The 112,992-nt window shown below is 63.7% G+C and carries 106 protein-coding genes, 1 tRNA gene and 1 pseudogene (2 of these 108 running past the window's edge); 52 read left to right on the plus strand and 56 right to left on the minus strand.

Features of this window, described 5'->3' with window-relative positions; translation table 11 throughout:
- The 5 genes from ACP2YO_RS23840 to ACP2YO_RS23860 all read right to left on the minus strand — a co-directional run.
- Positions 1–112, minus strand: the 5' end (the start) of a protein-coding gene (locus tag ACP2YO_RS23840) for a nucleoside hydrolase (protein WP_426442998.1). The gene continues 809 nt to the left of window position 1, outside the view; only the first 112 of its 921 coding nucleotides appear in the window; its start codon is at positions 110–112; its stop codon lies beyond the left edge, outside the window.
- 151 nt (positions 113–263) lie between these two features.
- Positions 264–1,592 (minus strand): IS1182 family transposase, encoded by a 1,329-nt coding sequence (locus ACP2YO_RS23845; RefSeq protein ID WP_426435964.1) that lies wholly within the window; start codon positions 1,590–1,592, stop codon positions 264–266.
- Positions 1,593–1,763: 171 nt separating this feature from the next.
- Positions 1,764–2,327 (minus strand): ATP-binding protein, encoded by a 564-nt coding sequence (locus tag ACP2YO_RS23850; RefSeq protein ID WP_426442999.1) that lies wholly within the window; start codon positions 2,325–2,327, stop codon positions 1,764–1,766.
- Positions 2,328–2,494: 167 nt separating this feature from the next.
- Positions 2,495–5,470 (minus strand): excinuclease ABC subunit UvrA, encoded by a 2,976-nt coding sequence (gene uvrA, locus ACP2YO_RS23855; RefSeq protein ID WP_426443000.1) that lies wholly within the window; start codon positions 5,468–5,470, stop codon positions 2,495–2,497.
- A 245-nt stretch (positions 5,471–5,715) separates the two neighbouring features.
- The gene (locus tag ACP2YO_RS23860) at positions 5,716–6,477 is read right to left on the minus strand and encodes an outer membrane protein (protein ID WP_426443001.1); all 762 of its coding nucleotides are present in this window, start codon (positions 6,475–6,477) and stop codon (positions 5,716–5,718) included.
- 577 nt (positions 6,478–7,054) lie between these two features.
- On the opposite strand from ACP2YO_RS23860, the gene ACP2YO_RS23865 reads away from it, so the two are divergent.
- The 3 genes from ACP2YO_RS23865 to gyrA all read left to right on the plus strand — a co-directional run bounded on the left by ACP2YO_RS23865 (position 7,055) and on the right by gyrA (position 11,127).
- Positions 7,055–7,549: a single-stranded DNA-binding protein gene (locus ACP2YO_RS23865; RefSeq protein ID WP_426443002.1), complete on the plus strand. Its 495-nt coding sequence runs from the start codon at positions 7,055–7,057 to the stop codon at positions 7,547–7,549.
- A gap of 257 nt (positions 7,550–7,806) precedes the next feature.
- Complete coding sequence (locus ACP2YO_RS23870) at positions 7,807–8,205, plus strand: DUF2306 domain-containing protein (RefSeq protein ID WP_426443003.1); 399 nt, start codon at positions 7,807–7,809, stop codon at positions 8,203–8,205.
- A 195-nt stretch (positions 8,206–8,400) separates the two neighbouring features.
- Positions 8,401–11,127, plus strand: coding sequence for a DNA gyrase subunit A (gene gyrA / locus ACP2YO_RS23875; RefSeq protein WP_426443004.1), 2,727 nt, complete (start codon positions 8,401–8,403; stop codon positions 11,125–11,127).
- Positions 11,128–11,135: 8 nt separating this feature from the next.
- Here gyrA and ACP2YO_RS23880 read toward each other — a convergent pair whose 3' ends face one another.
- Positions 11,136–13,031, minus strand: a complete 1,896-nt coding sequence (locus tag ACP2YO_RS23880) for a potassium transporter Kup (protein WP_426443299.1) — start codon at positions 13,029–13,031, stop codon at positions 11,136–11,138.
- A gap of 194 nt (positions 13,032–13,225) precedes the next feature.
- Entirely contained in the window at positions 13,226–13,483 is a 258-nt protein-coding gene (locus ACP2YO_RS23885) for a hypothetical protein (protein WP_426443005.1), read from the minus strand.
- Positions 13,484–13,756: 273 nt separating this feature from the next.
- Between ACP2YO_RS23885 and coaD the strand changes: the two genes are divergently transcribed.
- The 5 genes from coaD to queA all read left to right on the plus strand — a co-directional run bounded on the left by coaD (position 13,757) and on the right by queA (position 16,954).
- The gene (coaD, locus tag ACP2YO_RS23890) at positions 13,757–14,278 is read left to right on the plus strand and encodes a pantetheine-phosphate adenylyltransferase (protein WP_426443006.1); all 522 of its coding nucleotides are present in this window, start codon (positions 13,757–13,759) and stop codon (positions 14,276–14,278) included.
- A 12-nt stretch (positions 14,279–14,290) separates the two neighbouring features.
- Positions 14,291–14,833 (plus strand): peptidylprolyl isomerase, encoded by a 543-nt coding sequence (locus ACP2YO_RS23895; protein ID WP_426443007.1) that lies wholly within the window; start codon positions 14,291–14,293, stop codon positions 14,831–14,833.
- Between the two features lie 3 nt (positions 14,834–14,836).
- Positions 14,837–15,301, plus strand: a complete 465-nt coding sequence (locus ACP2YO_RS23900) for a hypothetical protein (protein ID WP_426443008.1) — start codon at positions 14,837–14,839, stop codon at positions 15,299–15,301.
- Entirely contained in the window at positions 15,277–15,741 is a 465-nt protein-coding gene (locus ACP2YO_RS23905) for a peptidylprolyl isomerase (RefSeq protein ID WP_426443009.1), read from the plus strand. The genes ACP2YO_RS23900 and ACP2YO_RS23905 overlap by 25 nt, the downstream gene beginning before the upstream one ends.
- Positions 15,742–15,877: 136 nt before the next feature.
- Positions 15,878–16,954, plus strand: a complete 1,077-nt coding sequence (gene queA / locus ACP2YO_RS23910) for a tRNA preQ1(34) S-adenosylmethionine ribosyltransferase-isomerase QueA (RefSeq protein WP_426443300.1) — start codon at positions 15,878–15,880, stop codon at positions 16,952–16,954.
- A 16-nt stretch (positions 16,955–16,970) separates the two neighbouring features.
- Here queA and ACP2YO_RS23915 read toward each other — a convergent pair whose 3' ends face one another.
- The 5 genes from ACP2YO_RS23915 to ACP2YO_RS23935 all read right to left on the minus strand — a co-directional run bounded on the left by ACP2YO_RS23915 (position 16,971) and on the right by ACP2YO_RS23935 (position 21,679).
- Entirely contained in the window at positions 16,971–17,477 is a 507-nt protein-coding gene (locus ACP2YO_RS23915; protein ID WP_426443010.1) for a GNAT family N-acetyltransferase, read from the minus strand.
- 78 nt (positions 17,478–17,555) lie between these two features.
- Positions 17,556–18,605, minus strand: coding sequence for an aspartate-semialdehyde dehydrogenase (locus tag ACP2YO_RS23920; protein WP_426443011.1), 1,050 nt, complete (start codon positions 18,603–18,605; stop codon positions 17,556–17,558).
- A 208-nt stretch (positions 18,606–18,813) separates the two neighbouring features.
- The gene (locus ACP2YO_RS23925; RefSeq protein ID WP_426443012.1) at positions 18,814–19,557 is read right to left on the minus strand and encodes a PepSY domain-containing protein; all 744 of its coding nucleotides are present in this window, start codon (positions 19,555–19,557) and stop codon (positions 18,814–18,816) included.
- 156 nt (positions 19,558–19,713) lie between these two features.
- Complete coding sequence (locus ACP2YO_RS23930) at positions 19,714–20,451, minus strand: TetR/AcrR family transcriptional regulator (protein WP_426443013.1); 738 nt, start codon at positions 20,449–20,451, stop codon at positions 19,714–19,716.
- A gap of 94 nt (positions 20,452–20,545) precedes the next feature.
- Complete coding sequence (locus tag ACP2YO_RS23935; RefSeq protein WP_426443014.1) at positions 20,546–21,679, minus strand: patatin-like phospholipase family protein; 1,134 nt, start codon at positions 21,677–21,679, stop codon at positions 20,546–20,548.
- 250 nt (positions 21,680–21,929) lie between these two features.
- Here ACP2YO_RS23935 and tgt point away from each other — a divergent pair, with 250 nt between their 5' ends.
- Positions 21,930–23,063 (plus strand): tRNA guanosine(34) transglycosylase Tgt, encoded by a 1,134-nt coding sequence (tgt, locus tag ACP2YO_RS23940; RefSeq protein WP_426443015.1) that lies wholly within the window; start codon positions 21,930–21,932, stop codon positions 23,061–23,063.
- A 10-nt stretch (positions 23,064–23,073) separates the two neighbouring features.
- Here tgt and ACP2YO_RS23945 read toward each other — a convergent pair whose 3' ends face one another.
- The gene (locus ACP2YO_RS23945; protein ID WP_426443016.1) at positions 23,074–23,289 is read right to left on the minus strand and encodes a hypothetical protein; all 216 of its coding nucleotides are present in this window, start codon (positions 23,287–23,289) and stop codon (positions 23,074–23,076) included.
- Between the two features lie 231 nt (positions 23,290–23,520).
- Here ACP2YO_RS23945 and cysK point away from each other — a divergent pair, with 231 nt between their 5' ends.
- Together cysK and ACP2YO_RS23955 are read left to right on the plus strand one after the other, a co-directional pair.
- Complete coding sequence (cysK, locus tag ACP2YO_RS23950) at positions 23,521–24,495, plus strand: cysteine synthase A (RefSeq protein ID WP_426443017.1); 975 nt, start codon at positions 23,521–23,523, stop codon at positions 24,493–24,495.
- 3 nt (positions 24,496–24,498) lie between these two features.
- Entirely contained in the window at positions 24,499–24,744 is a 246-nt protein-coding gene (locus tag ACP2YO_RS23955) for a BrnA antitoxin family protein (protein WP_426443018.1), read from the plus strand.
- A 94-nt stretch (positions 24,745–24,838) separates the two neighbouring features.
- Here ACP2YO_RS23955 and ACP2YO_RS23960 read toward each other — a convergent pair whose 3' ends face one another.
- Positions 24,839–26,251 (minus strand): caspase family protein, encoded by a 1,413-nt coding sequence (locus ACP2YO_RS23960; RefSeq protein ID WP_426443019.1) that lies wholly within the window; start codon positions 26,249–26,251, stop codon positions 24,839–24,841.
- 187 nt (positions 26,252–26,438) lie between these two features.
- The gene (locus tag ACP2YO_RS23965; RefSeq protein WP_426443020.1) at positions 26,439–27,317 is read right to left on the minus strand and encodes a DMT family transporter; all 879 of its coding nucleotides are present in this window, start codon (positions 27,315–27,317) and stop codon (positions 26,439–26,441) included.
- 242 nt (positions 27,318–27,559) lie between these two features.
- Between ACP2YO_RS23965 and ACP2YO_RS23970 the strand changes: the two genes are divergently transcribed.
- Positions 27,560–27,958: a RidA family protein gene (locus tag ACP2YO_RS23970; RefSeq protein ID WP_426443021.1), complete on the plus strand. Its 399-nt coding sequence runs from the start codon at positions 27,560–27,562 to the stop codon at positions 27,956–27,958.
- Positions 27,959–27,969: 11 nt separating this feature from the next.
- Positions 27,970–28,173, plus strand: coding sequence for a hypothetical protein (locus ACP2YO_RS23975; RefSeq protein ID WP_426443022.1), 204 nt, complete (start codon positions 27,970–27,972; stop codon positions 28,171–28,173).
- 63 nt (positions 28,174–28,236) lie between these two features.
- Here the strand turns inward: ACP2YO_RS23975 and ACP2YO_RS23980 are convergent, their stop codons facing one another.
- The 7 genes from ACP2YO_RS23980 to ACP2YO_RS24010 form a co-directional block, all read right to left on the minus strand.
- Complete coding sequence (locus tag ACP2YO_RS23980) at positions 28,237–28,791, minus strand: hypothetical protein (protein WP_426443023.1); 555 nt, start codon at positions 28,789–28,791, stop codon at positions 28,237–28,239.
- Positions 28,736–29,092, minus strand: a complete 357-nt coding sequence (locus tag ACP2YO_RS23985) for a hypothetical protein (protein ID WP_426443024.1) — start codon at positions 29,090–29,092, stop codon at positions 28,736–28,738. The genes ACP2YO_RS23980 and ACP2YO_RS23985 overlap by 56 nt, the downstream gene beginning before the upstream one ends.
- 197 nt (positions 29,093–29,289) lie before the next feature.
- A complete protein-coding gene (locus ACP2YO_RS23990; RefSeq protein WP_426443025.1) occupies positions 29,290–29,889 on the minus strand; it encodes a formyltransferase family protein in 600 nt (199 codons plus the stop codon).
- Positions 29,890–29,992: 103 nt separating this feature from the next.
- A complete protein-coding gene (locus ACP2YO_RS23995) occupies positions 29,993–31,285 on the minus strand; it encodes a hemolysin family protein (RefSeq protein ID WP_426443026.1) in 1,293 nt (430 codons plus the stop codon).
- A gap of 201 nt (positions 31,286–31,486) precedes the next feature.
- Positions 31,487–31,795, minus strand: a complete 309-nt coding sequence (locus ACP2YO_RS24000) for a hypothetical protein (protein WP_426443027.1) — start codon at positions 31,793–31,795, stop codon at positions 31,487–31,489.
- Positions 31,796–31,937: 142 nt separating this feature from the next.
- Entirely contained in the window at positions 31,938–32,141 is a 204-nt protein-coding gene (locus ACP2YO_RS24005; RefSeq protein WP_426443028.1) for a hypothetical protein, read from the minus strand.
- A gap of 112 nt (positions 32,142–32,253) precedes the next feature.
- Positions 32,254–32,553: a hypothetical protein gene (locus ACP2YO_RS24010; RefSeq protein WP_426443029.1), complete on the minus strand. Its 300-nt coding sequence runs from the start codon at positions 32,551–32,553 to the stop codon at positions 32,254–32,256.
- Positions 32,554–33,155: 602 nt separating this feature from the next.
- Here ACP2YO_RS24010 and ACP2YO_RS24015 point away from each other — a divergent pair.
- Positions 33,156–33,347, plus strand: a complete 192-nt coding sequence (locus ACP2YO_RS24015; protein ID WP_426443030.1) for a hypothetical protein — start codon at positions 33,156–33,158, stop codon at positions 33,345–33,347.
- Positions 33,348–33,483: 136 nt separating this feature from the next.
- Positions 33,484–34,335 carry a 3-hydroxybutyryl-CoA dehydrogenase gene (locus ACP2YO_RS24020; RefSeq protein WP_426443031.1) on the plus strand — a complete coding sequence of 284 codons (852 nt, stop codon included), beginning with the start codon at positions 33,484–33,486 and terminating at the stop codon, positions 34,333–34,335.
- A 176-nt stretch (positions 34,336–34,511) separates the two neighbouring features.
- Here the strand turns inward: ACP2YO_RS24020 and ACP2YO_RS24025 are convergent, their stop codons facing one another.
- Complete coding sequence (locus tag ACP2YO_RS24025) at positions 34,512–35,312, minus strand: hypothetical protein (RefSeq protein WP_426443032.1); 801 nt, start codon at positions 35,310–35,312, stop codon at positions 34,512–34,514.
- Between the two features lie 374 nt (positions 35,313–35,686).
- Here ACP2YO_RS24025 and ACP2YO_RS24030 point away from each other — a divergent pair, with 374 nt between their 5' ends.
- Positions 35,687–36,154 carry a hypothetical protein gene (locus ACP2YO_RS24030; protein WP_426443033.1) on the plus strand — a complete coding sequence of 156 codons (468 nt, stop codon included), beginning with the start codon at positions 35,687–35,689 and terminating at the stop codon, positions 36,152–36,154.
- A 309-nt stretch (positions 36,155–36,463) separates the two neighbouring features.
- On the opposite strand, the gene ACP2YO_RS24035 is transcribed toward ACP2YO_RS24030, so the two are convergent.
- Positions 36,464–36,691 (minus strand): hypothetical protein, encoded by a 228-nt coding sequence (locus ACP2YO_RS24035; RefSeq protein ID WP_426443034.1) that lies wholly within the window; start codon positions 36,689–36,691, stop codon positions 36,464–36,466.
- 669 nt (positions 36,692–37,360) lie between these two features.
- Here ACP2YO_RS24035 and ACP2YO_RS24040 point away from each other — a divergent pair.
- From ACP2YO_RS24040 to ACP2YO_RS24055, 4 genes are all read left to right on the plus strand, one after another.
- Positions 37,361–37,732 carry a glycosyltransferase gene (locus ACP2YO_RS24040; RefSeq protein ID WP_426443035.1) on the plus strand — a complete coding sequence of 124 codons (372 nt, stop codon included), beginning with the start codon at positions 37,361–37,363 and terminating at the stop codon, positions 37,730–37,732.
- Between the two features lie 81 nt (positions 37,733–37,813).
- On the plus strand, positions 37,814–38,767 hold the full coding sequence (locus tag ACP2YO_RS24045) for a UDP-glucuronic acid decarboxylase family protein (RefSeq protein WP_426443036.1): 954 nt from the start codon (positions 37,814–37,816) through the stop codon (positions 38,765–38,767).
- Between the two features lie 40 nt (positions 38,768–38,807).
- Complete coding sequence (gene galE, locus ACP2YO_RS24050; protein ID WP_426443037.1) at positions 38,808–39,827, plus strand: UDP-glucose 4-epimerase GalE; 1,020 nt, start codon at positions 38,808–38,810, stop codon at positions 39,825–39,827.
- 55 nt (positions 39,828–39,882) lie between these two features.
- Positions 39,883–40,236, plus strand: a complete 354-nt coding sequence (locus tag ACP2YO_RS24055; RefSeq protein WP_426443038.1) for a hypothetical protein — start codon at positions 39,883–39,885, stop codon at positions 40,234–40,236.
- 756 nt (positions 40,237–40,992) lie between these two features.
- On the opposite strand, the gene ACP2YO_RS24060 is transcribed toward ACP2YO_RS24055, so the two are convergent.
- Complete coding sequence (locus ACP2YO_RS24060; protein ID WP_426443039.1) at positions 40,993–41,235, minus strand: hypothetical protein; 243 nt, start codon at positions 41,233–41,235, stop codon at positions 40,993–40,995.
- Positions 41,236–42,922: 1,687 nt separating this feature from the next.
- Between ACP2YO_RS24060 and ACP2YO_RS24065 the strand changes: the two genes are divergently transcribed.
- On the plus strand, positions 42,923–43,612 hold the full coding sequence (locus tag ACP2YO_RS24065) for a hypothetical protein (RefSeq protein WP_426443040.1): 690 nt from the start codon (positions 42,923–42,925) through the stop codon (positions 43,610–43,612).
- A gap of 498 nt (positions 43,613–44,110) precedes the next feature.
- A complete protein-coding gene (locus tag ACP2YO_RS24070; protein WP_426443041.1) occupies positions 44,111–44,353 on the plus strand; it encodes a hypothetical protein in 243 nt (80 codons plus the stop codon).
- A gap of 255 nt (positions 44,354–44,608) precedes the next feature.
- On the opposite strand, the gene ACP2YO_RS24075 is transcribed toward ACP2YO_RS24070, so the two are convergent.
- The 3 genes from ACP2YO_RS24075 to ACP2YO_RS24085 form a co-directional block, all read right to left on the minus strand.
- A tRNA-Lys gene (locus ACP2YO_RS24075) sits at positions 44,609–44,684 on the minus strand.
- A 218-nt stretch (positions 44,685–44,902) separates the two neighbouring features.
- Positions 44,903–47,731 carry a glycosyltransferase gene (locus ACP2YO_RS24080; RefSeq protein WP_426443042.1) on the minus strand — a complete coding sequence of 943 codons (2,829 nt, stop codon included), beginning with the start codon at positions 47,729–47,731 and terminating at the stop codon, positions 44,903–44,905.
- A gap of 189 nt (positions 47,732–47,920) precedes the next feature.
- The gene (locus tag ACP2YO_RS24085) at positions 47,921–48,520 is read right to left on the minus strand and encodes a beta-1-3, beta-1-6-glucan biosynthesis protein (RefSeq protein ID WP_426443043.1); all 600 of its coding nucleotides are present in this window, start codon (positions 48,518–48,520) and stop codon (positions 47,921–47,923) included.
- A gap of 243 nt (positions 48,521–48,763) precedes the next feature.
- Here ACP2YO_RS24085 and ACP2YO_RS24090 point away from each other — a divergent pair, with 243 nt between their 5' ends.
- Positions 48,764–50,389 (plus strand): beta-(1-6) glucans synthase, encoded by a 1,626-nt coding sequence (locus ACP2YO_RS24090; RefSeq protein WP_426443044.1) that lies wholly within the window; start codon positions 48,764–48,766, stop codon positions 50,387–50,389.
- Here ACP2YO_RS24090 and ACP2YO_RS24095 read toward each other — a convergent pair.
- Both ACP2YO_RS24095 and ACP2YO_RS24100 read right to left on the minus strand, forming a co-directional pair.
- A complete protein-coding gene (locus ACP2YO_RS24095) occupies positions 50,349–50,729 on the minus strand; it encodes a hypothetical protein (protein WP_426433523.1) in 381 nt (126 codons plus the stop codon). The two genes, ACP2YO_RS24090 and ACP2YO_RS24095, sit on opposite strands and share 41 nt — an antisense overlap.
- 94 nt (positions 50,730–50,823) lie before the next feature.
- On the minus strand, positions 50,824–52,236 hold the full coding sequence (locus ACP2YO_RS24100; protein WP_426433525.1) for a hypothetical protein: 1,413 nt from the start codon (positions 52,234–52,236) through the stop codon (positions 50,824–50,826).
- 171 nt (positions 52,237–52,407) lie between these two features.
- Here ACP2YO_RS24100 and glmU point away from each other — a divergent pair, with 171 nt between their 5' ends.
- Positions 52,408–53,766: a bifunctional UDP-N-acetylglucosamine diphosphorylase/glucosamine-1-phosphate N-acetyltransferase GlmU gene (glmU, locus tag ACP2YO_RS24105; protein ID WP_426433527.1), complete on the plus strand. Its 1,359-nt coding sequence runs from the start codon at positions 52,408–52,410 to the stop codon at positions 53,764–53,766.
- A gap of 825 nt (positions 53,767–54,591) precedes the next feature.
- Here the strand turns inward: glmU and ACP2YO_RS24110 are convergent.
- Complete coding sequence (locus ACP2YO_RS24110; protein WP_426433529.1) at positions 54,592–55,113, minus strand: diguanylate cyclase; 522 nt, start codon at positions 55,111–55,113, stop codon at positions 54,592–54,594.
- A 263-nt stretch (positions 55,114–55,376) separates the two neighbouring features.
- Here ACP2YO_RS24110 and glmS point away from each other — a divergent pair, with 263 nt between their 5' ends.
- From glmS to ACP2YO_RS24125, 3 genes are all read left to right on the plus strand, one after another.
- Positions 55,377–57,203 carry a glutamine--fructose-6-phosphate transaminase (isomerizing) gene (glmS, locus tag ACP2YO_RS24115; protein ID WP_426433531.1) on the plus strand — a complete coding sequence of 609 codons (1,827 nt, stop codon included), beginning with the start codon at positions 55,377–55,379 and terminating at the stop codon, positions 57,201–57,203.
- A gap of 97 nt (positions 57,204–57,300) precedes the next feature.
- Complete coding sequence (locus tag ACP2YO_RS24120) at positions 57,301–58,080, plus strand: DUF502 domain-containing protein (RefSeq protein WP_426433533.1); 780 nt, start codon at positions 57,301–57,303, stop codon at positions 58,078–58,080.
- Between the two features lie 79 nt (positions 58,081–58,159).
- Positions 58,160–59,014, plus strand: coding sequence for a DUF1932 domain-containing protein (locus tag ACP2YO_RS24125; protein ID WP_426433535.1), 855 nt, complete (start codon positions 58,160–58,162; stop codon positions 59,012–59,014).
- 127 nt (positions 59,015–59,141) lie between these two features.
- On the opposite strand, the gene ACP2YO_RS24130 is transcribed toward ACP2YO_RS24125, so the two are convergent.
- Together ACP2YO_RS24130 and recG are read right to left on the minus strand one after the other, a co-directional pair.
- Positions 59,142–59,429 (minus strand): GIY-YIG nuclease family protein, encoded by a 288-nt coding sequence (locus ACP2YO_RS24130; RefSeq protein ID WP_426433537.1) that lies wholly within the window; start codon positions 59,427–59,429, stop codon positions 59,142–59,144.
- Between the two features lie 128 nt (positions 59,430–59,557).
- Entirely contained in the window at positions 59,558–61,666 is a 2,109-nt protein-coding gene (gene recG, locus ACP2YO_RS24135; protein ID WP_426433539.1) for an ATP-dependent DNA helicase RecG, read from the minus strand.
- A gap of 291 nt (positions 61,667–61,957) precedes the next feature.
- Here recG and ACP2YO_RS24140 point away from each other — a divergent pair, with 291 nt between their 5' ends.
- Positions 61,958–62,248: a succinate dehydrogenase assembly factor 2 gene (locus tag ACP2YO_RS24140; protein ID WP_426433541.1), complete on the plus strand. Its 291-nt coding sequence runs from the start codon at positions 61,958–61,960 to the stop codon at positions 62,246–62,248.
- Positions 62,245–65,763, plus strand: coding sequence for a transcription-repair coupling factor (gene mfd, locus ACP2YO_RS24145; protein WP_426433543.1), 3,519 nt, complete (start codon positions 62,245–62,247; stop codon positions 65,761–65,763). Before ACP2YO_RS24140 ends, mfd begins: the two co-directional genes overlap by 4 nt.
- Before the next feature lie 14 nt (positions 65,764–65,777).
- Here mfd and ACP2YO_RS24150 read toward each other — a convergent pair whose 3' ends face one another.
- A complete protein-coding gene (locus ACP2YO_RS24150; RefSeq protein ID WP_426433545.1) occupies positions 65,778–66,683 on the minus strand; it encodes a LysR family transcriptional regulator in 906 nt (301 codons plus the stop codon).
- A gap of 183 nt (positions 66,684–66,866) precedes the next feature.
- Between ACP2YO_RS24150 and ACP2YO_RS24155 the strand changes: the two genes are divergently transcribed.
- From ACP2YO_RS24155 to ACP2YO_RS24175, 5 genes are all read left to right on the plus strand, one after another.
- Entirely contained in the window at positions 66,867–67,649 is a 783-nt protein-coding gene (locus ACP2YO_RS24155; RefSeq protein WP_426433547.1) for an amino acid ABC transporter ATP-binding protein, read from the plus strand.
- Positions 67,650–67,739: 90 nt separating this feature from the next.
- A complete protein-coding gene (locus ACP2YO_RS24160; RefSeq protein WP_426433549.1) occupies positions 67,740–68,486 on the plus strand; it encodes an ABC transporter substrate-binding protein in 747 nt (248 codons plus the stop codon).
- A gap of 8 nt (positions 68,487–68,494) precedes the next feature.
- Complete coding sequence (locus ACP2YO_RS24165) at positions 68,495–69,160, plus strand: amino acid ABC transporter permease (RefSeq protein ID WP_426433551.1); 666 nt, start codon at positions 68,495–68,497, stop codon at positions 69,158–69,160.
- Positions 69,147–70,406, plus strand: coding sequence for a M20/M25/M40 family metallo-hydrolase (locus tag ACP2YO_RS24170; RefSeq protein ID WP_426433553.1), 1,260 nt, complete (start codon positions 69,147–69,149; stop codon positions 70,404–70,406). Before ACP2YO_RS24165 ends, ACP2YO_RS24170 begins: the two co-directional genes overlap by 14 nt.
- The gene (locus ACP2YO_RS24175) at positions 70,399–71,334 is read left to right on the plus strand and encodes an arginase family protein (protein WP_426433555.1); all 936 of its coding nucleotides are present in this window, start codon (positions 70,399–70,401) and stop codon (positions 71,332–71,334) included. Before ACP2YO_RS24170 ends, ACP2YO_RS24175 begins: the two co-directional genes overlap by 8 nt.
- 12 nt (positions 71,335–71,346) lie before the next feature.
- On the opposite strand, the gene ACP2YO_RS24180 is transcribed toward ACP2YO_RS24175, so the two are convergent.
- From ACP2YO_RS24180 to ACP2YO_RS24190, 3 genes are all read right to left on the minus strand, one after another.
- A complete protein-coding gene (locus ACP2YO_RS24180; RefSeq protein WP_426433557.1) occupies positions 71,347–72,573 on the minus strand; it encodes a GGDEF domain-containing protein in 1,227 nt (408 codons plus the stop codon).
- A gap of 86 nt (positions 72,574–72,659) precedes the next feature.
- Complete coding sequence (locus ACP2YO_RS24185) at positions 72,660–74,168, minus strand: AMP-binding protein (protein ID WP_426433559.1); 1,509 nt, start codon at positions 74,166–74,168, stop codon at positions 72,660–72,662.
- A 58-nt stretch (positions 74,169–74,226) separates the two neighbouring features.
- Positions 74,227–76,011, minus strand: a complete 1,785-nt coding sequence (locus tag ACP2YO_RS24190) for an extracellular solute-binding protein (RefSeq protein WP_426433561.1) — start codon at positions 76,009–76,011, stop codon at positions 74,227–74,229.
- A 328-nt stretch (positions 76,012–76,339) separates the two neighbouring features.
- Between ACP2YO_RS24190 and ACP2YO_RS24195 the strand changes: the two genes are divergently transcribed.
- Together ACP2YO_RS24195 and ACP2YO_RS24200 are read left to right on the plus strand one after the other, a co-directional pair.
- Positions 76,340–77,161: an invasion associated locus B family protein gene (locus ACP2YO_RS24195; protein WP_426433563.1), complete on the plus strand. Its 822-nt coding sequence runs from the start codon at positions 76,340–76,342 to the stop codon at positions 77,159–77,161.
- 391 nt (positions 77,162–77,552) lie between these two features.
- Entirely contained in the window at positions 77,553–78,824 is a 1,272-nt protein-coding gene (locus tag ACP2YO_RS24200) for an MFS transporter (RefSeq protein WP_426433565.1), read from the plus strand.
- A gap of 48 nt (positions 78,825–78,872) precedes the next feature.
- On the opposite strand, the gene hspQ is transcribed toward ACP2YO_RS24200, so the two are convergent.
- Positions 78,873–79,205 (minus strand): heat shock protein HspQ, encoded by a 333-nt coding sequence (gene hspQ / locus ACP2YO_RS24205; RefSeq protein ID WP_426433567.1) that lies wholly within the window; start codon positions 79,203–79,205, stop codon positions 78,873–78,875.
- Positions 79,206–79,329: 124 nt separating this feature from the next.
- On the opposite strand from hspQ, the gene ACP2YO_RS24210 reads away from it, so the two are divergent.
- A complete protein-coding gene (locus ACP2YO_RS24210; protein WP_426433569.1) occupies positions 79,330–80,283 on the plus strand; it encodes an AEC family transporter in 954 nt (317 codons plus the stop codon).
- A gap of 174 nt (positions 80,284–80,457) precedes the next feature.
- Here the strand turns inward: ACP2YO_RS24210 and dapD are convergent, their stop codons facing one another.
- Positions 80,458–81,429 (minus strand): 2,3,4,5-tetrahydropyridine-2,6-dicarboxylate N-succinyltransferase, encoded by a 972-nt coding sequence (gene dapD, locus ACP2YO_RS24215; RefSeq protein ID WP_426433571.1) that lies wholly within the window; start codon positions 81,427–81,429, stop codon positions 80,458–80,460.
- Positions 81,430–81,631: 202 nt separating this feature from the next.
- Between dapD and ACP2YO_RS24220 the strand changes: the two are divergent.
- Positions 81,632–81,736, plus strand: a pseudogene (locus ACP2YO_RS24220) (IS5/IS1182 family transposase); the annotation flags it as partial.
- A 7-nt stretch (positions 81,737–81,743) separates the two neighbouring features.
- On the opposite strand, the gene ACP2YO_RS24225 reads toward ACP2YO_RS24220, so the two are convergent.
- Positions 81,744–82,664 carry a LysR family transcriptional regulator gene (locus ACP2YO_RS24225; RefSeq protein ID WP_426433573.1) on the minus strand — a complete coding sequence of 307 codons (921 nt, stop codon included), beginning with the start codon at positions 82,662–82,664 and terminating at the stop codon, positions 81,744–81,746.
- 187 nt (positions 82,665–82,851) lie between these two features.
- Here ACP2YO_RS24225 and ACP2YO_RS24230 point away from each other — a divergent pair, with 187 nt between their 5' ends.
- Together ACP2YO_RS24230 and ACP2YO_RS24235 are read left to right on the plus strand one after the other, a co-directional pair.
- Positions 82,852–83,721, plus strand: coding sequence for an NmrA family NAD(P)-binding protein (locus ACP2YO_RS24230; protein ID WP_426433575.1), 870 nt, complete (start codon positions 82,852–82,854; stop codon positions 83,719–83,721).
- A gap of 47 nt (positions 83,722–83,768) precedes the next feature.
- Complete coding sequence (locus tag ACP2YO_RS24235; protein WP_426433577.1) at positions 83,769–84,596, plus strand: aldo/keto reductase; 828 nt, start codon at positions 83,769–83,771, stop codon at positions 84,594–84,596.
- A gap of 27 nt (positions 84,597–84,623) precedes the next feature.
- On the opposite strand, the gene ACP2YO_RS24240 is transcribed toward ACP2YO_RS24235, so the two are convergent.
- A complete protein-coding gene (locus tag ACP2YO_RS24240) occupies positions 84,624–85,808 on the minus strand; it encodes a UbiH/UbiF family hydroxylase (protein ID WP_426433579.1) in 1,185 nt (394 codons plus the stop codon).
- 134 nt (positions 85,809–85,942) lie between these two features.
- On the opposite strand from ACP2YO_RS24240, the gene pcsA reads away from it, so the two are divergent.
- The 3 genes from pcsA (at position 85,943) to ACP2YO_RS24255 (ending at position 88,721) form a co-directional block, all read left to right on the plus strand.
- Complete coding sequence (pcsA, locus tag ACP2YO_RS24245) at positions 85,943–86,671, plus strand: phosphatidylcholine synthase (protein ID WP_426433581.1); 729 nt, start codon at positions 85,943–85,945, stop codon at positions 86,669–86,671.
- Entirely contained in the window at positions 86,668–87,393 is a 726-nt protein-coding gene (locus ACP2YO_RS24250) for a TerC family protein (protein WP_426433583.1), read from the plus strand. Before pcsA ends, ACP2YO_RS24250 begins: the two co-directional genes overlap by 4 nt.
- Positions 87,394–87,746: 353 nt before the next feature.
- A complete protein-coding gene (locus ACP2YO_RS24255) occupies positions 87,747–88,721 on the plus strand; it encodes a quinone oxidoreductase family protein (protein WP_426433585.1) in 975 nt (324 codons plus the stop codon).
- Positions 88,722–88,828: 107 nt separating this feature from the next.
- Here ACP2YO_RS24255 and ACP2YO_RS24260 read toward each other — a convergent pair whose 3' ends face one another.
- Positions 88,829–90,025 carry an acetylornithine transaminase gene (locus ACP2YO_RS24260; protein WP_426433587.1) on the minus strand — a complete coding sequence of 399 codons (1,197 nt, stop codon included), beginning with the start codon at positions 90,023–90,025 and terminating at the stop codon, positions 88,829–88,831.
- A 322-nt stretch (positions 90,026–90,347) separates the two neighbouring features.
- Between ACP2YO_RS24260 and ACP2YO_RS24265 the strand changes: the two genes are divergently transcribed.
- The gene (locus tag ACP2YO_RS24265) at positions 90,348–91,298 is read left to right on the plus strand and encodes a hypothetical protein (protein WP_426433589.1); all 951 of its coding nucleotides are present in this window, start codon (positions 90,348–90,350) and stop codon (positions 91,296–91,298) included.
- A 26-nt stretch (positions 91,299–91,324) separates the two neighbouring features.
- Here ACP2YO_RS24265 and rimO read toward each other — a convergent pair whose 3' ends face one another.
- The gene (gene rimO, locus ACP2YO_RS24270) at positions 91,325–92,650 is read right to left on the minus strand and encodes a 30S ribosomal protein S12 methylthiotransferase RimO (protein WP_426433591.1); all 1,326 of its coding nucleotides are present in this window, start codon (positions 92,648–92,650) and stop codon (positions 91,325–91,327) included.
- A gap of 119 nt (positions 92,651–92,769) precedes the next feature.
- On the opposite strand from rimO, the gene ACP2YO_RS24275 reads away from it, so the two are divergent.
- The 5 genes from ACP2YO_RS24275 to ACP2YO_RS24295 all read left to right on the plus strand — a co-directional run bounded on the left by ACP2YO_RS24275 (position 92,770) and on the right by ACP2YO_RS24295 (position 98,573).
- Complete coding sequence (locus ACP2YO_RS24275) at positions 92,770–93,360, plus strand: ANTAR domain-containing response regulator (protein ID WP_426433593.1); 591 nt, start codon at positions 92,770–92,772, stop codon at positions 93,358–93,360.
- On the plus strand, positions 93,357–94,514 hold the full coding sequence (locus ACP2YO_RS24280; RefSeq protein WP_426433595.1) for a CmpA/NrtA family ABC transporter substrate-binding protein: 1,158 nt from the start codon (positions 93,357–93,359) through the stop codon (positions 94,512–94,514). The genes ACP2YO_RS24275 and ACP2YO_RS24280 overlap by 4 nt, the downstream gene beginning before the upstream one ends.
- A gap of 348 nt (positions 94,515–94,862) precedes the next feature.
- Positions 94,863–96,647, plus strand: a complete 1,785-nt coding sequence (locus ACP2YO_RS24285) for a NirA family protein (protein WP_426433597.1) — start codon at positions 94,863–94,865, stop codon at positions 96,645–96,647.
- Entirely contained in the window at positions 96,644–98,242 is a 1,599-nt protein-coding gene (locus ACP2YO_RS24290) for a sulfite reductase subunit alpha (protein WP_426433599.1), read from the plus strand. Before ACP2YO_RS24285 ends, ACP2YO_RS24290 begins: the two co-directional genes overlap by 4 nt.
- Positions 98,243–98,420: 178 nt before the next feature.
- Entirely contained in the window at positions 98,421–98,573 is a 153-nt protein-coding gene (locus tag ACP2YO_RS24295; RefSeq protein WP_426433601.1) for a hypothetical protein, read from the plus strand.
- A gap of 60 nt (positions 98,574–98,633) precedes the next feature.
- On the opposite strand, the gene ACP2YO_RS24300 is transcribed toward ACP2YO_RS24295, so the two are convergent.
- The 4 genes from ACP2YO_RS24300 to pxpB all read right to left on the minus strand — a co-directional run bounded on the left by ACP2YO_RS24300 (position 98,634) and on the right by pxpB (position 101,779).
- Positions 98,634–99,044 carry a hypothetical protein gene (locus tag ACP2YO_RS24300; RefSeq protein ID WP_426433603.1) on the minus strand — a complete coding sequence of 137 codons (411 nt, stop codon included), beginning with the start codon at positions 99,042–99,044 and terminating at the stop codon, positions 98,634–98,636.
- A 159-nt stretch (positions 99,045–99,203) separates the two neighbouring features.
- The gene (locus ACP2YO_RS24305) at positions 99,204–99,977 is read right to left on the minus strand and encodes a LamB/YcsF family protein (protein WP_426433605.1); all 774 of its coding nucleotides are present in this window, start codon (positions 99,975–99,977) and stop codon (positions 99,204–99,206) included.
- Between the two features lie 30 nt (positions 99,978–100,007).
- Entirely contained in the window at positions 100,008–101,051 is a 1,044-nt protein-coding gene (locus tag ACP2YO_RS24310; protein WP_426433607.1) for a biotin-dependent carboxyltransferase family protein, read from the minus strand.
- Positions 101,048–101,779, minus strand: a complete 732-nt coding sequence (gene pxpB, locus ACP2YO_RS24315) for a 5-oxoprolinase subunit PxpB (protein WP_426433609.1) — start codon at positions 101,777–101,779, stop codon at positions 101,048–101,050. Before pxpB ends, ACP2YO_RS24310 begins: the two co-directional genes overlap by 4 nt.
- A gap of 214 nt (positions 101,780–101,993) precedes the next feature.
- Between pxpB and ACP2YO_RS24320 the strand changes: the two genes are divergently transcribed.
- Together ACP2YO_RS24320 and ACP2YO_RS24325 are read left to right on the plus strand one after the other, a co-directional pair.
- Positions 101,994–102,692 carry a ribonuclease activity regulator RraA gene (locus tag ACP2YO_RS24320; protein WP_426433611.1) on the plus strand — a complete coding sequence of 233 codons (699 nt, stop codon included), beginning with the start codon at positions 101,994–101,996 and terminating at the stop codon, positions 102,690–102,692.
- 38 nt (positions 102,693–102,730) lie between these two features.
- The gene (locus tag ACP2YO_RS24325; protein WP_426433613.1) at positions 102,731–103,135 is read left to right on the plus strand and encodes a (R)-mandelonitrile lyase; all 405 of its coding nucleotides are present in this window, start codon (positions 102,731–102,733) and stop codon (positions 103,133–103,135) included.
- A 53-nt stretch (positions 103,136–103,188) separates the two neighbouring features.
- Here the strand turns inward: ACP2YO_RS24325 and ACP2YO_RS24330 are convergent, their stop codons facing one another.
- Together ACP2YO_RS24330 and ACP2YO_RS24335 are read right to left on the minus strand one after the other, a co-directional pair.
- A complete protein-coding gene (locus tag ACP2YO_RS24330) occupies positions 103,189–104,019 on the minus strand; it encodes a DUF2147 domain-containing protein (RefSeq protein ID WP_426433615.1) in 831 nt (276 codons plus the stop codon).
- 186 nt (positions 104,020–104,205) lie between these two features.
- Positions 104,206–104,994, minus strand: coding sequence for a transporter substrate-binding domain-containing protein (locus ACP2YO_RS24335; protein WP_426433617.1), 789 nt, complete (start codon positions 104,992–104,994; stop codon positions 104,206–104,208).
- Between the two features lie 85 nt (positions 104,995–105,079).
- Between ACP2YO_RS24335 and ACP2YO_RS24340 the strand changes: the two genes are divergently transcribed.
- Entirely contained in the window at positions 105,080–105,604 is a 525-nt protein-coding gene (locus ACP2YO_RS24340) for a DUF1993 domain-containing protein (protein WP_426433619.1), read from the plus strand.
- A 3-nt stretch (positions 105,605–105,607) separates the two neighbouring features.
- Here the strand turns inward: ACP2YO_RS24340 and ACP2YO_RS24345 are convergent, their stop codons facing one another.
- The 7 genes from ACP2YO_RS24345 to ACP2YO_RS24375 form a co-directional block, all read right to left on the minus strand.
- Positions 105,608–106,126: a hypothetical protein gene (locus ACP2YO_RS24345; protein WP_426433621.1), complete on the minus strand. Its 519-nt coding sequence runs from the start codon at positions 106,124–106,126 to the stop codon at positions 105,608–105,610.
- A gap of 80 nt (positions 106,127–106,206) precedes the next feature.
- Positions 106,207–107,631 (minus strand): amidase, encoded by a 1,425-nt coding sequence (locus ACP2YO_RS24350; RefSeq protein WP_426433623.1) that lies wholly within the window; start codon positions 107,629–107,631, stop codon positions 106,207–106,209.
- 69 nt (positions 107,632–107,700) lie between these two features.
- The gene (locus ACP2YO_RS24355) at positions 107,701–108,690 is read right to left on the minus strand and encodes a hydroxyacid dehydrogenase (protein ID WP_426433625.1); all 990 of its coding nucleotides are present in this window, start codon (positions 108,688–108,690) and stop codon (positions 107,701–107,703) included.
- A gap of 28 nt (positions 108,691–108,718) precedes the next feature.
- Positions 108,719–109,819 carry an ABC transporter ATP-binding protein gene (locus ACP2YO_RS24360; protein ID WP_426433627.1) on the minus strand — a complete coding sequence of 367 codons (1,101 nt, stop codon included), beginning with the start codon at positions 109,817–109,819 and terminating at the stop codon, positions 108,719–108,721.
- A 20-nt stretch (positions 109,820–109,839) separates the two neighbouring features.
- On the minus strand, positions 109,840–110,751 hold the full coding sequence (locus ACP2YO_RS24365; RefSeq protein WP_426433629.1) for a carbohydrate ABC transporter permease: 912 nt from the start codon (positions 110,749–110,751) through the stop codon (positions 109,840–109,842).
- Positions 110,751–111,689 carry a carbohydrate ABC transporter permease gene (locus ACP2YO_RS24370; protein WP_426433631.1) on the minus strand — a complete coding sequence of 313 codons (939 nt, stop codon included), beginning with the start codon at positions 111,687–111,689 and terminating at the stop codon, positions 110,751–110,753. The genes ACP2YO_RS24365 and ACP2YO_RS24370 overlap by 1 nt, the downstream gene beginning before the upstream one ends.
- Before the next feature lie 118 nt (positions 111,690–111,807).
- Positions 111,808–112,992, minus strand: the 3' portion of a protein-coding gene (locus tag ACP2YO_RS24375) for an ABC transporter substrate-binding protein (RefSeq protein WP_426433633.1). 156 nt of this gene lie beyond the right edge of the window; 1,185 of the gene's 1,341 nt are visible here — the last part of the coding sequence; its start codon lies off the right edge, out of view; the stop codon is at positions 111,808–111,810.

The following is a 112,992-nucleotide window of genomic DNA, read 5'->3' on the forward strand; positions in this document are numbered from 1 at the left end:
CCATCGCGAACTGATCGTCGATCTCGTTGTAGGTATCGGTGTCGAGCACGACGCGGACACGACCGGTGGGTGGGGACAGGAGCTTTATGCGGGCGGCTTCGGTGAGGGGCATTGCGTGCTTCCCGAATCAATCACTATGTCGAGATCGGCGCGTAGAGCCTGTGAACCAATTGGGTTTGTGTAGCGGCATCCGAAGTAGGAGCCGTTAGTTCTTGCGTGCAGAGGAGCAATCGGGTCGGATTGCTCGGCTGTGGTTGCGGGGACTATGCCTTGGCGAGGCGATGGCCTTGCAGGACGTTGTTGGCGAGAGCGTACCAGAGCACGACGGCGCGGACCTTGTTGATACCGCGCACGGTCAGTTGCCTGAGGTCCCAGTTGCGCCAGCGGGCATGGATGCATTCGCAGATCGTACGGACCTTGTACTGTGCCTTGCCTGCTTCGCTGGTCATGCGAGCCCGCCAGGCGGATACTCCGGGACCATCGCTGCTCCGGGGTAAAAAAGGATCGACACCGCTCCTGGATTGAGGCGGAGGGCAGTAGACCTCGATACCTTCGCCATGCGCCCATTCGATGTCCTCGCCGCTGCAGAACCCGCCGTCGACGAGGTGGCGGCGAGGAAAGCGCTTCAGCAATGCGTGGGTTCGTTCCAGCATCGGCCGCATCAGGCCGCGATCTGATCCATTGTTGTCGACATCGACCGTGACCACGATCAGTTCGCCCGCCGCACTGGCGACCTGCACGTTGTAGGCCGGGCGGAAGCCGGCATCCGCCATCTTCATCACCCGTGCCTGCGGGTCGGTGGTGGAAGCTCGAGGCTCCTTCGGCTTTTTGCCATTGCCGCCTTTTTCGTCGAGTTGCTTTCGCTTGCGCTTGATCTCGGCCAGTGCCGCTTGCGCCGCTTGCACCCGTTCGTTGCGTTCGCGTGCTGCGCGCTCCTTGGCGGCTCGGATCCGCCGATTGCTGGCTTCCGGATCCGCATCGACCTCGCGCTTGAGGTCCTCCACCACCGCCTGGGCCTGGGCCATCTGCCGATCTAGCGTCGCCTCTCGTCGGAACGAGCCAGTTCCTGCGCTCGCCCGTATCCGCACCCCGTCCTGAGCCAGCTTCTCCAGATCAACCAGCCCCACCTTGCTCAGGGCCATCAGATGCTCGACCAGCAAACGGTCGAGCAGGTCGGCACAACCGACCCGGAAGTCCGACAGCGTGTGATAGTTCAAAGAGACGCCGCCGCAGAGCCAGCGGTAAACGTCGTGGCTGTTGCAGAGCCGGTCCAGCGCCCGCGCGCTGCCAACGCCGTCACTTGTTGCGTACAGCCACAGCGCCAGCAGCAGCCGGGGTGATGGCGCCGGATGACCCGGCCGGTTCTCTCGCGCTTTGACCCGGTCTTCCAATGCACTGAGGTCGAGCCCTTCGACATAAGCCCAGATCACCCGTGCTGGATGATCCTGCCCAATCAGGCTGTCGATATCGACCGCTCGCAGTTCCACTTGGTCGCGCACCGGCTCCCGCAGCCGAGGTGCACCGCGCGGCATCGCCTCGGTCCGTGGCGCCGACTGCTCCGGCAAGTCGTCGAACAGCTTGTCGTCAGCCATCAGTCTCTCCAGCAAATCAACCTGCCAAGAGAATCACATCAGCCCGACATATGGCATAAAAAGATTCACAGCCTCGTAGGGTGGGTTAGCCGCAGGCGTAACCCACCAGCTTCGTCGCAGCAGCGGCGGATTACGCTTCGCTAATCCGCCCTACGAGCTGCAAGCCCATCGTCACAGGTCGAAGATGATCTCTTCGCTTTCGATGCCTCGCCTGTCGCTAAGCGCAACTGTCGCGCCGACATTGAGATAGGCGAGGCCACGAAGACGGTGCTCGATTGTTGTGAAGTCGAATGCGGTTCTTGCAAAGATATTGTTGCTCGGAAGAAATGTAATCTCGGTTCCGCGGCGCCGATTTCCATCCGGCTGGTCGGCCGGGCCGACGACCGCTATCGGCGCGTCGGGTTTACCCAGGCGACAACGCATGAACTGTTCCTTGCCGTCACGCCAAACGTGCAAATCGATCGCTTCCGAAAGCGCATTTACTACCGCCAAGCCGACGCCGCGAAAGGCGTCGGGCACTCTCCGCGTACCTTGCGGGAATGTGTCGGCCATAGTGGGGTGAGTCATGATGAACTCGGCCACGGATATGCCTTCGTGCGGATGGAGGTCGGTTGGAATGCCGCGACCATTATCGCGCACTGTCGCTGATCCGTCGGCGTTCAATGCCACTTCGATGCGATTGCAATGTCCTGCCAGAGCTTCGTTGATTGCGTTGTCCACGACTTCGAAAAGCATGCGGTGCAATCCCGAGCCATCGTCGGTATCGCCTATGTACATGCCCGGCCGCTTTTGCACCTCTTCTAGGCCACGCAAGACTGTCCCTCAAATTGGCGGAAGCCGGGTGTTCATGGTCGCACTCCGCGCCATTTCGTCCAAGCACTTCATCGAGGCAAGAAGGATTCTCACTCCGCCGCCTCGCTCGCGCTGCTACTCTTCCGCGGCTTGCTGTTCGCCTTCTTCAGCACCGGGGCCAAAAACTTCCCCGTATAGCTGCGCGGCGCCTTGACGATGTCCTCCGGCGGGCCCCAGGCGACGATTTCGCCGCCGCCGTCGCCGCCTTCGGGCCCTAAGTCGATCACCCAGTCGGCGGTCTTGATGACTTCGAGGTTGTGCTCGATCACCACCACCGTATTGCCCTGGGCCACAAGCTCGTGCAGCACCTCGAGCAGTTTGGCGACGTCGTGGAAATGTAGCCCGGTGGTGGGCTCGTCCAGGATGTAGAGCGTGCGGCCGGTGGCGCGTTTTGACAATTCCTTGGCCAGCTTGACGCGCTGGGCTTCGCCGCCCGAGAGCGTGGTGGCCTGCTGGCCGACGTGGATGTAGTCGAGGCCGACGCGGTGCAGGGTTTTAAACGTTTCGCGGACGCGCGGCACCGCCTTGAAGAACTCGGCGGCTTCCTCGACGGTCATGTCGAGCACGTCGGCGATGCTCTTGCCCTTGAACAGGACTTCGAGCGTCTCGCGGTTGTAGCGTTTTCCTTTACAGGTATCGCAGGTGACGTAGACGTCGGGCAGGAAGTGCATCTCGATCTTGATGACGCCGTCGCCCTGGCAGGCTTCGCAGCGGCCGCCCTTGACGTTGAAGGAGAAGCGCCCCGGCTCGTAGCCGCGCGCCTTGGCTTCGGGCAGGCCGGCAAACCATTCGCGGATCGGCGTGAAGGCGCCGGTATAGGTCGCGGGGTTCGAACGCGGCGTGCGGCCGATCGGCGACTGGTCGATGTCGATGATCTTGTCGATATGCTCGAGGCCCTCGATGCGATCGTGAGGCGCGGCGCCTTCGCTGGCGTTGTTGAGTTTGCGGGCGATCGCCTTGTACAGCGTGTCGATCAGCAAGGTCGACTTGCCGCCGCCGGAGACGCCGGTGACGCAGGTGAACAGGCCGAGCGGAATCTCGGCCGAGACGTTCTTGAGATTGTTGCCGCGGGCGTTGATGACCTTCAGCGTGCGGCGATGGTTCGGCGGCCGCCGCTCGGGAATCGCGACCGACAATTCGCCGGTGAGGTATTTGCCGGTCAGCGATTTCGGATTGCGCTTGATCTGGTCGGGCGTGCCCTCGGCCACGATGTGGCCGCCATGCATGCCGGCGCCGGGGCCGATGTCGAGCACGTAATCGGCGAGCAGGATGGCGTCCTCGTCATGCTCTACGACGATGACGGTGTTGCCGAGGTCGCGAAGCCGCTTCAGCGTGTCGAGCAGGCGGGCGTTGTCGCGCTGGTGCAGGCCGATCGACGGCTCGTCCAGCACATAGAGCACGCCTGTCAGCCCCGAGCCGATCTGCGAGGCGAGGCGGATGCGCTGGCTTTCGCCGCCGGACAACGTGCCGGAGGCGCGCGCCAAGGTCAGGTAGTTCAGGCCGACATCGAGCAGGAAGGTCAGCCGCTCGCGGATCTCCTTCAGGATGCGCGCGGCGATTTCGTTCTGCTGGGCGTTGAGCGCCTCCGGCACGGTCTCGAACCATTCGCCGGCGCGCCGGACCGAGAGCTCCGAGATCTCGCCAATGTGCTTGCCGCCGATCTTGACGCAGAGCGCCTCCGGCTTCAGCCGGTAGCCGTGGCAGCCCGCGCAGGGGACGTCGGAGAAATACTTCGCCAGCTCCTCGCGCGCCCACTCGCTCTCGGTCTCGCGGTAGCGGCGATTGATGTTGGTGACGACGCCCTCGAACGGCTTCTTGGTGTCGTAGGACCGGACCCCGTCCTCGTAGGAGAACTTGATCTCGTCCTCGCCGGAGCCATGCAGCAGCGCGGTCTGCACCTTCTTCGGCAGGTCCTTCCACTTGGTGTCGAGCGTGAACTTGTAGTGCTTGCCGAGCGCGGTCAGGGTCTGGATGTAATAGGGCGAGGAGGATTTCGCCCAGGGTGCGATCGCGCCCTTGCGCAGGGTCGCCTCCTTATCGGGGATGACGAGGTCCTCGTCGATATGCTGCTCGACGCCGAGGCCGCCGCAGGCCGGGCAGGCGCCGTAGGGGTTGTTGAAGGAGAACAATCTCGGCTCGATCTCGGGGATCGTGAAGCCGGAGACCGGGCAGGCGAATTTTTCCGAGAACAGGATACGCTCGGGCCCGCTCTTGTCATGGATCTTTGCGGTCTTCTTCTTGTCCTCGGTGGCTGCCGCCGCCGGAGCGTCGGCGTATTCGATCACAGCGAGGCCTTCCGCGAGCTTCAGCGCGGTCTCGAAGCTTTCGGCCAGGCGCTGCGACAGATCGGGGCGGACCACGATGCGGTCGACCACGACGTCGATGTCGTGCGGGAATTTCTTGTCGAGCGTGGGCGCCTCGGCGAGCTCATGGAAGGTGCCGTCGATCTTGACGCGCTGAAAACCCTTCTTGAGGTATTCGGCGAGCTCCTTCTTGTACTCGCCCTTGCGGCCGCGCACGACCGGCGCCAGCAGATAGAGGCGGGTGCCTTCCGGCAGCGCCAGCACGCGGTCGACCATCTGCGAGACGATCTGGCTTTCGATCGGCAGGCCGGTGACCGGCGAATAGGGCACGCCGACGCGCGCCCACAACAGGCGCATGTAGTCGTAGATCTCGGTGACGGTGCCGACCGTGGAGCGCGGGTTCTTCGACGTCGTCTTCTGCTCGATCGAGATCGCCGGCGACAGGCCGTCGATTTGGTCGACGTCGGGCTTCTGCATCATCTCCAGGAATTGGCGCGCATAGGCCGACAGCGACTCGACGTAGCGGCGCTGGCCCTCGGCATAGATGGTGTCGAAGGCGAGCGAGGATTTGCCCGAGCCGGACAGGCCGGTGAACACCACGAGCTTGTCGCGCGGAATCTCGACGTCGATGTTCTTCAGATTGTGCTCGCGCGCGCCGCGAATCGTGATGGCGCGCGATGAGGAGCCGTTCTGTTGGCGCTTCGACTTGAGCACTTCGTCCATAGCGGCAATTTCCGGGCGCGTGACGCGTGCGCCTTTTGGGCGCGCATCGCCGGTGATGCCGGGACCTTGCGCCGATGGGTGGTGAAGACTGGAACGTAGGAAGAACGGCCAAGGATTTCCAGTGCCGTGTTGATTCCATCAACGGATAGTTTGCCGGATGGCAGCAGCCGTCAGCAGCACGGGTTCCAGCAACGCAAAAAGGCCGGCGCAAGGCCGGCCTTTTCGTCGCGATCGGGTCGCGCGTATCAGTATTTCGCGACCACCGGGCCGCCCCAGTTGAAGTGGTGGTTGAGGCCCGCCTTCACGGTGTGGAAGGTGTCGCTCCAGTCCGAGCGGTCGGCGGGCGCCGGCGTGTACTGGATCGAGCCCTTACCGAGATCGAGGTAGCTGTATTCGAGCTTGGCCGACCAGTTCGGCGCGAACATGTATTCGACGCCCGCGCCGGCAGTCCAACCCCAGCGCGTGTCGCTCGCGGCGATCGAGGGAGGCGCGAGGCCGGCACTGTAACGGTGCTGGATGTCGCCGACCGCGGCACCGCCGCTCACGAACCACAGCGCGAGACCGTCGGCGTAGCCGAGACGGCCCTTGATATCGCCGAAGCTGCGCAAGGCGGTGTAGTAGGTGTCGAGCAGATCGGGTGGTCCGATATTGATGACAGCAGAGCGGCCATTGATTCCGGACCAGTGATAGTCGCCCTCGAGGCCGAACAGGGCGGGGCCAGCCTGCCAGTTGTAGCCGATCACACCGCCGACGAAGCCGCCGCTGGTGTCGTAATTCTGAGTACCGACAAAGGTCGGATCGTTCGGCGCGCCAAGGAACCTTTCCTTGTTGGTGCCCCATCCGCCGCCGCCCTGAACACCGACGTAGAATCCGTTCCAGTCTGTCGCGGGAGCGACAACTGCCGGCGTCGGAGCCTTGGCCACCGGTGCTGGGGCAAGGTCAGCCGCGGATGCTGAAGGGACACTGAGAACGGCGAGGGCTGCTGCTGCAACAAGAAGCTTTTTCATGGGATCCATCCCGCTTCGAATCTGCAATGCAGCCTACCATCAGGGGTTGAAGATCACCGTGGCTCCCGCGACACATATGATATCAATTTGATTCCATTGAATATTTTACGATTTATTAGGATTTAACCATGTCCGATTCGCCGACGATCGATGGTGCCGTGGGCCGGCGGGGCAGAACAGCCGGCCACAAAGGAAAAGGCCGGCACGAGGCCGGCCTTTCGTTCGGGTGGTCAGTACTTGTCCGCTTCTCGTTGGTCCCGAAGCGCTGAAATCTAGAAGATCGACGCGAGCGCCGCGTCCGTAACTTTGGACTTTACTCCGATTCAACCGCAAAGACCGTCTCCCAAATGCTACACCCTCTCACCATCGCCGCTCCTCCGGGACGGCCGGTTATGGAGAACAAATCTGGAACATTGGCGCCCGCGATGCTATATGTGGATAACCGCTGTATGCCCGCGCGATCGCGGAGGCGGCGGGATGGCGTCGGCGTATAGGTTCGCGACGCCTGCAGTAAGTGGCGAAGGTTGAACGTGGCGGCCGATGTCCGGCTGGCCCGGTTTTGGTGGAGAATGAAGCGATGGCGGGAAGTGTGAACAAGGTGATCCTGGTCGGAAACCTCGGCAAGGATCCGGAAATCCGGCGGACGCAGGACGGTCGTCCGATCGCGAACCTTTCCATCGCGACCTCGGAGACCTGGCGCGACAAGGGCACCGGCGAGCGCAAGGAAAAGACCGAGTGGCACCGCGTGGTGATCTTCAATGAGGGTCTCTGCAAGGTCGCCGAGCAGTACCTGAAGAAGGGCGCCAAGGTGTACATCGAGGGCCAGTTGCAGACCCGCAAATGGACCGACCAGAGCGGCGTCGAGAAATACTCGACCGAGGTCGTGCTGCAGGGCTTCAATTCCAACCTCACCATGCTCGACGGGCGCAGCGGTGGTGGCGGCAGCTTCTCCGATGATGGCGGCAGCGATTTCGGATCGGCCGGTCCAGTGAGCTCGGCGCCGCGGCGCCCTGTGGCGGCGGGCGGGGCAGGCGCCCGCAACAGCGACATGGACGACGACATCCCGTTCTGACGGGATCGCGTTTCCCGACAACATCAGCAGGCGTCGTTCCGTGAAGGTTGCTTTCCGGAACCACGCCTTGCTGTGTCATCGATCCAGCTTAATGTAAATGAGTAATATTGTCTCCTAATGAACTGAAATAGTGCGCCTATATGGCTCTACCTCCAGGGAGTTTCCCCTACCTTTGACAAGGGGTAATGTTAATGGTATTTACATCCTCATTGCGGCGTTGAATTGCCTTGCCGCGATCGAAACTCAGGGTTGCCATCATGAGCCTCGCGCCATTGCTCGACGCCGCTCCTGCGATCCCGCTCCATGCGTTTGCGGCGATGGCCGCCTTCGTGCTCGGCACCGTTCAGCTCGCCGCCCCCAAGGGCACGCTGCCGCACCGGACGCTGGGCTGGATCTGGGTGATCCTCATGCTGTTCGTGGCGCTGAGCTCGTTCTGGATCCACCAGATCCGCTTGTTGGGCCCGTGGAGCCCGATCCACCTGCTATCGATCTTCACGCTGGTGATGCTGGTGCTGGGCATAACGGCTGCGCGGCGACACGATGTCCGCACCCACAAGTTCACGATGATTGGCATATTCTTCGGTGCGCTGGTCATTGCCGGGCTGTTCACCTTCGTGCCCGGGCGGATCATGCACACGGTGGTGTTTGGACAGTGAGCGGAGAGGGGTTCCGTTCGCCATTCTCCACCGGCCATTCCGGCTCTCAAGTCAAGCCGCCGGCGAATGCTGTAACCAGCCGGTAAGTGCATGAAAAAACGAAGGGAAAAACGGCTTGCCGAGGCCGCCGAAGGGTGGTTATCAGGCCTTCGATGGGCTATATGATTCCCCAGCAGAACTGACCGGATTTCCCCTTTGTCCGAACCCGAAGATGACAAGCCCGGCGAGCCGCCGGTGCCTTCAGATATTCGTCCCGTTTCCATTCTCGACGAGATGAAGAAGTCCTACCTCGATTACGCCATGAGCGTGATCGTGGCGCGTGCGCTGCCGGATGCGCGCGACGGCCTGAAGCCGGTGCACCGGCGCATTCTCTACTCCATGCACGAGCAGGGACACACGCCGGACAAGAAATACGTCAAATCCGCCCGCGTGGTCGGCGACGTGATCGGCAAGTATCATCCGCACGGCGACCAGTCGATCTACGACGCGATGGTCCGAATGGCGCAGGACTTCTCCCTGCGTGTGCCGCTGATCGACGGCCAGGGCAATTTCGGCTCGGTCGACGGCGATCCGCCGGCGGCCTACCGATATACCGAAGCGCGGCTGACGAAGGCGGCACTTGCCGTGCTCGCCGACATCGACATGGAGACCGTCGATTTCCAGGCCAACTACGACAACTCCGAGACAGAACCGACGGTTCTGCCGGCCAGGTTCCCGAACCTCCTGGTCAATGGCGCCGGCGGCATTGCCGTGGGCATGGCGACCAACATCCCGCCGCACAATCTCGGCGAGGTCGTCGACGCCTGCGTGGCGCTGATCGACAACCCGGCGCTTTCGATCGACGATCTCATCAACATCATTCCGGGTCCGGATTTCCCGACCGGCGGCATCATTCTGGGACGCCAGGGCATCCGCTCCGCCTATCACCTCGGCCGCGGCTCGATCGTGATGCGCGGCAAGGTCTCGATCGACACCATCCGCAAGGACCGCGAAGCGATCATCATCACCGAAATTCCCTATCAGGTGAACAAGGCAACGATGGTCGAGCGCATCGCCGACCTGGTCAAAGAGAAGAAGATCGAGGGCATTGGCGATCTGCGCGACGAGTCCGACCGCGATGGCTACCGCGTCGTCATCGAACTGAAGCGCGACGCGGTGCCCGACGTCGTGCTCAACCAGCTCTACCGGTTCACGCCGCTGCAGTCGAATTTCCCGGCCAACATGCTGGCGCTGGATTCCGGCCGTCCGCAGACGATGAATCTGAAGGACCTGCTCACCATCTTCGTCGCGTTCCGCGAGCAGGTGGTGACCCGCCGGACCAAGTTCCAGCTCGGCAAGGCGCGGGATCGCGCCCATATCCTGGTCGGCCTTGCGATCGCGGTCGCCAATATCGACGAGATGATCCGGGTGATCAGAACATCGCCCGACCCGAACACGGCGCGCGACACGTTGATGTCGCGCGACTGGTCGGCGCGGGACGTCGAGGCGATGATCACGCTGATCGACGATCCCCGGCATCGCATCAACGACGATGGCACGATCCGGCTGTCGATGGAGCAGGCCAGGGCCATTCTCGATCTGCGGCTGCAACGGCTGACCGCGCTCGGGCGCGACGAGATCTCCGCAGAACTCGACGAGCTCGCGGCCAAGATCGCCGATTATCTCGACATCCTGCGCTCGCGTGCGCGCGTCCAGGGCATCGTCAAGACCGAGTTCGCCGCGGTGAGGGCGGAGTTCGCTACCCCGCGCAAGACCGTGATCATCGAGCAGGAAGGCGAGGTCGAGGACGAGGACCTGATCCAGCGCGAAGACATGGTGGTGACGGTCTCGCACGCCGGCTATGTCAAGCGCGTGCCGCTCTCCGCCTATCGGGCGCAGCGCCGCGGCGGCAAGGGCCGTGCCGGCATGCAGACCCGTGACGAGGATTTTGTCGCGCGCCTGTTCGTGGCCTCGACGCATACGCCGGTGCTGTTCTTCTCGTCGCGCGGCCAGGTCTACAAGGAGAAGGTCTGGCGGCTGCCGATCGCCGCGCCGAACGCGCGCGGCAAGGCACTGATCAACATCCTGCCGCTGGAGCAGGGCGAGCGCATCACCACCATCATGCCGCTGCCGGAGGATGAATCCTCCTGGGCCAATCTCGACGTGATGTTCGCGACGACAAGCGGCACCGTCCGCCGCAACAAGCTGTCTGATTTCGTCGATGTCCGCCGCTCCGGTATCATCGCCATGAAGCTCGGGGAGGGCGAGGCGATCGTCGACGTGCAGATCTGCACCGAGAACGACGACGTGCTGCTGACCGCAGCCGGCGGCCAGTGCATCCGCTTCCCCGTCACCGACGTGCGCGTCTTCACCGGCCGCACCTCGATGGGCGTGCGCGGCATCGCGCTCGCCGAAGCCGACACGCTGATTTCACTGACGATCCTGCGCCATGTCGAGTCGATCTCGGACGAGCGTTCGGCCTACCTGAAGATGCGCCGCGCGGTGGCCGGCGAGGCGACGACGGAAGAGCCTTCAGATGCCGAAGGTGAGGAGACGTCGACCGCGATCCAGCTCTCGCAGGAACGCTATGCCGAGATGTCGGCCAAGGAGCAGGTCGTGCTCACGGTCTCCATCAACGGCTACGGCAAGCGGACTTCGTCCTACGAGTACCGCACCACCGGCCGCGGCGGCAAAGGCATCGTCGCGATGAGCGTCAACAACCGCAACGGCAAGCTGGTGGCCTCGTTCCCGGTCGAGGATGCCGACCAGATCATGCTGGTCACCGACAAGGGCCAGTTGATCCGCTGCCCGGTCGCCGACATCCGCGTCGCCGGCCGCTCGACCCAGGGCGTGATCGTGTTCGATACCGCCGAGGACGAGCATGTGGTCTCGGTCGAGCACATTCCGGAAGAAGAGAACGGCACGAACGGGAACGGCGAGTAACGACAGGGCTAAATCTCGATCTCCGTGCCGAACTCCACGACCTGCCCGGACGGGACACCGAAGAACGCGGCGGTGCGTTCGGCATTGCGCTGCAGGAAGGCGAACAGCGATTCTCGCCACACCCACATGCCCGGGATATCCTCGCTCGGGATGATGGTCTCGCGGCCGATGTAATAAGTCACGTCGGAGAGGTCGATGCCGGGCAGCTTGCCCTGGCGGCAGGCGAGCTTCAGCCCTTCATAGATGGTCGGATACTGCATGAAGCCGTAATGCAGGATGATGCGGGTGATGCCCGGGATGATCTCGACGACCTCGGCGCGGTCGTCGTCGGAGATCCGCGGCGCCTCCTCGATCAGCACGGTGACCAGCAGCACGCGCTCGTGCAGCACGTGGTTATGCTTGACGAACTGCGTCAGCGCCAGCGGGACGCCGTTTGGCGCCGACGCCAGGAACACGGCGGTGCCCGGCAGGCGGCTTTTGCACTTGTTGATCGCGGTCTCGATCAAATCTTCTTCCGGCTGGCGCAGCTTGCTGCGCGCGCTTTCGACCAGCTTCACGCCGCCGCGCCAGGTCATCATCAAAAACGCCACCGCGGCGGCGAGCAGCAGCGGAAACCAGCCGCCCTCCATCAGCTTCTCGGAGTTCGCCGCAAAGAAGATCAGATCTATGATGAAGAAGAAGCCGTTCACCGCGATCACGATAACAGGCGAATAGCCCCACTGGATCGCGACCAGGGCCGCGAGCAGCGTGGTGATCGCCATCAAGAGCGACACGGCGATGCCGTAAGCACCGGCGAGGGCGTCCGAGGTGCCGAAGGCCAGCACCGCGCCGAGGGTTGCGGCCGCGAGCAGCCAGTTCACCAGCGGCACGTAGATCTGCCCGATCGCATCGCTGGTGGTGTGACGGATATACATGCGCGGCAGGAAGCCGAGCTGGATCGACTGCTGCGTCAGCGAGAACACGCCCGAGATGATCGCCTGCGAGGCGATCACGGTCGCGATCGCCGACAATGCCACCATCGGGTAGTGGGCCCAGTCAGGGGATAATTGGAAGAACGGGTTGTCGATCGCGGTCGGGTCGGAGATCAGGAGGCCGGCCTGGCCGAAATAGTTCAGCACCAGCGCAGGCAGGCAGATCGCGAACCAGGCAAGCCGGATCGGGAAGCGGCCGAAATGCCCCATGTCGGCATACATCGCCTCGCCCCCGGTGACGGCGAGAAAGGCGGCGCCGAGGATGGCGAAGCTGACATGGAAGTTCTGATGGATCAGGAAGTCGAGGGCGTAGAACGGACTGAGTGCGACCAGCACGCCGGGCGCCTTGACGATGCCGTGGATGCCGAGCACGGCGAGCACGAGGAACCAGCCGAGCATCACCGGACCAAATATCCGGCCGATGAAGCCCGTGCCCTGTTTCTGCACCACGAACAGTCCGACCAGGATGACGATGGTGATCGGCACCACCGCCGGCGTCAGCGAGGGCGCGTCGACCTTGAGGCCTTCGATGGCCGACAGCACCGAGATCGCCGGCGTGATCGCGCCGTCGCCATAGAGCAGGGCGGCGCCGATCAGGCCGACCACGAGCAGATGTGCCCGCCAGGTGCCGGGCGCCGCGTTGCGCGCGGAGAGCAGCGCCAGCAGCGCCACGATGCCACCTTCGCCGCGGTTGTCCGCGCGCAGGATCAAGAGGGCGTATTTGAGCGAGATGATCAGGATCAGCGCCCACAGGATCAGCGAGACCACGCCCAGGATGGCGTCCGACGTGATCGGCCCGCCATGGGCGGCGGCCTTGGCCGCTTCCTTGAGCGCGTAAAGGGGACTGGTGCCGATATCGCCATAGACGACGCCGAGGGCGCCGAGCGTCGTGGCAACGGGAAGTGGATTCGAGGGGTGGCCAGAAGAAGCGATGACTGGCGTACTGGACACGTGCAAACCCCCGATGGAAGCGCGCCCGCCGGGGCATCCGGTGGGCGCGTTAGACGATAGTCTGCGACGACACGTCGCAAATTACCATGGGGTTTGCATGACGGCTCTGCGTGCCGTGGTTATACCAGCGCTTGACGTGAACTCTTGATGTGAGCCCTTGACGTGAACCTTGGCGACTACGGCGTGCGGTCGGCGGTCACGAGGCGGGCTTCATGCACCACTGACTTAGTGCCGGCGCCGCGCAGGCAGGAGGCCTCGAAATTGGGCCAGGCTTGCTGCGAACAGTCCTTGCCGACCGGGTGGATATCGAGGCGGTCGGCCTTGGCGAGCGGCTGGGGCGTAGAGGCTTCGACTTGCGGGGCAAAACCGGGAAGAACAGTGAGCGCAGCGGCAATGAACGCGGCAACAGCGATGGCGGAAAATGCCTTGATCATGACGGTCCCCTGTGATCGGGCCCCCCGGGCCCGTCGTTTCGTTGTCCAAGCTATACCGGGCGCAAGTTTCCGGCTGTCTTCGCCATCCCGGGAAATGGTTTCGTCCGGACCAGTTTTGTTTCGTCGGGTGTCTGCGGACGAAACATTGCCGGCTCGCCTGAGGAGACGCTGACAACCCCGACCTGGTTCATTGGCCGAAGCGAAATAAAATGTCGGAGGGAGCCGGAACCAAGCTGGCTTGCCGGTTCGCGCGGGGCGGGTTAGACGGGACCCATGCCCCGTATCGCGCTCTATCCCGGTTCCTTCGATCCCGTTACCAACGGCCATCTGGACGTGGTCCGTCGAGCGGTGGCGCTGTGCGACCGCCTCGTCGTCGCCGTCGCCGTCCACGCCGGCAAGAAGCCGCTGTTCTCGACCGACGAGCGGCTTGAGATGCTCCTGGAGGTCTGCACCCCGATCGCCCAGAAGGCCGGCTGCGCCCTCGATTGCACCACCTATGACAATCTGACCGTGACGGCAGCGCGCAAGCTCGGCGCGACCATCATGATTCGCGGCCTCCGCGACGGCACTGACCTCGATTACGAGATGCAGCTCGCCGGCATGAACGAGGCTATGGCGCCGGAGGTACATACCGTGTTCGTTCCGGCTTCGGTGGCGGTCCGCCCGATCACCGCCACACTGGTGCGCCAAATCGCCCAGATGGGCGGCGACTTCTCAGCCTTCGTGCCGTCATCGGTCGCCGCTAGCCTGAAGGCCAAATTGACGCCGGCGCCTGCCACATCCCGAACGCCCTGAGCCGGAGTTTCCATGATCCGAATTCTCGCATTCGTTGCCGCGCTGTTCTGCGTGGTTCCCGCGATCGCGCAACCGCTGCCCGCCGGTCTCGACAAGGCCAACACGATCGTCATCGACACCACCAAGGGCCGCATCGTCATCAAGCTGCGGCCCGAGCTCGCGCCGAAGCACGCCGAGCGGATCAAGCAGCTGGCGCGAGACGGCTATTACAACAACGTGCCGTTCCATCGCGTCATCGACGGCTTCATGGCGCAAACCGGCGACGGCAAGAATTTCAACGGCACCGGCGGTTCGAAATATCCGAATCTTCCGGCTGAATTCTCCGACGTGCCGTACAAGCGCGGTATCGTCGGCATGGCGCGTACCAGCGATCCCAATTCGGCGAATTCGCAGTTCTTCATCATGTACGCTGACGGCTCGAGCCTGAACGGCAAGTACACGGTGATCGGCGAGGTGGTGTCCGGCATGGACGTGGTCGACAAGCTCAAGCGCGGTGAACCGGTCGCCGATCCGGACAAGATGGTGAAGGTGCAAGTCGCATCCGACATCAAGTGACCCATGGCGGCGGGGCTAGCGGCGGGGCTGGCAGCGGGGCGCAGCAAGCCGATTTGCTGGTTCGCCGCGCCGCTGCTGTGGCTCGCACTGACGGCGGGGGTCTCGGCCGAACCTCCCCAACTCGACACCATCCGGGATGTCGTCCTCGCCATTCACAGTTGCTGGCGGCCGCCGCCGCTGGAGAAGGCCGCTCCGATCGACATCACCGTGATCGTCAGCTTCAACCGCGAGGGCGCGATCCTCGGCCATCCCAGGATCAGCTATGAATCGGAACAGGCGACCGATAACGACCGAGTGCAATACCGGATCGCCGTGATGGAGGCGTTGCAACGCTGCACGCCATTGCCATTTACGGAGAGCTTGGGCGGTGCGGTGGCCGGCCGCCCGTTCGCGATCCCATTCAGGAACAAGAAATATCCACCCAGAAGCCAGGAGAAGCGAGCATGGCTGCTACCGAAAATACTCTGATCCTCGAAACCACCCAGGGCCCCGTCACGATCGAGATGCGTCCCGATCTGGCGCCCGGCCATGTCGCGCGGATCAAGGAACTGGTGCGCGAGGGCTTTTACGACGGCATCGTGTTCCATCGCGTGATCGAAGGCTTCATGGCGCAGACCGGCTGCCCGCAGGGCACCGGCATGGGCGGCTCCGGCAAGAAGCTGAAGGCCGAGTTCAACAAGGAGCCGCATGTCCGCGGCACCACCTCGATGGCGCGTGCCGCCAGCCCGGATTCTGGCGACAGCCAGTTCTTCATCTGCTTCGACGACGCTTCCTTCCTCAATCACCAGTACACGGTCTGGGGCAAGGTCACCGAGGGCATGGACAACGTCGACAAGATCAAGCGCGGCGAGCCGGTGAAGGATCCGGATAAGATCGTCAAGGCGTACATGGCCGCGGACGCGACGTAACCTATCAGCTGTCATTCCGGGGCACGCGAAGCGTGAACCCGGAATCTCGCGCCGTCATATCGAAGTTCCACAATGCGCAATTGCGCATTGGGGTTCGATGCTGCCGCATCGCTCCGGAACGACATCGTTGGACATGATGCGCACCGACCTCTTCGATTTCGAGCTTCCCCCTGAACGCATCGCGCTGCGGCCTGCGAGCCCGCGCGATGCCGCGCGGATGCTTGTCGTGCATCCTGACGCCGTGCTGCGCGACGCTGCGATCGCCGAGCTGCCCCACTGGCTCGAGCCGGGCGATCAGATCGTCGTCAACGACACCAAGGTGATCGCAGCCCAACTCAAGGGCCGCCGCATCGGGCGCGAGACCGAGCCGAAGATCGAGGCGACCCTGATCAAGCGGCTCGACGGCTCGCGCTGGCAAGCGCTGGTGAAGCCGGCCAAGAAACTGAGCCCCGGCGATACGATCCGGTTCGGCAATGAGGGCAAGGTCTGCCTGCTCGGCCATCTCGACGCGCAGGTCGAGGCCAAGGGGCAGGAGGGCGAGGTGACGCTGTCGTTCTCCTTCCACGGACCGGCACTCGATCAGGCCATCGCCGACGTCGGCACGCCGCCGCTACCGCCCTACATCGCCTCCAAACGCACGCCCGACGATCAGGACGAGGCTGACTACCAGACCATGTTCGCGGCCAATGAGGGCGCGGTGGCGGCGCCAACCGCGGGGCTGCATTTCACGCCCGCGCTTGAGGCGGCGCTGCGCGGCCGCGGCGTTACGTTGCACCGGTTGACCTTGCATGTCGGGGCGGGGACGTTCCTTCCGGTCAAGGTCGAGGAGACGTCGGAGCACAGGATGCACGCCGAATGGGGCTGCATCAGCACGGAGACCGCAGCGGCCCTGAACGCCGCGCGTGCCAACGGCGGCCGCATCGTCGCGATCGGCACCACGTCGCTGCGGCTTCTGGAAAGCGCCGCCGCGGCCGATGGCACCATTCAGCCGTTCTCGGCAGAAACCTCGATCTTCATCACGCCCGGCTATCGCTTCCGCGCGGTCGATATCCTCTTGACCAATTTCCATCTGCCGCGCTCGACGCTGTTCATGCTAGTCTCGGCCTTCTCGGGCCTGGAGACGATGAAACGCGCCTACGCGCATGCGATCAAGGACGGCTATCGTTTCTATTCCTATGGCGACGCCTGCCTGCTGTTCCGCGAGCGCGAGTGAGGCTCATGCGCGAGGCTCAAGCCTCAAGCGTCGAACAGAGATAGCGTACCGTCTTTGCGCCGCCGTCGACCGTGGCCCGGCCGACTTCCTCGAAGCCAAGCGAGCCGTGGAACGCGTCCGATATCGGATTCGGCGGCTCGACGTTGACCTCGCAGCAGACGCGGCCAAGTCCGCGACGCGCGGCCTCTCTGAACACCTCACGGTAGAGCATGCGCGCCAATCCGTGCCGCCGCCACGCTTCCCCAACGACGATTCGATCGACGTAGAGGAAGTGGTCCATCTGGCCGCGGAACCAGCCGAAATGAGTGCCGTCGTAATCGTCGTGGTGCTCGAACGCCAACAGGAACGCGGCGCCTGGCGGAACAAACAGCGCGATCGGTGCGGTATCGATCAGCTGCTCGAACCTCGCAGCTGTCAGCAGAGATGTTTCCCGAGCGCTGGCATTGTTCAGGCACAAGAACTCATCGCGTGCGGAATGAGCGTGCAGATTTCTGATCTCGAACTGTTCAGCCAACGCATTCATATCGAAAGGACTCCGTCGAAGGCGAACCTGTCATCCCCGATTCAGGATTGCGGGGGATGACAGGTCAGCGGAAAGTACTCACGCCATCGCGCGCTCGGGCAACAGCTCGGCGATCTGCACCGCATTCAGCGCGGCGCCCTTGAGGAGCTGATCGGCCGCCACGAAGATCGAGATCGAATGCCCGCTCGGATCGCTGAGATCCTTGCGAATGCGCCCGACCAGCACGTCGTCCTGGCCGGAGGCGTCGATCGGCATCGGGAAGTAGTTCTTGACGCGGTCGTCGACGATTTTGACGCCCGGCGCCTGCGCCAGGATCGCGCGGACCTGATCCTCGGTGATCGGCTTCTCGCATTCGAAAGTGATCGCCTCGCAATGGGCGCGCAGCACCGGCACGCGCACGCAGGTGACGCCGATCGCGATTCCGTCGTCCTCGAAGATCTTGCGGGTCTCCTTGATGACCTTGGTCTCCTCGTCGTTGTAGCCGGTCTCCGGATCAACGGCGGTGTTGTGGTTGAACAGGTTGAAGGCATAGGGATGCGGCATCACCTTCGGCGTGAAGACCTGACCGTTGAGATTGGCGCGGGTCGATTCCACAAGCTCGTCCATCGCGGCGGCTCCAGCGCCGCTCGCGGCCTGGTAGGTCGAGATGATCACGCGCTTGATGCGATTGCTCTGGTGGATCGGCCACAGCGGCACCAGCGCGGTGATGGCGGCGCAATTCGGATTGGCGATGATGCCCTTGTGATCGCGGATGCGGCGAGCATTGATCTCCGGGATCACCAGCGGCACGTTCGGGTCCATCCGAAATGCCGAGGAATTGTCGACCACGACCGCGCCGGACTTGACCGCAAGCGGCGCGAACTTCTTCGAGATGCCGCTGCCGGCCGAGAACAGCGTGATGTCGACGCCTTCGAAGGCGCGCTCGGTGAGTTCCTCGATCACGACTGGCTTGCCGCGGAAATCGATGGTCTTGCCGGCGGAGCGGGCGCTCGCCAGCGGCTTCAGCTTGCCGACGCGGAAGCCGCGCTTGTCCATGGTGGCGATGAATTCAGCGCCGACAGCGCCGGTGACGCCGACAATCGCGACGACGGGATCGTTACTCACTTTGGCCTCCTTCGATTTGAGCATGCTTCAGGCAATAAAAAAGCCCCGGACCTTCATCAGGCGGGGCTTCGGATTGAGATGATGCGGTTTGACCGATTACGCGCGCACGCCTCCCGAGGCCCCAGAGGGCTTGGTGGTTTTAGTCGTGCGTTTGGTGGTCGTGATCATGGCGCGAACTTATGCGGAAGAGTTCTGCGTCCGTCAACCGGTTTTGGGCGCATAGCAGCCGATGTCAGCGCCCGCCCGCTTGCGGGGGCTCGAGGATCACCTGTTTCAGATCGGCGCCGCTGACCACGACGATCACAAAATTGAGCTTGCCGGCCTCGCGCGCCAGGCCGCCGCTGATCGCCTTTCCAGCCGCCGCGCGTTCAGCCACCCGAACGGCTTCCGACAGGCGGTGCCGGAGCGCCCGTAGCACGAGCAGGTTGCTTCGGTCCTCGGTATCGAGCGTCGCCAGGGGGGAGGCGGCCTCGTGGTCCATGACTTCGCCCGTTGAGGCGTTGATGGCATGGCGCCAGACGCGGTCTTGCTGAACCGTCTTGACCCGGTAGACCGGCGGCGCCGCGGCGCCATCGAAGCTGATATCCGCAGTCGTCGAACCGGCATGCAGGGCCTCGGCGATGCTCATCGCCTGCCGCAAGGTGATCCGGGCCGCGCGAAAATTGTCGAGCTCGCGGCGGACGATCGCCGGGTCGAGGTCGTTGCCATCATCGGCAGGAGACTGGAGCGGGGCCAGCGCGGCATCCGACGTAGCCACCGCATAGGATGGGGACGCGAGCAGCAACGACAACAAGGCTGTTGCCAGCAACCGCGCTCCGAACGCCCGATATCTCCGCATGCGCCGTCGTCCTGTTGTCATCGCCGCATCCATGCATTCGTCCGCCGCAAACGCCATTAAGTTCAAGAAGGCGCGGCCGACCTTCGTTGCAAGGTCGGCCGCCGAACGTCCTGGATGGAACAGCGGTCGCGGCTCCATTGTGACGATCGAAGTTTGCAAGTCGGCGCGGGACCTGTGGGGGCTGGATCACGATTCCCCACGCCTCTTTATAATGAAACCATACGGTTTCGTTTTATTTTGGTCAAGGACGAATTGTCGTGATCGCGCGGCAGAATCCGAAGCTTTCTGGAACCGTCAGCGGGCCGGCCGGCGGCGGGCCTTGGCCGCCTCCCGGAGGCGGCCGGGCGGCCCAAAGGCACCCGCCAGAAACAGCCGGATCGACACTTCCATCCGCTTCTCGGCGGCCTCCATGTCGATCCGGATGCCGAACGTCGCCATCCGGTGGGTGTGGCCGACCACCATGTTGAGAAACGTCTCGGCCGCGATCGTGGTGTCCTCGAGGTCGAGAGCGCCGCCGGCGACCAGATGATCGAAGAACTCTGCCGTCGTGGAGACGGCTTTCGACCAGCCTTCGTCGACGGCAAGTTTGGCGATCTCGGGAAAATTGATCGCCTGCGCGGTCAGGATTCGGCTGAAGGCGATGGCATCATCGCCGCAATTCAGGGACAGCAACTGGTGCCCAAGGTCGATCAGCCGCTGCTCGACCGCATCAGCCGACAGGTCGTCGAACCGCATCTCGGTCGCCGCCGCGGCAAGCGGGGCGAGCCAGCGTGCGATCTCGCGCCGGAGCACCGCGGCGAACAGACCGCGCTTGTCACCGTACTGCGCATAGACGGTCGGTTTGCTGACCCGTGCGGCCTCGGCCAGCGCGTCGATCGAGGTCGCGTCGAACCCGCGCTCCAGGAATAGCCGCGTGGCAGCCTCGATCAGCCGCTGGTCGCGCTCGATCGCGGCGTCTTTGGTCGGCCGGCCGCCGCGCGACTTCGCAACGTCGCGTTTTGCCGCCTTGACCTTGGTTGCCGTCAATCCCATTGCCATTCATCTCGTTGCGCGCCGGACGGGTCACTCCCGTCTATACCCCGCCGCGGGCGGATTCGTCCATTCTGGGACACCTGGAGCCGGCCGCTCATGGCGGCGTCGAGGTCCAGGCGCGGCCGGACGCAGCCTTCTCGTAGCCGTACTGATAGAGGGCGCGCATGTAGCCGGTGTCGAAGCCCGCCGACGCCGGTTCCGGGTAGTCGCGCTCGATATAGGACAGATGGAAGCCGAGCTGGTTGCGCTTCGCGAAGTCGTAGGTCGAGAGGATGACGGAGCGCGTCTGCGCCTGCGTGAGCGAGGAAATGCTGCGCGAGGCGACGTCGAGGGTGGAATTGGACACCAGCTCGAAGGTCCGCTCTAGCTTCTTGTTGACGAGAATGTAGATGTTCAGGCGGCCGTTTGCGGGCCATGCATGTCCTTGAAACAGCAGGGCGTCCGGCAGCGTCAGGACCGGTGCCGTCACGCCGCCGTCGACATGCATCTCCTGGAATCGCCGGCCGTCGCCCTCGGCATCGATCAGGATCGGTGGAAACAGCATCGGAATGCTGGCCGAGGCCGCCATCACGTCGCGGAACAGTTGCAGCGCTTCAGGCGTCCCGACGGCGGCAATCCGGCCCATGTCCCAGATCACCGTGCGCTGGGTGTCGAGATCGGTGGTCACGATCAGCAGGTGTCTCCCTTTGGCATGTTCACGGGCCACGGCGCTGAGGAGGTCCGGCCCGACGTAGCGGGCCACCAGTTCGCGCAGCCGCGTGTTGCCATACAGCCCGGATCCGAACAGCACCCGCGTGATGCTTGGATCCTGCAGCAGCGTTTCCGCAATGCCGCTGGTGTAGACTTCCTTCAGCGTCTCGTCGTAGCTCGGGCCGAGGAACGCAAACGGCGCAATGAGGCCGCCGGTGCTGACGCCTGATACGATCGAGAAGGTCGGGCGGTTGCCGGCCGCCGTCCAGCCGTTGAGGACGCCCACGCCATAGGCGCCGTCGGCGCCGCCGCCGGAGAGCGCCAGATAGGTCTGGAGCCGTGAGGAGGACGGTTTGTCGATCTGGAATTTTGAGACCGGATCGTCCGCGTAGCGCCGCAGCCCGTCGAGATCGAGCACCCGCGAATTGGCAGCGTCGGCGGCGGTGTAGGGGGTCCGCGGCAGGGAGCTGCAGGCCGCCAGCGCAAACGTGAGGCTGCAGAGGAGGGCCGCCTGCAGGATTGCGCGGATTGCCGTCATCCGATGGTCAACGCGGGCAGGCGGCCGGGCGTTCGGAGTGAGAACATCTGATGTCACGGTTGATGCGGATCCAAGCGCGGGCGGGGCACTCCCGCCTTATTCCAGCCATAAAACGATACGGTTTCGTTTTGTTTAACGGGGCGCCTGGTCCGGCGCAAGTCTCCATCCAGCCGTCTGGGTTCACGAAGTCGCGCGAGGCCCGTCGCGAGGCGGGTTGATCGGGCACGGGCGGCACGCAATAAGCAGCCGCATGAGCCTTCCCAATCATTTCGAGCTTCAGGCAACCGACGGTACCGCCCGAACCGGCCGCCTCGCTACGCCGCATGGCGTGGTGCGCACACCCGCCTTCATGCCGGTCGGCACTGCCGGCGCGATGAAGGGCATGCATTGGCGCGAAGTGCGCGAGGCCGGTGCCGACATCGTGCTCGGCAACACCTATCATCTGATGCTGCGGCCGGGTGCCGAGCGCATCGGGGCGCTGGGCGGCCTGCAGAGGTTCACCGGCTGGGGCGGCCCGATGCTGACGGATTCGGGCGGCTTCCAGGTGATGTCGCTCTCGGAGCTGCGCAAGGTGACCGAGAAGGCCGTCACCTTTCGCTCGCATATCGACGGCTCCAAGGTCGAGCTGTCGCCCGAGCGCTCGATCGAGGTGCAACGGCTGCTCGGCTCTGATATCGTCATGCAGATGGATGAATGCGTGCGGCTGCCGGCCGAACACGCCGACATCGAGCGCGCGATGCAATTGTCGCTGCGCTGGGCGGAGCGCTCAAAGCGTGCCTTCGAAACGGCGCCTGACGGCTACATGCTGTTCGGGATCGTGCAGGGCGGTGACGTCCCTGCGCTGCGGCACGTCAGCGCACGGGGGCTCACCGATATCGGCTTTCATGGCTACGCGATCGGCGGGCTTGCGGTCGGCGAGCCGCAGGCGGTGATGCTGTCGATGATCGAGGAGACCGCGCCGGCGCTGCCGGCCGACCGGCCGCGATACCTGATGGGTGTCGGCACACCCGAGGACATGCTGGAAGCGGTGGGGCGCGGCGTCGACATGTTCGATTGCGTGATGCCGACCCGGAACGGACGCCACGGCATGGCATTTACGCGGTTCGGCCAGATCAATCTGCGTAACGCCCGCCATATCGACGATCCGCGCCCGCTGGACGAGGAGAGCCCGTGGCCGGCGGCGCGAAGCTATTCGCGCGCCTATCTGCATCATCTGGTGCGCTCGGGCGAGACGCTCGGCGCGATGCTGCTGTCGGAGATCAACGTCGCCTATTATCAGCAACTGATGCAGGGCATCCGCGGGGCGATCGCAAACGGCACGTTCGAGGACTTCAGAACGAAAACGCGCGCCGGATGGGCGCGCGGGGATATCGTTCCGAGGTGAGGGACGGTCGTCAGTTGCAGACGATCGGTTTCACCGAGTGTTTGGTTACAAATCCGTAACCACAGGTGTCGCAAGTCCAGAGATAACTGATCAAATTGTCAAGGAGATAGGCGGAGGCTTCCGCCGCTACCATGGAGTCCGCACACACCGGACAGGTCGGCAGATCACTACCACGCGGATCGGGCCTGGACGCTACGGTCGACAGGACTTCAGCAAGTGCTGGCATCGTGACCTCCTTTGCGTTCTGAACCTCTGCTACCTAGCGAAAGTATATAGCCTGAATTGTTTGACCTTGTCGCAACACAAATGCGTAGGTTTTACGTTATTTGCGCAGCTTCTGATTTTGCAATGCAACCAATGCCGGATGCGGCGGTTTCTCACTTGCGCGTCATGACGCGCTGCTTCTAATGAGGGAAGACCCACATTCCCTGCACATTCCCGCCACAGGAGCCGTTTGATGGACGCGTCGTCGACAACGAGTGCAGTGCAACCCGGGCGCGGACGCGTCTTTGATTCCATCGTCGACGCGATCGGTAACACGCCGACCGTGCGCCTGCGCAGGTTGCCGCAGGCCAATGGCGTAAACGCAACGATCCTCGCCAAGCTGGAATACTTCAATCCAGCGGCCAGCGTGAAGGATCGCATCGGCGCCGCGATGGTCATCGCGATGGAGAAGGCCGGCATCATCAACGCCGACACCGTGCTGATCGAGCCGACCTCGGGCAACACCGGGATCGCGCTCGCCTATGTCGCGGCCTCGCGCGGCTACCGGCTGAAGTTGGTGATGCCGGAATCGATGTCGGTCGAGCGGCGGCGGATGCTGGCCTTCCTCGGCGCCGAGATCGTGTTGACGCCGGCGGCGCAAGGCATGAAGGGTTCGATCGCGGCCGCCGAGGAGCTCGTCCGCACGACGCCGAACGCGGTGATGCCGCAGCAGTTCAAGAACCTTGCCAATCCGGAAATCCATCGCCGCACCACGGCCGAAGAGATCTGGAACGACACCGGCGGCAATATCGATTACTTCGTGGCTGGTGTCGGCACCGGCGGCACCATCACCGGCGTCGGGCAGGTGCTGAAGCCGCGCAAGCCATCATTGCAGATCGTCGCGGTAGAGCCGGAGGAAAGCCCGGTGCTATCGGGCGGCCAGCATACACCGCACAAGATCCAGGGCATTGGCGCTGGCTTCGTGCCTGACATCCTCGACCGAGCCGTGATCGACGAAATCATCAAGATCAACAGTGCGAGCGCGATCGAGACCTCCCGGGCGCTGGCGCGCAACGAGGGAATCCCGGGCGGCATTTCATCGGGCGCCGCGATCGCGGCTGCGTTGCAGATCGGCAAACGGCCGGAAGCCGCCGGCAAAACCATCCTGGCGATTGTGCCGTCGTTCTCGGAGCGCTATCTGTCGACTGCGCTGTTTGAAGGAATCTGAGATATGGCCGATCTGCCGAGGCGACCGCGAACCCTGAACGACGCCCGCAGCGAGGCAGAAGCCGCCTTCAAGCGCGCCACCACCAAGGTGGCGGAGGCGCCGCCGAAAGCTGCCCCGGTCACCATCCCGGGCACCCGGGAGCAGGTCACCCTGCGGATCGACCAGGACGTGTTGGCATATTTCCAGGAAGGCGGCCCAGGCTGGCAGGAGCGCATCAACGCGGCTTTGCGCAAGGCCGCCGGGAAATAGCGCCAGCTCGAAAAGGCGTCAGCTCAACGCAAAGAATCCTCAACGTAAAAAAGCCCGGGCAATCCCGGGCTTTTTGTTGACGAAGGGTTGTGGCTCAGCGGAACACGCCGCCAATCATGCCACCCATGAAACGTCCGACGCCGGCCGGATCGCCGCCGCCACCGTGATAGCGACGGCCACCGCCACCGCCGCCACCACCACTTGAGTGCCGGCGCGCAGGGCGCTCCTCGTCATCGGAACTGGCCGGCGACGTGGTCGAGACAATCTCGGTCAGCAGGGCCTTGTGCTGCAGCTTGTTCAAATAGCCGGTCTTCGGATAGCCGCGGGCGGCTTGCCAGCGCGTAATCACCGCGCGGGTCGCTTCATCGAACTTGCCGGTGACCTTGGTGTCGAAGCCGAGCCCGTTGAGCCGGCGGTGCACGTCGCGGCGCTGGCCCTTGTCGAGGCCGATCTGATCCTCGGTCACCTGGCTCGAATCATCCGTGAAGGTGGCGGGATCGATGCCTGTGGTCAGGTTGCGTGTGGTGGTGCTCGGGCCGTTCTCAAGGGCTGCGATGCGCGCAATCGCCAGCGGCTTGAACTGGCCGTTCGGATATTTGGACATATAGGCGTTCAATTCCTCGGGCTTGTTGCTGTCCTTGATCGAACGCCAGAATTCGAGTTCGACATCGGAGCCCGGGGCCGCAGCAACCGCGGTCGAGGCCGACGGTGCAGGCGCCGCGGTGTCGGGGGCTGCGGGTGGGCCGTTGAGATACACCGCGCCGATCAGGTTGGTGTGCCCCCAGGGCAATTGTCCCTTGTTGGTCTCCTCGTTGACCTGGGCGCGGACCTTGGTCATCGCTTGTTGGATCTCGACCCCTGGCTGGGCGATGTTGTCGACGAGCGCGCGGGTGAACGGGCTGTTGGTGCCTTCCTGGCCATCGAGCGCGGTCTGGCCCGGGCCGGTGGCGAATGCGATCAGGGTGCCTTCGCCGGACTTCATCTCGGCAAGCCCGGTCTGCACGTTGATGCTACGGGTCGCGGAGTTCGACTTGATCTTGGCAGCAAACGGGTTGTCGCGGCAGGCGTCGAGGAACACGAGCTTCACCTTGGCGTCGCTCATGGTCTGGTCCAGCGTGAGGTCGATGTTGATCGCGGCCCCAAGCTTGACGTCCATCTCGGATTTGATGTCGGCGTCGATCGGCAACAAATAGTTCGTGCCGCCGATCGCGATGCCGTGGCCGGCATAGTAGAACACGGCGATATCGGCGCCTTGCGCCTTCTTGCCGAAGTCGAGCAGCTTCTCCGTCATCTTGTCGCGCGTGAGATTGGTGCCTTCGACCACATCGAAACCGACATTGCGCAAGGCACCGGCCATCGCCTTGGCGTCCATGGTCGGGTTCGGCAGCGGCGTGACGTTCTTGTAGGCGCCGTTCCCGACGACGAAGGCCACGCGTTTTTCGGCCTGCGCCGCGGTCGCAGTCAGCGCCATGCAAATCAGGGACGCAACGAGGGTAAGGGTGCGCATATGAAATCCCCTGGCAGAATCGAAATAGATTTGGGTCGCAAAGCTGCCGCCAGTTTACACGAAAAAGCCGCACTTCACGCAGCAAAAATTGCAAGCATCCGGCCGTGAAAAACGGCGTTTCCCCGAGCTGACGTTATCGGTCCGGGAAACTGCGTCGCGTGACCTGGCTCACATATCGCCGCTCAATTCACGTTCCCGCGCGAGCCGGAACCGGTGCGTTCGGCTTCAGGTTCAACAGGTTGCCGGTCAGGATGAGGGCGGCGCCGAGCACGGTGAAGGCATCGAGCCGTTCCGCGTAGATCAGCCAGCCGACGATCGCCGTCAGCGGAACCCGCAGGAAATCCATCGGGATCACCACGGTCGCATCGGCGTGCAGCAACGCGCGGGCCATGCAGTAATGCGAGAAGGTGCCGCAGAGCGCGATCACCGCGAGCCATCCCCAGGTGTGGAGGGGCGGCCAGGTCCAGACATAGAGCGCAGGCACGAAGCTCACGACCGCCTGGACAGCCAGCAGCCAGAAGATGATGGCGAGCGCCTGTTCGGTCCGTGTCAGGGATTTCACCACGGCGATCGAGATGCCGAAGCCGACCGCCGCGGCAAGCGCGATCAGCTGTCCCGGATTGATCGCACCGGCGCTCGGCCGCACGATCACGAGCACACCGGCAATGCCGAGCATGATCGCGGCGATCTTCGGGATCGTCATCCGCTCGCCGAGAAAGCTTGCTGCCAGCAGCGCGGTCCAGATCGGCATGGTGAACTCGATCGCGACCACCTGGCCGATCGGGATCAGCGTCAGCGCGTAAAACCAGCCGACCTGTGCGGTATAGTGGATCAGATTGCGCGCGATGTGCAGATGGGCCCGCGCCGTCTTCAGGATTGCGAAGCCGCCATTGATGCGGATCAGCGGATAGAGCATCAGGAAGCCCAGCACCGAGCGGACTTCCATGAGCTGAAAGACGTTCACCTCGCGCGTCGCCTCGCGGCCGGCCACGACCATGACCAGCATCAGGCTGAGCCAACCCGACATCCACAGCGCGGCGCGAGTCTTTGAGGGAGTGCGGTCCATGGCCGGAGGCGAGGTGAGGCGGGACGGCCGGTATCGGCGAGTTGATCCGAATTTGCAACGCGTAATTCTGGCGCCGCGGTGATGCGCTGCCAGAGCATTATCGGTTCTGATTACATCAGAGCCGAAGCTCTGGATTCCTGGTTTGACGCGTTTTCTTCATGCGAACCGGTATCCACTTCGCTCGAAAACGCTATAAGCGAACGGTGCTAAGCAACGGCTGGAATAATCAGAAGGATCTGCTCATGCGTGTCTTGCAACCGGCCGAATGGTCGAAACCCCGCGGCTTCTCGCACGGCGTCGCGTTCGACGGCCCGGGCCAATGGATCGTGCTGGCGGGCCTGACCGGCGGCGACGACAAGGGCGAGTATCAGCCGGATATGGCCGCCCAGGTCGGCAGCGCGCTGAAGCGCATTATCAAGCTGTTGAGCGAAGGCGGAGCCGGACCCGAGCACATCGTCCGCCTGACCTGGTACCTGACCAGCCGCAGCGAGTACGAAGCTGCCGGCGCCGGGATCGGCGCCGCGTGGAAGGAGACGCTCGGCCGCAATTTCCCGCCTTCGACGCTGCTCTACATCGACGGCCTGGTCGACCAGCGCGCCAAGGTCGAAATTGAAGTCACCGCCTTCGTTCCCGCGGCATAGGAGCATCAGCCATGAACCACCAGCTCAGAAAAGCGCCGGATTTCCTCACGGGGTTCGCGACCGGTTGGCTCGAGCAACAGCCGGACCTCCTGGTGATCTCGATGACGACGGACAAGGGCGTACAGGATTACACCGTGAACAAGGAGCAGGCGCTGTTGATTGCCCGCACCATCCAGCAGACCGCGGAGAAGCTCGCTACGCCGCGCCCGGCTTAGCGCTCAGACGGCAAAACGCCCTCGGAGCTCAACTCCGAGGGCGCTTTTTGGTCCGCGTATCGATTATCTCGTCAGCGTGATATTGGCGCCGCGGAATTGGCTGTCGGCCCTGATCGTCACCGACTGCCGGCTGCCGCTGGTGCGCAGCGAGATGTTGGCATTGAAGCCGGGAGCGCTCGCAACGACCTGGAAGTTGCCGCCACCGCCACGGCCCTCCAGGCTGCCGCTGACATTGCGGCTCGACTCGCTCCAGGAGCCGGTGACCGCGCTGCCTTCAGCCTGAACATCGGCCGCAAGGTTGAACTTGTAGGCGTCGCTGGCGCAGGTGAGGCTCATGGTCATGGTGGGACCGGAGACGCGGTAGGTCGCGCGGCAGCGAATCCGCTCGCTTGACCCATCGTCGAGCGTGACCGAGCCGCCGCCCGACCAGCTACCGGCCAGACCGGCGAACGGGCCGGACTCGGCATGTCCGGCCGTACTTGCCAAAGCCGTCACGAAAAACGCGACGGCTGCAAATGCAGGCCGCCGCGCCTTGGCGAATAGTCCGGATGCGCTACTGAATTTACTGACGGGACGCTTCCCATCGGCCGCTACACGGTACGCCAGCTGATGCCCCATTCCACTTCCCCGATCCGGATTTGCCACTGAGTTGTCCGTTCGCATATGCACCATTGATCGAGACTCGCACAAGTCCCCCGCTGCCGACGGTGCCCGAGATTGCGGCACCCGGAGCACTGATCTTGCCCTCGGCCACGGTCAGGGTCGAGCTGGTCGACGGTTCGCAGCTACCGGTCTTGGTCACGACGGTGACCTGCCAAAGGCCATCATAGGGTTGCTGAGCGGAAACAGGCGCCGCGGCGAAGACGGCTGCGGAGGCAATAGTGCAGGCAAACAGGTCGCGGATGCGGATCGAACGCATGAATCAATTCCCCGTAATTTCGGTGTGATGATGCGGCTTATCGGGGCACAATGTGACCAAAGTTTGCTGCACCGCAGAACCCCAGAAAGTTCCTGTGGACTCAAACACATCATAGTGAATCCGGTTCCCGCCCCGGAACGAAATAAAGCGCATGGGAGGGCTGCTGGCGGAGATGTCCGGATGTAACCGATCCGGACCTAATGCTTGCTGCCGGGCAGGCTCGGTGCCTTGGTCGCAAACTGCTCGTCCTGCGGCTTGGCGGGCAGGGTGTTGTGGGTTTTGGCGTAGTCGATGACCTCGCCGAGCAGCCGCTGGCCGAGCGGCGCGAGCGCGCGCTCCCAGAGTTCGCGCGCGGTCTCGCCCTTTTTGACGAACACCCAATCCTGGGCGGCGATCGCGCCGGCATCCATGCGGTCGGCCAAGTGATAGATGCTGCCGCCGGCGATCGGATCGCCTTCCTTGATGGCCCATTCCACCGCGGCGAGTCCGCGATGACGGGGCAGCAGCGACGGGTGGTAGCCGATGCCGCCAAGCCGGGCCGCCGCCAGCGCTTCCTTGCTGACGCGCGCGTGGCTGTGCGCCGTCACGATCAGATCGGTGTCGGGCGCGATCTCCGAGGCTGCGACCAGCTTGGGATCGGCCTGCACCGTGACGTCGATGCCCGCCGCCCTGGCTGTCGCCGCCAGCCGGTCCTCGCCATCGTGGACGACGACCCTGACGATCTCGACGCCGCGCTCGCGCAGCATGTTCAGGGTCGTCACGCCGAAATGGCGGGACCCGACAAGGGTAATTCGCATGGGATCCATTCCGTGGTTCGCTCGGACCGTTATGCCGATAGCACAGCAGGGCCGCCTGTTTCGCTTTCCCCCCGGTTATCAACAGGCCGGCCGGGCCGCAACGTCAGGCCGCCGCCTGTGGGCGGCTCACCAGCACCTTGTCGATGCGCCGGCCGTCCAGATCGACGATCTCGAAGTCCCAGCCCTGCGTGGCGGTCTTCGCTCCGACGTCGGGGATCGCGCCGAACGCGTGCAGCAGGAAGCCTGCGGCGGTCTGGTAGGGCCGCGGCGAGGGCAGCGCGATACCGAGCAGGTCGGCAAATGCCGGCGCGGGCATCCAGCCCGAAATCAGGTAGGAGCCGTCGTCACGCCTGACATAGGCCGGCTCGGCCGGACCTTCCTCGGTGTGGAAGGCGCCGACGATGGCTTCGAGAATGTCGAAGCTGGTGACGACGCCCTGAAAGGTGCCGTACTCGTCATGCACGAGGCCGATGTGCACCGCGGAATCGCGCAGGATCGCGACCACGTCGCGCGCATCCACGGTCTCGGGGATGATCGGGGCATCGCGCGTCAGCGCGCGGATATCGGGCGTCCGGCCGGCGAGATAGACGTCGAGCACGTCCTTGGCCTGCACGATGCCGAGTGCGTGGTCGCGATTGCCGTCGAACACCACGCAGCGCGAGTGGCTGCTCTTCTGCAGCGTTGCCAGGATCTCGGGCGCGGGGTCGGACAAGTCGATCAGGCTGACCTCATGGCGCGGCGTCATCACGGCGCCGACCGGAAGGTCGCCGAGCCGCATCACGCCGGCGATCATCTCCTTTTCGCCGGGCTCCAGCACGCCGGCGTTCTCAGCCTCCACCACCAGCGTTTTGATCTCGTCCTCGCTGACCCGGTCCTGCGCGTCATCGCGATGGCCGAGCAGCCACAGCAGCGACTTGCCGGAACGGTCGAGCAGCCACACCAGCGGCAGCGACAGTTTCGCCATCAGCGTCATCGCCGGGGCCGCCTTGACCGCAACAAACTCGGGATCGCGCAATGCGATCTGCTTCGGCACCAGCTCGCCGACAATCAGCGAGGCATAGGTGATCGCGCCGACAACGAGCCCGACGCCGACCGCGTCGGCAACACCTGGCGACAACCCGATATCGAGCAGCCATTGCGTGAGGCGCTGGCCCAGGGTCGCGCCTGAAAAAGCGCCCGACAGCACGCCGATCAGCGTGATGCCGATCTGGACCGTCGACAGGAATTTCCCGGGATTGGACGCAAGCGCGAGCGCGCGCCGTGAGCCGCTGACGCCTTTCTCGACCATGGCTGCGAGCCGCGCCGGACGCGACGAGACGATGGCAAGCTCCGACATCGACAGCAGACCATTGACGACGATCAGCACCGCCACGATCGCAAGTTCTAGATATAACACGGGAGTCCCTAAAGATTCGGCGGCGTCGGCCGCGACACAACGGCTCCTATATAGGCGCGCCGCGGCCGATTTGCTGTGCCTTGTGAGGTGGCCACGCGCAAACCGGCTGCGCATATGACGCACATGCCGCTGGCGATCGCGGCATTTTGGCACGCGCGCCATCGCCGATCGCCGCCAAACCTGGCGGTACCGTGCTCGAGCTCAGCTGACCGCCAGCAGCCGCAGCTCTGGTTTGGCGAATGTCCTGGGCGGCATACCGGAGGGCTCCGGTGACCGTTCCGACGCGGTCTGCAAATGCATGCGTAAATCCGCGCTGCATTGTTTCATCTGGTTGCGTAATTCGCGGCGGGAGAAAGCGGTGAGCGAAGGATCCCCGAGTTGCAGCCAAGCTTTGCGCAGCCATTCCTGCAAGGCCCGAATATTCTGATCCAGGACTTGCTGATCCAGGACTTGCTGATCCAGGACTTGCTGGTTCAAGACTTCCTGATTCAAGACTTCGGACTGGGGCATGCCGCCGGAATCTCACGGAGTGATCACCAGTGAAATAACGCTGATTCGCGCCGTTTGAGCCAGTACCATGTTGCGCGGCGGGAGTCGGCGAACCGCCGGCCGGTGACTCGGCGGAGGCGCGATGCCGCCGTCCGGGGTCGGCTCAGCGAGCCTTGTCGGGCCGCGGGCGGAGGAAATCCAGCGCGACCGGGAGCGCGATGAAAAGCGCAGCGATCATCGAGAGATGACGGATCTGCGCGGCGGCCAGGCCGAACTCGGTCTGGGCCACGCAAGCAAGCATGATCGCGGCATATGCGGCCACGCAGACCGCGACGACGATGGTTACGAAATCGATTCTGTTGTCCAAGGCGGCACCGTGTTGTTACGGAGCCGGTGTAGCGCAACTGAGCGTCGCTGGATGTGAGATGGCTCACGCCCGGCCGTGTTGCTTGCCGTCAAATCGATTCCGGACAGGGAATCTATTCTACGCAGAAATAGGTTCGCGGGACGACGTGGTAGGCGGTGTAGCGATAGTACCGGCGATAGGCATAACCGCGATAGATCGCCGGCGGTTCGCGGTAGAGCGCGCCGTGGTAGACGTTCAGCAGGGGGCCAGTGGTGCAGCGATAGGGGAGCCAGACGTTCGGCAGCGGCGAGTGCACGCCCAATTCGGGCGGAACGGCCGGCCACAGCTCCTGGGCCGGCGCAGCCAGCACGCTGGCGGTCAAGGCGAGGGCGACGAGCGGCGCATTTCGGAGGCAACGGACTGCGTATTTCATCTGTTCATCTCGTCGCGGACAAAACGCCCGCACGACAAGGCTGACAGCAATCGTGTCCGCGGTCCATGGCCTCCGGACTATTTGCTGCTCAGCGGGGCAGCCGCGGCAATCAGCGCCGATCTAGCTCGCGGGCGAATCCGACAGCAGCGACTGCTGCGAATAGGCATGATCGGCTGCCGCGCAACGCCGCCACGACAATCCCTCGATGCGCTACAGCGTCGCCGGTCTGGCTGATTTACAATGGTCGCAACACAATGATGCATCGCCAACCAGATAGCGTCCGCGCCGGGAGGCTTCCGGCGACGCCTTGCAAGTCGGGCAAGTCAGCGTCAGCTGGCTCGTCTTCCACCACCGAAACAATCGAAACACCGCATCCCCCAGCGTTTCCGAGTTTCATCCCTGCAGCAAACTAGCCATCTTCCGGATCGCGTGAAAGTAGCGGAAGGTCGCACGTTGATGCTGTTCCGTACGGAACCGGTCTACCTCGTATGTACGGTGATTCGCTCTGCGAGGGTTGGTTAGCGAACTCTTAAAGACTGATCCTCCACTGCGCGATCGCAGCACACCGTTCCTTCAAGGATGGCGTCTAGCAATGCACGGCGATGGACCCTGAGAATGACATCGACGAGGGGATCGTGCCGGCGCTTCGCCGCAGCTACGGTCGGCTGGCCTGGTGGATCGTCAGGCTTAATCGCATGCTCGAGCCGTCGCGTGTCGGCGAGTCGCCGCGCCGCCACGTGCCGCCCCGCACCGCCGTCCCGCCACGGCGGCCGGTGCCCCCGCGTCCCGAATAGCATCACCATGATACCGGCCGTTCCTGTATCGGGCGCCTGACCGGACTGCTATGCATGCCCGATCCGCGGATAGCAGATCCGCATTTTTCTTTGGCGATGCCGCGCGGCGGCTCACGCGACGGGAAGGACGAACGCAATGATTGAGACGGTTGGCATCATCGGCGCCGGGACCATGGGCAATGGCATCGCCCAGGTGTGCGCAGCGGCGGGGCTCGGTGTCACGATGGTCGACATTTCCGACACCGCGGTGCAGCGCGGCCTGAAGACGGTCGGAGCAAGCCTCGATCGCCTGGTCAGCAAGGAAAAGATGACCGCAGCCGATCGCGAGGCGACGCTGGCGCGCATCACGGCGACCACCGACAAGGCCCGGCTTGTCGCCTGTGATCTGGTGATCGAGGCTGCCACCGAGAATGAAGACCTGAAGATCAAAATTCTGAAGGACCTTTGCGCATCGCTGAAGCCGAGCGCGCTGCTTGCCACCAACACCTCGTCGATCTCGATCACCAGGCTCGCGGCCGTGACGGATCGTCCCGATCGATTCATCGGGATGCATTTCTTCAACCCGGTTCCGGTGATGGCGCTGCTTGAGCTGATCCGCGGGCTGCAGACGTCGGACGATACGGTCGCCAAGGCCGACGCCTTCGCCAAGCGCGTCGGCAAGGTCGCGATCACGGCGAAGAACAGCCCGGGCTTTGCCGTCAATCGTATCCTGTGCCCGATGATCAACGAGGCGATTTTTGCGTTGCAGGAGGGCATTGCCACCGCCGAGGAGATCGATGCCGGCATGAAGCTCGGCTGCAACCACCCGATCGGACCGCTCGCGCTCGCCGACCTGATCGGCCTCGACACCCTGCTGTCGGTGATGGAGGTGTTTTATACCGGCTTCAACGATCCCAAGTACCGGCCCGCGCCGCTCCTGAAGGAAATGGTCGATGCCGGTCATCTCGGCCGCAAGACGGGTCAGGGATTCTACAGCTACAGCAAGTGAGATCCGGTCAAGCGGCCGATACCGTAGTCACCCGGAATGGATCGCGCGGAGGAGTTGGCGTAACACCTCGGTCATCAGACATCACCTGATCCGCCACGTGGGGCGGGGGACATAAAGACACGAGGCCCGGGCTCCTAGGCACACCGGGCCTCGTGTTTTTTCTTCGGTCGCGAAATTCAGTTCGCAGATGCCACGGGCGTGACGGTTGCCTCTTCCGGGTCCAAGCCGAACAGGCCGACGAGGTATTTGTAGTATTCCGGCATCTTTTCCTTGAGCTTGGCGCGCGTGTAAGGTTCGTGCGCGGAGTCCTTGCCGGCAAGGAAGATGCTCGCCGTGACGGCGAAGAATTCCTGCTGGTTCTTCAACACATAGGACTCTTTGGCGAACAGGTTCTTTGACTTGGCCTCGCCGAGGAACCCTTGGATGCCCTTGTTGTCATAGCCGTTCGGCATCAGACGAGCGTGATAGGCGTGAAGGAATTCGTGCAGCAGCACCGGGTCCTTCTCATAGCGCAGCATGTTCGGGCGCAGCTTGATGACGCCAATACCGGAATCGGCGGCAAGCGCGAGCGGGTCCGAATTCGTCCACTGCTGCTTGTCGTGATCCCAGATGGTGATATTGCGCACCTTGCGCTGGTCCCCTTCCGGGGACATCACGCCGTAGCAGGCGGCCGCGGCTCCCTCATCGAGACACGCCATCTCGCTCGCCGCGATCGGCACGCTGTGAAAAAATTGCAGCACCTTCGGGCTGAGGCCCGCCGCTTCCACAACATCGAGCTGGCGGCGAACCATGTCGGCGATGGAGGCGACGTCCTTGCGTTCGGTATTCTCGGAGAGATCGAAAATATAGCCGCGATATTTCTCAAAGCCGGCCGGTGTCGACGCAGCCGCAGTGGACGGCTCGGAGGTTCGTGGTCCGGCCAGTGCCGGGCCAAGCGCGAGTGACAGGATCATTGAGGCGGCGAGCGTGCTGCGCATGATTATCCCCCTTTGCGACAAACCCTTCTGAAGGTCATTTGTCGTCTTTCATAATGGTGCCCGCATTGAGCTTAGAGGGCGCGCCTTGCAGCGCGCTTAAGTTGTGTGCCTCAACCGCCCCTATCGCGTTAACCGCCGGTTGACCAAATGGGTCCTGGCGAGCCGGCGCCGCAGGCGTCCATGGATCGGGATGGGTGGGTCAAACAAACGCCGGCAGCCATCTTCATCCGGCGCCGGAAACTTATCCTGCGGGCTCGACAGCAACGGGGGCCAGGCGTCATCCGATCCCTGATGGGGGCTGGTATTGATCCTGATGGCGTGGTCCATTTGGAGTGGCAGTCCAAACTTGCAGCCATGGAAGGGCGCTGGCGACGATGTGGAAACGGCTTTGGCAGGCCTTCTGGCAGACTTGGACGATCGACAAGCCCGCGGCGCTGGGCGACTGGTTGTGGCAGATCCTGGTCGTTGATCTCGCCGCCTTTCTCGATCGACTGACGTTGCGTCGGGTCATCGCATTCATTCCGGTCGTCATCCTGATCCTGGCCTATCTGCACCGGATTCCGCTTCCTCCCGAGTTGATGCTGCTTGGCGACATGCTCGCCTATATCGATATTTTTTCGATGATCTTCCTGATCGGCATCTTCACGCGTGTCACGATCGTGATGACTGTGGTCAGGCAAGCTGCCGATCACCTTCTCTGGATCCTGCAGCGCGTGCCGATTGCGCTACGCATGCTGGATGTCCGGCACCTTCGCGCGAAGGGGGCTAGCCGGCGCAAGCGGCGCGATCGGGCAAACACGGACGACGACATCGCCGTCTTTCCCGGCATGGTTTGCGTGTAACTTTTCAGTGCCCGGCGCGGAATGGCATAGCGGAACACTCGGGCTACGGCGTGGGCCCGTGATCTTCTCTGACCTGCTCAGCCCCGCGGGGCGCCATGTTGTCCGCAGCGCCAGCGCCGCGATGTCGACCCATACTGCTGAGGTCGGTCGCGGCAAGGTGGGATCGACGAAACTCGACACCCAATCGGAAGCTCCAGCCACCGAGCAGCAGCGCGCCTGCGATGCAGGCCACGACGAACGCCCAGTCGCGCCTTGTGATCACGTCAAAAGCCCGGTCGGGGTCATGGATGCTTCCAGGCAGGGCGGGGCTTATTTGCGGTCTCTCTTGAAGAGACGTTTCGTGGCCTCGATCGCCTCGAGCAGAAACGGAGACAGCGCGAAAAACGCGCCGATCCCGACCGCGACGATGATGTGGCGGAGGGAGACCTTTTCCTCGTCCTCGAACGGATAGGCGTTCTTGTCGATCGGTGCGGGCGCGAAATCACTCCCGGACTGGCGCGCCGGCTCGGTCCGCCGCGGTTTGCGCGGCGGGGCCATCACAACGACAAAGAGGACGTTCAGAAGCAGCCATATCCCAAGAAGGATGAGCAAGGTCCGCACTGCGCAGGTCCGAATAATGAACAAAGCAATCGGTGACAACTTATCCGGTTGCGCCGGATGCTGCCATAATTCATTTGGGGGAGAAATAGTTTCGTCCCGGTTTGGTGACCGGGGCGGGCTGATGGCGTCGGCGACCGGGCGAGTTCATGCTCCATCTGTAGCGCCTCGTGTGGCTCGTGCGCCATCAAGTCAGTGCGCATGACTTGATCTTGATCTCAAACGAAGTAATTTGAAACTGGTTGAAACAATAGGGCGTCAAGTCAAACAGGGCCGCGTTAGTGCTTGGTTGGCTGGGCGAGGGTCGCTGGAGAGTCGGGGATGCGGCTATGCCGTTTGCGGGCTGGCGGGGCAGCTACAGTACCGATCGCTTGGGCTGACGAACTGACCTGCTAATCCAACAAGGGGGGCCGCGCAGCCGCATCGCGGGTCACCAGCTTTTCGTGTTCGCGGGGCGCGCTTTGCTGACCGCTTGGTGGCGCGGCTCGATCCGAGTTATCCAACAGTCTCTCTTGATCGCGCCTAAGGTTGTGTTCGTTCCTGCTTGCATAATTTGTAACAAGGTGCCGTCCAGGTACGGCAACTTAGGCTTTTGGTGGAGGAAATATTTTGCACTCCAACGTGTCGGTCATCGTCCCTTACTTCAACGAAAGCGAGGTTATTTCCGCCACCCACGCCGAACTGGATCGATGTTTGGGGGCGTCGCAGGACTTCAGCTTTGAAATTATCTATGTCGACGATGGAAGTCGCGACGAAACGCCCACCATTCTTCGCGAAATCCGCGAGCGTGATCCACGGGTCAAGTTCGATCGGATCGACGCATTGGTCGAGGGCGGCCGGGCCGAATTTCGGAATGGCCGGTTCGCTGCCACGCCGAGAGGCCGCTCAGACGCCGCGCTGATTTTGCGGGCACGCCGCGTCTTTGCTCTGAGGGAAAGCCGGCTCTATTTTGCCAAAGCGGATCCGATGGAGCCGGCTTGAATTGACTAGGCTTGCTGTGGCCGCGTGTCCGCAAGGAGCGCGCTCGCAGACACAAACGAGAAGATTTTGGAGGAGGCGGGTTTGTTTAAAAGAAAGCGAGTATTGGTGACGGGAGGAGCCGGCTTCCTTGGCTCACACCTGTGCGAGCGTCTGCTGGACGACGGCCATGATGTGCTTTGTGTCGACAATTTCTACACCGGAACGCGCGACAACATCACGCCACTTCTCGACAACAAGCGGTTCGAATTGATGCGTCACGATGTGACGTTCCCGCTGTATGTCGAGGTCGACGAAATCTACAATCTGGCTTGCCCGGCTTCGCCGAACCATTATCAGCATGATCCGGTGCAGACCACCAAGACCAGCGTGCACGGGGCGATCAACATGCTCGGTCTCGCCAAACGCCTCAGGGCCCGGATCTTCCAGGCATCGACCAGCGAGGTGTACGGCGATCCGACGGTTCATCCGCAGACGGAAGATTACCGCGGTCACGTCAATCCGATCGGTCCGCGCGCCTGCTACGATGAGGGCAAGCGCTGCGCCGAAACCCTGTTTTTCGATTATCGCCGACAGCACAATCTGAATATTCGGGTGGCCCGCATCTTCAATACCTATGGCCCGCGCATGCACGTCAACGACGGCCGCGTCGTCTCCAATTTTATCGTCCAGGCGCTGCGCGGCGAGCCCATCACGATCTATGGCTCTGGCCGCCAAACCCGCGCGTTCTGCTACGTGGATGATCTGATCGAGGGCTTCGTGCGACTGATGCGGACCTCCGACGACGTGACCGGTCCCGTCAATCTCGGAAACCCGGTGGAGATCTCGATCGGCGAACTGGCCGCCAAGATCATCGAGCTGACGGGTTCTCGGTCCGCGCTTCTGACTGCGCCGCTGCCGGAGGATGACCCCATGCAACGCTGTCCCGACATTTCGCTCGCGGGTCGGCTGATCGACTGGAAGCCGACAATCACGCTCGAACAGGGGCTGCAGCGATGTATCGCTTATTTCGACAATCTGCTTCGTGCCTCCGCATGACGAGCGTAACCCCGATTTCAAAAAATCCCGGAGGCCGTGCATGACAGCGGTGCTCGTTACCGGCGGCGCTGGCTATGTGGGAAGCCACAGTTGCAAGGCGCTCGCGGCCGCGGGTGTCGTTCCCGTCACCTACGACAACCTTGATCGCGGTCACCGGGAGGCCGTCAAGTGGGGCCCGCTTGAAGCCGGCGACATCAGGGATCGCGCGCGGCTCGATGCGGTGCTGCGCCAGCATCGTCCGTCGGCCATTCTGCATTGCGCTGCGATTGCCTATGTCGGCGAGTCAGTGGCGGATCCCGCGATCTATTACGACAACAACGTCACGGGATCGCAGGTGGTGCTGGAGGCGGCGCGCGCGGCGGGAATCGACTGTGTGGTGTTTTCGAGCAGCTGCACGGTCTACGGACTGCCCTCGGTCATGCCGGTTACCGAGGATACGCCTTATGCGCCCATCAGCCCGTATGGCCGGACCAAGATGATCGTCGAAGGCATGCTTCGCGACTATGGTGCAGCCTATGCGATGCGCTCAATCATACTGCGCTACTTCAACGCCTCCGGTGCTGATCCGGTCGGGGAAACAGGCGAGGATCATGATCCGGAGCCGCACCTCATTCCGCGCGCCCTGATGGCGGCCGCCGGCGATCTGCCGCATCTCGATATTCTCGGTGCCGATTATCCGACCCCCGACGGCACCGCTATCCGAGACTATATTCATGTCAGCGACCTCGCCGACGCCCATGTTCGGGCATTGCGCGATTTGTTGGCCGGAGGTGCCCCGGACACGCTCAATCTCGGCACCGGCATCGGCTATTCCGTCACCGAGATCGTTGCTGCGGTCGAACGCATCACCGGCAAAACAGTGCCGGTCCGGATAGGGCCCAGACGACCCGGTGATCCCGCCGCGCTATGGGCTGCCGCCGGGCGCGCTCAAGCGCGGCTCGGGTGCCGGCTGTCGCACTCGGACCTCGATACGATCATCGCAACCGCATGGTCGTGGCACCGCCGGCCAAAGCACATCGGCTCTGCTGATGGTTCGGGCCGCACCGGCGCGAACGGTTGAGCCAGACTAGCTGGCTTTCAATAGGTGATAAGCTTGACCGCCGCAGGGATCCTCGGTGACCGAAAAGCGCGAGGACACGTATACTTTGTTGAAAAACACGGAATACGTTATGCGCTTCGTCTCTTCCGATTTCGCACTTCGGAGACAGGCCATCCAACGAGGCGTGGAATTGGAGTTTGCCGGAAACGCGTCCGTAACTTCGATCGGTTCGGCAAAATGTGAATCAGCCGCGGCGGTCTTCAGTCCACTCAGCACCGCTTCCGAGGCCGGCGGGGACTGGTCCTCCTGCGGCGGCGTGCTCTCCGCGATCGAGGAGCATGCTGTCAAGCTGACGCAGAACAAGGCTACTGCTACCCGCATGGGGCATTCTCTCATTGGACCTGTCTGCCTTGGTACCGCGGCAGGTTGATGGCGATCTTGAGCGAAAGCCCGACCTTTGCAGCACAAACAAACCGGCCAAGAGTGCCAATCGATGCGCTATCACAGTGCCTGCGCAAGGGTTTTAACGATTAGGATGCGTTTCGGCTAAGACATTGAATGAGCTTGGTGAGCGCGGAGGGACTCGAACCCTCGACCCCATGATTAACCCGCGCGTGTGTCGCGCCCCCTGATCTGCCTGCGAGACTGCTGTTGCCGGTCTTTTTCGATATCGGACGCCGTTCTTGGCTTCCGCAGTGCGGACAAGCGGTCGCCTGATCACTGATGGACTGACTGCATTCCCTGCAAGCAACGAGCGCCATCAAAATGTTAGCTTCTAAAAATGGACCCCTTATAGCTTCACGCAACCGGTGGTAGAGGGCAATCGGGGTTCATACGGGGCTTTTTATTCAGGCTGAAAGCCTTCCGGCAGCCGCGGCGCGTCACCATCACGGGGATTGCATCCGTGACCAGCCGGCTGGGTCGGCCACTTGCTTGAGCTTGCATCAGCTAGGCTTTTGAACTGTTCCTCGATCGTTCCGGAACAGTGGCCGGCGGTGGCTTCGCTTTAAGACCCAGAAACCAATGTTGAATTTCAACAAAGCCTAAATTGCCCCACCGTGGCGCCGCCTTGTTGCCGCGCAATCGTTCGCTATGGCCCAACTCTGTTCATAGCCCATAGCAGGTAACTAAACCGTCATCTGTTCACGGTCCGTCTACGTGTATATCCGATATGATTATACCTCTATTATGGCCGACGCTTGGCCGGGCGCGGTGGCTGAGCGATAGAGCCCGTTCCCGGCTCCGCAAAGAGGTCGTCGGTCAGCCTCTGCCTTACCAGTTCGGCCTGTTCCTTCGTCAGCTTCTCGGCGAAGCGACCATCCTTTTTCAACTGCGCTGGCCGCTTGCGTTCTCGATCGTAGACCATCCAGTCCGTGCTTCCTCTGCGAACGATGAACCTAGCATGTGGAGGCGATGTGTAGTCGGTCACCAATAGCTCCTGGTTGGTCGGGCCGCTGGTCTCAAAATTACACACCAGGCGACAGTTTGTTCCGGAACCGGGACACTGAAACTCCCAGCACCATCTAAACTGCAAAGTCTGTGCCGGACGTCAGTCCGAGATGCCCTTGCTGAAGTCGAATTCTTCCTGTCCGGAGCAATGGTTGTGGCCTTGAAGAACGGCTGCGAGCCACCTGCGCATCGTGGGTTGGAAGAGTCGGTGAGCAGCAGCTTGCGCGCCGCCACCTCAGCCAAGGCCGAAGCGGCCGTATAAAAAGCGGAGGCCGAAAGCGGCCCACCAACTGAGGCGGCCTTATATTCCAAAAGGATGCCTCATTTGAGCCGCCATGCGTTCGACGGCATCGGTGTATTGGCCGTGAGCGAATTGCTGATCGGCTATGTAGAGGACCACAATAACGCCTACGGCGATTAACAGTCCTTTCACTCCATGCTCCGTTACGGACGAGGCGGCTCTAATCGCCGTGATGATTCCGGAACTCTGCTTGTTGCGAGCCAGGGTCGCACCGTTATCTTTCGGGCAGGCACTTCTTGCGCATATCACGGACGTTTGCGGGGGAGATCGGCTAGCTTTAGCCGGCCGTTGTGGTGGCAGTTCACGCAATAGACCAGCACCGTTTTGAATTGCTTGCCCGCCGCGCCGACGGCGTCACGGTCGACGGGACCGGTCCAGTATCTGAGGAAGTGAGCGGGCTTGCGGCGCCAGGGCATGGCCCAATGAAAGCGCCGCGCGTTGCCCAGTGCAAATTTACAAGCGCTAGCGTCTCGGAACGGCGCCGAGCTACTGCGCGTGGGTGTACTTGGTGACCTAGCGTGGAGGCGCCTTATCCTTCCGCACATTGACCCCCAACCGTTTCGCCTTGTGCTCTATCGTGGTCGCCGAGGTCCGAAATCTCGCGGCAATCTGCGACACGGTTGCCCCCTTGGCCGCCATGGCAATCAGTTCTCGCTCTTTGGCGTAACTGAAGCGTCCATTCTGCTTGCCTACCATCGCGACTTTTCCGAACTTCCGGCCCGCCGGCTCACTTCTTCGCCTTTAGCCCGATCTCGAACGCCATGGTATCATTGCTTCTCTGCGGGTGCGGGGCCGGGGACATCGCCAGGCGGCGGGGGCGCGGGTACTGGCGGCGGGGTTTGCGCCGTTGATTCTGCACCAATACAGTCACCTGCCCAGATCTTGGTGCCTCTGACCGTGCCAACTAATTTGCAACCCATCGGCGCCTGCGGCCTTACCTGGACTGGTCTTTTTGCAGCTCTCGGCAGAGCGGTTTGAGCAAACGCGCTGGTCGCAAAGAGTAGCGCGATAAGTCCGATTAGCTGCTTCATAGTCCATTCCCCTTGCGTTGCTCGAACGTTCCGTCGATTTGTTCGCGCGACTAGCTGGCGCCCCCTCACTTAGCTTTCTTCAGCCCGATCTCGACGAGCTGACGGATGGCTTCGGATAGGTTGGGAACGGGCTTTTGCTTTGCCCTCCAACTTTCGACGGCTTCGATCATCGCTTCAGAGAAGCCGATGACTTTCTTGACGGGGTGTGTCTCGGGTCTACCAATCATTTCGCATATGTCTAATTGGCTTTCGCATATTTCACATATACCAAATTGGCAAGCCGAGGGGAAGCGCGAACTTCCCCTCGGCTCTAACCTAGCAGCATGGAGTGACCAATGACGCAGGCTGATTCTAAGAATATCATATCTTTGCCGGCGGAAGCCGCTGACACTCGAACCGAGGTGATCGAGGTCTACATTGGCCGCGATCAAAACGGCGCGCTCGTTGGCGAGTTCCGCCCGAATGCCACGGGCCTCGCTCGGCGCGCGTTCCTGACGGCGGCGGCGATGGCTGTCCCCACCGTCGCAATCGCACCCACGACCGCCCTGGCGGCTTTGGCGGCCGTCGCGCCAGATCGGCGCGCCGCCCACGCCTATGCCGCATGGCTTCACATGGAGCGACGAATCCTCCGCAGTGAATTATGGCCCGATCTAGGCACTATGGCTGAAATGTTCGTGTCCTTCGATAACGCTGGCGCAAATTGGCATCTGCGTCACGATGATTGGAAGAGCGATCCGCAGCCATCGTCCCGCGCGGCGGCGGTTCTGGATCTGGTTGGTGTCGACTGGCGCAGCGATGACGGAAAGGACCACGTAGATAGCGGGCGCCGGCCGCCATTGCCCGGGGGGTGGCCTCGGGTTGATGCCGAGCTGATCGAACTCGCCGCTAAGATTGAGCCCCTAATCCAAGAATTCTACGCGCGGCACTTCGAATGGGGTTTGCGCTCAGCGGAGGTGGACGCGGAACTCGATGAACGCTTCGGTGAAGACGCCCGTACCTCATGGACCTCGATGGAACGCCAATAGCCTTTCAAAGGCTGTTCTCCGCAGTGGCTGAATTTTGTGGGCTTGCCGGCATGATTGCCGCGACTGGATACACAATGCCGGACATGTCCTTCTTGGACGAGGACGAGACCTGAAAAAGTACGCCGCCGGGCTCGAAATACATTGTCCCGGCGGCGTCCCGTTTTTCTTCCCAGCCTGGGCCCTGCAATCCCCAGTGGCGCCAGCCTAGCAGGATCAAAATACAAAATTAAGAAAGAGGAGCCGACGCTAGGGCCCGTGCGCCAGCTCCTCCCGAAACGTGACCGAGTTGCGTCCCCAACGGTCCGTCCCACGGAGAAGGATGCGACGATCAGATTGCGGTTTTCGCTAACGGGACCCGCCGGTTCACGCCGGCGCGCCTCAGTCGGTGGCTAATCCCGGCATCAAGTGCGCGTGAAATGTAAGACCGTTCACATTTGAAACTCACGAGTTGATCTAACGCGGGCTGGTAACGGCTCGGGGGGTCGGAGAAATCTCGTGATGTCATTATTCAGCAGCGAAAACTGGTCGGGCGCAGGCGCCGCGTCGGTTGCCGGTATTCTCGTCGTAGGCGCGTCGCTTGGCTTTGCGGTCGTTCATTATGCGGAGTGGTCGTCAGCCGCTAATCTGAACCAGGCCGAGGTGGCGGCGGTCACCTCAACTCCGATGCCCCTCAACAAGAGACGAACAGATTGCCCGCAAGGCAAGAAGGTGCTGCCTACGGTAGTGTCACCACTCGATTGATAGACGCTGGGGGTACAGCCAGCCCCAGTGACTGCATCGGCCGGGAAGGGTGGCACTACAGTTGAGGCAGGCGATGGCCGTTGCAGCAGTCCCGCTTCCAGCCGGCCCCCCCGTTGAGGCTGTTTTCTTTGGCTGCCAAGGAGCGGACTCGGAAAATGGATCTTAGGTCGTCCCTTGTGTGCAGGGTGTGTGCACAATAGGAATCGGCTTCTTCCATCAGGATCCGCTTAATGCACCTAAGTGTTTTATTTTGCTTGGTGAGCGCGGAGGGACTCGAACCCTCGACCCCATGATTAAAAGTCACGTGCTCTACCGCCTGAGCTACGCGCTCACTCACCTGAGCAACCGGTCCGGACAGAAGCGGTTTCCCGCATCTCCGGATCATGCTCCAGCCCGCGCTGTGTAGGGGGCGGGGCCCATCGGGTCAATAGCTGAAGATGTGGCAATTATGTGCTGGCCCACGCGGGAATTGCCTTTACGCCAGCGGCGGTTAAGTCGGCTTCTTGAAGTCGGCCCGGCTCGTCGTCCAGGGCGTTTCGGCGGCTCGGCTCAACCCTCCCGGCGCATTTCGGAGGCAACGGGCTGGGCAGGTGCGGTGACCGAGGGCAGGCTGACCGGGCGCACGCCGATCAGTTCCGCGGTGCGGATCGCGCTGTTGCGCCAGAAAGCAAACTCGTTGATGCGCGAATTCTCCAGGATTGCGATCGCAACCGCTGAGAGGAACGGCAGGCTCTCCAGCACCAGCACGCCCGCGAAGATGTAGATCTCGCGCACCTGCTTGAAGCCGTTGACGGCAATCAGCACGGCGGCGCCGATGAGCAGCAGCACACCGATCACAGCCTCCCAGAACGCCTGGAACTCGATCGACATCCGCGACAGGCCGCCCTTCGAGGTGCGGGCGAATGCGAGATGTTCGGTGATCAGTCCCTGCGCCACCGCGCGCGACACCGTCCACTGCACGCTCATCGCAGCGATCATGGCGCCCAGCATCTGACCGGCCTTGATGTTCACCCGCAGCCGGTACAGCGCGACGAAGTGCACCAGCGAGACGATGAAGGAGGCGATGATCGGGAGCGTCAGGATCTTGTCCGGAATTGCGATGTCGGCAAAGGCGACGATCGGCACCCAGATCAGGTTGAGGATGGCGACCACGACGCCGAGGCTTTCGGCCCCGAGCCAGTTGAGCCAGCCCAGCGAGAACTCGCGGCGCTGATCCGGTGTCAGCCGGCTCGCGCCGGGCAGGAAGCGCCGCCAGTGCTTCTTGACGATCTGGAAGCCGCCATAGGCCCAGCGGTGGCGCTGCTTCTTGAAGGCCTCGTAGGTGTCGGGCAGCAGGCCTTCGCCATAGCGCACGTTGGTGTAGTGCGTGAGCCAGCCCTGCTGCTGGATCGTCAGCCCGAGATCGGTGTCCTCGCAGATCGTGTCGCTGGACCAGCCGCCGGCCTTGTCCATCGCGGCACGGCGGATCAGGCACATCGTGCCATGCACGATGATCGCATTGGCCTCGTTGCGCTGGACCATGCCGATATCGAAGAAGCCGGCATATTCGCCGTTCATGATGTAATGCATCAGCGAGCGGTTGCCGTCGCGATGCTCCTGCGGCGCCTGCACCAGGCCGACGCGCGGATCGGCGAAGGCCGGCACCAGGTCCTTCAGCCAGTCCGGATGCACCACATAGTCGGCATCGATGATGCCGATGATCTCGGCATCCGCAGCGGTGCGCTCCATCGCGATGCGCAGCGCGCCGGCCTTGAAGCCCTGCACCTTTTCGGCGTTGATGAACTTGAAGCGCTCGCCGAGCGTCCGGCAGTGATCCTGGATCGGCCGCCAGAATTCCGGATCGGGCGTGTTGTTGATGATGCAGACGCATTCGAAATTCGGGTAGTCGAGCCGCGACACCGCATCGAGGGTCTGCTTCAGCATGTCGACCGGTTCGAAATAGGCCGGGATGTGGATCGAGACCTTGGGGAAGGCGACGTTCTCGCCCATGGTGGCGGGCGCCAGTGTCGCGCTTTCGCTGATCAGCCGGCGTGGGCGGCGGCCGAACGCAACCGCCGCGATCTCCTCGATCCGTGCCATGGCGATCAGCACCAGCGGAACCAGCAGCACCAGGCCGAGGCTGAGCGCAAAGGCCGAACCCCAGACGAAATAGTGCACGGTCCAATAATCGAACACCGTCGCCACCCAGGCGCCGACGCCGTTGGCCGACGCCGACAGCAGCAGCGCCTGCATAACGGTCGGCGAAGCCAGCCGCAGGATCGGCAGCGACATGAACAGCCCGACCAGGACGGCGACCGTGGCGATCTTCCAGTAATCCGGATTCACGATCGGGCCGGTCCAAGAGAATTTCGGCTCGCGGTCGGCGTTGAAGACGCCCCAATACGGGCCGACGCCGCCTTCGAAGAATTTCCAAGGCTGATCGATCGCTTCGACGATGTTGTAGTCCATGCCGATGGCGTCAGCGCGCGCGACAAAGTTCCGCAGCACCGAGGCCTGCCGGAACGGACCGGGCTCGGCATTGCGCAAATTGTAGCCCTGGCTGGGCCAGCCGAACTCCGCGATCATGATCCGCTTGCCGGGGAATGCGTCGCGCAGCAGATTGTAGCGGTCGACCGCCTGGTCCACCGCCTGTTTGTCGGTGAAGTTTTCCCAGTAGGGCAGCACGTGGGCGGCGATGAAGTCGGCCGAGTTAGCGAGCTGCGGATGGTCGCGCCAGATGTTCCAGATTTCGCCTGTCGTCACGGGCACGCCGACCGACTTCTTGACGCGCTGGATCAATTTAATCAGCCGGTGCACGTTGTTTTCGGCGATCGCCCATTTCATTGCGTCGGACCGCTTGTCCTCGGGCTGCACTTCGGCATCGTGGAGCCGCTGCGCCTCCTCGTGAAGGATGCGTTCGGACTCTTCGGGGGGCACCCCGATCTCGGGAACCGAGCCGAGATTCTCGATCGGAACTTGCTCGCCACGAAAGACGGTTTCGTTGCCGACGACGATTGCGATGACGTTGCTGTTGTGCCTGGCGAGGTTGATTGCAGCTTCAATCTCGCGATTGTTGCGATTGGCGTCCTGGTTGATCCACGCGCCAACCGTGACCTTCATGCCGAACTCGGCGGCGATCGGCGGCACCAGCTCGTTGCCTTCGGTCGACGAGTAGAGGCGAACGGCCCGAGACAGCGCGGACAGCTTTTTCAGGTCGGCGCGCACCTTTGCGGTATCGGCAGCGGGATCGACGACGGTGTGCCCCGCTTCGAACGGCGCATAGGAAAGGCTCGGCAGCGTGCCGCGGAAATCGGGCGCCGACTGCTTCTCCTGGAACAGACCCCAAAGCGCAGCGTGGGCGGCGGTGACAAGCAACAGGACGGCGACCACGGCGCGCATCGCGGATTAAACCATACGGGGCCTGAGTGAGGACTAAGCGAACCCGTCCCCTGGGTTCGACCGGTACGGCGGTGGACTTCAGGATATCGCTGCCGCGCGAATTAACAACTGGTATGACGGCATGGCGTTTTAAGGGCGCAAGCCGTTCCAGCTGTGAAAAAAATCGCGCTGCCGGATCGCACGACGTGGTTATTTCGCCGGTGCAGCAGGTGATGCCGATGGAGCCGGTGAGGGCGACGCTGACGGCGCCGGTGCAGGCGCGGCGTTGCCGGCCGTCGAAGGTGCGGGCGTGGGCGAGGCGGCTGCCGCGGTCTGCGGCTGGGCGGCGGGGTTGATCCAGCAGGAGTGGATGCGGCCGTCGAGGCTGCGCGGCACCTTGTCGTCGATCTGGGCGCCGAACCGGGTCAGGCAGCGGAAGGCCGCCTGGACATGACCGCCTGGGCAGCCGAACCGGTCGTAGAGGTCGAGATGCCGGAACGCGGTGTCGAGATCGTCGAGCCACATCAGGCGGACGACACGGCGGCCGAGCCAGACGCATTCCGGGTTGCCGGCGGGGCCATTGATCGCCTGCTGGGCCTCGACGAATTCGTCGGTCTTGCGCTGGTTGTTTTCCTTCGCGGCGTTTGCATTGGCGTCGGCCGGGTTTCCGGACTGCTGCTTGGTCTGGTCCTGCGGATTGGGTGTGCCGCTCTGGGCGAAAGCACCGCCGCATACGATCAGGAGCGCGACGCCTGCGACGCCGAGGTGGTGCAAACCCGTGTTCTTTAACTCAAGCAGCCGTCGACGCATGCATTCCCCGATATGTTCCGGCCCCGCGGGATCATCCTAACGGCTCGCGTGATGCCGTCCAAATAGGTCTCCACTGCGGCGGAGACTCTGACGGAATCCCATGACCGGAATTTGGTATTTTGTCCAGCAAACTCACAACTTTATCGCAGCATGGCAAAACTGTCGCAGGACAACCATGGTATTGACCAATTCACGCTCTTGGCAGACGGGCCGTGACCGGCTAATTCGACGGTCCCCCGGAGGATGGAACCGATTTCGCTTCGTACGCCGCTGGCGCTTCTCCTGATCTCGCTTTCGGTGATCGCAGCCGTGTGGTGGTGGCTTGCCACGCCGATCACGCTGGCGCGCGCGCCAATCGATCCGAATGCGAAGCTGCAATGCGTGTCCTACACGCCGTTCCGTGGCGCCCAGACACCTCTTGATCCCACCACACAAATCCCGGTCGAGCAGATCGAGCAGGACCTGGCTGACTTGGCCAAGGTGACGGACTGCGTGCGGACCTATTCGATCGAGAACGGCCTCGACCAGGTGCCAGGCGTTGCGGCCAAGGTCGGCCTGAAGGTGATGCAGGGCATCTGGCTCAGCAGCAACCGCTTCAAGAATCTGCAGCAGATCGCAATCGCGGTGCGGCTCTCCAAGGAATATCCAGGCGTGATCACCTCGCTGATCGTCGGCAATGAGGTGCTGTTGCGCGGCGAGATGACAGCCGCCGACCTCGCCGCCAACATTCGCACTGTGAAGGCCCAGGCCAATGTCCCGGTGACCTATGCCGACGTCTGGGAATACTGGCTGAAGAACCGTGAGATCTACGACGCGGTCGATTTCGTCACGATTCACATCCTGCCGTATTGGGAGGACACGCCGGTCAAGGCCAAGTTCGCCGCGGCGCATGTCGACGAGATCCGGAAGCGGATGGCGGTGTCGTTCCCGGCCAAGGAGATCCTGATCGGCGAGACCGGCTGGCCGAGCGCGGGGCGGATGCGGGAAGGCGCGCTGCCGTCGCGCACCAACCAGGCGCGGGTGGTCTCGGATATCCTCGATCTTGCCAAGCGGGAGGGTTTCCGCGTCAACCTGATCGAGGCCTATGACCAGCCCTGGAAGCGCAGGCTCGAGGGCACTGTCGGCGGCTATTGGGGCCTGTTCGATTCCGTCCACCGTCAGGTCAAGTATCCGCCCGGCGTCGCGATCAGCAACTATCCCGCTTGGAAGCTGCAGATGGGATGCGGCATGGCGCTCAGCGCTGCCACCTTCCTTGCGGGGTGGCTGACCTGGCGGCGCCGTCCCTGGACGCCGCGGCCCTCGGCCTGGATCGCGGTCGGCATTTCCGCGACGGTGGCCGGTGCGCTGCTCGGGATCGGCGTCGACAAGATGTCCTATGAGAGCTACGGCGCCGGCGGCTGGCTGCTGTGGGGGACGCTGCTGGCGGCGGGGATTGCCGCGCCCCTGCTGTCGGCGCATGCGCTGATTGCCGGGCGGCCGCTGCCGACCTTCCTGGAACTGCTGGGGCCACGCAACTACCGCAGCAAGGGCGTGCTCGCGGCGTTGTTGGCGCTCGTGCTGGTCGTGGCCACCGTCATCGCCGCCGAGACCGCGCTCGGCTTCACCTTCGATCCGCGCTACCGCGATTTCCCGTTTGCCTCGCTGACCATGGCGGTGGTGCCGTTTGCGCTGCTGACCATGCTCAACCGCCCGAAGGAGGGCGCCCGCCCGATCGCCGAGTCCGTATTCACGGGTCTGTTCGTGCTCGCGGCGGGCTACATGCTGTTCAACGAGGGGACGATCAACTGGCAATCGGACTGGACCTGCGCGATGTATCTCTTGCTGGCGGCTACGCTGTGGCGGGGGCGGGCCGCGCAAAGCCCAGAATGAGCAGGCCGATCGCAATCCCCGACAGCGCGACGTTGTAGAGCACAATGCCGAGTCCGGCCGCGATGAGCCCGCCGGTCAGCAGCACGATCGAGGGCCGCATCACGTGCAGCACGGCGATCACGAGCGCCACGATCCCGAACACCGAGTTCTTGAACAGCACCGTCGAGAGCGTGCGCGCCTGGCACAGCAGCGTCTGCAGCCCGCCGTCGCAGGCGAGCGCGACGGTCGAGAATTCGATCGCCAGATAGCGCACGTAAAGCGCGTAGCCGATGGTGATGAAGCCGACGACCAGCAGGAACTGGACCTGATAGGGCGAGACGCGGAACGGAGGTTTTGTCATCGTGGCACTATGGTCGCGAATGCGGTGCGCGACAAGCTCGCCTCGACCGGGGAAGTTGGTTGAGAATTTGACCGCAACATATTGCCGCAGATGATCATTGGCCGTTGCGCCGGAAGATCGAGGAGAACGTCGTCGGCTCCGGCTTCTTCTGCTCGGCAACCGGCGCGTCGGCGCGCCTGGGCGCAATCCGCCGGCGCGGCTGGAGCGGCTTGCCCGCGGCCGGCTCGTCGTCGGACTTCATGGTCAGGCGCTGGCCGTCGTAGATCGCGGTTTCGCAGGTCCGCTGGATCGGGCTCAGTCCGGCGCAGATTTTGGCGGCGGCGCCGGCATCGTTGAGCGGTCCGGCCACCAGACGAAGCTGCATGCCGAGGCCGCCCGTGCCTTCCTTGATCACGATGATCGGGCGCAGCGCCGCAAGCGGCGCGTTGGCCTTAACCCTCAACAGCCCGCGCCACAGCGCGCGCAGCCCGTTGACCGAATTCGCGATGCCGAGATCGACACCGAACTCGGTGCGCTGGATCTGCGCCTTCGGTGTGCTGCCGTCGTCAGGCTCCCGCGCCGCGGTCGCCACCTCGGGCATCGGCGCCGATGCCACGTCGTTGGCCTTTGGCGGCTTGATCGGTTCGACCGGCTTGCCGGCGGCAGGATTTGGCGCCCCGATCATCGAATTGTCAGCAACCGCCGCCGCCGGGCGCATTGGCATTGAAGGTTTACCGTCGTCCGCGCCGGCTGGAACTGCGACGGCAACGGGGCTGGCGGCAACGGCGGCGGCGGGCGCCGCCGCGGACGGATTGTCCGGCACGGCCGTCGGCGGCTTGTCGGCAGCGGTCTGCGGCTTGGGGTCGGAGGCCTGCGGTTTGGTGTCCGAGCCAGTCTTGGTTTCGGAGACTGCTTGCGGCCTGGCGGCGAGCGCCAACTTCTTGTCCGCCCCGGCAGGTTTCTCCATCGTGGCGGCCGGCTTCTCGGCCGGGGCAGCCGCTCTGTCCGACGCGGCCTGCTTGTCGGAGGGCGCCGGCTGGGTGCTGGCAACCGGTGTGACGGCGGGAGCTGCCGCCGGCGGCTGTGCAGGTGCCGGCGGGGCGACTGGGGCGATCATTGCGGCTACTGCTGGTGCCGGCGGAACGACCGGCGCCTGTTTGGTAATCGCGCCGGTGACGGAATCGAAGCCTTGCTCCAGTGTGCTGACACGCGAGTAGAGCCGGTCTCGGTCGCTGTTGAGCGTATCGATCGCGGAAGCGAGCCGCCGCGTCTCGTTGTGGCTCTCCTTGGCCAGCGTCTGCAACTGCTGCGCCTGGCGGGCGACGTCGACGGCAGCAATTTGGTCGCGCCTGAGCATCAATGATGATTGGTTGGCCATCACGGCGACGACGACCGCGCCGACCGCGGCGACGCCCCACGACCCGAGCCGCCACAGCATGCTGCGACCGGACTCGCGCTCCTCAGCGAGCAGCCCACTTGAGCTTTCAGTGTCGAAATCCGCCGCAAGGTTGTCGGGATCTTTGGCCAAAGCGCGCTTGGCCCTCCTCAAGGCCCGCCGAATCACAGGGCAAAGATTAACAGGAAATCGACCGGGAACTTAAATCCGGGTGCGCACGGAGGCGAATCGGTTTCTTCTCCCCGGGAAACCCATTAAAGACGGCCCAGCGCAGGGGGCTGCGCGAGGTGTTGAGGATATCGAATGACTGCGCGATCGAGCCTGACGGTGGTGCTTGCGGCCGGCGAGGGCACGCGGATGCGCTCGTCGCTGCCGAAGGTGCTGCACCCCGTCGCCGGGCAGTCGCTGCTGGCGCATGTGCTCAATGCTGCCGCCGCCGGCGAGGGATCGTCGCTCGCGGTCGTGATCGGCCCGGACCATGAGGCGGTCGCCGCCGAGGCGCGGCGCATTCGGCCCGACGCGCAGGTCTTCGTTCAGCGCGAGCGGCTCGGCACCGCGCATGCGGTGCTGGCCGCGCGCGAGGCGCTGGCCCACGGCGCCGACGACCTTCTGGTCGCGTTCGGGGACACGCCACTGATCTCGGCCGAGACGTTTGCGCGCATGCGCGCCCCGCTTCGTCAGGGCGCGGCGCTTGCCGTGTTGGGCTTCCAGGCGGCCGATCCCACCGGCTATGGCCGGCTGGTGGTCGACGGCGGTAAACTGGTCGCAATCCGCGAGCATGCCGACGCCAGCCCGGAGCAGCGCAAGATCACGCTGTGCAACGCCGGCGTGATGGCGTTCGACGGCAGCCGCGCGCTCGCGATCATCGAGAAGATCGGCAACAGCAACGCCAAGGGCGAATACTATCTGCCCGATGCCGTCGGCATCGTCAGGGATTTGGGATTGGAGGCCGTCGTGATTGAAACCAGCGAAGACGAAGTGCGCGGCATCAACACCAACGCGCAGCTCGCGGAGGCCGAGGCCGTGATGCAGGCGCGGCTGCGTAAAGCCGCGCTCGAAGCCGGCGTGACCCTGATCGCGCCCGAGACCGTCTTCCTCGCGGCCGACACCACATTCGGCAAGGACGTCACGATCGAGCCATTCGTGGTGATCGGCCCCGGCGTCACGATCGCCGATGGCGCCGTGATCCATTCCTTCTCGCACATCGTCGAGGCCTCGATCGGCAAGAAGGCCTCGGTCGGTCCCTATGCGCGGATCCGGCCGGGCACCTCGCTCGGCGACGGCGCGCGGATCGGCAATTTCGTCGAGACCAAGGCCGCCGTGCTCGAGGCCGGCGTCAAGGTCAACCATCTCTCCTACGTTGGAGACGCCCATGTCGGCGCCAATTCCAATCTCGGCGCCGGCACCATCACCTGCAACTATGATGGCTTCTCCAAGCACAAGACGCTGATCGGCGAGGGCGCCTTCATCGGCACCAACTCTTCGCTGGTCGCGCCGGTCAAGATCGGCAACGGCGCCTATATCGGCTCCGGCTCCGTCATCACCAAGGACGTGCCCGACGACGCCCTTGCCGTCGAGCGCAGCCAGCAGACCATCCGCGAAGGCGGCGCGAAGCGCTATCGCGAGATCAAGATGAAGGCGAAAGCGCCAAAGGAGAAGTGAGGGGCCCTCTGCCGCAGGCCTTCTCCGCGTCATTGCGAGCCAACGGGTCGCGCGAATGCGCGCCCGATGACAGGCTCCGCGAACCAACCGATTCTGCCGCGTACGGGGAAGCATGGATTGCTTCGTCGCTTTCGCTCCTCGCAATAACGGGGAGAAGTTTCGGCTTCAATGATCAAGCAGCCAAAACCTCGGTGTCATCGCCCCGCTCGACCGGGCGATCCAGTATTCCAGAGACGTCAGTGCTTGAGCTGAGAGGTCGCGGCGTACTGGGTCGCCCGGTCCCGGTGCGCAATTGCGGACAAGGCCGGGCGATGACAGTTGTAGATGAGGCGCGGTTTCACGTCCTCGCGACATGATTTGTCCGAGCTTTGCGCTTCGTTTGCCCTCTCACTTTGCAGAGGGCGCAGGGAAAGCCGGGTGCCGATTGCACCCATGGGCCCGGTGCAACAAAAAGCACCGGGGTAGGACCACAGGTGTAACCGGGAACTCCGGCTTTCCCTGCGCGATGGGTTACGGCTTACTTCGTGCTCTCCCCGGCGAGACCAGGCTTGCTTGTCACCGTCATCCGCGAGGGCCCTTGGGCTCTTGCGAAGAGACACCTGCCACTGGGGTGTCGGAACCACACGACTTCACTGTCCGCTTCATGCGCACTCGTCTGTTGCGCAATCGGCGTCCACCGCATCCCACCGCGCGTTCGTGACGTGCGCACGCCCCTCGATCGGGTGGGACGGGCAAATCTATACACCAATTTTGATTGCGAAAAAACCGAAATATTTTTGCCGTGAGCACTTGCCCCGTCGGGCAAATCAGTGCCATCGGCAATCGTCACTCCGCGCGGCGTCCGCGACCGCGGACAGCACCATCGCCGACGGCGTGACCGTAGCTGTCGTTGACCGACTTGAAGTGATCGACGTCGAGCACGGCACAGGCGAGCGGGCTGAGATGCCGTGCCGCCAGCGCGGTCAGCCGCTCACCTTCGCCGCGAAAACAACGCCGCGAAGAGGTGCAGGTCAGGCTGTCCTGCATGCTGAGATTCCGCAGCATCAACTCGTCGACGGCGATCGCCGCAAGATCCGGCGTCGAGGTCGCGGGGGCGCGTATCCATCGCGCACAACGTCCCGACGATTGCGCCTGATATGCGAAGCTGCGCGCCCGCATAGAAACGGATGAACGGCTTGTCGCGCACGAAGACATTGTCCGCGAAGCGAACGTCGACATCGGTACGCGAAAAATCTTCCGGCACAGCGCCGTCAGGCGGTCGAAGGCAAGCTCGCGCGGCGTATCGAGAATGTCGAGGTGGGCCAGGACATCGAGGCGACGCGCCTCGGGATCTTGCATTTCGTGCATCGGGGCACCTCCGGCGGCGGCAGCCTCTCGGAAAGGGGTTAACTTCACCTTGATGGCAGGTGAAATTGCGCGATGCAGAACCTGGTTTGCTAACAATTGGTGAAAATGGAGACGGAGGATTAACCAGTCTTAAGCGTCAACCTTGCCGCTTAACACTGTCGCAATCCGCAATAATTATTGAGTATCTTGCGCACGGCGATTCCCGTTAAGGGACCGTGTCGCTGCTTTGGCAAATTTTCGGCGATTTGGGGATATTGAACCGCATGTGCGGCATCGTCGGCATTCTTGGACGCGCTCCGGTCGCGGAGCAATTGGTGGATTCGCTGAAGCGGCTCGAGTACCGCGGCTATGATTCGGCAGGTATCGCCACGCTGGAGAATGGCAGTCTCGCGCGCCGCCGCGCCGAGGGCAAATTGAAGAACCTCGAGGCCAAGCTGGGCGCAACGCCGCTCGGCGGCCATACCGGCATCGGCCACACCCGCTGGGCGACCCACGGCAAGCCGACCGAGAACAACGCGCATCCGCATTCGACCGAGCGCGTCGCCGTGGTGCATAACGGCATCATCGAGAATTTCCGCGAGCTGCGCGAGGAGCTCGAGGCCAAGGGCACGGTGTTCTCGACCCAGACCGACACCGAGATCGTGCTGCATCTGGTCGATGATCTGCTCAAGGGCGGCGTCAAGCCGATCGAGGCGGTGAGGGCGGCGCTGACGCGGTTGCGCGGCGCGTTCGCGCTCGGCTTCATCTTCGCCGGCGAGGACGATTTGATGATCGGCGCCCGCAACGGCCCGCCGCTCGCGATCGGCCATGGCGCGGGCGAGATGTATCTGGGCTCGGACGCGATCGCGCTCGGGCCCTTCACCGACACGATCAGCTATCTCGAGGACGGCGACTGGGTAGTGCTGACCCGCAAGGGCGCGACCATCTACGACAAGGACGGCGCGATCGTCCACCGCGAGGCCATCAAGCACACCACGGCGGCAGCGCTGGTCGACAAGGCGAACTATCGTCATTTCATGGCGAAGGAGATCCACGAGCAGCCGGAAGTGGTCGGCCATACGCTCGCCCGCTATGTCGACATGGCGACCGAGCGCGTCGCGATACCGGTCAAGCTGCCGTTCGACTTCAAGGACATTCAGCGCATCTCGATCACGGCCTGCGGCACCGCGAGCTATGCCGGCTTCGTCGCAAAATACTGGCTCGAGCGGTTGGGCCGCGTGCCGGTCGAGCTCGATGTCGCCTCCGAATTCCGCTATCGCGAGGCGCCGCTGCGCAAGGGCGATCTGGCGATCTTCATCTCGCAGTCCGGCGAGACCGCCGATACGCTGGCCGCGCTGCGCTACGCCAAATCGCAGGGCGCCCACACGCTGTCGGTCATCAACGTGCCGACCTCGACGATCGCGCGCGAAAGCGAGACCGTGCTGCAGACGCTGGCCGGGCCGGAGATCGGCGTCGCCTCGACCAAGGCCTTCACCTGCCAGCTGATGGTGCTGGCCTCGCTCGCGGTCGCCGCCGGCAAGGCGCGCGGCGAGCTGTCTGACACCGACGAGACCAAGCTGGTGCACTCGCTGGTCGAGATTCCGCGGCTGATGTCGGAAGCGCTGATGTTGGAGCCGCAGATCGAGAAGCTGGCGCGCGAGATCGCGAAGTCGCGCGACGTGCTCTATCTCGGTCGCGGCACCAGCTATCCGCTGGCGCTGGAAGGCGCGCTGAAGCTGAAGGAAATCTCCTACATCCATGCCGAGGGCTACGCCGCCGGCGAGCTCAAGCACGGGCCGATCGCGCTGATCGACGAGCACATGCCGGTGGTGGTGATCGCGCCCTACGACAAGGTGTTCGAGAAGACGGTCTCCAACATGCAGGAGGTGGCGGCCCGCGGCGGCAAGATCATCCTGATGACCGACGCCAAGGGGGCGGCCGAGGCGACGATCCAGTCCCTGGTGACGATCGTGATGCCCGACATGGGGGCGACCTTTGCGCCGATCGTCTATGCCGTCCCGGTGCAGCTATTGGCCTATCACACCGCGGTCGTCATGGGCACCGACGTCGACCAGCCGCGGAATCTGGCGAAATCGGTCACGGTCGAATAGCCGCAAGCCTTGTGGTCATCTTGGCCCTTCAAAAACCTGCTAGGATGGCTTAGCTGGTTGATTGGCCTGTGGCCGCTTCGACCACCTTGGAACCGCAATGACCTCCAACCAACTGCCCCCCGTCACGTCAGGTGAACTGCCTCCGGACGCCCCGCGCGGGCTGATGGCGCGGTTTCGCAACTATTTCCTGACCGGCCTGGTGGTTGCGGGTCCGATCGCGATCACCTTCTATTTGACGTGGTGGTTCGTAAACTGGGTCGACAATCTGGTCCGCCCGTTCGTTCCGGTGGCCTACCGGCCGGAAACCTATCTGCCGTTCGGGCTGCCCGGCTCCGGGTTGATCGTCGCGGTTATCGCGCTGACGCTGCTCGGCTTTCTCACCGCCAATTTGATCGGGCGAACCCTGGTCGATCTCGGCGAGCGGCTGCTGGGGCGGATTCCCGCTGTGCGCGCGATCTATCGCGGCTTGAAGCAGGTGTTCGAGACGCTGTTCTCCGGCAACGGGTCGAGCTTCCGCCGCGTCGGACTGGTCGAATTTCCCTCGCCAGGGATGTGGTCGATCGTGCTGATCTCGCAGTCGCCGAACCCTGAACTTGCCGCCAGCCTGCCCGGAGACGAAGAGCACATCTCGGTGTTTCTGCCCTGTGCGCCGAACCCGACCACCGGCTTCTTCTTCTACGTGCCGAAGAGCAAGATCATCGAGATCGAGATGAGCACCGAGGATGCCGCGACGCTGATCATGTCGGCCGGCGTGGTGCAGCCCGGCGCCTCCGAACAGCAGAAACGCGTCGCCGCGCTCGCCGGCATGGCCAACGCCGCCCGCGTCGCCAACCAGACCTCGTTGCAACCGGCGGCGCCGGCGAAAGCCGAGGGCTGAACGGCCCGGCAAGACGTTCCGCGAGCGACACAGGCTCGGGCGCAGCGCGCCGATCCACGCCTTCAACCGGGAGACCACGATGTCCACGACCATTGCGGTCCTCGCGCCGGGTGCCATGGGCAGCGCGGTGGCACAGCGCCTGACCGAGCACGGCGCACGCGTGCTGACCTCGCTCGCCGGGCGCAGCGCAGCCACTGTGAAGCGGGCCAGCGATGCCGGGATGATCGCGGCCGATGATGCCGATATCGCAGGCGCCGACATCATCCTATCGATCGTGCCGCCGGGCGAGGCGCTGGCGCTGGCCGAACGGCTTGCCGCAGAAATCACCAGGGAGCAGACCACGCCGGTATTCGTCGATTGCAACGCGGTCAGCGTCGAGACGGTCCGCAAGGTCGAGGAGATCGTCGAATCGTCAGGCGCGCGCTTCGTCGATGCCGGGATCATCGGCCTCCCGCCGCGGGCAGGCCATCCGGGACCGTCGTTCTTCGTCTCGGGCGAACACACCGGCGACGTCGCTGTGCTCAGCGAATTGGGCCTCGATATGCGTGTCGTTGAGGGGCCGGCCGGCGCCGCCTCGGCGCTGAAGATGTCCTACGCCGGAATCAACAAGGGCCTGACCGCGGTTGCGGCTGCCATGGTGCTCGCCGCCACCCGTGCCGGCGCGGCGGATGCGCTGCGCGAGGAGCTGATACGAAGCCAGCCGCAGCTGCTCGCCAAGCTCGACGCCGCGCTGCCGGACATGGTGCCGAAAGCCTATCGCTGGGTCGCCGAGATGCGCGAGATCGCGGCATTCCTCGGCCCCGATCATCCCGCCAACCTCGCCTACGAGGGATTTGCTCGCCTGTTCGAGCACATCGCCGCCGACGAAAAGGGCGCGCGGACCGAAGTCGCGCAACTGAAGGCGTTCGCGGAAGGCGGTAAGGCCAAGGGCTGACGACCTCTCTCCGTCATTGCGAGGAGCGATAGCGACGAAGCAATCCATCCCTCCGCACATGCGGCGCGATGGATTGCTTCGCTCCGCTCGCAATGACGTTGAGGAGGCGGTCGGTGTTCTATTCTGCTCAGATGAGCGTATCGTAGAGGTCATTCCAATCGGGATTCAGCGTCTCGATGAGCGCAATCTTCCTCGCTCGGCTGCCCGCCTTGATCTGCTTCTCGCGTGTGATTGCATTGATCATGGTCTCGTGAAGCTCGTACCAGACCAACATCTTGCAGCCGTACTTTGCTGAGAAGCCTTTTACAAGCCCTTCACGGTGCGTAAAAGCTCGGCGAGGTAGGTCCGAGGTCACGCCGGTGTAGAGTGTCCCGTGACGCTTGCTCGCGAAGATGTATACGCAAGGTTGCTTCATCTTTTTCCTCCAACTACAACCCTACACCGTCATTGCGAGGAGCGGTAGCGACGAAGCAATCCATCCATCAGCATACGCGGAGCGATGGATTGCCTCGCTGCGCTCGCAATGATGATGAGGAGACAGCTTCACCCCGCGCCGATCAGCGGCACGGCTTCGTCGCGTTCGTAGAGGTAGAGCAGGCAGCGCAGCGCTTCGCCGCGCTCGCCTTTCAGCTTCGGATCGTCCTTCATGATCCGCAACGCCTCGTCGCGGGCCTGCGTGATGAGCTGGCCGTGCACCTCGGAACGCGCGATGCGGTAGCCGGGCAGGCCGCTTTGCCTGACGCCGAGCACGTCGCCTTCGCCACGCAGTTTCAAATCCTCCTCGGCGATCCGGAAGCCGTCTGATGTCTCGCGGATCACCTTGAGCCGCGCCTTCGACATCTCGCCGAGCGGCTCCCGGTAGAGCAGGAGGCAGGTCGAGGCCTCCGAGCCGCGGCCGATGCGGCCGCGCAGCTGGTGGAGCTGCGACAGCCCGAAGCGCTCGGCGTTCTCAATCACCATGATGGTCGCGGCCGGCACGTCGACGCCGACTTCGACCACGGTCGTGGCGACCAGCAGGCCGATTTCGTGCGCGGCGAATTGCGCCATCACGCGATCCTTCTCCGCGCCCTTCATCTGGCCATGGACCAGGCCGACGCGATCGCCGAAGCGCTGCCGCAGCGACTCGAAACGTTCTGTAGCGTTGGTGAGGTGTTCGGAGCCCTCGGCCTCGGACTCTTCGACCAGCGGGCAGATCCAGTAGACCAGCTTGCCGGCCTCGAGCGCGCGGCCGACGCCGTCCACGACGTCCCCGATTCGGCTCATCGGTACCGCGCGGGTGTCGATCGGTTGCCGGCCGGCCGGTTTTTCGCGCAGCTCCGAGACGTCCATGTCGCCGAAGTAAGTCAGCACCAGCGTGCGCGGGATCGGGGTTGCGCTCAGCACCAGCACGTCGACGGCTTCGCCCTTGGAGGTCAGCGCGAGGCGCTCGCGGACGCCGAAGCGGTGCTGTTCGTCCACCACCGCCAGCGCCAGCGCCCTGTAGACGACGTCGTCCTGGATCAGCGCGTGGGTGCCGACCAACAGATCGATCTCGCCGGCGGCGAGGCGCGCCAAAAGCTCGCGGCGCTCCTTGCCTTTCTCGCGGCCGGTGAGGATCGCGACGCTCATGCCGGCGCGCTCGGCGAGCGGGGCGATGGTCTTGATGTGCTGGCGCGCCAGGATTTCGGTCGGCGCCATCAGTGCGGCTTGCTTGCCGGCTTCCGCCACCGCAGCCGCCGCGAGCAGCGCGACGACGGTCTTGCCGGAGCCGACGTCGCCCTGCACCAGCCGCAGCATCCGGACCGGCTGACGCAGATCCTCCGTGATGGCGGCGACCGCCTCGCGCTGCGATGTCGTGAGCGCATAGGGCAGGGCATCGATGATCTTGTTGCGGAGATGGCCGTCGCCGGCATTGCGGACCCCGGCAGGACGACGAAGCGTCGCGCGGATCAGTGCCAGCGCTAGCTGGCCGGCCAGCAGTTCGTCGAAGGCAAGCCGCGACCAGAACGGGCCGTCGGGAAGGATGTCAGTCAGCTCGACCGGCACATGCACGCGGTTCAGCGCTTCCTTGATCGGCGGAAAGTTGCAGCGGCGGAGCACCTCAGGGCTGAGCCATTCCGGCAAATCCGGCAGCTTCAGCAAGGCCTGCGCGATGGCACGGCGCAGCGAGCCGAGCGCAAGCCCCTGGGTGAGCGGATAGACCGGATCGATGCCGGAAAGTTTCGAAAATCCGGCCTCGTCGATGACGCGGTCGGGATGCACGATCTGCGGGATGCCGTCATACGTCGCGAGCGTGCCGGAGACGTAGCGCTTCTCGCCGATGGGCAGCAGTTTTTCGACATAGCCAGGCTGCGCGCGAAAGAATGTCAGCACCACGTCGCCGGTGTCGTCGCTGGCATAGACCAGATAGGGCGCGCGGGAATTACGCGGCGGGGGCGGGCGATGACGATCGACGGTGACCTCCAGCGTCACCACCGTTCCGACCGTGGCGTCGCGGATCTTCGGCTGCATGCGGCGGTCGATCACGCTCGCCGGCAGATGCAGGAGGAGATCGACCAGCCGCGGGGTCTCGTCGCGGCTCAGCAGATAGCGCAGCAGCTTGTCCTGCTTCGGTCCGACGCCCGGCAGGGTCGTGACCGGCGCAAACAGGGGATTGAGCAGGCTGGGGCGCATCGAATGAATCTAGGACCGTTTCACTTCGTCATGCCCGGCCTTGTGCCGGGCATCCACGTCTTTTTTCGGGGCCAAGTCTTTTTTTCGGGGCCAAGTCTTTTTTTCGGGGCCAAGTCTTTTTTTCGGGGCCAAGTCTTTTTTTCGGGACCAAGTCTTTTTTCGGGACCAGGACGGCATGCCCCCATGACACCCCCCTAAAGGCTGTGGATGAGGGCTGACATCGGCCATTTCCATCGCTATATCAACCCGGCCCGGCACGTCCGGGCTTTTCGCGTTGGATGGAATTGGGACATGACGGGATCGACACGGTCGAGCAGCGGGCTCGATGACCGCCGCAAGCGGCTTTTGTTTCGCTGCTGGCATCGCGGGACCAAGGAGATGGATCTGATCCTCGGCCGCTTCGCCGACGCCGCGATCGCCGATTTCTCCGATCAGGAACTCGGCCAACTCGAGCACCTGATCGAGCTGCCCGATCCCGATCTTTATGCTGCGCTGACCGGCGACCGGATGTTGGCGGCCGAATATGCCACCGCGCTGTTCGACCGCATCAAGGCGTTTCGGGTCACGGGCAACGACGCATGAAGCTGGCTGCCAAAACTCCGGCCGCGATGCTCGCGCCCGGCCGCGTGCTGACGATCGCCAATGTCGCCGAGGGCGCCGAGGGGCTCGTCATTTCCGACCTCGCGCGCGCGATCGCGGCGAAGCCGAAGCGATCGGCCGTGAGCCTTGCCGTGGTGTGCCGCGACGGCGCACGGATGCAGCAACTCGCCCGCGCGCTGGAGTTCTTTGCGCCCGATATCGGCGTGATGCAGATTCCGGCCTGGGACTGCCAGCCTTATGACCGCGTCTCGCCGCATGCCGGCATTTTGGCGCAGCGCCTGACCACGCTGGCCAAGCTGTCGCGGCTGACCGGCTCCGACAAGCCGCTGATCGTGCTGACCACCGTGAATGCAGCGCTGCAACGGGTGCCGGCCCGCGAGCAGGTCGCAGCGCAAGCGCTGTCGGTCGCGCCCGGCCATGTCGTACCGATGGATTCGATCGTCGCCTGGCTCGAGCACAATGGTTACAGCCGCTCATCGACGGTGCGCGAGCCCGGCGAATACGCCGTGCGCGGCGGCATCCTCGACCTGTTTCCGGCCGGGCTCGATCAGCCGGTGCGGTTCGACTTTTTTGGCGACTCCCTCGAATCGATCCGCACCTTCGATTCCGAGACGCAGCGCACGCATTTGGACATGCGCGGGCTCGACCTCGTGCCGGTGTCCGAATTCCAGCTCACCACGGAGACCATCCGCCGCTTCCGCATGGGCTATGTCGCCGCGTTCGGCGCGCCGGAGCGTGACGACCAACTCTATGAGGCCGTCTCCGAGGGCCGCCGCCATCCCGGCATGGAGCACTGGCTGCCGCTGTTCCAGGAGCGGATGGACACGTTGTTCGATTATCTTGACGGCGCCGTGGTCGCAATCGAGCCGCAGGGCGAGGACGCCGCGCGCGAGCGCTTCAAGCAGATCACCGACTATTACGAGGCCCGGCGCGAGGCGCTGGAGCATCCCGGCGGCGGCGCGATCTACAAGCCGTTGCCGACGGATAAGCTTTATCTGACCGAGCCCGAGTGGACCAAGCTGCTCAGCGAGGCGCCGCTCGCGCGGCTGACGCCGTTCGCGGTGCCCGATGGCACCGCCGAAATGTTCGACGCCGGTGCGCGGCAGGGGCGCAATTTCGCGCCCGAGCGTGCCGATGGCAACGTCAATGTGTTCGAGTCCGTCGTGGCCCATGTCGGCGCGCTGCAGTCGCAACGCAAGAAAGTGGTGATCGCGCTGTGGAGCGAGGGCTCGCGCGACCGCATGGGCGCGATGCTGCGCGACCACAAGCTATTAAACCTCACCAGCGTCAACACCTGGCGGATCGTGCAGGCTACCCCGCGCAACGAGACCATGCTGGCTGTGGTCGGCATGGAAAGTGGCTTCGAGACCGACGAATTCGCCGTCATCAGCGAGCAGGATATTCTGGGCGACCGCCTGGTGCGGACGCGCAAGGCGAGCCGCAAGCTCGACAATTTCATCTCGGAGGTGACCAGTCTGGCGACCGGCGATCTCGTCGTCCATGTCGAGCACGGCATCGGCCGTTTCGTCGGCCTGCAGACGCTGGAAGTGTCGGGCGCGCCGCATGACTGCCTCGAACTGCATTATGCCGCTGACACCAAGCTGTTCCTGCCGGTCGAAAACATCGAGCTGCTGTCGCGCTACGGCTCCGATAGCGCCAATGTCGAGCTCGATCGGCTCGGTGGCAGCGGCTGGCAGGCGCGCAAGGCCAAGCTGAAAAACCGCATCCGCGAGATCGCGGGCGAGCTGATCAAGATCGCGGCCGAGCGGCATTTGCACGAGGCGCCGAAATTCCCGCTGCAGCCGCACGTCTATGACGAATTCTGCGCGCGCTTTCCCTATGAGGAGACCGAGGACCAGTTGGGAGCGATCAACGCGACGTTGAAGGACCTCGAGATCGGCCGCCCGATGGACCGGCTGATCTGCGGCGACGTCGGCTTCGGCAAGACCGAGGTAGCGTTGCGCGCGGCGTTTGCCGTCGCGCTGGAAGGCAAGCAGGTCGCGGTCGTGGTGCCGACCACGCTGCTGGCCCGCCAGCACTCGAAGAACTTCGCCGAGCGTTTCCGCGGCTTCCCGGTCAATGTCGCGCAGGCCTCGCGCCTGATCCCGACCAAGGAGCTGAACCAGGTCAAGAAGGGGCTCACCGAGGGCCACGTCGACATCGTGGTCGGCACCCATGCGCTGCTCGGCAAGGCGATCAAGTTCAAGGATCTTGGACTTGTGATCGTGGACGAGGAGCAGCATTTCGGCGTCAGCCACAAGGAGCGGCTGAAGCAGCTTCGCGCGCAGGTCCACGTGCTGACGCTGTCGGCAACGCCGATCCCGCGCACGCTGCAACTGGCGCTGACCGGCGTGCGCGAGCTCTCGATCATCGCGTCGCCTCCGGTCGACCGGCTCGCGGTCCGCACCTTCGTAGCACCCCATGATCCGTTGATGATCCGCGAGGCGCTGTTGCGTGAGCGCTACCGCGGCGGGCAGGCATTCTATGTGGTGCCGCGGATCGAGGATCTCGCCGGCGTCAAGGATTTCCTCGACAAGAACGTGCCGGAGATGAAGGTCGCGGTCGCCCATGGCCAGATGCCGCCGACCGTGATCGAGGACATCATGTCCGCCTTCTACGACGGCAAATACGACATCCTGCTCTCGACCACGATCATCGAGTTTGGCCTCGACATCCCGAACGCCAACACGCTGATCGTGCACCGCGCCGACATGTTCGGTCTCGCCCAGCTCTACCAGTTGCGCGGCCGCGTCGGCCGTTCCAAGCTGCGGGCCTATGCGCTGTTCACGCTGCCGGCGCAGCAGAAGATCACCGCGCAGGCCGAGCGTCGGCTGAAGGTGCTGCAGTCGCTGGAGACGCTGGGCGCCGGCTTCCAGCTCGCCTCGCATGACCTCGACATCCGCGGCGCCGGCAATTTGTTGGGCGAAGAGCAGTCCGGTCACATCAAGGAGGTCGGCTTCGAGCTGTACCAGTCGATGCTGGAGGAGGCGATCGTCAACCTCAAGGCCGGTGTCGCCGAGCCCGCCGCCGACCGCTGGTCGCCGCAGATCACCATCGGCATGCCGGTGCTGATCCCGGAGGACTACGTCAACGACCTCAGCGTGCGGCTATCGCTCTATCGTCGTCTCGCCGATCTCGAGACCGACGACGAGATCGACAATTTCGCCGCCGAGATGCGCGACCGCTTCGGCGTGCTGCCGGATGAGGTGCGCTATCTGTTCAAGGTCGCCGCGATCAAGGCCTATTGCCGGAGAGCCAATGTCGAGAAGGTCGACGCCGGGCCGAAGGGCGCCGTCATCACGTTCCGCGACAACAGCTTCGCGCAGCCGGAGCGGCTGGTCGGCTTCATCCGCCAGCACGGCCAGGCCGCGAAGGTGCGGCCGGACATGAAGGTCGTGTTCTTGCAGGATTGGGAAACGCCGGAGGAACGTCTCGCCGGCACCACCGAGATCCTGCGACAGCTTGCGAACCTCGCCGAGACCAAGAGGGCGGCGTGAGACGCAGCCCCTGATCAGGATCGGACAAGGTACGGGGCCACGTGCTCGTCGAGCAGTTTCAGGAACTGCTCGGCGAGAACACTGAGCTCGCCGATCGTCGGCTTGAGTACGCCGACCTCGTAGTGGATCATTGGCGCGAAGGGGCGCACGACGAGCGCGCTCGCATTGCCGGTGCGCCTGAGGGTTTCGGACGCGCTGAGCGCGTCCACGAGGCAAACTCCCGCGCCATCGATGACGAGGTTGAGGGCGACGGCGAAGAATTCACATTCGATCGCGGGATGAAACGGCGTGCCGCTGGCTTCGAAGGCGCGCGAAACGCCGGCATAAGTCGTCCGGCTCTGCGAGGTGACGATCAGATCATGTCGCTCGAGAAGGTCGGGGGTGATGATTTTCTGGTCGGCCAGTGCATGCGTCGCAGGCATCACGCAGTCCAAAGACATCCGGTAACGCCGCAACACCACGTTGGTACGGTCGAAGGGCGGCTCGGCGACGCCGAAGTCGAATGCACGTGCCGAGACCAGGCTGCGGACATTTTCCGAGCTTCGGGTCAAAATCCTGATCTGTGTTGACGGGCGCTCTCTCTGAAATCGGCTGACCACGCCCGGAAGCCAGACGATCCCTGGCCCCGGACTCGCGATGGTCAGGACGCCACGCTTTCCGGCCGAAATGCCTGCAGCAGCGTCCTCCAGCTCGGCGAAGCCGGCGAGCGCCCGGATCGCTTCATCATGCAGCAGATGAGCTTCCGGCGTCGGCACGATGTGCCGGCTTTCCCGGCGAAACAGCGCGAATCCGACATCCGCCTCGAGGCGCTTCAGCGCCGCGCTAACGGCAGGCTGCGACACGCCGAGGGCGCGCGCGGCTTCGGTTGCCGAGCGATGCTGCATCACGGCATGGAAAATCTCGATAAGGCGTCTATCCATAACTAGCGTCTATATATCGAATGAGGGGAATACATTATGAGAATGAGCAGAAATGCCGATAAAGCAAGGAATTTAAGCCCACCTACGCCAGCGATCTCGGGGTAGCGCACCATGATCTTTGGCATGTTAAACAATGGCATCATTATTGCTTATGTTTCGGGGTGAAGTTAGTCGGAGGGGTACATGACCATAAGCCACGCATCGCGTTCCGATGCCGGGCCGGTATTGGCCGCGGAGGCGGTGGTGAAGCGTTTTGGCGCCCACACCGTCCTGAACAGCGTGGATCTTGCGCTTGGGCCCGGGCAGTCGACCTGCATCATCGGTCCGAGCGGCTCGGGAAAGACCACCCTTCTGCGATGCATGGCACTGCTCGAGGCTCCGTCCGATGGACGCATCGTGATGGAGGGAACGACGGTGTCGCAGGCGCAACCCTCGTCCGATGTGCGGGGCGCCGCCAGGAAAGTGCGTCCTGAAATCGGAATGGTGTTTCAGCAGTTCAACCTGTGGCCGCACATGACGGTGCTGGGAAACATCATCGAGGCCCCGATGCGGGTGCGCGGGCTCAGCAGCGACGAGGCGGTCGCCACTGCCGAACGGCTGCTCCAGAAAGTCGGCATGGAAGCAAAACGCGATGCCTATCCGGCGCGGCTGTCCGGAGGGCAGCAGCAGCGCGTTGCAATCGCCCGCGCGCTCGCCATGCAACCGAAGATTCTTTTGTTCGACGAGCCGACCTCGGCGCTCGATCCCGAGCTTCGCCGCGAGGTGTTGCAGGTCATGCGCACACTGGCGCTTGAGGGCATGACGATGCTGGTGGTGACGCACGAGATGGGCTTTGCCCGGCGCGTCGCCAGCCAGGTCGTCTTCATGGACGAGGGGGTGATCGTCGAACACGGCGCTCCCGCCGCCTTCTTCGAGAAGCCGACCACCGAGCGCGCCAGGCGCTTTCTCAATCAGTTTGACGAGTGATCTCTGCAAGAAAGGGAATTGACGGCCATGCGACACCTATCTCAACTTGACCTATCTCGACTTGCCTTCGTTTGCGCGCTTCTTCTCTCGATGCAGCCGGCTGCCGCCCAGCAGACCCAGTCACGGCTGTACGAGATCACCAAGAGCGGCCTGCTCAGGGTCTGCATCTGGCCCATGTACTTCTCGATCTCGTTTCGCAATCCCGATAGCGGGCAACTCGAGGGGATCGACATCGATCTTTCCAAGGAACTCGCAAAGGACATGGGCGTGAAGCTGGAATATGTGGAGACCAGCTTCGGCAGCTTCATCGCCGATCTGCAAGCGAACAAATGCGATCTCGGCATGTTTGGCGTCGGCGCGACGATGAAGCGTGCGCAAGCCGTCGCTTTCTCGGATCCTTATCTCACGAGCGGCGTCTATGCCGTCGTGCGCAAGGGCGGCCCGATCACGTCCTGGGCGGATATCGACAAGCCGGGCGTTAATGCCGGCGTCTCGCTCGGCAGCTACGTCGAGAACTTCATGCGCGCCAACTTCAAGAACGCCAAAACCGTCGCGGTTGCGGCGCCCGCCACCACGCAGGCCGAACTGATGGCGCAACGGATCGACGTCGTGATGACCGATTATCCGGCGTCCATCAAGATGAACGCCCAGTTCGACTGGACCACGACGGTAGCGCCACCGGAAACGCTGTCCGTGACACCTTACGCCTACGTCATGAACCAGGGCGACCAGATTTGGCTCAACTACGTGAACCTGTTCGTTCGCACGATCAAGCTTGACGGCCGGCTCAAGGCCGCGGCCGAAAAGAACAAGCTCGGTCCGATCGTCGCGCCCTGAGCCGCCAGATGCAAAGCTACAGCTTCCGCTGGGACGTCATCCCGAACAACCTCGGCTTCCTCGCCTCCGGCATCGAGATGACCCTGTTCATCTCCGCGGTCACGCTGGTGGTGGCGACCCTCTTGGGGTTCTTCATCGCCATCATGCAGATGTCGCGCTTTCGCCTCGCGCGCATCGTCGCATTGTCGCTCGGCGAAATCGTGCGCAATACGCCGATCCTCGTGCAACTGCTCTGGGTCTATTATGTGCTGCCGATCGTCTTCAATGTGAGGATCGATGCGCTGAGCGCGTCGATCCTCGGACTGTCGCTGTATTCGGCGGTTTTCATTTCCGAGGTCTTCAGGGCGGGGATCCAGACCGTGCCGATCGGCCACCGCGAAGCGGCACAGGTTCTCGGCCTGACGCCGATGCAGAGTTTTGTGCGGATCGTCGGCCCGCAGGCCATTCGCAGCGTGCTGCCGCCGCTCGCGGCGAATTTCGTCCAGCTCATCAAATACTCCTCGCTGGCGTCAGTCGTGTCGGTCAGCGAGGTCACACGGCGCGGCATGGAGCTGTCATCCTCGACGTTCCGGCCACTGGAAATATTCACTTTCATTGCCGTGATCTATTTCATGATCTGCTGGCCGCTCACGCATTCGATCCGGATATGGGAAGCGCACCTTGCACGACGTTGATCACATTCGTCGCGCCGTTGCGCGCGACCGAGCCAGCCAGGTCGTCGACCTCGCGATGCGGCTGATCGCAACGCCATCTCCGAATCCGGATGGCGACACCCGTGCCGTGGCTGCGGTGGCGGCCGATCTGTTGCGAGCCCACGTTCCCGGTGTCGAGGTCGAGTTGCATCCCGGCGCGGCCGACATCGTCAATGTGGTCGCGCGGATCAGGGGACACGCCCCGGGCCGGCGGATCGTGTTCAACGGCCATCTCGACACCTATCCGCTGGGAGACCGGACGGAGTGGACGGTCAATCCTGAAGGCGAGGTTGCGCACGGCCGGCTCTACGGTCGCGGAGCCGCCGACATGAAGGGTGGCATCGCGGCGTCGATTGCCGCGCTGGCTGCGCTCGCCGAACAGCGCGCGCACTGGGCCGGTGAAGCCGTGCTGACGCTCGCCGGTGACGAGGAGAGCATGGGGCCTCACGGGACCAAATACCTGCTCGATCGGGTCCCGCATGCCACGGGCGATGCCACGATTATCGGAGATGCCGGTTCCCCGATGGTACTGCGCTTCGGTGAGAAGGGATTCATCTGGATCGAGATCACGGCGGAGGGCAGGGCAGCGCACGGTGCTCATGTCCATCTCGGTGGCAATGCGATCGACCGCCTGCGTGAGGCGCTCGACATCGTGAGTGCATTGCGCCGGCTGCCGGTCGCGATGCCCGATTCCGTTCGGGACGCGATCGTCCGCGCAAAACCGGTCTCCGAACCAATCTGCGGCGCGGGAGAGGCCGATGTGCTGTCGAGCGTCACCGTCAACATCGGAATTGTGATCGGCGGGACGTCGCCTAATCTGGTGCCATCCACCGCGCGCGCCGCGATCGACCTGCGCCTGCCTGTCGGGGTGAGCTCCGATGCCGTCATCGCAATGTTGCAGCGGCAGCTCGATCTGCCCGGGATTACGTGGCGCGTGCTGCGCTGCTTCGAACCCAATCACACCGACCCAGCCGACGAAATCGTTGCGCGCTGTGCGGCCGCAGCGGCGGACATCATGGGCACGGCGCCAGCCATCAACATGCGTGTCGGGGGCTCCGACGCCCGCTGGTTCCGAATGGCCGGAATCCCGACAGTCGTCTACGGGCCGACACCGCACAATATGGGCGCGCCGGACGAATACGCCGACATTGCCGAATTGGCGACCGTGTCGCGCGTGCACGCGTTCACGGCGTTCGACATGCTGACCAGAGGAAACAGAGATGAGTGACGCGGCAGATTTTGTGGGTCCGGAAACGTTCATGGGGTTGCCGGCGGGACTGCCGAAGCCTGGTAGCCGGGCCGCTATCCTCGGCGTGCCCTTTGATTGCGGTACTCATCCTTTCCGAGTCGGCGCCCGGCAGGGGCCGTCGGAGGTCCGGCGCGAGTCGCGGCTCATTCGCCGCTATCACCCCTCGCTTGCCGATGTCGACGTGCTGTCACTGCTCGGTGCAGTCGATGCCGGCGACGTCGCGCTGGTGCCGGGCCGCATCGACGACGCGTTCGCCCGGATCGAGATAGCTGCCGGCCGCATTCTCGAGCTTGGCGCGGTGCCGGTCGGGATCGGTGGCGATGGTTCGGTCTCGCTTCCGCTGATGCGTGCGGCCGCGCGGCATCACAAGGACCTTGTCGCGCTGCATATCGACAGCCACACCGACGCGTATCCCTATACGCCTGACGATCGCTACAACGCCGCCACCCAGTTCACCAACGCGGCGCAGGAGGGCGTGGTGAACGCCGCGCGATCCTGGCACGTCGGAGTGCGCGGGTTCACCTACTGCCCGGGCGTGCTCGAACACACGCGATCCCTCGGCTTTCGGGTTGTCACGATCGACGAGCTGATGCGGCGCGGCTTTGCGCAAACCGTCGCCGAATTCAGCGAGGTCGTCGGCCGACGGCCGGTCTATCTGTGCTGGGATATGGATGTGTTCGATCCGTCGGTCGCTCCCGGCGTCTGTACGCCTGCCTGGGGAGGTCTGTCCGCGCGGGAAGGGATCGAGTTGCTGCGCAGCCTCTCGGGATTGAATATTGTGGCGATGGATTTCAACACGGTCAGCCCGCCACAGGACATCAATGGAATGGCAGCGCAGCTCTGCGGCCACATGATCATGGAAGCCCTCGTGTTACTGGCCTCAGGCATGGGACTGCTACCGGACTGACCATTCAATAACCTACGACGCCGCGCGTTGGGCATCCTGGTAGAGCCGCGCCAGCAGCGATTTCGCTGAGTCCTTCGGCTGCAGCGCGACCACGTTGACGACGGGCTCGCCATGGCTGTTGCGTCGACCGTGGTCGGTGTGCCGCATCACGCTCGACAGCCGCCGGGTGATCGCATGGGCGCTGCGCGGGTCGGTTGCGGTGAACACGACCACGATCGATCCGTCGGCCTGCACGGCGCCAAAATCGCTCTGGCGCATTAGGCGGCTGATGATCCGGGCGCCGTCGAACTGGGCGCGCGGATGGGCGCTGTCGAAGGTGAACCGCGCCACCGAAAGGCCGCCGCCGCGCTCGCTGGTCTGGAACACGGCGGCCGCGAAATCACGGTCGAACGCCGGCACGGTGAGGAGCCCGGTGCGGGCATCGATCATGCCCTGGGCGTCGATGGCGCGCAGCGCGCGGCTGAGCCGTGCCTCGAAGGCGTGCTGCCGGATCAGCGGCAAGGTGATGTCGGCGATGCGTGACGGCTCCGCCGGGATGATCTCGAGGTTGGGCAACTCGTAGCGTGGCGTGAGATCGCTCGAGGTGACCACCACCGGCAAGGTGCGGAAGCGGACATCCTCCGTCAGCACCGTCAGGAACGCGTCCATCACCCGTGATGTAAATCCCTCGCCAAGCACGATGCCGTCGATGTCGCGGTTGCTGAGGTGTTTCGCGGCGGCCTCGATGCTGAGCGCGCCGACCACGCCCACGCGTTCGCCGAGCGCGACCGACAGCGCCGGGTAGGTGCCGCCGCGGCCGATCAGGAGCGCGGTCGCTTCCCCGACCGGGTCGATATCCGACAATGCGATCGGCACCGGCGGGACCTGGCGTCGCATCACGGTCGCATGCAGGCCGCGCACCCGCAGCGATGCGTTGAGCCGCGCGGTCAGACGATCTGGATGGCTGCGGCGCTGGAAGAACGGGATCGCCGTGCCGGGCAGGGCGATCGCGGGATCGACGGCGATCAGCGGCAAATAGGGCGCGCGGGCGGCAGCGCGCCGCGCCAACGCTCCCAGGAGTACGGCATCGATGCCATCCAGCGCGGCGATCACGGCCGCCGGCTGCACCTGTTCGATGGCGCGCCCGGAATCGTTCCAGTCGGTCGTAACCACCGGAAACAGCTTGGCTTCATTGAGCGCAGCAGCGAATGACGGCCGCTTGGCGGCCGACACGATGAGAACCGGACCCTGTTGGGACATGCGAAAGCTCGGACCGATGCGCGGATCAGTAATAGCCGCGATGCTAGTCCGGCTGGCTTAATGCGCCGTCAACGCGATGGTAAGAATTACGTCAGCGCTGTGTTCGTTCGATCGCGAAAAGCTTCGACCATCAATGGGTTAAGTCCGAGTTCGGCCAACGCGTCACGGACCCGCGCATTGTCCTGCGCCCGCCCGGCCAGCCGGTGACCGCTCAGCCGATCCGGCAATGCCGTCAAAAGTGCGCCCTGGCCGAGGCGGCGCGACCATTCCTGGAGGTCCTGCTCGAGGAAGCGGTAGCCGCCGACGGCCATGACGCCGGACGGCGGCGCGGTGATGCAGATGGTGCCGGTCGACCGATCGAGCCGTGCGGCATATTCAGTGTCGACGAAATCGCGCGGCGGCGGCGCGATCAGCGTGTCGCCCGGCGGCGGTGGCGCATAGGCGGCGGCCGGAACCATGGGGCCGCGCAGCGCCAGCGAGCCCTTCGGCGTCAGCAGGATATCGCCGGCGATCGATGTGCCCGGCACCTCGCGAGGCGCACCATGCGGGCCCGGCCTGATCTGGGCGGGCGATCCGTCCTCCGCGGTGCGGCGGGCGCAGAAATGCCCGGCTTCGCCGAATAAATAGACATCGGTCAGGGGAGCGCGCTGTGCGGTCCAGGTCGCGCTGGAGGCGACCTGCTCCGGTGCGCGCCAGAGGCCGATGACGTTGCGCAGGCTTGGCATCCGCTCCGACAGATTGCGTTCGTCGAGCCGCAGAGCGAGTTGCGCGGGAGCGATCAGCGTGTCGCAGCCGTGGTCGTTGATCTGCGTTTCAAGCACCTCCTCGTCGAAGGGGTGATGCAGCACCAGGGTTCCGCTCGACAGCACCCAGGTCACCAGCGACGAGCAGAGGCCGGCAAACGACATCGGCGCGAAAGCCGACATGATCGTGGCGCCCTGTGCCAGGTCGCTCTCCAGCGACATGGCGAGCCCGCCCGCGATCAGGCTGAAATGCGCCCGCGGCACCGGACGCAACCCTTCGCTGGTGACGTCAAAGGAAATCAGCGCCGCCTTGCGCCCGTCCTGGATCACGGAACGCGTTGTTTGGGAGTCCTGCAGGATCGCCTGATCGAGCGAGGCCATGCCCTCGGGCAGATCGTCGCCGAAGCCGCAGACATGGCGGATCGAGAAGGCTTCCGCCGCGGCGTTCATGGCGAAATCGGCATAGGAAACGCCGTCGATCTTGCTGGTGGTAACGATTGCCCGCGCGGCGGTGCGGTTGAGCGCGACGGTCAGTTCGGCCTGGCGCCACAGCAGCGGCAGCGGCGCCACCACCAGCCCGGCGCGATGAGCCGCCAACACCGTCAGCGCGAACTCGACCGTGTTGGGCAGTTGGACGGCGATCACCGAATTGGCCGGCAATCCGCTCTCGACGAAATGGGCTGCGATCGCGGAGATCGCGCGGTCGGCCTCGGCGTAAGTCAGGCGCTTGCACGTCTGTCCGGTGATGCGCTGCTTGTTGAGGGGATCGACCAAGGCCAGCACCTCGGGCTGCCGCACCAGGACCCGCTTGAACAGGGTATCGAGCGTTGGCGAAGCGACTGGCTGGTTCACTGGCTCAACGTCCGTTGCGTCATTTGGATCGGATCAGGTCGTGTCACTTGACGTCGCATCATTTGGGTTGCTGCGAGATAGGCTTCTGCCACCAAGTCTCCGGCAGGTATCCCGACAACGCGATGGTCGATGGCCGTTCTATCCGATTCCAGCGGGCGATCCATTGCTCTCCGGCGTTAAAAAGCGGGATAGCGTAGAAACCTGACATCAGCGTGCGATCCAGCGCCCGCACCGCCGAGACGAAAGCCGGCCGCTCCCGCGCCGCCAGCAATGCTGCGATCATGGCGTCGATGGCTGGATCCCTGGCGCCCATGTAATTCCGGGTTCCCGGGACGCCGGCGGCCTTGCTGCCCCAATAGAACGACTGCTCATTGCCCGGCGAAAGCGATTGGTCCCAACGGTTGGGAATCATGTCGAAGTCATAGCCGACCCTGCGCTGCTCGAACTGCACCGCATCGACCACTCGCACCGCAGCGGTGATGCCCGCGCGCTTCAGATCGCGCTGATAGGCCAGCGCAATGCGCTCATGCTCGCGTGTCATCACCAGGATCTCGAAGCTCAATGGCGTCCCGGTCGAACGCTGCTTCAACACCATGCCGTCGGGCTCGTAGCCGGCGTCGGACAATAGCGCGAGCGCCTTGCGCAGCATGTCGCGGTCGCGCCCCGACCCATCCGTGACCGGCAGGCGGTACCGGCCTTCGAGGATGTCGGGCTCGAGATGCGACAGATAGGGTGTGAGCAGATCGCGCTCGCGGTCGTCAGCGGGACGTCCATAGGCCGACAATTCCGATCCGGCGAAGTAACCGCCGGATCGCGAATACAGCCCAAAATAGTAATTGTGGTTGATCCATTCGAAATCGAACAACATCGTCAGCGCCTGGCGCACCCTGACATCGGCGAACAGAGGTCGCCTGGTGTTGAAGACCAGGAATTCGGAGGGCTGGGGAATACCGATCTTGATGGTCTCGCGGATTACCTGGCCGCTGCGTGCCGCCGGGAAGTCGTAGCCCTCGTGCCAGCGCAGCGGCTCGGGCTCGGTCCGGAAATCGTAGAGGCCGCGCTTGAACGCCTCGAACTGGCCGTTGGTGTCGCGGTAGTAATCAAGCCTGATCTCGTCAAAATTCCAGAGACCGCGGTTCACGGGCAAGTCGCGCCCCCAGTAATCGGGATTACGGGTGAAGGTCACGCTGGCGCCGGGCTTGACCGCCGTGATGCGGTAGGGACCGGAGCCGATCGGCGCGGTCAGCGTCGTCTGCTCGAATGTCGCGAGATCTGTTGCATGGCGCGGCAGGATCGGCATCAGGCCGAGGATCAGCGGCAATTCGCGATCCGAGACGCCGCCGAAATCGAACCGCACTGTGAGCCGATCGAGCGCCTCGGCCTTTGCGACTTTGGAATAATACTGGTGGTACAGCGGGCGGCCGTGGTCGCGCAACAACGCCAGAGAGAATAGCACATCATCGGCGGTGACCGGCTGGCCATCGGAAAAGCGCGCGCGGGGGTCGATGTGGAAGGTGACGTAGCTCCGTGCGTCGTCGGTCTCGACGCTGCGGGCGAGCAGGCCGTACAGGGTGAAGGGCTCGTCATTATTCCGAACCATCAGGCCTTCATAGACAAAGCCGCGCTCATAGGCGTAGCCCCTGACCTGTTGCACGGCGAGACCCCTGACAATCAGGGGATTGAGGCTGTCGAAGGTGCCGTCCCGGGGACTCTCGACCAGGCGCCCGCCTTTCGGAGCATCGGGATTGACGTAGGGCAGGTGGGTAAAGCCGGGGGGCAGCGCCGGCTTGCCGTGCATTGCGATCGCGTAGCTCTCGGCGGCGGCCGCAGGGGCTGCTCCCATTGTCAGGAGGGCCAAGGCGAGGGAGAGGTAGGTCAGCGCGCGGCGTCTGACGTGCCCGGCAACGAGCGGGCGAGGCGCCGGATTTGATTCGCGAAACGTCACGCCGGGAGCTTTACCACAGGCTGCCGCAACTCGCCGTGACATCCTCGCAAAGCCGCTTGTCACCATTGATCTTTCCGTGCGCCGCTGTATTGAAGGCGTGCAATTGATCCGGGTGGGACGCCTGTCACGTATCCGCCTCAATTGACTAGGAGACAGCCGCCCAAACGGCTATGTGTCGGCGCCTGCAGCGGTTTCGGGCGCTGCCGTTCAGAAAGGGTTTTCCGCAATGAATTTCCGTAACTTGGCCGCCCCGGTCCGGCCGTGCGGGCGAATTGTCGCCCTGATGGCGGCAACGGCACTGTCCGCTGCGCTGCTGGTTCCTGCCGCGCAGGCCCAGCAGCCCGCAGCGCCCGCGGCACCGAAGGCAGCGCCGAGGGCGGCACCGAGGGCGGCCCCGAAAGCAGCGCCAGCGCCGGCACCGGCGGCCCCGCAGCCGCAGGCCCAGGGCACTCCGCCCGCGGCGGCCGCCCCGCAGCCGCCAGCGGACCAGCAGATCCAGCTGATCTACGCCCCCTGGACCAAGTTCTGCCTGAAGGGCCAGGAAGCCAACGCCAAACAGGTCTGCTTCACCGGCAAGGACGGTCGTATCGAATCCGGTCAACCGGTGATTGCCGCTGTCGTCATCGAGCCGGAAGGCGAGCCGAAGAAGATCCTGCGCGTGACGCTGCCGCTCGGCATGCAGCTCGTTCACGGCACCCGCATCATCATCGACGGCAACGCACCCCAGCAGGCTCCCTATGTGATCTGCTTCCAGAACGGCTGCATGTCGGACTATGAGGCGACGCCGGAAATGATCGCCAATCTGAAGAAGGGCCAGAACCTGGTGGTCCAGGCGATCAACTCTAACGGCGCGCCGCTGACGCTGCCGCTGCCGCTCAACGGTGAGTTCGCCAAGGCCTATGACGGGCCGCCGACCGATCCGAAGCAGTTCGAGGAAAACCAGAAGAAACTGCAGGAAGAATTGCAGAAGCGCGCCGAGGAGCAGCGCAAGAAGCTCGAAAGCAGCGGGCAGGGCGGTGCTGCACCGGCCAACCCCGCGGCGAAGTAAGCGCGCGGAACGCTGCAAAACAAAAGGCGCCCGGAAGGGCGCCTTTTTCAGTTCGGCCAAACCCGATCGGGGAAGGGATCGCAGCACCTGAGGTCTGTGGCGAAGACCGGACGGCGCTTCGCTCCATTCAAGGTCTGGCGGCATGCGATAGCGTCTGGCTGATGGCGACTTGTCGCACTGGTGGTACTGCGCTTCGTGTGCGATGGTCCGCACAAGGCAAGTTTCGATCGCGCAGAGTCGCATGCGCATCTCCGTCGCCTTGTCCGGGCGACCCGACATCGAAGCACAATCAACAATCAACACGGGAGGCCAGACGAAAGCGCGTTGACGCGCCTTCGATGTGCAAGCGCGCGCGCGTGCGGGTTTCGTTCGCAGTCATGGAATTTGCTCAATGTCCCAACGTCTCAACACACAGCGGCAGGAACCGCTAGACCTCCCGGTGGAGCAGCCGGACCGCCGCACTTCGCTTGATGGTGACATCAGCGTGAAACAGGACACTGCCAAGGTGTTCCATCCGGGCATCGTTCATCTTGCGTTGGCGATGGGCGGCTTCGCGATCGGCATCGCCGAATTCGCCACGATGAGTCTGCTGCCGTTCTTCGCACGCGATCTGCATATCAGCGAGCCTGCGGCCGGCCACACGATCAGCGCTTACGCGCTTGGGGTCGTTGTCGGCGCGCCTGTTATCGCGGTGCTGTCGGCGCGTGTAGCACGGCGCACGCTCCTGATCGGGCTGATGGGCTTCTTCGCGCTGATGAACGGCCTCTCCGGTCTCGCGCCCGACTATCACACCATGCTCGCGCTGCGCTTTCTCGCCGGGCTGCCGCATGGCGCCTATTTCGGTATCGCCATGCTGGTCGCCACCTCGCTCGTCCCGGTGGAAAAGCGGACCGCCGCTGTGGGCCGCGTGCTACTCGGTCTGACCATCGCGACCACGGTCGGCGTCCCGCTGGCCAACGGGGTCGGTCAGGCGATCGGCTGGCGCTGGGCGTTCGCGATCGTCGCCGGCCTGGCGCTGCTCACCGCCATCCTGGTTGCGATCTTCGCGCCGCGTGACGTCGTCAACACCGGCGCGAGCCCGTTGCGCGAACTCTCCGCCCTCGGACGCAAGCATGTCTGGCTGACGCTGGCGATCGGCGCGGTAGGCTTCGGCGGGCTGTTCTCCGTCTATACCTATCTCGCCTCCACGATGCTGGCGGTAACGCACGTGTCTCCTGCGCTGGTGCCGGTCGCGCTGTGCGTGTTCGGCGCCGGACTCACGGCAGGCAATATCATCGTGCCGCGCTTCGCCGACCGCGCTCTGATGACCACAGCGGGCGGCCTCTTGCTGTGGTCGGCGGCGATGCTCGCGCTGTATCCGCTGGCGGCGACGAATTTCTGGACGCTGCTGCTCGATGTGCTGCTGATCGGGCTGGGCGGGGCGCTCGCCACCGTGTTGCAGACCCGGCTGATGGACGTGGCGGGCGAGGCGCAGAGCCTCGCTGCGACGCTCAACCATTCTGCCTTCAACATCGCCAACGCGTTGGGGCCGTGGCTTGGCGGAATGGCTGTCGCCGCGGGCTATGGCTGGACATCCACTGGCGTGGTCGGCGCGGGCCTGGCCCTGTCGGGCTTCGTCGTCTGGGCTGTCGCGGCGGCCCTGGCGGCGCATGAGCGGGTGTGAGCGGTCGAGATCGTGCCGCGTGCGCTCGACGAGCGAAAGCGCCGCTCGTCAGTTGAGCGACGGATTGCGCGGGCGGTAGCCGCCCGATTTGTCCTTCACGAAAATCTCGGCGACCTGCGAATGGCGGATCGGCTCACCGGAATCGTCGGGCAGCAGGTTCTGCTCGGAGACATAGGCGACGTACTCGGTTTCCGAGTTTTCCGCGAGCAGGTGATAGAACGGCTGGTCCTTGTGGGGACGAACGTCCTCAGGGATCGACAACCACCATTCCTCGGTGTTGTTGAACTCCGGATCAATGTCGAAGATCACGCCCCGGAACGAGAATATCCGGTGGCGCACGATCTGCCCGATCTGAAATTTGGCGGTGCGTGCTTTGATCATGTCTCGTTCGATAGACCATCATTGTGGCCGATGCTAGGGGGCAGGAGGGCGAATTAACCCCCGGTTTACCAATTCGAGCCGGGTCGAATCGTCCCCGGACCAAGGCAGAGAAAACACTTTCAGAATGACCGATATCCTCAATCTGGCGCTACCGTATTTCGGCCTGATCTTTATCGGTTTCGCCTGCGGCAAAGCCAAGGGCCTGCCCGAAGCAGGGCTCGCCTGGATGAACTTCTTCCTGCTCTACGTCTCGCTGCCCGCGCTGCTGTTCGGCATCATGTCCAAGACGCCGTTCTCGGAGCTGAACAACCCGCCGTTCCTGATCGCCACCACCCTTGGAACCGTGATCGTCTTCTTCCTGGCGATGCTGACAGGCAAGGCGATCGGCGGGCTCCCGCTGCGCGAGGCGACGCTCGCGGGCCTGTCGGGCGCCTATGGCAATATCGGCTATATGGGTCCGGGACTGGCGCTCGCCGTGCTCGGCACCAAGGCTTCGGCGCCGACTGCGCTGATCTTCTGTTGCGACAGCATCTTCCTGTTCTCGATCGTGCCGCTGCTGATCGAACTCACCGACCGTGACCATCCCTCGCTGCTGCACGCGCTCGGCGTGGTGCTGCGGCAGATCGTGCAGAACCCGCTGATCATGTCGGCGGTGCTGGGTGCGCTGGTGGCCGCGCTCCATATCCCGTTGCCGGTCGCGCTCGACCGGACCATCCAGTTCCTGGAAAATGCCGCAGCACCGATGGCGCTGTTCGTGCTCGGCGTGACGGTGGCGTTGCGGCCGTTCAAGCGGGTGCCGTGGGAGGTTCCCGGCGTCATTACGATCAAGCTCGTGATCCATCCGCTGCTGGCGTTCGGCCTGATGCTGCTGTTCGGACCGTTCGCGCAGCCCTGGGCGGCGACCGCGGTGCTGATGGCCTCGCTGCCGCCGGCGCTCAATGTATTCGTGATCGCCCGGCAGAATGACACCTGGATCGAGCCGGCGTCGGTCGCCGTCCTGATCGGGACCTTCGCCTCGGTGGTCACGCTGACCAGCGTGATGTGGGTCCTCCAGACCGGGCGGCTGGTGTTTCCCTGAATCGCCGTCTAGGCCGTGTACCTATAAACCCGGCGACGTCATGTGACTGGTGACGACGTCCGCTGTGCTCCTATAGCGACCAAGTTCGTGCGGCAGCGCAGGTTGTTGCGATGGGCCAGAAGGCGACATCGCTGACGCGCCACATGTCGCCGACGACTTCTTCGAGTGAGCTGCCTAGCCGTGAAGTTGCGAGTTGAGGCCGTCCCAATTTGCTGTTCGTCTGGTTGCCTCAAGAGCGCCGCTCTGCGAGTTACGACGAAAAAGAAGGCGGTTTTGGCCTGAAAGTTCTTTGGCTTTCAGTACCCGGCCATCTTCCAAAAGGATGCGCGCGCCTGCTGTGACATAACAGCCAGCTTCGACGATACAATCGTCACCCAACGAAATGCCGATACCGGCGTTGGCTCCGATCAGACAGCGCTCACCGACTGTAATCCGCTCTTTCCCTCCTCCGGAGAGAGTGCCCATGATCGACGCTCCGCCACCAACGTCGCTGCCACTTCCCACGACCACACCGGCGCTTACCCGGCCTTCGACCATGCTGGGACCGAGCGTACCTGCATTAAAATTGCAAAAGCCTTCATGCATAACGGTCGTGCCCGGCGCCAAATAGGCTCCGAGCCTTACGCGATCCGCATCTGCAATTCTCACGTCTGCGGGCGTCACATAGTCAGTCATGCGCGGAAACTTATCCACGCCTGTCACCTCAAACGCGAGGGCACGCTTTCGTGCTGCCATTTGCGCTTCCGGTACACGAGCGCATTCGCAGGGACCAAGCGTCGTCCAGGCAACGTTAGGTAACAGACCGAAAATTCCTTCAAGGTTCAGGCAATTAGGCTGGACGAGCCGGTGGCTCAGTAGATGGAGTCGAAGATACGCGTCATGCACATCAGTCGGCGCAGATGCAAGGGAGTCAATCTCTGTATGGATCGCAACGATGTCGACATTGCGAATGTCGTCGTGTCGCGCATATCCGTCCGCCGACTGACCCAACGATCTGTTGATCTCGTCCTTTGTCAGCCGTACCGTTGCCGCCTTGTCGGCCTCCACAATCAGGCGCAGCTGAAGAAACCAGGAATCTAACACGCGACCGTCAGCGGCAATCGTCGCAAATCCCTCGCCGCTCGCCCCCCTCAGCTCCATCGCCATTTGAATTGCTCACACTACGATCCCACACATAGTGCATACGCGAGTTCTCCCGGAATTGGCAACTTCTGCACGCTCAAACACGTCCGTTCCGGGTCATTTTCGACGGTTTCAGCGGAGATTGTCGGCTGGCTGATGTCCGCTTCTACCCCGTAAGCGTCCAACCGGGGCCCGCCCGAAAGCGTTGGGCCAGACCCTGTGATTCAAGCTTGTAACGCGCTACGACAGGCTTGCGGGAAACTACCTTGCCTTCGTCCAACTCGCATCTATCCGGCTATGGTTCGCCGCGCGTGATGAGTCCACGCCGTAGCTTCGCCTCAACGGTCCGAAATCGTCCGTTCCTGAGCGGCTACTTCCTGCACAAAATCGATAAAAGCCCGGACCTTTGCCGGCGGCAGGTGCCGAGACGGATGATAGGCATAGAGCGGATAGCGTTCGTCGGCCCACCGGGATAAAATCTGCACCAGCTCTCCCTTCGCGAGCAGGGGCTTGAGACCGATCGCGAGTTTTTGCAGCACGCCATGGCCGGCGACGCATGCGGCAACCGCGGCCGAGGGATCGTCCAGCATCAATCGGCCGGCAGCGTTGATTTCGACGATCTGGCCACGGCGATGAAATTCCCACGGAAAAGCGCGGCCGGTCTGCGGATCGCGGAATAGCAGGAGTTCATGATGCAGGAGATCGTGCGGTGTTCGCGGCTCGCCGTGCTTCTCGAGATAGGCGGGCGCCGCGCAGGTCACGATGGGGGTCTCGAGGAGCTTTCGCACGATCAGCGATGAGTTGTCCGGCGGCCCGAAGCGGATCGCGACGTCCACCCCCGTCATCATCTCTTCCCGATAATTGCTGGTCATGAGATCGACCGACAGCAGCGGATGTCGCGCCATGAATTGCTGCAGGTTCGGCGCCAGCACCATCCGCGCGAACCAGGGATCGACGGATACGCGCAGGCGGCCACTGACCACCGCCGCCGCGCCAGCGGCATCGGCGGCTGCCTCCTCGAGACCTGCGAGGAGCGGCATGACATGCGCGTGAAAGCGGCGTCCTTCCTCGGTCAGGATCACCGCCCTCGGATTGCGGTTGAACAGCCGTACGCCAACGCGCGCTTCGAGGCGCGCCACGGCCCGGCTGACACCCGAGGGCGTCAAGCCCAGCATCTCCGCGGCTCTGGCAAAGTTGCCGGTCTCGGTCACCGCCGCGAGCACACCCGCGCCAGTCAACAGCCGCGTATCGAAGCTCATGGTGATCTCCACTCAATCGGCTTGAACGTGAGCGTCTGCTGGATCAGCGAGGCGTTGCCGGTGCAAGCCGTCTGCTCAAAGCCAACATAGTGACTTTGAGTCACTATAACACTGATCTTAATGCTCGTGAATCATCTCGCGGCGGAGGTTAGAAACCTCCGCATCACGATCGGTCAGGAGATAAATCATGTACGCAATTACAGGTATTACCGGCAAAGTAGGTGGCGAGGTCGCCCGTAACCTGCTCGCCGACGGCCAATCCGTTCGCGCTGTCCTGCGCGACCGGGCCAAGGCCGCAGACTTGGCGGCGAAAGGCTGCGAAATCGCGATCGCGGATATGGAGAACGCCGAGCAGCTCGCGGTTGCGTTCTCGGGTGCCGAAGGCGTCTTCATTCTGCCGCCGGCGGATTTCGATCCCGAGCCCGGCTATCCCGAGGCGAAACGCGTGATCGATGCGGTGACCCGCGCGCTGACGACGGCCCGGCCGAGACGGATCGTCTGCCTGTCGACCATCGGTGCAGATGCGGTCCACGACAATTTGCTGACGCAGCGCACCCTGATGGAACAGTCGCTGAGTGCAATCGGCCTTCCGGTCACCTTCCTTCGGCCCGGCTGGTTTATGGAGAATGCGCTGTGGGATGTCGCGTCGGCACGCGACGAGGGTGTGGTGCGGAGCTTCCTGCAGCCGGCCGACAAGGCGTTCCCGATGGTCGCCACCAGGGATATCGGCCGCCTTGCCGCCGACCTCATCCAGCAGGACTGGGCCGGAACGCGGATCGTCGAGCTTGAGGGCCCGGTGCAGGTATCGGCGAATGATCTGGCGCAGGCCTTCACCGTGGTCCTGGGGCGGTCCGTCCGTGTCGAAATCGTATCGCGCGAGAGCTGGGAAGGTCTGTTCCGCGGCCAAGGCATGAAGAATCCTCGGCCCCGCATCCGCATGCTCGACGGCTTCAACGAGGGCTGGATCGACTTCCGCGACCACGGCCGCTCGGCGGTGAAGGGGAAGACCCCTTTGCTTGACGTCATCACGGCGCTCGTCGCCGGCGAGGCGACTTGAGGCCGCGTGCGCTCCGGTTTGCACAGGACTATGAAAGGAATGCCTTCATGAAGACGATCAAGACCCAGGCTGTCGAGATCCCCCGTCTCGGCTTCGGCACGTTCCGGATGCCGGGCGGCGAGTCGCAGCCCGTGGTGGAAAGTGCCATCGCGCTCGGCTACCGCCATCTCGATACGGCAGCCATGTACGAGAACGAAGCCGCCGTTGGCGCGGCGATCGCGGCTTCCGGCGTGAAGCGGGAGGAACTCTTCGTCACGACAAAGGTCTGGCACGACCAGCTCTCGCCCGATGCCCTCGACCGCGCATTCGACGTCAGCCGCGGCAAACTGAAGCTCGACTATGTGGATCTCTACATGATCCACTGGCCGAACCGGGACATGGACATGGCGGCGACCCTGGAAACCTTGCTGGAGTTGCACGAAGGCGGCCTGACCCGGGCAATCGGCGTGTGCAACTTCAACCTGCCGATGATCCGCCGCGCCGTCGACGAGATCGGCGCGCCGATTGCCTGCCATCAGGTCGAGTACCATCCCTTCCTGTCGCAGGCGCCGATGCTCGCGTATCTGCGCAGCAAGGCGATTCCGTTGACCGCCTACGCGCCTCTCGCGCAGGGCCGTGCGGCGAACGATGCCACGCTCGCTGCCATCGGCCGCAAGCATGATGCGACGGCTGCGCAGATAGCGATCGCCTGGCTGCTGGACCAGGAGGGCGTCATCGCGATCCCCAAGGCCGGCCGGCCGGAAAGCCAGAAGGCCAATCTCGACGCGCTCGGCATTTCCCTGGACAACGAAGATCGCGCCGCGATTGCGGCCCTCCCAAAGGACCAGCGCTTCGTCCGGCCGCCATTTGCACCGGAATGGGATGCTGTCGTGTGAGTACTGGTCGCGCCCGGCGCGACCGGTCTAGCGGCGCCAGGAGGGTGCAAGGCCCTCGCGCATCGCCAGCCGGCGCAGCGGGCCGACCGCGCCGATCAGATGCAGGCCGCCGGCGCGCATGGTCTGCACGGGCAGGAAATCGCTGAGCAACGAGCGGTTGGCGATGTCGATCGCCCAAGTCCGGCTGGCGACGTCGGGACGCCGGGCCGCATGGTAGCGTGACAACACGGAAGGTGTACCCGGATCTTCGCCACGCGAGATCGCTTGCCCGACGATGCCGGCGATATCGGCGGCGTCGCGCAGTCCCATATTGAGACCCTGCGCGCCGATCGGCGGCAGCACATGTGCGGACTCCCCCACCAGCGCGATGCGGTCCTTAGCGAATTGCCGCGGCCGCTCGATGGCGAGGGGGAACACGTGACGCCCCGGCTCGACCTCGATACGGCCGAGGATGGAATGGGATTGCGTCTCGGCAGCCGCGGACAATTCGTCGTCGCCAAGCGCCATCAACCGCTCGGCCTCCTTCGGTGCGCAAACCCAGACCACGCTGCTCCTGTTGCCACTGAGCGGCACGAATACGCAGGGTCCGTGTTCGGTATGGAATTCGGTCGAGATGTTCCGGTGCGGCCTTGTGTGGGTGATGTTGAAGGTGAGGGCGGACTGCCCGAGCTGGCGGCTGACGATCTCGATGCCGGCGGCCTCGCGCGACAGCGAATGGCGGCCGTCGGCGCCGACCACGAGCCGCGCCGACAATGACTGGCCCTGCCGCGTCTGGATCGTGACAGCGGCATCTTCAGGGTGGATCGAGGCGGCTTCGTCGTCGAACCGCGTCAGCGCGGTCAATTCGCCGGCACGTTCCTCGAGCGCCGCGACCAGCGAGCGGTTGTCGATGTTGAAACCGAACTGCTCGCGCCCGATCTCGTCGGACGAGAAGCGCACCTCCGGCGCGCGGATCAGCCGCCCGGTGTCATCGACGAGGCGCATGGTCTTGAGCGCCGCCGCCTTGTCGCTGCAGCGGCGCCAGACGTCCAGCCGCTCCAGCAGATCGGTTGAGGCGCCCAGCAGTGCGGTAGTGCGGTTGTCGGCGTAGGGCGCATGGCGTGCCAGCAGCGCGGTCTTCGCGCCGGTATCGGCTAGCGCAATCGCGGCGGTCAGCCCGGCCGGGCCGCCGCCGATAATGATACTGTCATAAACTTGCAGGTCGTCGGTCATGGCGGGACAATTGACGTTGTTGGCGTCAATTTCAAGCCACCGGTCACGGTCAGCAGTTTCCCGCAGTTTGCGCGGCGGAACGCCGCAAGACTGCATATGCAAACCGGCGCGATTCCTGATAGCACTGCGGCGACATGGACCAGACCAGCGAGCCGGAAGCGTTGCCTGAGCGGATGCGCACCGCCGCATTCTCCGTTCATATTTTCACGGCGCTGGGGGCCGGGATCGCGCTGCTGGCGATGCTGGAGGCTGTGCGCGAGCATTGGGCCAGCATGTTTGGCTGGCTCGGCGTGGCACTGGTCATCGACGGGATCGATGGGCCGCTGGCGCGCAGGCTCGACGTGGTGCGGCTGCAGCCGAACTGGTCCGGCGAGGTGCTCGATCTGGTGGTCGATTTCCTCACCTATGTATTCGTGCCAGCCTATGCGATCACCGCGAGCGGGATGTTGCTGCCGGTGGCGGCGCCGATCCTCGGCATCGGTATCGTGGTCTCAAGCGCACTGTATTTCGCCGACCGCCGGATGAAATCCGACGACAATCATTTTCGCGGCTTTCCGGCGTTGTGGAATGCCGCGGCGTTCTATCTGTTCCTGCTGCATCTGCCGCCTGTCATGTCGACGGTCGTGGTCGCTATTCTGATCGCGCTGACGTTTGCGCCGTTTCATGTGCTGCACCCGTTCCGGGTGGTGCGGCTGCGCTGGCTGACCCTCTGGCTGCTGGGCGCCTGGGCCGTGCTCGCTGCCTACGTCCTGGCGAACGACTTCGTGGTCGGCGCGCCGATCACATTCGGGCTCTGCGCCATCGCCGCCTACATCGTCGGCAGCGACACCGTGATCCGCAGATTGAGAGCATTCAAGGCATGATGCAATTGATCGCCAGCCCGGAGGCCTGGGCTGCATTGCTGACGTTGACCGCGCTGGAGATCGTGCTCGGCATCGACAACGTGATCTTCCTCTCGGTGATCGTGTCGCGTATCCCGCCAGCAAAGGCCAAGCGCGCACGGCAGATCGGCCTGTTGCTGGCGCTGGTGTTCCGCATCCTGCTGCTCAGCATCCTGGTGTGGCTGATCGGGCTGACGGAGCCCGTCATTACGATCAAGAGCGTCGCGCTGTCCTGGCGCGACATCATCCTGATGGGCGGCGGCCTGTTCCTGATCGCGAAGGCCACCCACGAGATCCATGGCGAGGTCGAAGCGCGCGAGGCCGATGAAGACGCCAAACCAAACGCCAGCGCGTTCTTCTGGGTGATCGTGCAGATCATCATCATCGATCTGGTGTTCTCGCTGGATTCGATCATCACCGCGATCGGCATGGCGCAGGACATCGAGATCATGATCGCGGCAGTCGTGATCGCCTGCGTCATCATGTACGTCTCGTCGGGGCCGGTGGCGCGATTTGTCGCGGCCCATCCAACCACCAAGATGCTGGCGCTGGCGTTCCTGGTGCTGATCGGCGTGGCGCTGGTGGCGGACGGATTCAAATTCCACATCCCGCGCGGCTATATCTATTTCGCAATCGCGTTCTCGGCCGCCGTCGAGCTGTTCAACGTGCTGGCCCGGCGCAACCGCAAGAAGGCCACGGGATAGGATGGTGCCTAGAGCGGGATGAAGTTAGGTCGGATCGGTCAGGCCGCAATTTGCCGTCGCAGGGGCGCGTTGCCAAAATATCGAAAACAACCCCATGCAAAGTAGCCGACGGCGAACGGCGTTCGACCAAGCAACTTGACACGTCAGGCAAATCAGCGATATTATTCTAATATTCCGAAATGATGCAAGCGCGGCGGCGCCGACATCTTCCAAGGGTCTCCCAAGGCGGCGGTGAATCTCGCTCGTCGCTCTAATTCAACCTGATCTCATCGTCCTCCAGCCGCTCTGTTGACAAGGCGGCCCCGATGGCATTCGCTCCCCGCGAGCGACAATCTGCGAGGGGAGCGACCAAGATGACCAAGGCTGTGCGCGTGCACAAGGTAGGCGGCCCGGAAGTCCTGACCTATGAGGACGTCGAGGTGGCGGCGCCCGGCGCAGGCGAGGTGCGGATTCGCCAGCACGCGGTCGGGCTCAATTTCATCGACGTCTATTTCCGCACCGGCCTCTACAAAGCGCCCGGCCTGCCGTTCATCGCCGGCAACGAGGCCGCGGGCGAGGTCGTGGCGGTTGGCCCCGGGGTGACCAACTTCCATCCCGGTGATCGCGTCGCCTACTACTACAACCTCGGCGGCTACGCCTCCGAGCGCGTCATCCCGGCCGACAAGCTGGTCAAGCTGCCCGACCACATCACCTATGAGCAGGGCGCCGTGCTGATGCTCAAGGGTCTGACGGTCTGGTACCTCCTGCACAAGACCTTCAAGGTCGAGCCCGGACACCGCGTGCTGATCCATGCCGCGGCCGGCGGCATCGGCCTGCTCGCCTGCCAGTGGGCGCACGCGCTCGGGGCGCATGTCATCGGCACCGTCGGCTCGAAGGCGAAGGCCGACATCGCGCTCGCCAATGGCTGCGATCACGTCATCCTCTACAACGAGGAGAATTTCGTCGAGCGCGTCAAGCAAATCAGCCGCGGCGAGCTGTGTGACGTCGTTTACGACGGCGTCGGCAAGACCACGTTCCCGGGATCGCTATCGTGCCTCCGGCCACGCGGCCTGTTCGTCTCTTTCGGCAATGCCTCTGGTCCGGTGCCGCCGTTCGCGCTCGCCGAACTCAACAACCATGGCTCGCTGTTCGCGACCCGGCCGAAACTCAACGACTATGTCGGCACCCGCAAGGAGCTGCTCGAAGGCGCCGACACGCTGTTCGCGGCCGTGATCAACGGCAAGCTGCACGTGCCGATCAACCATGCCTATGCGCTGAAGGACGTCGCCAAGGCGCATATCGACCTCGAGAGCCGGGCGACCACGGGGGCGGCGATTTTGAGGCCGTAGCCTCTCTCTCCGTCATTGCGAGCGTAGTGAAGCAATCCACGCCTCCACTCGGGGATAGATGGATTGCTTCGTCGCTTCGCTCCTCGCAATGACGGATGTGGCAGCCGCTATGCCACCCGCCTTGCCGCACCGACTTTCGTCAGCACCGTATCCAGGCAATCGATCATCGCGAGAATCTCCTCACGCGTGACGTTGAGCGCCGGCATGAAGCGCAGCGCATCTGCTTGCGGCGAGTTGACCAGTACGCCGTCCGCGAAGGCCTCTGCGACAACAGCCGCGCCGATCGGCATCTTGAGGTCGAGCGCGAGCAGCAGGCCGCGGCCCCTGATGTCACCGAGCCCGTGCCGCGCCGACAGCCGTTGCAATTCGCTCTCGAGGAAAACCCCGGCGCTGGTCACCGATTTCAGGAAATCGGGCTGACCGATCTGGTCGAGCACGGCGAGGCCTGCGGCGCACATCAGCGGATTGCCGTTGAACGTGCCGCCCTGGTCGCCGTGATCGAAGCACGAGGCGTGCTCGGTCGCGAGCAGGGCCGCAAGCGGCACGCCGCCGCCGATGCCCTTGCCGAGCGTCATGATGTCGGGCTCGATTCCGGCATGCTCATAGGCGAACAGCTTTCCGGTCCGGCCCATGCCGGTCTGGATCTCGTCGACGATCAGGAGCAGGCCGCGCTGCTGGGTCAGCGCCCGCAACTCCCCGAGGAATTCATCGGTCGCGGGCCACACGCCAGCTTCGCCCTGGATCGGCTCCAGCATCACGGCAACCGTCGACGGCGAGATCAGCCGCTGCACCAACTCGATATCGTTCAGCCTGGCTTTGCGAAAGCCCGAAACCTTCGGCTCGAACAGCGGCTCGAACGCTTTCTTGCCCGAGGCTGACATGGTCGCAAGCGTCCGGCCGTGGAAGCCGCCTTCGAAGGTGATGATCTCGTACGCGCCGTTCTTGTACTTCGCGCCATATTTGCGCGCGAGCTTGATCGCGCCCTCGTTGGCCTCCGCGCCGGAATTGGCGAAGAACACCTGGTCGAAGCAGCTTTGCTCGACCAGCGCCTTGGCCAGTTTGAGGCTGGGGCCGTTGTAGAAAGCAGGACTCGGCGTCAGCAGCGTTTTGGCCTGTGCCGCGAGCGCGTCGGCGACGACGGCCGGCGAGTGGCCAAGCGGGTTGACGGCCCAGCCCTGCACGAAATCGAGATAGCGCTTGCCGCTGTCGTCCCACAGATACGAGCCCGCGCCGCGCACGAACACGACCTCGGGGCGGGCGGTGATGTCCATCAGCGCATCGAACGGATGGGTGGCGGTGGTCATGTCGATCTCCTCTGGGTGGTGCTGGGGTGAAAGGGCGGGCCGAAAAGCAAGAAGGCCGCGCTTTGGGGCGCGGCCTTCTCGAAAACCTGGGCTGATTTTACTTGATCAGCGCTGGCGTCGGACACGGCGCGGCCCATCATCGTCGCTGATGCGACGACGGCAGATGGCGCGGCGGTTGGTCCGGTTCAGCTTCATGGCGCAGGCCAATACAGCGAGAGGGCCGGCAATGTCAAGGATAAGTGTACGAGGTGACCGGACGCGTTGCAATTGCGTATAGCCGCCGATCCTGTATTTCAGGCCAAACCGCATCAGGAGCAAGTGCTTGGCTGCATCGATTCAATTCCAGGAGCTCTGCGCGATACCGACCCTGCCGGGTTTTTCGCTGGTCAGGAACGCCGTCGCGCGCGACAGTTCGCTGTTGTTCCTGTTCGCCGAGACGTCCACCGCCCAGTCTCTCTCCGAGACCTACAAGCAAGGTATCGGTGTGTTTCAGCGAACCCGAGCGAGGGCCCCTGCGCGCCTCTGCCTCGTGAAGGTGACGTCGGAAGCGTTGCACACGATCGAGCTTCCTGAACTCGATTTGACCTTTCCGGAAGTCGATGTCTTCCCCGACGGAAGAATTCTCATCGCGGGACCAAGATGCGAATGGCGAGGCGAATACGACTTCGATCTGAACGGCGCCATTGTCCAACCCACCACGGGGAAGGTAACTCGAATACTGCTGGGGGACGGCATTAGCACCATACAGGTCGACGACCTCAGCCGTATCTGGGTCGGCTATCTCGACGAAGGCGTCCTCGGTAACTTTGGCTGGGGATTTCGGGGTGGTCCGACGCCAGTTGGCGCAGCCGGGCTTGTTTGCTTCTCCGATGTGGGCGAGAAAATCTGGGAGTTCCCCCACAATTGCTCTTGTTCGATTACGGATTGTTATGCGCTGAACGTATCGGGGACCAACGCGACGGCCTTCTTCTATACGGAGTTTCCGATCTGCAGCATCAGCAGCAGCTTTGAGCTTGCCTTCCGCACGACAAATCTCGCCGGCTGCCACACGCTTGCGGTGTCCGAGACTGAGGCTCTCTTTTCGGGGCAGTACCGTGATCCGCCGGACGCCGCCTACCGTGGCAAGCTGTCGGCAGAGCGGTTGTGGCCTGTCAGGCGGCTGCGCATGTTGATGCCGGACGGATCAGCCCGATCCGGGGGCCAGTTATTGGCGCGCGGGAAGTCGCTCTACCACTTCGACGCCGAGAAAGTCTGCCGCTTCAGTCTGGACTAGGGCGCGAGCAAGAGGCGTGAGCGCCGTCAGAATCCCGCGACGCTGCCGTGCAGGTCGTACTGGTCGGCGCGCTCGATCTTTGCGGTGACGATCTCGCCGACCTTCAGCGGGCGGCGGCTCGACAGATAGACCGCGCCGTCGATCTCAGGCGCATCGGCCTTCGACCGGCCTTTTGCAACCGATGGCCCGACCTCGTCGATGATCACCTGCTGGCGGGTGCCGACCTTGCGCTTCAGGCGCTTGGCCGAAATCTTCTGCTGCCGCGCCATCAGCGCGTTCCAGCGCTCCTGCTTGATCTCGTCGGGCACAACATTGCCGATCGCATTCGCGGGAGCGCCGGCCACCGGCTCGTATTTGAAGCAGCCGAGACGGTCGATCTCGGCGTCATCGAGCCAGTCGAGCAGATAGGCAAAGTCGGCATCGGTCTCGCCGGGGAAGCCGACGATGAAGGTCGAACGCAGTGTCAGCTCGGGGCACTGCTCGCGCCATTTCTGGATCCGCGCCAGCGTCTTTTCCTGCGCGGCCGGACGCTTCATCGCGCGCAGCACATCCGGGCTTGCGTGCTGGAACGGGATGTCGAGATAGGGCAGCACCTTGCCCTCGGTCATCAGTCCAATGACCTCGTCGACATGCGGGTAGGGGTAGACATATTGCAGGCGGACCCACGTGCCGAGTTCGCCGAGCTCCTTGGCGAGATCGAAGAATTTGGCGCGGACGCTGCGGTCCTGCCACGGGCTCTCGGCGTATTTCAGGTCGACGCCGTAGGCCGAGGTGTCCTGCGAGATAACAAGCAATTCCTTGACGCCGGCTTTCACCAGCCGCTCGGCTTCGCGCAGCACATCATTGGCGGGACGGGACACCAGGTCGCCGCGCAGCTTCGGGATGATGCAGAAGCTGCAGCGGTTGTTGCAGCCCTCGGAAATCTTCAAGTAAGCGTAGTGCCGCGGCGTCAGCTTGATGCCCTGCGGCGGCACCAGATCGAGATGCGGATTGTGCGCCGGCGGCAGCGCGCGGTGCACAGCCTCAAGCACGCTCTCATATTGCTGCGGACCCGTGATCGACAGCACGCCGGGATAGGCCGATACGATCTGCTCGGGCTCGGCGCCCATGCAGCCGGTGACGATGACCTTGCCGTTCTCGGCCATGGCCTCGCCGATCGCCGAGAGCGATTCCTGCTTGGCGCTGTCGAGGAAGCCGCAGGTGTTGACGATGACGATATCGGCGCCGTCATGCTTGCGCGCGAGCTCGTAGCCTTCCGCGCGCAGCCTGGTGATGATGCGCTCGGAATCGACCAGTGCCTTGGGGCATCCCAAGGACACAAAGCTCACTTTCGGCGCAGCGGCCTGTCGCATATCCCTGAATCTGCCTGATGGATGGGGCAGGAGCTAGTCCCAATTGCCGAGAATTACAACCCTTTCCGCACCGCATTGGCGTGATATGGGTGCGTCTTGCCGGATCATACGAGTGCCTGATGAGCGCTGAATCGTCTCCCAAGATCGTTATTGTCGACGAGAGCCCGATCCGTGCGGCCATCCTGGAAGAGGGGCTGCGGGAGGCGGGCTATACGGACGTCGTCCACATCAGCGAGATGCAGAGCCTGCTCTCGCGGATCTACGCGCTCGACCCGGACATCATCGTCATCGATCTCGAGAACCCCAGCCGCGATGTGCTGGAACAAATGTTCCAGGTCAGCCGCGCCGTCCGCCGGCCGATTGCGATGTTCGTCGACCAGAGCGATGCCGCTTCGATCCAGGCCTCGGTGGAGGCGGGCGTCTCCGCCTACATCGTTGACGGCCTGAAGAAGGAGCGCATCAAGCCGCTCCTCGATCTCTGCGTCTCCCGCTTCAACGCCTTCTCGAAGCTGCAGGATGAGCTCGACCGCACCAAGCATGCGCTGGAGGAGCGCAAGGTGATCGATCGCGCCAAGGGAATCCTGATGAAGGTGAAGGGGCTGACCGAAGAGGAGGCCTATGTGCTGATGCGCTCGACCGCGATGCGCGAGAAAAAAAAGATCGGAGAGATCGCGCAATCGATCCTGACGGCGTCGGAGTTGCTCAAATGACCACACCATTGCGCATCGGGTTCATTCCGCTGGTCGACGCGGCCGCACTGATCGTTGCCGTCGACAAGGGATTTGCCGCCACTGAGGGCCTCGACGTCACGCTGGTGCGGGAAGTGTCGTGGTCGAATGTCCGCGACAAGCTCAATATCGGTCTGTTCGACGCCGCCCATCTGCTGGCGCCGGTGGCGATCGCCTCGAGCCTCGGGCTCGGCCACGTCAAAGTGCCGATCGTGGCGCCCTTCAACCTTGGGCTCAATGGCAACGCGATCACGGTGTCGCCGGCGCTGCACGCCGCGCTGATGGAAGAGATCGACGGCGACCGTTTCGATCCGATGGCCACATCACGCGCGCTCGCCCGCGTCGTTGCGAAGCGGCGCCAGAGTGGCGCGGAGCCGTTGACCTTCGGCATGACCTTCCCGTTCTCGACCCATAATTACCACTTCCGGTTCTGGATGGCCGCCGGCGGCGTCGATCCGGACGAGGATGTCCAGCTCGTGGTGCTGCCGCCGCCCTACATGGTGGACAGCCTGGCCAATGGGCATATCGACGCCTTCTGCGTCGGCGCACCCTGGAATTCGATCGCGGTCGATCTCGGTATCGGCCACATCCTGCACTTCGTCGCCGACATCCTGTTCAGCGCGGTCGAGAAGGTGCTGGCCGTGCGTCAGAACTGGTCGGAGAAGCACCCGGATGTGGTGGCGGCGCTGGTGCGCGCACATCTGCGCGCCGCCGAATTCATTGAGGAACCGAACAACCGGCCCGAGGTGGCGCGCATCCTCAGCTCACCCGAGCGGATCGGCGTCGACGCCGAGGTCATCCAGCGTACGCTGGATGGCCGGCTGAAGATCTCGCCTGACGGCACCATGCGCGAAAGCAATCGCTATTTGCTGGTCGGGCGCGAGGCTGCGGCACGGCCCGATCCGGTACAGGCGGCGTGGCTCTATGCGCAGATGGTCCGTTGGGGCCAGACGCTGTTCAGGCCCGAGGCGCTGAAGACCGCGATGGCGGTGTTCAGGCCCGACCTCTACGACGCCGCCTCCGGTCACCCGGCAGGAGCGTCCAACGCCATCGGCGCCTTCGCCGGTCCGCCCTTCGACCCCAATGACGTTCCCGGTCATCTGGCGGCCTTCAAGATCGGGCGTTGGAAGCTTTGAATCTCGGGTGATGCTCTTCTGGGCAGTTGGTCGTGTCCGCCCGTTTTCTAAGCGGAATGCCCAGATTCCGGTGCGGCTATCGGGATCGGCCGCTTCAGGTCATTTTCTAACTCACTGAAACGTCTGGATATTCCTCGCGACTCGAGGTGGCACGCGACTTGTATGTTACAGTGCGGCCACCCGTCGCCGATGGCGGCTGGCAATATCCAAGATGGATTTCCGCAGCAACGAGGCTGTTCGGGCCGTTTTGGGGACGAACCGGCAGCAACGCCGAATTCGCACCCTCAGCGGTCAAACCCGTTTCGTTGAACCCGCCCGCAGGGTGGCCGCAGGAGCTTCGTCTCAGTCATGAAAATCGAGCCGGTCTCAGTCGACTTCACCGACGAACAGAAACGCTATCTGGAAGGCTTTACATCAGGCCTGCAGATCAGCCGCGTCGGCCGCGGCCTTGGCGGCGGTGCAGGCAAGGCGAACGCTGAGCCTGTCGGCCCCGACGCTGCGCACCTCAAGGCGCAGGACAAAGTTACCGCATCGGGCAAGAAGCTCGCCGACCAGGAGAAGTTCAAGCGCGAGGAGCATCCCTTCGATGCCTATCCGCGCCTGAAGCAGCAGGCGCTTGATAACGCCGCGCCGAATCCCGCGGACAATTTCCGCTGGCGCTATTACGGCCTGTTCTACGTCGCGCCGGCGCAGGACTCCTATATGTGCCGGCTGCGCATTCCGAACGGGATCCTGAAGCACTGGCAGTTCGCGGGGCTTGCCGATCTTGCTGAAGCGCTTTGCGGTCCGTTCTGCCACGTCACCACGCGCGCCAACATCCAGGTGCGCGAGATTCCGCCGAAGAATGCCGTCGCGCTGATCGAAGGTATCCAGGATCTCGGCCTGTGCTCGCGCGGCTCCGGCGCCGACAACATCCGCAACGTCACGGGCACGCCGACCGCCGGGATCGATCCGCAGGAATTGCTCGATACCAGGCCGTATGCGCGGGAGTGGCACCACCACATCCTCAACGACCGCTCGCTGTACGGCCTGCCGCGCAAATTCAACGTCGCATTCGACGGTGCCGGCAAAATCGCCGTGCTGGAAGAGACCAACGACATCGCATTCACCGCTGTCGAGGTGAAGGAGGACTTTGGCGTCGAGCCCGGAATCTGGTTTCGGCTCGGCATCGGCGGCATCACCGGGCACCGGGATTTTGCCAAATACTCCGACATCATCGTCAGGCCGTCTGAGGCGACCAGGGTCTCGGATGCAATCGTGCGCGTCTTCATCGAAATGGGCGATCGCACCAATCGCAACAAGGCGCGGCTGAAATACGTGCTCGACAGCCTGGGCCACGACAAGTTCCTCGCGCTGGTCGAGGAACGGCTCGGCCAGCCGTTCACCCGCGTGCCAGCGGCAGCGCTGGCGCCGCGGCCGGAATTCGACCGCATGGCGCATATCGGCGTGCACAAGCAGAAGCAGGCCGGGCTGAACTGGATCGGCGTCTCGCTGCCGCTCGGCAAGGTGACCTGTGAGCAGATGCGGGGACTTGCAAAAATCGCGCGCGATCTCGGCGATGGCGATGTCCGCCTCACGGTTTGGCAGAACCTGCTGATCCCGGGCGTACGCGACGAGAATGTCGAGCTTGCAATCGCCGCGATCGAAAGCATCGGGCTTGCGGTCGAATCCTCGCAGATCCGCGCCGGGCTGATCGCGTGCACCGGCAATGCCGGCTGCCGTTTCGCGGCCTCGGACACCAAGCGCCATGCGGCTGCGATCGGCGACTGGTGCGAGCCGCGCGTCGCTATGGATGTGCCGCTCAACATCCATCTAACCGGCTGCCATCACTCCTGCGCGCAGCATTACATCAGCGATATCGGGTTGATCGGCGCGCGCGTACCGGTCAACGAAGAGGGCGACACGGTCGAAGGCTATCATCTGTTCGCCGGCGGCGGTTTCGGCGCCAATGCCGTGGCGGGGCAGGAGGTGTTCCACGACCTCAAGGCCGAGGAGGCGCCACACGCCGTCGAGCGGCTGCTGAAGGCGTATCTTGCCCACCGCACGTCATCAGATGAATCTTTCCTCAGCTTTGCGCGCCGCCACAACGGCGAAACGCTGCGCAAGCTCGCCGATGCCGAGGTCTCCGCATGAACCAGATCACCCCTCGGCCGAAGATCGACATCATTCCCGCCAGCGCACCGTTCTCCGAGGCGCAGCGCTCCTGGCTTAACGGCTTCTTCGCAGGCCTGTTGTCGGATGCACCGACGCCACTGTCGGCAGAACAGGGCGCCGGCATTATGCAGGACGCCGGCGATGGCGACGATGGCGAAGCGCCGTGGCACGACCAGACCATGCCGATCACGGAACGGATGAAGCTTGCCGACGGGCGCCCGCTGCGGCGCCGCATGATGGCGGCAATGGCGCAGCAGGATTGCGGCCAGTGCGGCTACAATTGCCACGACTATTCGGACGCGATCGCCGGCAAGAGCGAGGCGCGGCTCAATCTCTGCGTTCCCGGCGGCAAGGAAACCGCGCGGATGCTGAGGTCGCTCTATGAAGAGATCGACAAGGCGCCGGCCGCGACGTCGACGCCGGCGGCTGCCGAAGTAGCCGCGGCGGCACCGGCCGGCGAGCCGGGCCGCTCGCGCGACAATCCGGTTGCGGCGAAATTCCTGTCGCGCCGACTGCTCAACAAGCAGGGCTCGGAGAAGGAGACCTGGCATATCGAGTTCGATCTCGCGGTCTGCGGTCTCGGCTATGTCGTCGGCGACTCCTTCGGCATCTTCGCGCGTAACGATCTCGGCCTGGTCGACCAGATCATCGCGCTGCTCGGCGCCTCGCATACCACCGAAGTCCGCGGCAAGACGCTGCGCGAGGTACTGCAGGACGACGTCTCGCTGTCACCGGCGCCGGATTCGCTGTTCGAATTGCTGTCGTATCTGACCGGCGGCGCACAGCGCGAGAAGGCGCGCGCGCTGGCGCAAGGGGAAGACCCCGATGGCGACGCCGCGACGCTCGACGTGATGGCCGTGCTGCAAAAATTCTCGAAAGTGCGGCCGCACCCGGAGGCTTTCATCGAGGCGCTGGAGCCGCTGCAGCCGCGACTCTATTCGATCTCGTCGTCGCACAATGCGACGCCGGGAAAATTGTCGCTGACGGTCGATTGCGTCCGCTACGTCGTCAACAAGCGCGGGCGGCTGGGGCTGGCCTCGACCTTCCTCGCCGAGCGGATCAATCCGGGCGACGAACTGAAGGTCTATGTGCAAAAGGCACACGGATTTGCGCTGCCGCAGGATCCGAAGACGCCGATCGTGATGATCGGACCGGGCACCGGGATCGCGCCGTTCCGCGCCTTCCTGCTTGATCGCCGCGCCACCGGCGCGCCCGGCAAGAACTGGCTGTTCTTCGGCCATCAGCGCTCCGACTGTGATTTTTTCTATGCCGACGAGCTCAACGCGATGAAGACTGCGGGGCTGCTGACGCGGCTGTCGCTGGCATGGTCGCGCGACGGCGAGAAGAAATTCTACGTGCAGGACCGCATGCGCGAACTCGGCCGCGAGCTGTGGACGTGGCTCGCCGAAGGCGCCAACGTCTACATTTGCGGCGACGCCAAGCGGATGGCAAAGGACGTCGAGCGCGCAATGGTCGACATCGTCGCCCAGCATGGCGCGCGCTCCACGGACGAGGCCATCAGCTTCGTCGCCGATCTGAAGAAGAACGGCCGGTTCCAGCAGGATGTGTATTAGACGGGTTCCCGAAGCCTCGAATTGCAACGAATAGAATTCTCGCGCAAATGCGCCGCGTGGAATTTTTCACTCGGAACCCTGTCTTTCGAGCTGATGGCATCGCTATTTCGGCCGCCCGCTTGCATTCGAGCGCGAACAATATTCCATACGCCGTCTAATGGGGCGTTGGAGATCGACCATGCGCGAACTATCGGCGGAAGCCCGCCTGCACCTTTACGCGCGGAATCTTTCACGCAAGACCGGGACCAGGGTTCATACCGCCGCGCTCTACAGCGCTTTTGCGGTGATCGCGGCTATCGTGTTCGGCACGCTGTCCATCCACCCGTTCTGACATCAAAGACCGCGCCTGTGAGGGGGGCACGCTTCGCTTTGCCCACCCTACGCATTTTCCTCAGTACCCGTATCCATATCCATAGCTGTATCCACCACCACAGGTGTTGCAGGTCGGCCTGACCGGCGCATAGTAGGAATAGCCCGGCGAGACCACCTGCACGTGCTCCTGCGTGGCATATTGCGGCGCGATCCGCTCATAGGCGACGCCTTCGGGCGCGACCATGACGGTCCTCGGCACCATCACGGTGCGATATTGCGCCGGTGTGCGATGCGCGACGACGCGGCCCGGCGCCACCATCACGGTTTGCTGCACCGTGCGATATTGCGGCGGTACCGTCTGCACCTGGTAGCAGGTCGTGCAGGGCTGGGGAGGCGGCGAGTAGCAGCTGTAGCAGCCGGCGGAGGCTGCGCTGGTGAACGCGGCCGTGGCAATCGCGGCAATGGCAAGCGAGGTGGAGGTGCGGAACATGCTTTCGTACCCAATTTTCCAGAGAGGAACGTCAAGGCTCGGAAAGCTGCACCTAGCAATCAATCGGCAAGTTTGGGTTTAAGAAGACTCTTAACGGAATCTAAAGGGCCGGCAGCGCAGCCGGCCCTCCGTCATCAATCCGCTCAACGAACGTGCGGCTCAGTGCGCCGTCTTGAACGGCGCGACTGCGATGCCCGCATCCTTCAGCGCCTGGCGCAGTCCGCGCGCGATCTCGACCGCGCCGGGTGTGTCGCCATGGATGCAAACAGTATCGGTCTGCATCTTGATCACCTTGCCGGTGACGGACACGACAGCGCCGTCCTGCACCATCCGGACGACGCGGTCGGCGATCGCCTTGGGATCGTGCAGCACCGCGCCTTGTTTTTTGCGCGACACCAGATTGCCATCGTCCTCATAGGCGCGGTCGGCGAACACTTCATGCGCCATCCGCAGATTGGCGGCTTCGCCAGCGCGCACGAGCTTGGAATTGGCGAGCACCACGAAGATCAGGCTCGGATCGACCGCCTTGATCGCGCTGGCAATTGCCTTTGCAGTCATGTCGTCCTCGCAGGCGACGTTGGAGAGGGCACCATGCGCCTTCACATGCGTGACCTTGTGGCCGGCCGCGGTCGCGATCGCCTGCAGCGCGCCGATCTGATAGGCGACGAGGTTCTCGATCTCGGGTGATTTCAGTCCGGGCACCGGGCGGCGGCCAAAGCCGTGCAGGTCGCGATATCCGGGATGAGCGCCGACGCTGACGCCGCGCGCCTTCGCCAGCTCCACCGTGTGGCGCATGATGTCGGCATCGCCGGCGTGGTAGCCGCAGGCGACGTTGACCGAGGTCGCAAGCTCGATCATCGCGGCATCATTGCCCATTTCCCAGGGGCCGAAGCTTTCGCCGAGATCGCAATTGAGGTCGATGGTTGAGGTCATGACAACAGATCCGTTGTTGTTGATCTTGATCTAGCCGGATGTGGCTGCGGCAATCTGCCACGTCGCGGCGTCAGTGGCGCTGACCGCCTGGCCGGCAACGTTAGCATCTCTTAGCGCCTCGATGTTGAGGCCGAAATCCTCGATGCCGCGGAGACAATCGGGCAGGGAGCGCAACAACTCGCGGAACTTGTTTGCCTCCGCCTGCGCTTCCGCCATCGTCACCGCTTTGAAGCGGAACGACCGGCCGGCAGATATTTGGGCGAAGCGGCCGAAATCGGCCGATATCACGGTCGCGATCTTCGGGTAGCCGCCGCTGGTGCCGCGGTCCGGCATCAGCACGATCGGCTGGCCGTTGCCCGGCACCTGGATGCTGCCGTTCACCGTGCCGTCGGAGACGATGTTGTGGCCGTGCAGATGCTTTATCTGCGGACCTTCGAGGCGGTAGCCCATGCGGTCGCTGGTGGCCGAGATCTTCCATTCGCTGTCGACGAACAGCTTTTTGCTCTCGTCGGAGAACTCATCGTCCTGCGGACCGAACAGGACGCGGATTGGCGCCTCAGTGGCGGGCGGCAGTTCGATCCGGCGCTCGGCTGCGCCGCTTGTCGCTTGCGTCTGCAACTCGTCGCCGTTTTGCAGCGGCCGCGGATAGGGACTGCCGAGCCCGGCGCGGGCGTTGACGGCGAGACTGCCGAACGTCGGCTCGCCCTCGATGCCATTCTCGATCGCGAGATAGCTGAACGAGCCGCCTCGGGCGAAGCCGAGCGTGAGGGTTTCGCCGTCGGCGAGCGTCGCCGAGCTGTCGATGGCAACGGCGCGCCCGCCGACGTCGGCATTGCGGGGCGCGCCCGCGAGCGCCACGCGCACCGCGCCGCCACGCGCGGTAAAGGCGGCACCGAACGGACCGATCTCGACGGCTGCGGCGAACAGGTCATTTCCGACCAGCGTGTTGGCAGCCGCTAACGCCAGCCGGTCCATCGCGCCGCTCGGCGTCAGGCCGTAGCGCTGGGATCCAGGGCGCCCACCGTCTTGCACCGAACTCGCAGGGCCGATCGAGGCGACGACGAGCTTGCTCATGGCGTCACCAGTTCGGCGACGAACTCGCCGGCCTCGGCCGCGCGGTCCTGGTCCGCGAAGGTCTTGGCGTCGACCGCCGCGAAGGTGATGGCGTCGCCCGGCTCCAGCAGGAAGGTCGGGTCGCGATGCAGCTGGTAGGTTCTGACCGGTGTGCGGCCGAGCAAATGCCAGCCGCTGGGGCCGGCGAGGCATTGCACGCCAGTCTGAATACCACCGATCGAGATGGTGCCGGCCGGCGTGAGGAGCCGCGGATCCTGACGGCGCGGCATGTGCAGGAATTTCTCCAGTCCGCTGAGATAGGACCAGCCGGGCGTAAAGCCGATCATGGCGACGCGATAGTCGCCGGCGACATGGCGCGCGACGATGTCGTCGGGTGTGGTCTGAAGCGTCTTCGCCACGTCCTCGAGATCGATGCCATGCTCGCCGCCATAGGCAACCGGAATGCGCCAGCGCCGCGTGCCGGCCGCGGTCGGCAGCGCCCTTTCGGCGAGCGTCAGCAGCTGCTCGCCAAGCGCGTCGAAATCGATCTGCACGGGATCATAATGGACCAGCAGTGACCGATAGGTCGGCACCGTCTCGGTGACGCCAGCGATCGGCTCGGCGGCAATGAGGCGGTCGAGCGCCAGCACCCGCCGATTGGCGGCCTCGTCGATGGTGCGGCTGAATTCCACCGTGATGGCACTGTCGCCACTCGGCAAAAGGCGGGGAGGGCTTAAGGTTTCGGGCATCGGATTGAGTGGACTCTTGGTGCATCAAGCTAGCGTGTTTCGGCGCCAGTTGGAATTCGCTTCGTGCAAAATGATGTAGCAACTTCAATAAATTAATCGGCATACCGGCGATAAGAACTGATGATCGCAGAATTCGCCCCCAGCCCTTGACGCGGGGGCGTTGCCCCGCAAGATGCGCCCGGTCTCATTCCTCCTACCGGAGCCACCCTCCCAGATGTCCCTGTCCGCCGAAGCGATCGCGACGCTGTCGCACGTATCCACCGCCACCATCACCACGGTCCTGCTCAAGAAGGGACTGCGTAACGTCTGGATGCGCGGCACCAAGCCGCTGAGGCCGGGGCAGAAGCGGCTGGTCGGGCCTGCCTTCACACTGCGCTTCGTGCCGGCGCGCGAGGATCTGGCAACGCCGGAATCCTGGTCGTCGCCGATCTCGACCCGCACCGCAATTGAGGCCATGCCCGAAGGCTGTATCGCCGTGGTCGATGCCATGGGGATCACTGATGCCGGCATTTTCGGCGACATCCTCTGCGCGCGCATGGTCAAGCGCGGGGTGCAGGCGCTGATCACCGACGGCGTCGTGCGCGACGTCGAAGGCGTGCTCGGAACTGGATTGCCGGTGTGGTGCGACGGCTATGCCGCTCCGCCGTCGGTCGCGGGGCTGACCTTTGTCGGCTGGGGTGAACCGATCGGCTGCGGCGGCGTGGCGGTGTTTCCCAACGATGTTGTGGTGGCCGATCAGGACGGCGCGGTGCTGATCCCGCAGGCCTTCGTCGACTTGATCCTGGCGGAAGGGCCGGAGCAGGAACGGATGGAAGCCTGGATCGTCAACGAAGTGAACAATGGGGCCCAATTGCCCGGTCTCTATCCGATGAACGCCGAGACCAAGGCGCGCTACGCTGCGAGCAAGAAATAACTTTACAAGAAATAACTTCAAAAGAGCGAGGTAAGCCCATGGATATCCACGTTGCCGGCTCGCGGCCGACCCGCCGCGCGCCGAAGGAGAACTTCACCGGCACGGTGTTGCAGGACCCGATCAACATGGCGCCGGCGCCGGCGCGGTTGAACTGCTCGCGCGTCTCGTTCGAGCCCGGCGCGCGCACCGCCTGGCACACCCATCCGCTCGGCCAGACGCTCTATGTGATCTCAGGCATCGGCCGCGTGCAGGCCAAGGGCGGTCCGATCAGGGAGATTCGCCCCGGCGACGTGGTCTGGATCCCGCCGAACGAAAAGCACTGGCACGGCGCGTCCCCGGGCAACAGCATGACCCACATCGCCATGCAGGAAGCGCTCGACGGCGAGTTTTCGACCTGGATGGAGCACGTCACCGACGAGGAATACGGCGGCAAGCTCGGCTGAGAAGTCTATAGCCCCGTTGGCTCGGCTCCATCCGGGCTACGAATTCGCGTCACTCAGTTTGACCGCGTCCAGGTCTGGCCGCCGCAGAACATGCCGCCGAACGCGCAGCCTTGGACACGCAGCGTGTCGGAGCCTTTCAGCGCGATCGTGGAATCGTAGGTGCTGCCGGTGTTCGGATCGAGGATCCGGCCGCTCCATTTTTCCTTGGCGGGCTTCATGTTGATCAGGACCTGTTCGCCGTTCTCGTTCGACTTCTTGTCGACGGCGTAGCCGCAGAGATTGGCGCCGCATTGCTCGATACGGACCCTGCCTTCCTTCTCTTCGGTCAGCCAGACGCCCAGCGGTGAATTCGCGGCCTGAACCGGGTTCGGAGCCGGCACGGGTGCGGCAGCCGGAGGCGGAATGGCGGCAACGGCCGCCGGTGCCGTTGGTACGGCTCGCTGCTGCACCAGCGGGGGCTCGGGCGGAGGCGGCGCGGTCGCTGCGGTGTCGGACGGTGCTACCGCCACAGTCGTGTTGACGGGCTCTGTTGCGGCCACCGGGGGCGGAGCAGCGGGAAGCGGCGGAGCTGGCGGGACGGCAGCCTGATCGGCCGGAGTTGGAGCGGCCGCAGGCGATGTCGTCGCCGCAGGGGCTGCGCTCGGTGCCGCCTGCGGATCGGTCTTGGCTTCCTGCGCGGCGGCCGGCTTACGCTTCCGCTCGGCATCTTCGCCCCTGGCGCGCCTGTTGCGGTGGCCGCTATTGTCGTAGACGCCGGGGATCGACACTGTTCCGCGATCGGGATCGATCCGGATGGTGCGACCGCCATAATCGAAGCTGTATTGCGCCTGCGCAGCGGCCGTGCTCGCCAGCAAAAGCGCAGCGATAGCCAGAAGCTTCTTCATCTCGACCTCCAGTGCAGGGAATCCCGACCCCAAACTATCCGGCGGCGGCCTTGCGGAACGTGACCTAAGTCACTTTCAAATCATAAGTCGTGGAGTAGCGGCTTTGGTTCAATGACTGCATCGCAGTCTAGTTTCGGTCCGGGACGCGGTCAATTTTCCGCCTCAAGACAGCGCACTTGCCACCGCCTATTCAAACCACGCAGCGTAGATCTTCCTGTAGGTGCCGTCCTCCATCGAGATGTGCAGCCATTCATCGACGAAGGCCTTCAGCGCCACGTCGCGCTGCATCCAATAGGCCTTTTCCGCGAAGTCGAACGGCGTGTCGGGGTGCATCGCGCAGAGCACGCCGGGATGCAGCTTCTGCTGGAAGCGCGTCTCGGAGGCGTCGGTCATCATCAGGTCAGCGTCGCCCTTGGCGATCTCGTCGAAGATCTTGGTGTTGTCGTTGAACACGCGGATATCAGCGCTCTTGACGTTGGCGCGGGCGAAGCGCTCGTTGGTGCCGCCGGGATTGACGATGATGCGGATGCCCGGTCTGTCGATCTCGGCGATGGTGTCGTACTTGCCCTTGTCGGTGCAGCGCGCGATCGGCGTCTTGCCCTCGCGCATGATCGGCGTCGAGAACAGACCCTTCTTCTGCCGGTCGAAGGTGATGGAGACGCCGCCCATCGCGATGTCAAAATCGTCGGCCTCGAAATCCTTCATCATTTGCGGCCAGGCCGTCAGCACGAACTCGACCTTGACGCCGAGCGCCTTGCCGAGCGCCTGTGCCATGTCGACATCGAAACCACGAAACGTCCTGGTCTCCTTGTCGAGAGAGGTGAAGGGCAAATAGTCGCCGGTCATACCGACGCGCAGCGTGCCGCGCTTGACGATCTCGTCGAGCCGCGATGGGGCCTGGGTCATTTGGGCCTCCTGGGCATGCGCCGAAGACACCAGTAGTGCCAAAGCAAGGCCAGCCAATGCGCGAAACATGAACTTCTCCGTCAATTCCGATGACATGTCGTTGCCGAGCATTTAGACCGGATGATGCATTTGTGCCAGCACACCGGGAGCCGAAGTGACCATCACACTCCATGACGCGTCCGTCGGCGTCTATGTGCCGTATCTGCGCAATCTTTCGGGGTTGCTCGATCACGCAGACGCCCATGCACGGTCTCGCAAGATCGATCCGGAGGTGCTGCTTGCGATGCGGCTCGCACCGAATATGTACAGCCTTCGCCAGCAGATCGGAGAGGCCAATCGGCATGTCGTCCTCAGTTGTGCGCTGCTGGCCGGTTGCGCGCCGATGGCATTGCCGGGAGCCGAAGCTGACCTCGCCGGGCTGAAGTCTCGGATCTCGGCCACGATCGATTTCGCTCAGGGTCTGCCGCGGGCTACGATCGATGCGGCTGCCGACAGGGAGGTCGTGTTCACGTTCCGCAGCGGGGTCACCAGGTCCTTCACCGGCCAGTCGCTGATCCTGACCTTCAGCGTGCCGCAGTTCTTCTTCCACGTCGCAACCGCCTACGACATTCTGCGCCATGCCGGTGTCGATCTCGCGAAGAAGGACTTTCTGGGTCCGCCTCGGACCCCGCAGGCTTGAATATCAGGTCTCGCCGCCATCCTTCGGCGCGAGGCTGGCGATGGCGGTACGGCTGATCATCTCGAGCTTGAAATGCTCGAAGCGCTGCCGCGCCTCGGCCTCGCGATCGTCGACGAACCTGATCGCGGCGTCGCCGTCCATCGGGCCGTTGACGAGTGGGGTCGATCGCTCGCCGACGGTCTCGTCGACGTAATAGCGGCCGCCATTTTCGCGCACCGTCCATCGGAAGCGCAGCGCTGCCATCGGGCCGGGACCGGCCTTGGAATAGCCGTTGGCCTCGATCGACTGGATCGGCGGCGGTTCGTTCTGCTCCGGCTCGACGTACTCCGGTTCGGCATGCTCCGCTTCGATCCGCTCCGCCTCGATCGACTGCGGCAAAGGCGGCGGCATTGCCACCGGTGGCTGCTCTATTGGGGCAGTTGTCTTGTCCGCGATCTTGGCCGGTTCGGGCGGCGAAGTCGTTTGATCGAGAATGCTTGCGATCGCGGCGAGCGCGTTGTCGGTCGGGTCGTTTTGACTCACGGTTCGATCTCCAGGCAGGACGCCAACCGGTGGCGTCGATACAACTCCCTATGTACCTGATGTAGCTGCAGTTTGTCAGCCTATCCGCAGACCGGCGGGCGTTTGTCTTTCCAGGGGCGGACCTGCTCGAGCTGGCCGGCGAGGCGGAACAGGAGCCCTTCTTCGCCGAGCTTGGCCGCAAACATCATCCCAAGCGGCAGTCCGGCCTTATTCCAGGCCAGCGGCACCGACATCGCCGGCTGGCCCGACATGTTGAACATCGAGGTGCCCGGCATGTAGCGGCGCAGGGTCGGCGCGATATGGCTCAGATCCTCGGACATGGTGTTCAGCTCGCCGATGCGAAGTGGCGGCGCGCACAGTGTCGGGCTGAGGAAGATGTCGCAGCCTTCGAAGAAGGTCGCAAGCCCGCGCGAAATCTGGAATGCAGCGAGCTGCGCGGCGACATAATCCGCCGGCGTCAGTTTGAGCGAATTCTCTGCGCTCGCCAGCGTCAGGCGCTCGATGTCATCCGATGTCAGCGTGCGGCCGAAACGCTGTTGGAGCAATCGCACTGTCAAGGCCGTGTTGCCGCCGACGATCGTCGTCATCAGCGGAGCTGGATCCGCCGCAAGCGGTGGCGCGCGCTCCGCGACATGGTGGCCGAGATCAGCCAGAAGCTTGGCGATGTCGCGGACCGCTTCGGCGATCTCGGGATCGATAGCATCGCCATAGGGCGACTTCTCGGTGAAGCAGATGCGCAGCTTGCCGGGATCGCGGCCGACTTCCTGCGAGAATGGCCGATCCGGCGGCGGCGCGACATAGGGGCTCGACGGCTCCGCGCCATGGATCGCGTCCATCATCACGGCGCTGTCGCGGACGCTGATGCTCAGGACGTGACCGACCGAGAAGCCGCCCCAGCCTTCGCCGCGATCGGGGCCGAGCGGGTTGCGCGCGCGGGTCGGCTTCATGCCGAATACGCCGGAGGCCGATGCCGGGATGCGGATCGAACCGCCGCCATCGCTCGCGTGCGCGACGGGGAGAATGCGCGCGGCGACCGCTGCTCCGGCACCGCCGGACGAGCCGCCCGACGAATGCTCGAGATTCCAGGGATTGCGCGTCGGGCCGAACAGGCGGGATTCCGTCGTCGGCATCAATCCGAATTCCGGGCTTGCGCTCTTGCCGAAGATCGTCAGGCCGGCGTCGAGGAAGCGCTGGGCCAGCGTGCCGTTGTGATCGGCCACGAAGTCCTTCAGCAGGGTTGCACCCGACGTGGTGCGCGTGCCCGCGAGCAGGTCGAGGTCCTTGAGCAGGAACGGCACGCCGGTGAAGGGGCCGTCGGGCAAGCCCTTATCGATCTGCCGCTCAGCATAATCGTAGTGCTTGACGACAACAGCGTTGAGCGGTGGGTCGACCTTCGCCGTGCGGGCGATGGCCTCGTCGAGCAGCTCTTTCGCCGTCACGTCTTTCTTGCGGACGAGCTCGGCGAGACCGACAGCATCATAATTGCCGAATTCCTTGAAACCCATGTCCATGCTCCGCGGCGCCGGGCCGCCGACTGAAGGATCGGTCCCGGCGTGAATGAAAGGCCGAAAAGATCAGCCGAGAATGTCCTGGTTGATCACGTTCTGGCGCAACGGATCGCCGTCCAGCACGCTCAGGATATTGCGGGCGGTCTGTTCGCTCATCCGATTGACCGCCTCGACCGTGACGCCCGCGACATGCGGCGCCATGATCACGTTCGGCAAGCCGTGCAAGGGCTGACCAACCGGCGGCGGCTCGACTTCGAAGACGTCGAGGCCGGCGCCGGCGAGATTGCCCGACACCAGCGCGTCGTGCAGCGCCTTTTCGTCGACGATGCCGCCGCGCGCGGTGTTGATGAGATAGGCGGTCGGCTTCATGCGCTTCAGACGCGCCGCGTTGAAAAGGCCGACGGTTTCAGGTGTCTTCGGACAATGGATGGTGACGAAATCCGCGCGCGACAGCGCGGCGTCGAGGTCCGGCACCGCTTCGCAGCCGGCCGCGGTGATCTCGCTGGCCGGCTTGTAGGGATCGTACACCAGCACCTGCATTTCCATCGCGAGGCAGCGCTTGGCGGTGCGCGTGCCGATCCGCCCAAAGCCCACGATCAGCACCGTTTTGCCGTAGAGGTCGAACGGCAGCACGCCGAGCCGGCTTGCCCAGGTGCCTTCCTTCACCATCGCGTGCATTTCCTGCGCGCGCTTGGCCAGTGTCAGCATCATGAACAGCGCCTGTTCGGCAACCGACGGAGAGTTCGCGGTGCCCGCGACCATCAAGGGCACCTTGCGGCGGGACAACGCAGGCACGTCGACCGCGTCGTAACCGACGCCGATCCGCGTCACCACCTTCATGTCCTTGGACGCCTCGAGCTCCGGCTCGCCGAAGCGGGTTGCGCCGAGCGCCACACCATGGACCGGGGCATGCTGCTCCAGCATGGCCTGAAAGTCCTTGGCCGAGATCATGTTGGGAAATTCGACGAGATCGATATCTTCGCGTTCGTTGAGGAGAGCCCGTGCCCCCGGAGAGAATGTCTGGGTGATGAAGACCTTCTTTTTGTTGGTAGCCATTTCCTGCCCTTGAGGTTCTTGTCCGCCGTCAAAGGACGGCACCGGTCACCTCGTTTAGCAAATGCATATTGTTGAGGTCCACAGCCATTCGGAGCGGGGCGCCATCCCGTGCGCCGGCATTTGGGTTGACCCGCCCGCAGATCTGGGTGCCTTCGAGGGTGGAATAGACCAGCGTCTCCATGCCCATCGGCTCGGTGACGTCGAGAACGGCGTCGAACGGCTCCACGCCCGGCTCGGCGTGCGGTTTGGACTCGGCAATGTGTTCGGGCCGGATCCCCAGCAGCAACTTGTCGGTGCGCGGTACGGCCTGGTAGCGCGCTGCACGCTGGGGCGGCAGCGGGAAGGCGATGCGGTCCGTCAGCCTTACATGCAGCCTGCCTGCGGTATCCTCGAGGCGGCACGGCAGGAAATTCATCGCGGGCGAGCCGATGAAGCTTGCGACGAACCGGGTCGCCGGATTGTGATAGAGATCGTTGGGCGTGCCGATCTGCTCGATGCGGCCGTGGTTCATCACCACCACGCGGTCGGCCAGCGTCATCGCCTCGACCTGGTCGTGGGTGACGTAGACGGTCGTGGTGCGGACCTTCTGGTGCACCTTCTTGATCTCGATCCGCATCTGCACGCGCAGCTTGGCGTCGAGGTTCGAAAGCGGCTCGTCGAACAGGAACACCTTCGGATTGCGCACGATGGCGCGGCCCATCGCGACGCGTTGGCGCTGGCCGCCCGAGAGCTGTTTCGGCTTGCGATCGACCAGCTCGGTGATGTCGAGCATGCGGGCCGCTTCGGCCACCCGGCTCTTGATCTCGGCCTTCGGATAGTGCTTCAGGCGCAGCCCGAACGACATGTTCTCGGCGACGGTCATATGCGGGTAGAGCGCGTAATTCTGGAACACCATCGCGATGTCGCGATCCTTGGGCGGGACATCGTTGACGACGTCGCCGCCGATCATGATGTCGCCATCCGAAATGTCCTCGAGCCCTGCGATCATCCGCAGCGTCGTCGACTTGCCGCAGCCGGATGGTCCGACCAGCACCACGAACTCATGGTCGGCGATGTCGAGGTCGATGCCGCGCACCGCCTCGACGTCGTCGTAACGTTTCACCACCTTGCGCAACGTAACGTCAGCCATGAATCCTACCTTTGTTGCGTTCAACCCTTTGTCGCACCGGCGGTCAGGCCGGCAATGTAATAGTCCATCAGGAAGGCGTAGATGATCAGCGGCGGCGCCGCGCCGAGCAGGGCGCCGGTCATGATCTGGCCCCAGTTGAACACGTCGCCCTTGATCAGCGTCGTGGTGATGCCGACCGGCAGCACCAGCTGATCGGTCGAGGTCGTGAACACCAGCGGATAGAGGTATTGGGCCCAGGAGACCGTGAAGGCGAAGATCGTCGCGGCGATCAGGCCGGGAAGTGCGACCGGGATGAAGATCCGCGTCAGCGTCTGGAACCAGCTCGCGCCGTCGATAATCGCGGCCTCGTCGAGCTCCTTCGGGATCGAAGCGAAATAGCCGATCATGATCCAGGTGCAGAACGGCACCGTCAGTGTCGGATAGATGAACAGCAGCACGTACCAGCGGTTGATGAGCTGGATGCCGGTCCAGTCGCTGAAGGTTGCGAACATCTTGAACAGCGGCAGGAACAGCAGCGTGTCCGGGATCAGGTAGGTCAGGAACACGCCGGTCGCCAGCGTCGCCGAGCCCCAGAATTTCATCCGTGCCAGCGCGAACGCCGCCGGCACACTGATCAGCATCGTGATCGTCACCACGATGATCGAGACCCAGGCCGAATTCCAGAAGAAGCGCAGGAACTGGTTCGACGTCAGCAACTCGACGTAGTTCTCTAACGTCGGGTGATAGATCCACCACGGATTGGTGGCCGCCGAGATCTCCGCGCTACCCTTCAGCGACGTGATCAGCATGTAGAGCGGCGGTGTCAGCGAGAACACCGCAAACAGCGCCAGGAAGAAATACGACCAGCGCAGCGCCCAGGCGCGATCGCGGCTCATGCTGCCGTATTTGACCTTGCGCGTCGGTCCAGCCTTGTCGATCGCCATCGTGCTCATCAGGCTTCATTCCCCCGTTTGGAGATATCGCGCAGGATGAAGACCGCCGCGACTGCGAGAATGGGGAACATGAACAGCGAGACGCTGGCGCCGAGCGGAATGTCGCTGCTTTCAATGCCGACCCGGAACGCCCAGGTGGCAAACAGATGGGTATGATCGAGCGGGCCGCCGTTGGTGAGGATCCGCGTGATGTCGAAATTGGCGAAGGTGACGATCAGCGAGAACAGCGTGGTGATCGCGATGATGTTGCGCATCATCGGCAGCGTCACGTACCAGATGCGCTGCCACCAGTTGGCGCCGTCGATCGCGGCCGCCTCATAGAGCTGCTCGGGGACCGATTTCAGCGCCGCCAGATACATGATCATGAAGAACGGTGCGCCGTACCAGACATTGACGAGAATGACCGAGAAGCGCGCCCAATTGGCTTCGCCGAGCCACGGGATCGGGCCGATACCGAAGTAGCTCAGCGTATAGTTGAAGGCGCTGTAGGACGGGTCGAACAGCCACAGCCAGGCCAGCGTGCTCATCGCCGGCGGAATCACCCATGGCACCAGCAGCATGCCGCGCCATTTCCGCTGTTTCTTGGCCGGGACGTTATGAACGAAATGCGCGACGACAAAGCCGATCAGCGCTTTGAATATGACGGCCGATATCGCGAAGATGCAGGACTGCTTGACCACCAGCCAGAACGTCTCGCGCTTGAACAGGAACTCGAAATTGCCAAGGCCGACAAACCTCACCATCGATTTGTTCAGCGTTGCCAGATGCAGCGAGTAAAAGGCGGGGTAGATCACAAAGACGACGATCAGCACGATCAGCGGCAGCGCCATCAGGAACGCGGTCGTCGACTTGCGTTTCATAGCGTTGCGCAAACTGGAGCGCTTGCGCGGAGCGAGGCTTGCCGCAGCAGGGGTCGGCTGGAAGGTCACATCAACCATGACGCTGTGTCCTCGCGCGGGTTGGCTGAACGGGCCGCCCGTCAGTGGGCAGCCGGAATGCGAAGGCAGGAGGCTCCGCGCGGTCATCCAAGCGTGGCCGCGCGGGGCCCTGGTTTCGTCAGCTTCGCATGAAGCCTTCGCACTCGCCCTCAGCCCAGGCGAGCGTGTTCTCCAGTGTCTCACCCTGATAGTATTTGAGACACATCTTGGTCAGCGTGGCTTGGAAGTAGATCTGCTGGGCGATCTTCGGCGGCGCCGGTGATGCGGCAATCGACAGCGTCTGGTGATTATAGGGATTCGGATAGTGGTACAGCGTCCCCTTGGGCGGCGCTTGCTCCTGCCAGATCTTCAGCGTGGTGAGGTTCGCAAACGCCGGGAGATCGTAGCCGCCGCTGGCGTTGACCAGCCGCTCGATCGACGCGGGTTGCGACAGGTGCGTGAGCAGGCTCTTTGCCGCTTCCTTGTTCTTGGAGAAACTCCAGAGCGTCAGGAAATAGGGCAGGAACGGCGCGAAACGTCCCTTCGGGCCAGCCGGGAAGCCGTGGGTCCAGCACTGCTCGGCGATCTGCGGCGCGTCGCGCTTGGCAACGGCCCATGCGCTCGGCGGGTTCATGATCATCGAGCCCTTGCCGGACACCAGCCATTTGTTGTTGGAGGTGTCATCCCACGCCGAGACGTCGGGTGGCAGAAAGGCAATAAGTTTTTTGTAGAACTCAAGCGCCTGACGCACCGCGTCGGTCTTGACGTTCACATTGCCCTTGGCGTCGACGAGCTCGGCACCGAACGACTGGAAGATCGCGCCTGCCGTATCGACGTTGTCGCTGGTCAGGCCCAGCCCGATGCCGAACGGGAAGCCGCCCTTGTGGCAGGCCTCGGCCGCTTTCAGGAAGGTGTCCAGCGTCCAGTTATCCGCTTTCGGCGGGCTTCCGGCCGGATACATCTCCTGCACGTCGATGTTGGCGTACTTCTTCATCAGGTCGATACGCGAGCAGGGGCCCTTGATCTGGCTGCCCAGGCAGGTCGGAACCCCGAGCCATTTGCCGTCCAACTGGCCGAGATACTTCACTGTCCCGTTGACTTCGCCGTTCTGCTTGATGAGCGGCTCCATGACATCGTTGAGCGGTTCGAGCAGATCGGAGTTGGAGTGCGGCCACCACGTCGGCATCGCAAAGATGTCATGGCCGGTTTTCGCCTGGCCCTCCGCGGCAATGGTGACGAGGTTCTTGTCGCCGACGCTCGTGATGTAATCGATCTGGACCTCGACCTTTTCCTTCTCGGCCCATTCCCCGACGAGAGCCTTCGA

The organism is Bradyrhizobium genosp. P, from assembly GCF_049949265.1.
GTDB lineage: Bacteria > Pseudomonadota > Alphaproteobacteria > Rhizobiales > Xanthobacteraceae > Bradyrhizobium.

Bases quoted from the DNA above. Each gene is read 5' to 3' on its own strand.
- ACP2YO_RS24065 (WP_426443040.1), top strand. From the start codon at position 42,923: ATGACGCAGGCTGATTCTAAGAATATCATATCTTTGCCGGCGGAAGCC.
- ACP2YO_RS24110 (WP_426433529.1), bottom strand. From the start codon at position 55,113: ATGCACGAAATGCAAGATCCCGAGGCGCGTCGCCTCGATGTCCTGGCC.
- galE (WP_426443037.1), top strand. From the start codon at position 38,808: ATGACAGCGGTGCTCGTTACCGGCGGCGCTGGCTATGTGGGAAGCCAC.
- ACP2YO_RS24160 (WP_426433549.1), top strand. From the start codon at position 67,740: ATGCAGCCGGCTGCCGCCCAGCAGACCCAGTCACGGCTGTACGAGATC.
- ACP2YO_RS23925 (WP_426443012.1), bottom strand. From the start codon at position 19,557: ATGGAGCCGCGACCGCTGTTCCATCCAGGACGTTCGGCGGCCGACCTT.
- ACP2YO_RS24230 (WP_426433575.1), top strand. From the start codon at position 82,852: ATGTACGCAATTACAGGTATTACCGGCAAAGTAGGTGGCGAGGTCGCC.
- ACP2YO_RS24260 (WP_426433587.1), bottom strand. From the start codon at position 90,025: ATGACCACCGCCACCCATCCGTTCGATGCGCTGATGGACATCACCGCC.
- ACP2YO_RS23935 (WP_426443014.1), bottom strand. From the start codon at position 21,679: ATGACGGCAATCCGCGCAATCCTGCAGGCGGCCCTCCTCTGCAGCCTC.
- ACP2YO_RS23915 (WP_426443010.1), bottom strand. From the start codon at position 17,477: ATGAATGCGTTGGCTGAACAGTTCGAGATCAGAAATCTGCACGCTCAT.
- glmU (WP_426433527.1), top strand. From the start codon at position 52,408: ATGACTGCGCGATCGAGCCTGACGGTGGTGCTTGCGGCCGGCGAGGGC.
- ACP2YO_RS24080 (WP_426443042.1), bottom strand. From the start codon at position 47,731: ATGCGCGCCGTGGTCGCCGTCCTGTTGCTTGTCACCGCCGCCCACGCT.
- ACP2YO_RS24235 (WP_426433577.1), top strand. From the start codon at position 83,769: ATGAAGACGATCAAGACCCAGGCTGTCGAGATCCCCCGTCTCGGCTTC.
- ACP2YO_RS23955 (WP_426443018.1), top strand. From the start codon at position 24,499: ATGGCCGATCTGCCGAGGCGACCGCGAACCCTGAACGACGCCCGCAGC.
- ACP2YO_RS23870 (WP_426443003.1), top strand. From the start codon at position 7,807: ATGAGCCTCGCGCCATTGCTCGACGCCGCTCCTGCGATCCCGCTCCAT.
- ACP2YO_RS23960 (WP_426443019.1), bottom strand. From the start codon at position 26,251: ATGCGCACCCTTACCCTCGTTGCGTCCCTGATTTGCATGGCGCTGACT.
- ACP2YO_RS24355 (WP_426433625.1), bottom strand. From the start codon at position 108,690: ATGGCTACCAACAAAAAGAAGGTCTTCATCACCCAGACATTCTCTCCG.
- ACP2YO_RS23905 (WP_426443009.1), top strand. From the start codon at position 15,277: ATGGCTGCTACCGAAAATACTCTGATCCTCGAAACCACCCAGGGCCCC.
- ACP2YO_RS23965 (WP_426443020.1), bottom strand. From the start codon at position 27,317: ATGGACCGCACTCCCTCAAAGACTCGCGCCGCGCTGTGGATGTCGGGT.
- ACP2YO_RS23895 (WP_426443007.1), top strand. From the start codon at position 14,291: ATGATCCGAATTCTCGCATTCGTTGCCGCGCTGTTCTGCGTGGTTCCC.
- ACP2YO_RS24130 (WP_426433537.1), bottom strand. From the start codon at position 59,429: ATGAAGCAACCTTGCGTATACATCTTCGCGAGCAAGCGTCACGGGACA.
- ACP2YO_RS24290 (WP_426433599.1), top strand. From the start codon at position 96,644: ATGAACCAGATCACCCCTCGGCCGAAGATCGACATCATTCCCGCCAGC.
- ACP2YO_RS23970 (WP_426443021.1), top strand. From the start codon at position 27,560: ATGCGTGTCTTGCAACCGGCCGAATGGTCGAAACCCCGCGGCTTCTCG.
- ACP2YO_RS24310 (WP_426433607.1), bottom strand. From the start codon at position 101,051: ATGAGCAAGCTCGTCGTCGCCTCGATCGGCCCTGCGAGTTCGGTGCAA.
- cysK (WP_426443017.1), top strand. From the start codon at position 23,521: ATGGACGCGTCGTCGACAACGAGTGCAGTGCAACCCGGGCGCGGACGC.
- uvrA (WP_426443000.1), bottom strand. From the start codon at position 5,470: ATGGACGAAGTGCTCAAGTCGAAGCGCCAACAGAACGGCTCCTCATCG.
- ACP2YO_RS23990 (WP_426443025.1), bottom strand. From the start codon at position 29,889: ATGCGAATTACCCTTGTCGGGTCCCGCCATTTCGGCGTGACGACCCTG.
- queA (WP_426443300.1), top strand. From the start codon at position 15,878: ATGCGCACCGACCTCTTCGATTTCGAGCTTCCCCCTGAACGCATCGCG.
- ACP2YO_RS24280 (WP_426433595.1), top strand. From the start codon at position 93,357: ATGACCACACCATTGCGCATCGGGTTCATTCCGCTGGTCGACGCGGCC.
- ACP2YO_RS24165 (WP_426433551.1), top strand. From the start codon at position 68,495: ATGCAAAGCTACAGCTTCCGCTGGGACGTCATCCCGAACAACCTCGGC.
- ACP2YO_RS23985 (WP_426443024.1), bottom strand. From the start codon at position 29,092: ATGCGTTCGATCCGCATCCGCGACCTGTTTGCCTGCACTATTGCCTCC.
- ACP2YO_RS24370 (WP_426433631.1), bottom strand. From the start codon at position 111,689: ATGGTTGATGTGACCTTCCAGCCGACCCCTGCTGCGGCAAGCCTCGCT.
- ACP2YO_RS24095 (WP_426433523.1), bottom strand. From the start codon at position 50,729: ATGACAAAACCTCCGTTCCGCGTCTCGCCCTATCAGGTCCAGTTCCTG.
- ACP2YO_RS24020 (WP_426443031.1), top strand. From the start codon at position 33,484: ATGATTGAGACGGTTGGCATCATCGGCGCCGGGACCATGGGCAATGGC.
- ACP2YO_RS24255 (WP_426433585.1), top strand. From the start codon at position 87,747: ATGACCAAGGCTGTGCGCGTGCACAAGGTAGGCGGCCCGGAAGTCCTG.
- ACP2YO_RS24175 (WP_426433555.1), top strand. From the start codon at position 70,399: ATGAGTGACGCGGCAGATTTTGTGGGTCCGGAAACGTTCATGGGGTTG.
- pcsA (WP_426433581.1), top strand. From the start codon at position 85,943: ATGGACCAGACCAGCGAGCCGGAAGCGTTGCCTGAGCGGATGCGCACC.
- ACP2YO_RS24275 (WP_426433593.1), top strand. From the start codon at position 92,770: ATGAGCGCTGAATCGTCTCCCAAGATCGTTATTGTCGACGAGAGCCCG.
- ACP2YO_RS24360 (WP_426433627.1), bottom strand. From the start codon at position 109,819: ATGGCTGACGTTACGTTGCGCAAGGTGGTGAAACGTTACGACGACGTC.
- glmS (WP_426433531.1), top strand. From the start codon at position 55,377: ATGTGCGGCATCGTCGGCATTCTTGGACGCGCTCCGGTCGCGGAGCAA.
- ACP2YO_RS23945 (WP_426443016.1), bottom strand. From the start codon at position 23,289: ATGCCAGCACTTGCTGAAGTCCTGTCGACCGTAGCGTCCAGGCCCGAT.
- ACP2YO_RS24190 (WP_426433561.1), bottom strand. From the start codon at position 76,011: ATGGGAGCAGCCCCTGCGGCCGCCGCCGAGAGCTACGCGATCGCAATG.
- ACP2YO_RS24240 (WP_426433579.1), bottom strand. From the start codon at position 85,808: ATGACCGACGACCTGCAAGTTTATGACAGTATCATTATCGGCGGCGGC.
- ACP2YO_RS23900 (WP_426443008.1), top strand. From the start codon at position 14,837: ATGGCGGCGGGGCTAGCGGCGGGGCTGGCAGCGGGGCGCAGCAAGCCG.
- recG (WP_426433539.1), bottom strand. From the start codon at position 61,666: ATGCGCCCCAGCCTGCTCAATCCCCTGTTTGCGCCGGTCACGACCCTG.
- ACP2YO_RS24365 (WP_426433629.1), bottom strand. From the start codon at position 110,751: ATGAGCACGATGGCGATCGACAAGGCTGGACCGACGCGCAAGGTCAAA.
- ACP2YO_RS23930 (WP_426443013.1), bottom strand. From the start codon at position 20,451: ATGGGATTGACGGCAACCAAGGTCAAGGCGGCAAAACGCGACGTTGCG.
- ACP2YO_RS24295 (WP_426433601.1), top strand. From the start codon at position 98,421: ATGCGCGAACTATCGGCGGAAGCCCGCCTGCACCTTTACGCGCGGAAT.
- ACP2YO_RS23860 (WP_426443001.1), bottom strand. From the start codon at position 6,477: ATGAAAAAGCTTCTTGTTGCAGCAGCAGCCCTCGCCGTTCTCAGTGTC.
- tgt (WP_426443015.1), top strand. From the start codon at position 21,930: ATGAGCCTTCCCAATCATTTCGAGCTTCAGGCAACCGACGGTACCGCC.
- coaD (WP_426443006.1), top strand. From the start codon at position 13,757: ATGCCCCGTATCGCGCTCTATCCCGGTTCCTTCGATCCCGTTACCAAC.
- ACP2YO_RS24300 (WP_426433603.1), bottom strand. From the start codon at position 99,044: ATGTTCCGCACCTCCACCTCGCTTGCCATTGCCGCGATTGCCACGGCC.
- ACP2YO_RS24155 (WP_426433547.1), top strand. From the start codon at position 66,867: ATGACCATAAGCCACGCATCGCGTTCCGATGCCGGGCCGGTATTGGCC.
- mfd (WP_426433543.1), top strand. From the start codon at position 62,245: ATGAAGCTGGCTGCCAAAACTCCGGCCGCGATGCTCGCGCCCGGCCGC.
- ACP2YO_RS24250 (WP_426433583.1), top strand. From the start codon at position 86,668: ATGATGCAATTGATCGCCAGCCCGGAGGCCTGGGCTGCATTGCTGACG.
- ACP2YO_RS24180 (WP_426433557.1), bottom strand. From the start codon at position 72,573: ATGTCCCAACAGGGTCCGGTTCTCATCGTGTCGGCCGCCAAGCGGCCG.
- ACP2YO_RS24195 (WP_426433563.1), top strand. From the start codon at position 76,340: ATGAATTTCCGTAACTTGGCCGCCCCGGTCCGGCCGTGCGGGCGAATT.
- ACP2YO_RS23975 (WP_426443022.1), top strand. From the start codon at position 27,970: ATGAACCACCAGCTCAGAAAAGCGCCGGATTTCCTCACGGGGTTCGCG.
- ACP2YO_RS24285 (WP_426433597.1), top strand. From the start codon at position 94,863: ATGAAAATCGAGCCGGTCTCAGTCGACTTCACCGACGAACAGAAACGC.
- ACP2YO_RS24200 (WP_426433565.1), top strand. From the start codon at position 77,553: ATGTCCCAACGTCTCAACACACAGCGGCAGGAACCGCTAGACCTCCCG.
- ACP2YO_RS24140 (WP_426433541.1), top strand. From the start codon at position 61,958: ATGACGGGATCGACACGGTCGAGCAGCGGGCTCGATGACCGCCGCAAG.
- ACP2YO_RS23885 (WP_426443005.1), bottom strand. From the start codon at position 13,483: ATGATCAAGGCATTTTCCGCCATCGCTGTTGCCGCGTTCATTGCCGCT.
- ACP2YO_RS23865 (WP_426443002.1), top strand. From the start codon at position 7,055: ATGGCGGGAAGTGTGAACAAGGTGATCCTGGTCGGAAACCTCGGCAAG.
- hspQ (WP_426433567.1), bottom strand. From the start codon at position 79,205: ATGATCAAAGCACGCACCGCCAAATTTCAGATCGGGCAGATCGTGCGC.
- rimO (WP_426433591.1), bottom strand. From the start codon at position 92,650: ATGCGACAGGCCGCTGCGCCGAAAGTGAGCTTTGTGTCCTTGGGATGC.
- ACP2YO_RS24325 (WP_426433613.1), top strand. From the start codon at position 102,731: ATGGATATCCACGTTGCCGGCTCGCGGCCGACCCGCCGCGCGCCGAAG.
- ACP2YO_RS24030 (WP_426443033.1), top strand. From the start codon at position 35,687: ATGTGGAAACGGCTTTGGCAGGCCTTCTGGCAGACTTGGACGATCGAC.
- ACP2YO_RS24015 (WP_426443030.1), top strand. From the start codon at position 33,156: ATGGACCCTGAGAATGACATCGACGAGGGGATCGTGCCGGCGCTTCGC.
- ACP2YO_RS23980 (WP_426443023.1), bottom strand. From the start codon at position 28,791: ATGGGGCATCAGCTGGCGTACCGTGTAGCGGCCGATGGGAAGCGTCCC.
- pxpB (WP_426433609.1), bottom strand. From the start codon at position 101,779: ATGCCCGAAACCTTAAGCCCTCCCCGCCTTTTGCCGAGTGGCGACAGT.
- ACP2YO_RS24025 (WP_426443032.1), bottom strand. From the start codon at position 35,312: ATGCGCAGCACGCTCGCCGCCTCAATGATCCTGTCACTCGCGCTTGGC.
- ACP2YO_RS23920 (WP_426443011.1), bottom strand. From the start codon at position 18,605: ATGCTCAAATCGAAGGAGGCCAAAGTGAGTAACGATCCCGTCGTCGCG.
- ACP2YO_RS24090 (WP_426443044.1), top strand. From the start codon at position 48,764: ATGGAACCGATTTCGCTTCGTACGCCGCTGGCGCTTCTCCTGATCTCG.
- ACP2YO_RS23850 (WP_426442999.1), bottom strand. From the start codon at position 2,327: ATGCTTTTCGAAGTCGTGGACAACGCAATCAACGAAGCTCTGGCAGGA.
- ACP2YO_RS24035 (WP_426443034.1), bottom strand. From the start codon at position 36,691: ATGGCCCCGCCGCGCAAACCGCGGCGGACCGAGCCGGCGCGCCAGTCC.
- ACP2YO_RS24010 (WP_426443029.1), bottom strand. From the start codon at position 32,553: ATGAAATACGCAGTCCGTTGCCTCCGAAATGCGCCGCTCGTCGCCCTC.
- ACP2YO_RS24150 (WP_426433545.1), bottom strand. From the start codon at position 66,683: ATGGATAGACGCCTTATCGAGATTTTCCATGCCGTGATGCAGCATCGC.
- ACP2YO_RS24120 (WP_426433533.1), top strand. From the start codon at position 57,301: ATGACCTCCAACCAACTGCCCCCCGTCACGTCAGGTGAACTGCCTCCG.
- ACP2YO_RS24070 (WP_426443041.1), top strand. From the start codon at position 44,111: ATGTCATTATTCAGCAGCGAAAACTGGTCGGGCGCAGGCGCCGCGTCG.
- ACP2YO_RS24320 (WP_426433611.1), top strand. From the start codon at position 101,994: ATGTCCCTGTCCGCCGAAGCGATCGCGACGCTGTCGCACGTATCCACC.
- dapD (WP_426433571.1), bottom strand. From the start codon at position 81,429: ATGGCGATGGAGCTGAGGGGGGCGAGCGGCGAGGGATTTGCGACGATT.
- ACP2YO_RS24125 (WP_426433535.1), top strand. From the start codon at position 58,160: ATGTCCACGACCATTGCGGTCCTCGCGCCGGGTGCCATGGGCAGCGCG.
- ACP2YO_RS24225 (WP_426433573.1), bottom strand. From the start codon at position 82,664: ATGAGCTTCGATACGCGGCTGTTGACTGGCGCGGGTGTGCTCGCGGCG.
- ACP2YO_RS23845 (WP_426435964.1), bottom strand. From the start codon at position 1,592: ATGGCTGACGACAAGCTGTTCGACGACTTGCCGGAGCAGTCGGCGCCA.
- ACP2YO_RS24000 (WP_426443027.1), bottom strand. From the start codon at position 31,795: ATGCCCCAGTCCGAAGTCTTGAATCAGGAAGTCTTGAACCAGCAAGTC.
- ACP2YO_RS24335 (WP_426433617.1), bottom strand. From the start codon at position 104,994: ATGTTTCGCGCATTGGCTGGCCTTGCTTTGGCACTACTGGTGTCTTCG.
- ACP2YO_RS24085 (WP_426443043.1), bottom strand. From the start codon at position 48,520: ATGCGTCGACGGCTGCTTGAGTTAAAGAACACGGGTTTGCACCACCTC.
- ACP2YO_RS24350 (WP_426433623.1), bottom strand. From the start codon at position 107,631: ATGGGTTTCAAGGAATTCGGCAATTATGATGCTGTCGGTCTCGCCGAG.
- ACP2YO_RS24305 (WP_426433605.1), bottom strand. From the start codon at position 99,977: ATGACCTCAACCATCGACCTCAATTGCGATCTCGGCGAAAGCTTCGGC.
- ACP2YO_RS24210 (WP_426433569.1), top strand. From the start codon at position 79,330: ATGACCGATATCCTCAATCTGGCGCTACCGTATTTCGGCCTGATCTTT.
- ACP2YO_RS24330 (WP_426433615.1), bottom strand. From the start codon at position 104,019: ATGAAGAAGCTTCTGGCTATCGCTGCGCTTTTGCTGGCGAGCACGGCC.